The sequence below is a fragment of the Pseudomonas farsensis genome, assembly GCF_014268805.2.
GTDB lineage: Bacteria > Pseudomonadota > Gammaproteobacteria > Pseudomonadales > Pseudomonadaceae > Aquipseudomonas > Aquipseudomonas farsensis.
Genome location: NZ_JABWRF020000005.1, coordinates 54,227 through 168,473, shown reverse-complemented (window position 1 = coordinate 168,473; position 114,247 = coordinate 54,227). Strand labels below are relative to the sequence as shown.

Sequence of the window (114,247 nt, the reverse complement as noted above, 5' to 3'; positions counted from 1 at the left end):
CGGTCGACACTGGCCTGCAGGGTGGGTTCGGCCAGGGCCGCAAGGCTCCACAGCAGGCTGAGCACAAACACGCCGAGGCGAGTCATCGTAAGGTTTCCTGATGCAATTGCTGTTCATACCAGAATTTGCGCCGCAGCAGCTCTGCCGGGTTGTCCGGGATCTCCCGCAGCCATTGCTCCAGCGCCTGGCGCTGTTCAGCGTCGAGGCTGGTGGAGACTGGTCGCTGCGGTGGCTGGGTGACAGTGTCGTCGTCGCCAGCGGGTGTACCCGCTGGCGCCTGGGTGTTGCCTTTGCTGTCGGCTGCGGCTTGCGCCTGGGCCTGTGCCTGCTCGTCATTGCCCGGTGTTCCTTCGGCCTGGCTGCTGGCAGAGCTGCTGTTGCCTTCGGTCTGCTTGCCGGGCGTCGCTTCATCGTCCTGCTTGGCGGGTTGCTCTTCTGCCTTGCCCTGGCGCTGCTGCAACAGTTGCTGCACCAGTGCCTGGTTGTCCAGCGCGGGCTTGAAGTCGGGCTTGCGCTCCAGTGCCTGCTCGTAGGCATCCAGCGCAGCCTCAAGCTCGCCAGCACGGGCCAGGGCATTGCCTCGATTGTAGTGCGCGGTGGCGCTGTTGCTCTGCGCAAAGGCTGCTGCGGCCCCTTCGAAGTCGCCGGCCTGGTACAGCGCCATGCCGCGCCACTGCGGGTCCTCGAAATGGCGCGCGGCGGCTGCCGGTTGCTGACGCTGTAGCAGGCGTTGGCCCTGTTGGTCGGGGCGCAACCACAGGTCGTTGAGTTCGAACGCCTGGCTGGGCTGCGGCAGGGCCAGCAACAGCGGCAGGCAGAACAGCCAGCCGCGCCGCCCGGCACACGCGGCCAGCAACAGCAGGGGCAACAACAGCCAGTAGCCTTGGTCGGCCCAGCTGTCCAACTGCACGGTCTGGCCGTCTTCGCGCAGCAACCGTGGGTTGTCGAACAGCCCCAGGCCGCGCAGGTCGAGGTCGTCGATGCGGGCGTGGCGGTAGCGCCCGCCGGTGCCGCTGATGAAGGCCTTGAGCGAGGCGCTGTCCAGGCGCGGCAAAAGGATGCCGCCCTGATCATCCTTGAGGTATTCGCCAGAGGCTTGGCGCACCGGTGCGCCCTCGGCACTGCCGACGCCCAGCATCAGCAGGCTCGGCCCGTGGCGTCCCAGCGCCCTGACGATGCCTTGGCGTTCGTGTTCGCTCAACGACGAGCCGATCAGCAACAGCCGGCCCTGGCCCAGGCCACTCTGGGCCAGCAGCGCCAGGCCCTTCTGCACGGCAAGGTCCGCGCGCTGGCCAGGTTGCGGCATGATCGAGGGGTCGATGGCTTCGAGCAGGTTGCGCGTGGTGCCCAGGTCATCGGACAGCGGCACCAGGGTGTGCGCGGAGCCTGCGTAGACAATGAGCGCAGTCTGGCTGTCGCTGCGGTGTTCGAGCAGGTCGAGCACCTTGCGCCGGGCTTGTTCCAGGCGGTTCGGCGCGCTGTCCTCGGCAAGCATCTGCGGGGTCAGTTCAAGCAGTATCACCAGCGGGTCAGCCGGGCGCTGGCGGGTTTCTTCCAGGCGCTGCCAGCTTGGCCCGAGCAGCGCCAGTACCACCAGCAGCCAGGCCAGGCCCAGAGCGACCCAGGGCAGTTTACTGGTGCTGCCGCTGCCACCGCCCAACAATGCGGCGTGGAACTGGGGCGGCAAGATCATCTGCCAGCGCCCGGCGCGCTTGCGCCGGTGCCACAGCTTGAACAGCAGCCAGGCGAGCAGCGGCACGCAGAGCAGCCAGAGCGGGCGCAGCCATTGTGGCCAGAGGTCGATCATCGCCGTCTCCTCAGGCGCAGGCGTTTGAGGCGCTGGCGCCATTCTGGGTGCTGCTGGAGAAAGCGCGGTTTGCGCAACAGGCGTTGCAGCAGGTTGTCCGGCCACTGCACATCCACCACCAGCAGTACGCTGAGCAGCAGCGCCAGGGCCAGCGGCCAGGCGTAGAGTTCTTCGGCAGCGCGGGCCTGGGTGGGTTGTTGGGCGACGGGCTCGAGCGTGTCGAGGGCATCGCCGATGGCGTCAAGCTCGGCACCGTCGTGGGCACGGAAGTACGCGCCATGGGTAATGTCGGCAATTTCCTTGAGTGAGGCTTCGTCCAGGTCCAGGCTCGGGTTAAGCCCCAACAGGCCCGGGGTGCCACTGGCCTGCGGGTTAGCGCCGATGCCGATGGTATAGACCCGCACGCCTTCCTGCGCCGCCAGGCGCGCGGCCGTCAGGGGGTGGATCTGCCCGCCATTGTTGGCGCCATCGGTGATCAGGATCAGCACCCGGCTTTGCGCCGGGCGTTGGCGCAGGCGCTTGACGGCAAGGCCGATGGCATCGCCGACTGCGGTGTTTTTGCCGGCGATGCCGATCTGAGCTTCATCCAGGAAGGTGCGCACGGTACGGCGGTCGAAGGTCAGCGGCGCCTGCAGGTAGGCCTGGCTGCCGAACAGGATCAAGCCGACCCGGTCGCCTTCGCGGTCTTGCAGAAAATCGCCCATCAGTGCCTTGACCAGGTCCAGGCGGCTGATTTCATCGTTTTTCCACTGCATGTCGGGGAAGTCCATCGAGCCCGACACATCCACCGCAACCAGCAGATCGCGCCCGCTGGCCGACACCGGCACGGGGGCGCCGAGCCACTGCGGGCGTGCGGCGGCGCACAGCAACAGCAGCCAGATGAGCAGAAACGGGGCCTGTTGCCGCCAGGTCGGCAGGTTCAGCCGCGCGCGGCGCCCTGCCAGGCCTTCTAGCTGATCGAGAAAGCCGACCTTGAGCACCGGCTCGCCGCTGTCGGCGGCAGGCAGCACCAGGCGCGCGAGCCAGGGCAGCGGCAACAGCGCGAAGACCCACGGCCAGGCCAGTTCAAACATGCTTGCGAATCCAGGTTTCGACCGACTGCAAAAGCCCGGCGATGGCTTTGTCGTCGAGTTTGCACTCAGGCTTGTAGGCGCCTTCGACCAGCACCATCCAGCGCGTCAGGCCAGCGGCGGGGCAGCGGTTGTCGAGAAATGCCAGCCACTGGCGGCCGTTGAGGGTATGGCTGTGGGCGCCGGGGTAGTGGCTGCGGCACAGGCGCTTGAGCAGGGCGTTGATCTGCTGCAGCCAGGCCCCGGCCGGGGCGCCGTCATAGGGGCGCGGCAGGCGTGCAAGTTCGGCCAGCGCCTCCAGGCGTACCGGGTCGAGCGGCAGCTCGGCGCGCACCACCTTGCGTTTGCCGGGGCGCCAGCGGCGCAGGCGCCACGCGCCCCAGCCCAGCAGCGGCACCAGCGCCAGCAGCAGCCACCAGCCCGGCGCAGGCGGCCACAGGCCGATGGCCGGCGGGGCGATCAGCGGCTGCAACTGGTCCAGCGGGTTCACTGGCGGCCCCCGGCACGTTGCGCGTTGAGGTACTCGCGCAGTTGTTCGATCATCTCGCTCTGGGTGCTCAGCGGCATCAACACCACCCGCAGTTTTTGCGCAAGCAGCTCCCAGCGCTCCACACGCGCCTCGGCTTGTTGGCGGTAGGCCTGGCGCAAGTTGGCATCAAGGGTGTCGAGTTCAAGCTGTGCACCGCGCTGGGCAAAGCGCAGCAAGCCGGCAGCGGGCAGGGCATGGTCCAGAGGGTCGCTGATCGGTAGCAGCAGCACGTCGCAGTGGCGCGACAGCATGGCCAGGTGCTGCTCGACGCTTTCGCTGAGCGCGCGCTCGTCGCAGATGACAATCGCCAGGCTACCGGGGCGCAGCACCTCGCGGGCACGGCGCAGGGCCAGGCCCAGGCTGTCGGCCTGGGGCAGCGCTTCGGTGTGCAGCGACTGGTTGATCCGTGCCAGCCGGTTGAGCAATTGCAACAGGCTTTGCTTGCTGCGCCGTGGCTTGATTTCGTGGTTTTCGTTATCGCCGAACACCAGCCCGCCGATGCGGTCGTTATGGCCCAGCGCGGCCCAGCCGAACAGCGCCGCCGCCTGGGCCGCCAGCACCGACTTGAACATCAGCCCCGAGCCGAAGAACAGCCGCTGGCTCTGCTCGACCATGATGAAGATCGGCCGTTCGCGCTCTTCGTGGAACAGCTTGGTGTGCGGCTCCTGGGTGCGCGCAGTGACGCGCCAGTCGATATTGCGCACATCGTCGCCCGCCTGGTACACCCGCACCTGGTCGAAGTCCACGCCGCGCCCACGCAGTTTGGAGTGGTGCAGGCCAACCAACGGGCTGCGCTGGCCAGGCCGGGAAAAAAGCTGGATTTCGCGCACGCGGTGACGCATGTCGATCAGTTCGGCCAGGCTGATGCGTATGCCGGGTTCGGCCAGTTGTGCGCTGGGCATGGGCGTCAGGCGGCAGCCACGAAGCCGCGCAGGCTATGCTGCGCGATAGGGGCGTCACGGTGATGCATGGTCGACGGTTCCTGGGTGGTGGCGCAGCCGCCAGAGGCTGGGCTGGGCAGAGCGCCATACTTTAATGCATCAGTGGCACCGCCGACTAACGGGTTTGCTAAAAAACTGGCCGGCCTCAGGCCACGGCCACCACGTCGAGAATGCGCTGCACCACGCGGTCCTGATCCACCCCGGCGGCTTCGGCCTCGAAGGACAGGATCACGCGGTGGCGCAACACATCGAACAGCACCGCCTGAATGTCTTCGGGGCTGACGAAATCGCGCCCGGCGAGCCAGGCGTGGGCCCGTGCGCAGCGGTCCAGCGCAATCGAGCCACGCGGGCTTGCGCCATAGGCGATCCAGTCGGCCAGCTCGGTGTCGAACTTGGCCGGCGTGCGCGTGGCCATCACCAGTTGCACCAGGTACTCCTCAACCGCATCGGCCATGTACAGCCCGAGGATTTCCTTGCGCGCGGCAAAGATCGCCTGCTGGCTGACCCGGCGCTCCGGTTTGACCTCACCCCCTAGCGCCTCGCCGCGCGCCTGGGCAAGGATGCGCCGCTCGACCGCAGCGTCCGGGAAGCCGATTTTCACATGCATCAGGAAGCGGTCGAGCTGGGCTTCGGGCAGCGGATAAGTGCCTTCCTGCTCGATGGGGTTCTGTGTGGCCATCACCAGAAACAGAGGCGACAGTTCATAGGTACTGCGCCCGACGCTGACCTGGCGCTCGGCCATGGCCTCAAGCAAGGCGGACTGCACCTTGGCGGGCGCCCGGTTGATTTCGTCGGCCAGCACCAGGTTGTGGAAGATCGGCCCCTGCTGGAAGACGAAACTGCCGGTTTCCGGGCGGTAGATCTCGGTGCCGGTAATGTCGGCGGGGAGCAGGTCGGGGGTGAACTGAATGCGATGGAACTGCGCCTCGATGCCCTCGGCAAGCTCCTTGATGGCTTTGGTCTTGGCCAGGCCAGGTGCCCCCTCGACGAGCATGTGGCCGTCGGCCAGCAACACGATCAGCAGGCGCTCGACCAGTTTTTCCTGGCCGAGAATCTGGGAGGAGAGAAAGGTGCGCAGCGCGGTCAGCGCCTCACGGTGTTCCATCGTCGAGGGTTCCTGGGGATAGGCCTGGGCGCCGGCAGGCGGCTGCCGGGCAGAGGGCTAGTACTTTAATCCATCCAGGGGGCCGCCGACCAATGGCCGTTGCTAGAAATACGCTAAAGGCCGTTCGCCAGGCCCTGCAGACCGCCACCTCAGAGCTGTGAAACGAAGGTCCCGGTGCCGTCGAGGATATTGCGCAAGGTCAGCGCAACCTCTTCCAGGTCGGTGCCCGGCGAGGTCAGGATGATTTCCAGCTGCTCATCGCCCTTGAGTGCATCGCGGTCGCCGGCGGCCACTTCCAGCACCAGACGTTCAGCGCTGAGGGTCACCTTCAGGCCGTCAAGGGTCGAAGGTTCGTCGTCCAGGGTCAGGTCAACGGTGTCTTCGTCCGGGTAGCGGGTCAGCAGGAACATCTGCCCCTTGTCGCTGTGGCAGCACAGCGTCGCCATGTTGTCTTCCTCGTCGTCGCAGGGGGTGGCGAAGAGCAGGGCGGTTTTCAGTTGCATGGCGTTTGACCAGTGTTCGCGGATTGAGCGCGCATGCTACCGCGCAGCCTGCGCGGCGGCCAGCGCCTGTCAAGTTGGGTGGCGGCAAGCAAGCGGTGGTTTCTGTAATGCGCGTGGGAATATTCGACAAGGCGGCAGTGGATACAAAGGGCGCAAGGGCGACCGTTCCCGTCTTGACCGAATATGTCGCAGCGCTGCAAGCCGAGGTGACCGTTCAGTCGTTAAGCTGCCCTGTCGATGGGTAAAGCAGCACGCCCACGCCTGTTTTTACCGTCCGGCTTGTTTCGGTTTGGCTATGGTTGATCCGTACATGGCGGGCGCACGCGACGCTCCACCTAAAAAAAGCCCAAGCGGAGTACCACAGATGGCGTTTTTCACCGCAGCCAGCAAAGCCGACTTCCAGCACCAACTGCAAGCGGCCCTGGCGCAGCACATCAGCCAACAGTCCCTGCCACAAGTGGCGCTGTTCGCTGAACAGTTCTTCGGCATCATCTCTCTGGACGAACTTACCCAGCGTCGGCTTTCCGATCTCGTCGGCTGCACGCTCTCCGCCTGGCGCATCATCGAGCGCTTCGACCCCGCACACCCTCAGGTGCGTGTATACAACCCCGAATACGAGCGTCACGGCTGGCAATCGACCCACACAGTGGTCGAAGTGCTGCACCATGACCTGCCGTTCCTGGTCGACTCGGTGCGTACCGAACTCAACCGCCGCGGCTTCAGCATTCACACCCTGCAGACCACCGTGCTCAGCACCCGTCGTGGTGCCAAGGGCGAACTCACCGAGCTGCTGCCCAAAGGCACGCAGGGCGAGGGCGTCGGCCACGAATCGCTGATGTATCTGGAAATCGACCGCTGTTCCAACCCGGCTGAACTGACCACCCTGGCCAAGGAGCTCGAGCAGGTGCTGGCCGAGGTGCGCGGCGTGGTCGCCGACTTCGAGCCGATGAAAGCCAAGATTCACCAGTTGCTCGAACTGGTCGAGCAGAACGCCTTCGGCCCTGCACAAAACGACAAGGCCGAGGTACAGAACTTCCTGTCCTGGCTGCTGGATAACCACTTCACTTTCCTCGGCTACGAAGAGTTCACGGTCCAGGCGTCCAGCGAAGGCGGGCATCTGGTCTATGACGAAAGCTCGTTCCTCGGCCTGACCCGCCTGCTGCGCGCAGGGCTGGGCGCCGAAGACCTGCACATCGAGGACTATGCGGTCGCCTACCTGCGTGAGCCGCGCCTGCTGTCGTTCGCCAAGGCCTCGCAACCTAGCCGCGTCCACCGCCCGGCTTACCCGGACTACGTCTCGATCCGCCAGATCGACGCCGATGGCAACGTGGTCAAAGAATGCCGCTTCATGGGCCTGTACACCTCGTCGGTGTATGGCGAGAGCGTGCACACCATCCCGTACATTCGTGGCAAGGTCGCCGAGGTGGAGCGCCGCTCGGGCTTCGACGCCAAGGCTCACCTGGGCAAGGAGCTTGCTCAGGTACTCGAAGTGCTGCCGCGTGACGACCTGTTCCAGACCCCCATCGACGAGCTGTGCACTACAGTCATGTCGATCGTGCAGATCCAGGAACGCAACAAGATTCGCGTGTTCCTGCGCAAAGACCCGTACGGCCGCTTCTGCTACTGCCTGGCCTATGTGCCGCGCGAAATCTACTCCACCGAAGTGCGGCAGAAAATCCAGCAGGTGCTGATGGAGCGCCTGAAGGCCAGCGACTGCGAGTTCTGGACCTTCTTCTCTGAATCGGTGCTGGCGCGCGTGCAGCTGATTCTGCGGGTAGACCCGAAAAACCGCATCGACATCGACCCGCAGCAGTTGGAAAACGAAGTGGTCCAGGCTTGCCGTTCGTGGCAGGACGATTTCTCGGCGCTGGTGGTGGACAACTTTGGCGAGGCCCAGGGCACGACCATCCTCGACGACTTCCCCAAAGGCTTCCCGGCCGGCTACCGCGAGCGCTTCGCCGCCCACTCGGCCGTGGTCGACATGCAGCATGTGCTCAACCTGTCCGAAGCCAAGCCCCTGGCCATGAGCTTCTACCAGCCGTTGACGCAGTTGGGCGAACGTCAGTTGCATTGCAAGCTGTACCACGCCGACACGCCGCTGGCGCTGTCGGATGTGCTGCCGATTCTTGAAAACCTCGGCCTGCGCGTGCTGGGCGAGTTCCCGTACCGACTGCGCCATGCCAGCGGCCGCGAGTTCTGGATTCACGATTTTGCCTTCACCTACAGCGAAGGCCTGAACCTGGACATCCAGCAACTCAACGACACCTTCCAGGATGCCTTCGTCCACATCGTCAAGGGCGATGCCGAAAACGATGCGTTCAACCGCCTGGTGCTCACCGCCGGCCTGCCGTGGCGTGACGTGGCGCTGCTGCGCGCCTATGCCCGCTACCTCAAGCAGATCCGCCTTGGCTTCGACCTGGGCTATATCGCCAGCACCCTGAACAACCACACCGATATCGCCCGCGAGCTGACCCGGCTGTTCAAAACCCGCTTCTACCTGGCGCGCAAGCTCACCCAGGAAGACCTTGACGACAAGCAGCAGCGCCTGGAACAGGCGATCCTCATCGCCCTGGACGACGTCCAGGTGCTCAACGAGGACCGCATCCTGCGCCGCTACCTGGACCTGATCAAGGCCACGTTGCGCACCAACTTCTATCAGCCGGACAGCAAGGGCCAGGACAAGTCGTACTTCAGCTTCAAGTTCAACCCCAAGCTGATCCCCGAGCTGCCAAAGCCGGTGCCGAAGTTCGAAATCTTCGTCTATTCGCCGCGTGTCGAGGGCGTGCACCTGCGCTTTGGCAACGTGGCCCGTGGCGGCCTGCGCTGGTCCGACCGCGAGGAAGACTTCCGTACCGAAGTGCTGGGCCTGGTCAAAGCCCAGCAGGTGAAGAACTCGGTGATCGTGCCGGTTGGCGCCAAGGGTGGCTTCCTGCCGCGTCGTCTGCCACTGGGCGGTGGTCGCGACGAAATTGCTGCCGAGGGCGTGGCCTGCTACCGCATCTTCATCAGCGGCCTGCTCGACATCACCGACAACCTCAAGGACGGTGGCGTCGTGCCGCCTGCCAACGTGGTGCGCCACGATGACGATGACCCGTACCTGGTAGTGGCCGCCGACAAAGGCACCGCGACCTTCTCCGATATCGCCAACGGCATTGCCATCGACTACGGCTTCTGGCTGGGCGATGCCTTCGCTTCCGGCGGCTCGGCTGGCTACGACCACAAGAAAATGGGGATCACCGCCCGTGGCGCCTGGGTGGGTGTGCAACGCCACTTCCGCGAGCGCGGCATCAACGTGCAGCAAGACCCGGTGACCGTGATCGGTATCGGTGACATGGCGGGTGACGTGTTCGGCAACGGCTTGCTGATGTCCGACAAGCTGCAACTGGTCGCGGCATTCAACCACCTGCACATCTTCATCGACCCCAACCCGGACACTGCCAGCAGCTTCGCCGAGCGCCAGCGCCTGTTCGACCTGCCGCGTTCGGCCTGGACCGACTACGACACCAGCATCATGTCCGAAGGCGGCGGGATCTTCCCACGCAGTGCCAAGAGCATCGCCATCAGCCCGCAAATGAAAGAGCGTTTCGCCATCGAGGCGGACCGCCTGACCCCGACCGAGCTGCTTAACGCATTGCTCAAGGCGCCGGTCGACCTGCTGTGGAACGGCGGTATCGGCACCTACGTCAAGGCCAGCAGCGAAAGCCACGCCGATGTGGGCGACAAGGCCAACGATGCGCTGCGCGTCAATGGCAACGAGCTGCGCTGCAAAGTGGTGGGCGAGGGCGGCAACCTGGGCATGACCCAGCTCGGCCGGGTCGAGTTCGGCCTGCATGGCGGTGCTACCAACACCGACTTCATCGACAACGCCGGGGGCGTGGACTGCTCGGACCACGAGGTCAACATCAAGATCCTGCTCAATGAAGTGGTGCAGGCAGGCGACATGACCGAGAAGCAGCGTAACCAGCTGCTGGGCAGCATGACCGATGAAGTTGCAGCCTTGGTGCTGGGCAACAACTACAAGCAGACCCAGGCCTTGTCGCTGGCGGCCCGCCGCGCCCGCGAGCGGATTGCCGAGTACAAGCGCCTGATGGCCGACCTTGAAGGCCGTGGCAAACTGGACCGCGCCATCGAGTTCCTGCCAAGCGAAGAGCAACTGGCCGAACGCCTTGCTGCAGGGCAGGGGCTGACCCGTGCCGAGCTGTCGGTATTGATCTCGTACAGCAAGATCGACCTCAAGGAGCAGTTGCTCAAGTCTCAGGTGCCGGACGACGACTACCTGACCCGCGACATGGAAACCGCGTTCCCGCCGTCACTGGTGAGCAAGTTCGCCGAGTCCATGCGCCGCCATCGTCTGAAGCGCGAGATCGTCAGCACCCAGATCGCCAACGACCTGGTCAACAACATGGGCATCACCTTCGTGCAGCGCCTGAAGGAGTCCACTGGCATGAGCCCGGCCAACGTCGCCGGGGCCTATGTAATCGTGCGCGATATCTTCCACCTGCCGCACTGGTTCCGCCAGATCGAAGCGCTGGACTACCAGGTGCCGGCTGAAATTCAGTTGGCGCTGATGGACGAACTGATGCGCCTGGGCCGCCGCGCCACCCGCTGGTTCCTGCGCAGCCGTCGCAACGAACAGGATGCCGGGCGTGATGCCGCGCACTTCGGGCCGAAGATCGCCCAGCTTGGGCTCAAGCTCGACGAACTGCTCGAAGGCCCGACCCGCGAGCGCTGGATGGTCCGCTACCAGAGTTTCGTCGACGCGGGTGTGCCGGAGTTGCTGGCGCGCATGGTGGCCGGTACCAGCCATTTGTACACCTTGTTGCCGATCATTGAGGCTGCCGATGTTACCGGGCATGACCCAGCGCAGGTTGCCAAGGCGTTCTTCGCTGTTGGCAGTTCGCTGGACCTGACCTGGTACCTGCAAGAGATCAGCAACCTGCCGGTGGAAAACAACTGGCAGGCACTGGCCCGCGAGGCGTTCCGCGACGACATCGACTTGCAGCAGCGTGCGATCACCATCTCTGTGCTGCAAATGGACGATGCCCCGCAGGACATGGACGCCCGCGTGGCGCTGTGGTGCGAGCAGCACCGGGTGATGGTAGAGCGCTGGCGCGCCATGCTGGACGACCTGCGTAACGCTAGCGGTAACGACTATGCGATGTACGCGGTTGCCAACCGCGAGCTGGTTGACTTGGCCATGAGCGGGCAGGCGGCGGTCGTGCCTTCCTGAACCCGCAGCTGAAATGAAAAAGCCCCGGCAGCGATGCCGGGGCTTTTTCATTGGGAAGCCGGGGTGGGGGAGAATCTAGAGTTTTTTCAAACCTGTTCTGGCCTCATCGCAGGCTATCGCCAGCTCCCACAGAGCTCGCCGATCCCCATATCGATGCCGTCTACGCGGTCAGTGTAGGAGCGGCCTTGTGTCGCGAAAGGGCTGCGAAGCAGCCCCAGCGATTGTGGTGGGTGCTCAGATCCTGGGGCTGCTTCGCAGCCCTTTCGCGACACAAGGCCGCTCCTACACAATCAAAAGCGACTTGCCCGAAACCATAGAATATACCCGGACACAGCAAAGGACTTGCTTGAAATGCCAAACCACCCCGGTGCCTGCGTCAGTTGAAAAACGCTGCCAGCCGCGCAGTCCAGACATGTGTCGCCTTGCGGCTCATCGGGAACTTGAGCAGTGGCTGGTTGGGGTCGGCCACGGTCAGCTCGAGGGCGAAATCCTTGAGCCGCACGGTGCGTTCGAAGCTCGGGGCGCTCATGCCGGTGCCATTGACCGGGCGGGTGCCGCCGCCCATTTCCATGCTTTCGGATTCGCGCCAGGTCACCTGCCAACTGATGACCCATGAGTAATCATGAATGCGGTAGCTGTCGTCGATCAGCGAGCACACGGCTACTTTGCGGTTTTGCGGATCGAACACCAGAAAGCCCGGCGACGGGTAACCCAGCAGGTGCCCGGCATCCAGCGCCAACCCTTCACTGGCATTGATGCGGGCGACCAGCGCCTTGCTTTGTACCTGCAGCTTGGCAAGAAACCGGAACGCCACGGTGAAAATGGCCGCCGCGATAATCAGCGCCAGCATGGTGCCGCTGGTCAGCAGTTGCCATACCGAAGCGTAGGGCATTTTCGCCGGGCCCACATCGAACAGCGCCAGCAGCATCGCCAGACCCAGCCCTGCGGTGGCCAGCCCGGACAGCCCGGCTACAGGAATGGCCAAACCGGCAAGAGCGCCCACTGCGGCACCCTTCATCAAACTCGACATGCAACACCTCCTTGTGAATTTCGTGGCGCGCGATTTTATGACGCACCTCAGATATACGCCAGCGCCGGCACTCCGACCGCGCATGGGCGTGGGAGTTGCCTCACAGCAAGGTATTACTTGAAGCGCCGTTCCACGCCTTTCTCGACAAGAATCTTCGCCGAGATTTCTTCAACCGAGAAATGCGTGGAGTTGATATTGGGGATGTTCTCGCGGCGGAACAGGTTCTCCACCTCGCGTACCTCGAACTCGCACTGGGCAAAGCTCGAATAGCGGCTGTTGGGCTTGCGTTCGTGGCGGATGGCGGTGAGCCGGTCGGCGTCGATGGTCAGGCCGAACAGCTTGTGCTGGTACTTTTTCAGTACCGCCGGCAGTTGCAGGCGCTCCATGTCTTCTTCGGTCAGCGGGTAGTTGGCCGCGCGAATGCCGAACTGCATGGCCATGTACAGGCACGTCGGGGTTTTGCCACAACGCGACACGCCTACCAGAATAAGGTCGGCCTTGTCGTAATAATGGGTGCGGGCGCCATCGTCGTTATCCAGGGCGAAGTTGACCGCTTCGATGCGCTCCATATAGTTGGAGTTGCCGCTGATGGAATGCGACTTGCCCACCGAATACGACGAATGGGCGGTCAATTCTTGTTCCAACGGGGATAAAAACGTCGAAAAAATGTCGATCATGAAGCCGTTCGAGGTGGCCATGACCTCACGGATGTCCTGATTGACGATGGTGTCGAAAATGATCGGGCGAACCCCGTCGCGCTCGGCGGCAGCGTTGATTTGCTGGACCATTGCCCGCGCTTTCTCGAGGGTATCGATGTACGGGCGGGTGAATTTGTTGAACGGGATGCTCTCGAATTGCGCGAGCAAGCTTTGCCCCAAGGTCTCTGCAGTGATGCCGGTACCGTCGGAGATGAAGAACGCGGATCGTTTCATTTGCGCCAGGGGCCTTAAGCTGCTGAATATTTCTGGATATGATAGGTTCGGTTTGCCGAACGCGGTTGCTCGGCATTCTCACTTATTTTCCAGGTCCAGGCCACAAGCGTCCGGCCCAGTCTCCTTGCCAGGCAGGCGGGCGCCCTTGAGCTTATCCAACACCGTTAGTGGAGAGATACCTTGGTTGAGTACGTAGTTTCCCTCAATAAGCTCGGCGTCCATGATGTAGAGCATGTGGGGGGCAAGAACGCATCCCTGGGCGAGATGATCAGTAATCTTGCCGGTGCCGGCGTATCGGTACCGGGCGGCTTTGCCACTACGGCTCAGGCGTACCGCGACTTCCTCGAGCAGAGCGGCCTCAACGACAAGATCCACGCCGCGCTCGACGCGCTGGATGTCGATGACGTCAACGCCCTGGCCAAGACCGGCGCACAGATTCGCCAGTGGGTCATGGAAGCCGAATTCCCAGCGCGCCTGGATGCTGAAATCCGCACCGCCTTCGCCGAAATGGCCAACGGCAACGACAATATGGCCGTTGCCGTGCGTTCCTCTGCCACCGCCGAAGACCTGCCAGACGCCTCCTTTGCCGGCCAGCAGGAAACCTTCCTCAACATCCGCGGCGTCGACAACGTCATTCGCGCGGCCAAGGAGGTGTTTGCCTCGCTGTTCAACGACCGCGCCATTTCCTACCGCGTGCACCAGGGCTTCGACCACAAACTGGTCGCCCTGTCGGCAGGCGTGCAGCGCATGGTCCGCTCCGAAACCGGCACCGCCGGCGTCATGTTCACCCTTGACACCGAATCGGGCTTCCGTGACGTGGTGTTCATCACCGGTGCCTACGGCCTGGGTGAAACCGTGGTGCAGGGTGCGGTCAACCCGGACGAATTCTACGTACACAAGCAAACCTTGCAGGCCGGGCGCCCGGCCATCCTGCGCCGTAACCTGGGCAGCAAGGCGATCAAGATGGTCTATGGCGAAGAAGCCAAGGCCGGCCGCTCGGTGAAAACCGTTGAAGTGGACCGCGCCGAGCGCGCGCGCTTCTGCCTGAGCGATGACGAAGTCAACGAACTGGCCAAGCAGGCGATGATCATCGAGCAGCACTACCAGCGCCCGATGGACATCGAGTGGGCCAAGGACGGTGACGATGGCAAGCTCTACATCGTTCAGGCTCGCCCTGAAACGGTCAAAAGCCGCGCCAGCGCCAATGTCATGGAGCGCTACCTGCTCAAGGAAAAGGGCAAGGTACTGGTCGAGGGCCGCGCCATTGGCCAGCGCATCGGTGCCGGCAAGGTCCGCGTGATCAACGACGTATCGGAAATGGACAAGGTCCAGCCCGGCGACGTGCTGGTCTCGGACATGACCGACCCCGACTGGGAACCGGTGATGAAGCGCGCCAGCGCCATTGTCACCAACCGTGGCGGGCGCACTTGCCATGCCGCGATCATCGCCCGTGAGCTGGGTATCCCGGCTGTGGTTGGCTGCGGCAACGCCACGCAAGTCCTCAAGGACGGCCTTGGCGTGACGGTGTCCTGCGCCGAGGGCGATACCGGCTTCATCTTCGAAGGTGAGCTGGGCTTCGATGTGAAGCAGAACTCGGTCGACGCCATGCCGGACCTGCCGTTCAAGATCATGATGAACGTCGGCAACCCCGACCGCGCCTTCGACTTCGCCCAACTGCCCAACGAAGGGGTGGGCCTGGCGCGCCTTGAATTCATCATCAACCGCATGATCGGCGTGCACCCCAAGGCCTTGCTCAACTACGCAGGCCTGCCGCCAGAGCTCAAGGACAGCGTCGACAAGCGCATCGCCGGCTACAACGACCCGGTCGGTTTCTATGTCGAGAAGCTGGTCGAGGGCATCAGCACCCTGGCTGCGGCTTTCTACCCGAAAAAGGTCATCGTGCGCCTGTCGGACTTCAAGTCCAACGAGTACGCCAACCTGATCGGCGGCAAGCTCTACGAGCCAGAAGAAGAAAACCCGATGCTGGGCTTCCGTGGGGCCTCGCGTTACATCAGCGAATCGTTCCGTGACTGCTTCGAGCTTGAGTGCCGTGCGCTCAAGCGTGTGCGCAATGAAATGGGCCTGACCAACGTCGAGATCATGGTGCCGTTCGTGCGCACCCTGGGCGAAGCCAGCCAGGTTATCGACCTGCTCGCCGAAAACGGCCTGGCCCGCGGTGACAACGGCCTGCGCGTGATCATGATGTGTGAACTGCCGTCCAACGCCATTCTGGCTGAAGAATTCCTCGAGTACTTCGACGGCTTCTCCATCGGTTCCAACGACCTGACCCAGCTGACCCTGGGCCTGGACCGCGACTCAGGGATCATCGCCCACCTGTTTGATGAACGTAACCCTGCGGTGAAGAAGCTGCTGGCCAACGCCATCCAGGCCTGCAACAAGGCCGGCAAGTACATCGGTATTTGCGGCCAGGGCCCGTCGGACCACCCGGACCTGGCCAAGTGGCTGATGGAGCAGGGCATTGAAAGCGTGTCGCTGAACCCGGACTCGGTGCTTGAAACCTGGTTCTTCCTGGCCGAGGGTCAGGCTCCAGCCTGATGCCAGTCAGTTAAGCCCATCGGGCCGTTTTGCGGCCCATCGCGGTGGTTCGGCATTCCGAGCCACCGCGATGGGACTAACTGACAGGCATTAGGCTCCCTCGTTCTGTCTCATGCCGTAACTCTTCAATCGTTGTGAATCCATGCAAAGCAGCAGCACCCAATTCCCCGTCGCGTTGCTCAGTGCCGAGCGCCGTGGCGACCTCAGCGAAGATGTCTACCGGATCAAGGCCGCCAACAGTCCTGACGTGAGTGTAGAGCTTGCCGTGACCCGCCTGGGGCTGGCCGATCAGGCCCAGGCCCAAGGCGTGCCGGTGATCCTTCTGCACGGTAGCTTTTCCAACCGGCGTTTCTGGTACTCGCCCAAAGGCATTGGCCTGGGCGCCACGTTGGCCCGCGCAGGCTTCGATGTGTGGATCCCGGAAATGCGCGGCCATGGCCTGTCGCCGCGCAATCGCAACTGGCAGCACAACCGCGTTGCCGACTACGCCCACTACGATCTGCCGGTGATCGGCGCATTCGTGCGCGAACAGGCCGGTCAGGCGCCGCACTGGCTGGGCCACTCGCTGGGCGGTACTACCCTTGCCGCTGCATTGGGGGGTGGTTATCTGGGCGCAGGCCTGGTGGCCAGTGCTGCGCTGTTCGGCGCCCAGGTCAGCCGCGTCTACTGGCCGTTGAAAGTGCCGCCGGTGGCCTGGGGCGCAAAGCTTGTGATCAAGCGCTTTGCGCATATTTCGGGCTCGCGCCTCAAGCGCGGCCCGGAAGACGAACCCATTGGCCTGGCGCTCGAAAGCCTGCGCTGGAACGGCCTGTTCGGCCACTTTGGCGAAAAGGGCAACGACTGGTGGGCGGGCCTGGCCAAGGTGCAGGTGCCGCTGCTGGCGGTGGCCGGTGCCGGCGACTTCCAGGACCCGGTATGGGCCTGCCGCAAGCTGTTCGAGCAGTTCGGCGGCGACAGCAAGCAGTTCCTGCGCCTGGGGCGCGAGGAAGGCTTCGAGGCCTTTGGCCATGTCGACATGCTGGTCAGCAAGGCCGCGCAGGCCCAGGTGTGGCCGCTGGTAAGCGGCTGGTTGAGCAACCCGCAGTTGCCCGTGCACCCCTCGACGGTCGTGGCGCAGCCGCTGGCAACGCCTGATACGGCCAGCATCGTTTGAGCGGGTGACGCTCGCACCTTGCCCGGTGTAGCCTTGCCCCATGTTCGCTTTCGTTGTCACTGCCAGGAGCTTGCCATGCAGCATTATGTAACGCCCGACCTGTGCGATGCCTATCCAGAGCTGGTACAGGCGCTCGAACCCATGTTCAGTAACTTCGGTGGCCGCGACTCGTTCGGTGGCCAGATCGTTACCATCAAGTGCTTCGAAGACAACTCCCGGGTCAAGGAGCAGGTCGAACTCGACGGCAAGGGCAAGGTGCTGGTGGTCGATGGCGGCGGTTCGCTGCGCCGGGCGCTGCTGGGTGACATGCTGGCTGAAAAGGCCGCCAAGAACGGCTGGGAAGGGCTGGTCATCTATGGCTGCGTGCGCGATGTCGATGTGCTTATCCAGACCGACCTGGGCGTGCAGGCGCTGGCCAGTCACCCGATGAAAACCGACCGGCGCGGCGTTGGCGAGCTGGATATCGCCGTGACCTTTGCCGGCGTTACCTTCCGCCCTGGTGAATACATCTATGCCGACAACAACGGCGTGATCGTTTCGCCAACCCCGCTGAAAATGCCGGAGTGACGCGCCGCGCGCGCTGATGGAGCTTTGATGTTCGAGGAAGACAACGCGCAGTGGGGCCTGGTGCATGCCCTGGTGCTCGATGGCAAAGGCGGCGCGCGCTCCATTGCCCGTACCGAGCTTGACGCTTTGCAGCTGCAGGCGCACGAAAGCCTGTGGCTGCACTGGGATCGCAGCCATCCGCAAACCCGTACCTGGTTGTTGCACAGCAGTGGCATCAGCGAGTTCGCCTGCGACCTGTTGCTGGAAGAAAACACCCGTCCGCGCCTGTTGCAGATGGCCGGTGATCAATTGCTGCTGTTTTTACGTGGGGTCAACCTCAACCCTGGCGCCGAACCCGAAGACATGGTGTCGGTGCGCATCTTCGCCGAGGCGCGGCGGGTAATCTCGCTGCGTTTGCGCCCGCTGCGTGCCAGTGACGAAATCCTGCAACTGCTGGACGAGGGCAGGGGGCCGAAATCGGCCTCTGAACTGTTGCTGGTGATGGGCGAATTGCTTACCGAAAAGGTCCAGGCGCTGGTCAGCGATCTGTCCGAAGAGGTGGACATAGAGGAAGAAAAGGTAGAAACCGACGAACGGTATAGCCCGGAGCAAGGTGCCTTGCAGCAGATTCGTCGGCGTGCCGCTGGCCTGCGCCGTTTCCTGGCGCCGCAACGCGACATCTACGCGCAGCTTTCGCGTAACAAGTGCAGTTGGTTCGCCGACCCCGACGCCGACTACTGGAACGAACTGAACAACAGCCTGATTCGCTACCTCGAGGAGCTGGAACTGGCCCGCGAGCGCGCAGCGCTGGTGCTCGAAAGCGAGGACCGGCGGCGCAGCGAGCGCATGAACCGGACCATGTACCGCTTTGGCATCATTACCTGCATCTTCCTGCCCATGAGCTTCGTCACCGGGCTGCTGGGTATCAACGTCGGCGGTATTCCGGGTGCCAACAGCCCTTACGGCTTCCTGTTTGCCAGCCTGATCGTGCTGGGGATGGCGGCCGGGCAGTGGTGGTTGTTCCGCAGGTTGCGCTGGGTATGAGGTGTGCGCTGCGGTGAGCAATGTTGTGACCCATTGCGCGGCGACCTCGTCTTTGACTGACATTGCGTGAGGTGCCCATGCACGATCCGTTTGAAGAATCCCTGCGTGACCTGCTCAAGGCATCGCCGTCCGGCCAAGACCGTGACGACGCCGCGTGCCTTGGGCGGGTCCTGAAAACCGCCAACCGTCAGGTTGGTGCGGGCGATCTGTTCTGTCTGCTGGGCCGTTGGAGCCAGGCACTGATGATCGCTTTGAACAATGGCTCGGCGCACGTTGCGCCGGTGCGTCGTAACGCTACCCGCAAACCTGCCGCTGGCAGCACTGTAGATAAGGCCGATTGAATATGGAACTCGATCTCTGGACGCAGAGCCTGGTCACTGCCATGACTGCCCTTTGGACCAAGGTTGCGAACTTCATCCCCAACCTGTTCGGCGCGCTGGTCGTGGTGCTGCTGGGTTTTGTCGTCGCCAAACTGCTCGACACACTGCTTTCCAAGGTGCTCGCCAAGTTTGGCCTGGACCGTCTGATGAGCGGCACCGGGCTGACCAAGATGCTCGCCCGGGTTGGCATCCAAGTGCCGATCTCTACCTTGATCGGCAAGATCGTCTACTGGTTCGTACTGCTCATCTTCCTCGTCTCGGCGGCCGAATCGCTGGGCCTGGAACGCGTCTCGGCGACCCTGGACATGCTCGCCCTGTACCTGCCGAAGGTCTTCGGTGCCGCCCTGGTGATGCTGGCCGGCGTGCTGCTGGCACAAGTGGCCAACGGGTTGGTCCGCGGCGCTGCCGAAGGCGTTGGTCTGGAGTATTCCGCAGGGCTTGGCCGTATCGTCCAGGGCCTGGTCATCATCATCAGTATTTCGGTGGCAATCAGCCAGTTGGAGGTCAAGACTGACCTGCTCAACCATGTCATTGTCATCGGTTTGATTACCGTTGGTCTGGCCGTTGCGCTGGCGATGGGCCTGGGTAGCCGGGAAATTGCCGGGCAGATTCTGGCCGGCATCTATGTGCGTGAACTGTTCCAGGTAGGCCAGCACGTGCAGATTGGCGAGGTCGAAGGCCACATCGAGGAGATCGGGACGGTCAAGACAACCCTGCTCACCGATGAGGGTGAGCTGGTGTCGCTGTCCAATCGTGTGTTACTCGAGCAGCGTGTGAATAGCCGCTGATAGCCCAAAGCTGTTAATGTATGCCGCCGCAAAATCGGCCCTTGGGGCTGAGCGGCGACATTGACCTGACTGTCGGCCCGATCCGTTTTGAATAAAGTCCATACGCCGCCCATGCGCTATGACCCACGCGAACTCACCGACGAGGAGTTGGTGGCGCGTTCGCATGAGGAGCTTTTTCACGTTACCCGCGCCTATGAAGAACTCATGCGGCGCTACCAGCGCACGCTGTTCAACGTGTGTGCACGTTATTTGGGGAACGACCGGGACGCTGACGATGTCTGTCAGGAGGTGATGCTCAAGGTGCTGTACGGGTTGAAGAACTTCGAGGGTAAATCCAAGTTCAAGACCTGGCTCTACAGCATCACCTACAACGAATGCATTACCCAGTACCGCAAGGAGCGGCGCAAGCGACGGCTGATGGATGCCTTGAGCCTGGACCCCGTTGAAGAGGCGTCCGAGGACAAGGCACCGAAGCCCGAAGAAAAAGGCGGGCTGGATAAATGGCTGGTGCACGTCAACCCGATCGACCGCGAAATCCTGGTGCTGCGTTTTGTCGCAGAGCTGGAATTCCAGGAGATCGCCGACATCATGCACATGGGCCTGAGCGCCACGAAAATGCGTTACAAACGTGCGCTCGACAAGCTACGGGAGAAATTTGCAGGTTTCGCTGAAACTTAGTGGCCCGCAAATTACTCATACGAATCGGCGAGGTCTGCTAGACTTGCCGTCGAGTTGTCCCCCGGATTTTGGTGGGACTGCTTAACTATCACCAGATGGGGATTTAACGGATGAAACTGAAAAACACCTTGGGCTTGGCCATTGGTTCGCTTGTAGCTGCCGCTTCGTTCGGCGCTATGGCACAAGGTCAAGGCGCCGTTGAGGTCGAAGGCTTCTACAAGAAAGAATTCTTCGACAGCCAGCGCGACTTCAAAAACGACGGCAACCTGTTCGGCGGCTCGATCGGTTACTTCCTGACCGACGACGTTGAACTGCGCCTGGGCTACGACGAAGTACACAACGCTCGTGGCGACGACGGCAAAAACATCAAGGGCTCGAACACCGCCCTGGACGCCGTTTACCACTTCAACAACCCGTACGACGCTATCCGTCCGTACGTGTCGGCTGGTTTCTCCCACCAGTCCCTGGGCCAGACTGGCCGTGGTGGTCGTAACCAGTCCACCTTCGCCAACGTTGGCGCTGGCGCCAAGTGGTACATCACTGACATGTTCTACGCCCGTGCCGGCGTTGAAGCTCAGTACAACATCGACCAGGGCGACACCGAGTGGGCTCCAAGCGTTGGTGTTGGTCTGAACTTCGGCGGTAGCCCGAAGAGCTCCGAAGCAGCCGCTCCTGCTCCAGTTGCAGAAGTTTGCTCCGACAGCGACAACGATGGCGTCTGCGACAACGTCGACAAGTGCCCTGACACCCCAGCCAACGTTACCGTTGACGCTGATGGCTGCCCGGCTGTTGCCGAAGTCGTTCGCGTTGAGCTGGACGTCAAGTTCGACTTCGACAAGTCGGTCGTCAAGCCTAACAGCTACGGCGACATCAAGAACCTGGCTGACTTCATGAAGCAGTACCCACAGACCACCACCACCGTGGAAGGTCACACTGACTCCGTGGGTCCAGACGCTTACAACCAGAAGCTGTCCGAGCGTCGTGCCAGCGCTGTCAAGCAAGTCCTGACCCAGCAATACGGTGTTGAATCGAACCGTGTTCAATCGGTTGGCTACGGTGAGACCCGTCCGGTCGCCGACAACGCCACTGAAGCTGGCCGCGCCGTTAACCGTCGCGTAGAAGCTCAGGTTGAAGCCCAAGCCAAGTAATTGGTCTAAAGCTTCATGAAAAACCCGGCCTCGGCCGGGTTTTTCTTTGCCTGGGATTCGAGCCCTGAAAGGTGTTTTCAAGAGCCTGCACTGGCCTCGTCGCAGGCTGTCGCCAGCTCCCACAGAGACCGTGTCAGCTGCGTAGGTGATGTTTGGCTCAATACGGGTGGGAGCTGGCGACAGCCTGCGATGAAGCCGCAACAAGCCTGCGCAGATCTGGGCCCCATCAAGACCCGGGATGGGCGCCGCGGAGAAAGGGCGCACCGCACTTCTACTCAATGCTTGAGCAGCACCAGCAGCAAAATCAGGTTCATCAGCAACGAAACCAACCCCACTGTCTGCCAAACCTTCAACGGCTCTCGCTCAAGCAACGGCCGTGGCCGCTCGGCCATTTCCTGGCGATCACCGCGCTCCAGCAACAGCAGCCACTGCTCAGCCGTTTCAAACCGCTGCGCCGGGTCCGCCGCCACCGCTTGTTGCAGATTGCGCTGCAACCATTCCGGCAAGTCAGGGCGATACCGGGCCGGGTTGACCGGTTGGCCGAACCGCGGCCGCTGGAACGCCTCCACTTCGCCATAGGGGTAATGGCCGGTCAGCAGGTAATACAAGGTCACGCCCACCGCATACAAGTCCTGGCGCGCAGCGGGCGCCGCCCCGTCGAACGCCTCCGGCGCTATGTAGGAAGGGGTGCCCGGCAACGCATTCGGTTGGTCTTCGCTAAGCCCCGGGCAGTAGGCCAGCCCGAAGTCCAGTAAGCGCAACTGGCCATCGCTGCCCAGGTGCAGGTTCTCAGGCTTGATGTCGCGGTGCAGCAGGTTGCGCCGATGCAGCACGCCTACCGCCTGCAACAGCTGGCGGGCGATCTCCAGCCAGCGCGCGAGCGCAAGCGGCGCCTGGCCGGCCATGGTGCTGCCGGGGTATTCGCGCATCAGGTAATACAGGTGCTGGCGCTCGCTGGCAGGGTGAACTTCAGGAAAATGCCGGCCCGCGACCCGGCGCAAAAACCATTCCTCCTGCAGCAACGCCTGGGCTGCGCCTGATTCCTGGTCGCGCGGCTGGGGCAAGGTCTTGAGTAGCCAGTTCTGGCCGTGGGCATCCCGTACCCGGTACAGCAAAGACTGCCTGCTTTGCGCCACGCTGCCTGCCACGGCCCAGCCATCGATCACCTGGCCTTCACGCAGAGGCCCCGGCAGCGGCCAGTGTTGCAACTGCGCCAGGGCATCGCCAAGGTTGCTGGCGCCCAGGCCATCGACGTGTACCAGCAGCGCGCTGGCGTTGTCCTGGCTGCCGTGGTGGTGGGCGGTGGCCACCAGCGTGTCGACGGCATCCTGCAGGTTGGGCTGTTCGCGCAGGATGGACTGGATGCCCAGATCGCCCAGGCTTGCCCACACCCCATCGCTAAGCAGCAGATAACATTCGCCTTGCTGCAGCTCGCCATCCAGGTAGTCGACCAGCAGGTGCTGGTCCAGGCCAAGCGCGCGCTTGAGCACGTGCTGCATGCCGGGCTGGTCCCACACATGGTCTTCGCTCAGGCATTGCAGGCGCCCGGCGTACCAGCGGTACACCCGGCAATCGCCAACGTGGGCCAAGGTGAAGCGTCGGCCACGCAATACCAGGGCGCTGAGTGTGGTCAGCAGTGGCTGGCCGCTGCCTTGGGCGCGCAACCAGCGGTTTTGCGCCAATAGAAGTTTGTCCAAGGCCTGAGCAACGCCCCAGGTCGCCGGGGTGGCGTAGTAGTCCATGGCCAATGCCTGCAAGCTGGCACGTGCGGCCAGGCCGCCGTCGGCACACTGGCTGACGCCGTCAGCCAGGGCAAACAGGTAGCCTTTACTGGCCGCAAGCTCCGGCGCGGGCGTGACCAGCCGCAGGGCGTCCTGGTTTTCATCGCGTGGCCCGGTGGCACTGGCCTGGGCAAAGCTCAGGCGCAGGCTCATACTCGCGCCGCGGTCACCGCCGCCGAGCCCCAGGTGGTGCGCCAGCGTTGTTTGACCCCGTGCAGGCCAAACCAGGCCAGCACGCCGAGGCTTGCGAACAACCACAGCGCCAACTGGTAATCACCGGTGTGTTGCTTGATGGTGCCCAGCCCTGCGGCCAGCACGAAGCCGCCGATGCCGCCGGCCATGCCGATCAACCCGGTCATGACGCCGATCTCCTGGCGAAAGCGCTGTGGCACCAGTTGGAATACCGCGCCGTTGCCGGCACCCAGCCCGAGCATGGCGCTGACGAACAGGGCCAGGGCCGCTGCTGCGCTGGGCAGGTTGAAGCCGACTGCGGCGATGCAGATGGCCGCAACGGTGTACATGGCCAGCAGTGTGCGGATGCCGCCGAAGCGGTCCGCCAGCGCGCCGCCCAGGGGGCGCATCAGGCTGCCGGCGAATACGCAGGCGGCGGTATAGTAGCCGGCGGTTACCGGGCTCAGGGCGTACTGGTCACTGAAGTAGCCGGGCAGGGCGCTGGCCAGGCCAATAAAGCCGCCGAAGGTGACGCTGTAGAAGAACATGAACCACCAGCTGTCGCGGTCGCCGAGGGCCTTCAGGTAGTCGGCCATTGCTTTTGGTTTTGGCCGTTGTGGTGCGTTGCGCGCCAGCAGGGCAAACACCAGCAGGGTCAGCAGCAAAGGCAGCACGGCAAAGCCGAACACGTTGTTCCAGCCGAAGCTTGCCGCCAGAACCGGGGCCAGCAGCGCGGCGAACACCGTGCCTGAGTTGCCGGCACCGGCGATGCCCATGGCCTTGCCTTGGTGCTGCGGCGGGTACCACTGCGATGCCAGGGGCAGCGATACGGCGAACGAGGCGCCGGCGACGCCGAGGAACACCCCCAGCAGCAGGGCCTGTTCGTAGCTGTGCACGCCCAGGTGCCAGGCGCAGGCCAGCGCGATGATGACGATCACTTGGCCAATCAGGCCGGCGGTTTTTGGCGACAGCCGGTCGACCAGCAGGCCCATGACAAAACGCAGGATCGCGCCTGCCAGAATCGGCGTTGCGACCATCAGGCCCCGTTGCTGGGCGGTGAGTTGCAGGTCGGCGGCGATCTGCACCGCCATGGGGCCCAGTAGATACCAGACCATGAAGCTCAGGTCGAAATACAGGAAGGCGGCAAACAGCGTGGGCACATGCCCGGATTTCCAGAAGCTCGTATTCATCGAACACCTCGTTCGGCGTGCTGCACAGGGGCGGAAACGAAAAAGACGCCGCTACCCGGTCCACGGCTGTGGAGGGGGAGCGACGTCTTTGTCGGGAGTGTGTGGCAACCGCCGTTGGCTACCTGGAGTTTAAGTGAGCAAGAGCCGGGCCAGTTCCACAGGCTTGAAGCTGCAACGCAGGGTTGCCCGTGTAGGAGCGGCCTTGTGTCGCGAAAGGGCCGCAGAGCGGCCCCGCCGGTTTCTGTATCAACTCAGAAAACCTAGGGGCGCTTTGCACCCCTTTCGCGACACAAGGCCGCTCCTACAGGCTCCCGTGCCTCAAGGCCCAAGCAGCTCCGACATGGCAATGATCTGCTCGGCCACTTGGATCAGCTTCTGCTGGCGGCTCATGGCCTGGCGGCGCATGAGGGTGTAGGCCTGTTCCTCGTTACAGTCTTTCATTTTCATCAGCATGCCCTTGGCCTGTTCGATGCGTTTGCGCTCGGCCAGTTGCTGGTCGCGGGCAACCAACTGGGCCTTAAGTGCCTGGTCGCTCTCGAAGCGGGCCATGGCCACATCCAGAATTGGCTGCAGGCGGGCTGCATGGATGCCTTCGACTATATAAGCGCTGACCCCTGCCTGGATCGCCTGGCGCATCACCCCCGGATCATGCTCGTCGGTAAACAGCACGATTGGCCGTGGCTGGTCACGGCTGACCATGACCACCTGTTCCATCACATCACGCCCCGGTGACTCGGTATCAATCAGCACCACATCCGGGTGCACCGTTTCGACGCAAGCCGGCAGGTCGATGGTCAGGCCTGGCGCTTCGATGACCTCGAAGCCTGACTCCATCAGCGCAGCCTTGAGGCGGCCGACTTTCTTTTCGGTGTCGTCGATCAGCAAGATACGTAGCATGGCACCCCCTCAGTAGCCGACGCGGGCGCAGGGCGCCGCGTCCAGCGCATGCAAGCTGAAGCTGCGCGCGTAGGCATGGGGGGCGCTGCCGTCCCAGCGGCCGCCGTCGATCAGCAAGCTGCTGCGCATCGCCTGCTGCGGGCAGGCAACGCCAAGCGCCTCGGCGGCCTCGCAGTACAGGCCCAGTTGCTGCACCTGGCTGGCGACCCCCAGGTAGTCCGGGTCGTCGCGCAGAATGCCCCAGCGGCGGAACTGAGTCATGAACCACATGCCGTCGGACAGATAAGGCAGGTTGACCCGGCCATCATCGAACAGGTGCAGCGGGTGCGAGTCCTGCCAATGGTTGCCCAGGCCATCATGGTAGTCGCCCAGCAGGCGCGGTTCGATGTTGCCTGGCGGGGTGTCCAGGTAGGCGCTGGCGCTGAGCAACTGCGCGGTGCTGCGGCGGTTCTCGACGCTGCTCTCGATAAAGCGGCTGGCGGCAAGCACCGCCTTGATCAGCGCCCGTGCGCTGTTGGGGTACTGCTCGACAAAGCCACGGGCGCAGGCCAACACCTTCTCGGGGTGGTCCGGCCACACCGACTGGCTGGTTGCCAGGGTAAAGCCCTGGCCTTGGGCGATGGCCGTTGCCGACCATGGCTCGCCCACGCAAAAGCCGTCGATGCGCCCAGCCTGCATGTGCGCCACCATCTGCGCCGGCGGCACCACCACGCTGTTGATGTCGCGCAGCGGGTGAATGCCTTGGCTGGCCAGCCAGTAGTTGAGCCACATGGCATGGGTGCCGGTGGGGAAGGTCTGGGCGAAGGTCAGCCGTGCGCCACCTTGGTGCACCAATTGTGCCAACGCCTCAGGGCTGGTCACGCCCTTGCGCTGCAGCGCAGGCGACAGATTGATCGCCTGGGCGTTCTGGTTCAGGCCCATGAGCACGGCCATGTCACTGGCCGGCCCGCCGCCCACACCCAGATGCACGGCGTAGACCAGCCCGTACAGGCAATGGGCGCCATCGAGTTCGCCGCTCACCAGCTTGTCGCGCAGGCCCGCCCACGAGGCCTGGCGGCGCAGGTTCAGGGTCAGGCCTTGCTGCTGGGCAAAGCCCTGGGTGGCGGCGACCACAACCGATGCGCAGTCGCTCAAGGCCATGAAACCCAGGTTCAGGCTGGTTTTTTCCGGCGCGTCGCTGCCGTTGACCCAGGCCAGCGGTGATGTCGGGAGGGCAGTATTCACAAGGAACCTCAGGTGTTCGGAAAGGGCAACATAGGCCTTGCGAAGCAACCCATGTGCCATTGCCCTGTCACCGAGGCGATGCGCTGGCTATAATCGCCACCCTCACACACCGCGAGTCCGCCCGCCCATGTATAACCTGGCCCGCCAACTGCTGTTCAAGCTCTCCCCGGAAACCTCCCACGACCTGTCGCTGGACCTGATCGGCGCCGGAGGCCGCATGGGCCTCAATGGCATGCTGTGCAAGCAACCTGCGGCGTTGCCGGTGACGGTGATGGGCTTGAACTTCGCAAACCCAGTGGGCCTGGCCGCAGGCCTGGATAAAAATGGCGCGGCCATCGACGGCTTTGCGCAACTGGGCTTCGGCTTCGTCGAGATCGGCACCATCACCCCGCGCCCGCAGCCGGGCAACCCCAAGCCACGGTTGTTCCGCTTGCCTGAAGCCACGGCGATCATCAACCGCATGGGTTTCAACAACCTGGGTGTCGATCACCTGCTGGCGCGGGTTCGGGCGGCACGCTACACCGGGGTGCTGGGCATCAACATTGGCAAGAACTTCGATACCCCGGTCGAGCGCGCCCAGGACGACTACCTGATCTGCCTGGAGAAGGTCTACAACGACGCAAGCTACATTACCGTCAACGTCAGCTCGCCCAACACCCCTGGCTTGCGCTCGCTGCAATTTGGCGATTCGCTCAAGCAACTGCTCGATGTGTTGGCTGAGCGCCGTGAGCAACTGGCCACCGCCCATGGCAAGCGCGTGCCGCTGGCGATCAAGATCGCGCCAGACATGACCGATGAAGAAACCGCGCTGGTGGCCGCCGCGCTGATGCAGTCGGGCATGGATGCGGTCATTGCCACCAATACCACGCTGAGCCGGGAAGGGGTCGAGGGCTTGCCGTTTGGCGGTGAGGCGGGTGGCCTGTCAGGTGCGCCGGTGCTGCAAAAAAGCACCCACACCGTGAAGGTGCTGGCGGGTGAGCTGGGCGGCAAGTTGCCAATCATCGCCGCAGGCGGCATTACCGAGGGGCGTCATGCGGCTGAGAAAATCGCCGCTGGCGCAAGCCTGGTGCAGATCTACTCGGGCTTCATTTATAAAGGCCCGGCGCTGATCCGTGAGGCGGTGGATGCAATTGCGGCGATGCCGCGCTGAGCTGTCAGAAATCGACAGGCATAAAAAAGGGGCCCCCTTTGGGACCCCTTGGGCCGCAGCCCGCCGCCCGGATGGGGCGTGCATGGTGACTCGAATTCAGTGTCCTCGTTCAGCCAACGGCGTGATTTTCGTTGAGTCTGTGAATACCAGCGGTACCAGTCATGCCGTCCCAGTTATCGCCGCGGCCTTCGCGCCAGCCGTTGATCCAGGCTTGGCGGACAGATGGCAAGGTGAATGGGCAAAGTTCGCGGGATTTGCCGGTGACTCCATACTGGTAGCCACGTGAAAATGCTCTTTCCAACGGATCACGCTTAAGTCTTCTCATAGGGTGTTGCCCTCACTTGTTGACTGTAATGTCCCGTCGGCCTCTACGAGGCCGGGCAGAATCGTTCTGCCGGTTGCGCCCGCTGCCGGCGTGGCGGGCTAAAAGTGCCACCTCGTTGCGAAGCGGCCTGAGACCAGTTCTAACCAATGCGGGTCACAGTGTGAATGATCGTTTTGTCATAAGGACGTAACGTTTCTGAAGGTGAAGGGATAAGTAAATAAATGCGACTCAACCGTAATTGCCTACAAGCCCGCTATGATCAGGGTTTGGTCGGCGTTTGAAATCATTTAGCCAGTGTTGCTGGCTGAAGCCTGTAACATCTGCTAACGCGACGAAGGGTCACATCCAGGCCCTCTGTCGATGAAATTTTCACACTGCCCGACGATCCAAGCCTCTTGCCAACCGGCAGTTGCTACGTCAGTCGGGCGGCCAGGCCCAAGCGAACGTCTTCGCCGGCCACCCGCACGCTTCACAAAAAGCGTGTGGGCAAACAGCGGCAGCCGATGCGTCGGCGTGCCATTTACCTAGCCAAAGGCTCTGGATCAACCATGTCGGACCGTTTCGAACTATATCTCACCTGCCCCAAAGGCCTGGAAGGCCTGCTTGCCGAGGAAGCCCGCAACCTGGGCCTGGACGAGGTGCGTGAACACACCTCGGCCATCCGCGGCGAGGCCGACATGGAAACCGCCTACCGCCTGTGCCTGTGGTCGCGCCTGGCCAACCGCGTATTGCTGGTGCTCAAGCGCTTCTCCATGAAGAACGCTGACGACCTGTACGACGGCGTCAACGCCGTGGACTGGGCCGACCACCTGCTTGCCGACGGCACCCTGGCGGTGGAATTCAGTGGCCATGGCTCGGGTATCGACAACACCCACTTCGGTGCGCTCAAGGTCAAGGACGCCATCGTCGACAAGTTGCGCAACCGCGAAGGCCTGCGCCCCTCGGTGGACAAGCTCGACCCTGACCTGCGCGTGCACCTGCGCCTGGACCGTGGCGAGGCGATCCTGTCCCTCGACTTGTCTGGCCACAGCCTGCACCAGCGCGGCTACCGCCTGCAGCAGGGCGCCGCGCCGCTGAAAGAAAACCTTGCAGCGGCCGTGCTGATCCGTTCCGGCTGGCCGCGCATCGCCGCTGAAGGCGGTGCACTGGCTGACCCGATGTGCGGTGTGGGTACTTTCCTGGTAGAGGCGGCGATGATCGCCGCTGACATTGCACCCAACCTCAAGCGTGAGCGCTGGGGTTTCAGCGCCTGGCTTGGGCATGTGCCGGCGTTGTGGCGCAAGCTGCACGACGAGGCCCTGGCACGCGCCCAGGCCGGCCTGGCCAAGCCCCCGCTGTGGATTCGCGGCTACGAGGCCGACCCGCGGCTGATCCAGCCGGGGCGCAACAACGTCGAGCGTGCAGGCCTGGGCGACTGGGTGAAGATCTACCAAGGCGAGGTCGCAAGCTTCGAGCCACGCCCGGACCAGAACCAGAAAGGCCTGGTCATCAGCAACCCGCCTTACGGCGAGCGCCTGGGTGATGAAGCCAGCCTGCTGTACCTTTACCAGAACCTCGGCGAACGCCTGCGCCAGGCATGCATGGGCTGGGAGGCGGCGGTGTTCACCGGCGCGCCTGAGCTGGGCAAGCGCATGGGCATTCGCAGCCACAAGCAGTACGCGTTCTGGAACGGCGCGCTGCCGTGCAAGCTGCTGCTGTTCAAGGTTCAGCCTGATCAGTTCGTCACTGGCGAGCGGCGCCAGGCTGGCGCCGATAACACCGATGCCGACAGCCACGAGCCGCGCAGCCCGGTGGCTGTAGCCAGCGAATCTGCCCGCCTGTCCGAAGGCGCGCAGATGTTCGCCAACCGCCTGCAGAAAAACTTCAAGCAGTTGGGCAAGTGGGCCCGCCGCGAAAAAGTCGATTGCTATCGCGTCTACGATGCCGATATGCCCGAGTACGCCCTGGCCGTCGACCTTTACCACGACTGGGTGCATGTGCAGGAATACGCAGCGCCACGCTCGATCGACCCGGAAAAAGCCCAGGTGCGCCTGATCGATGCGCTGTCGGCCATCCCCCAAGCGTTGGGCGTTGACCCCAAACGAGTGGTGCTCAAGCGCCGCGAGCGCCAGAGCGGCACCCGCCAGTACGAGCGCCAGGCCACCGAAGGGCGCTTCCAGGAAGTCAACGAAGGCGGCGTCAAGCTGCTGGTCAACCTCACCGACTACCTGGACACCGGCCTGTTCCTTGATCACCGCCCGATGCGTATGCGCATCCAGCGTGAAGCGGCCGGCAAGAACTTCCTCAACCTGTTCTGCTATACCGCAACGGTCAGTGTGCATGCCGCCAAGGGCGGTGCACGCAGCACCACCAGTGTCGACCTGTCGAAGACCTACCTGGACTGGGCGCGGCGCAACCTGTCGCTGAACGGCTTCTCCGAGCGTAACCGCCTGGAGCAGGGTGATGTGATGGACTGGCTGCGTAACGCCCAAGGCACCTACGAGCTGATTTTCATCGACCCGCCGACCTTCTCCAACTCCAAGCGCATGGAAGGGGTGTTCGATGTGCAGCGTGACCATGTCGAACTGCTCGACCTGGCCATGGCGCGACTGGCGCCCGGTGGTGTGCTGTATTTCTCCAACAACTTCCGCAAGTTCCAGCTCGATGAGCACCTGGCCACGCGGTATGCGGTTGAGGAAATCAGCGCGCAAACCCTGGACCCGGATTTTGCCCGCAACAATCGCATCCACCGTGCCTGGCAATTGCGTCTGCGCTGACTGAACTGGGGGCTGGCGTGAATGCTGGCCTTTAGCTATAAAGCATGCAGGCATTGACCATTCGCAGGACGCTGAAGCTGTAGTCGCTGAGAGTCCTCTATGTGGAAAGTACCTGCAAAGCTGTCCGGCCTGTTCGCCGAGGAACTCTCCGCCCTGGGCGTGGCGCTGACTGCCCTGGTTGCCGGTGGCGTGCTCACCGGGGCCCTGGCGCTCGCCACCCAGGCGTTCTACAAGCAGCAACTGCACCAGCGCTTCGAACTGCTGGCCAGCGAGCGTTACAGCCGCATCGCTGAGCGGTTCGAGGAGCAGGAGCAGCGCCTGGACGGGCTGCGGCGCTTCTTCAGCTATTCCTCCGACATCACCCCAGCCGAATTCGACGGTTACGCACGCCCGTTGCTGCGCCGCACGCAGGCGTTTTCGTGGGCGCCACGTGTGGCCGGCGTCGAGCGCGAAGCCTTCGAACGGATGGCCAGCGTTCGCCTGGGGCAGCCTTACCGCATTCTCGATCACGATGCCCAGGCCGGGTGGCACGCCGCGCCTGCGCGCGATGTGTACTACCCGATTCTCTACACCCAGGCGGTCAACCAGCACGGCCAGTTGTTCGGCTTTGACCAGAACGGCCAGCCGCTGCGCGCTGCGGCCCTGGCGCGGGCTGTAAGCCCGGGGAGCATGGCGGTGTCGGCGCCGCTGGACATGATCAGTGTGCAGCCGGACTACAGCCGTGGGCTACTGGTGGTAGCGCCGGTATTTGCCGATGGCGCGGCTGTCCGGGCGCCGCCGCGGGGCTATGTGATGGCTTTGCTCAGCCTGAGCCAGTTGATCGGCGAAAGCCTGCCAGCCGAAGCCGACGACAACCTGGTGGTGCGCATTTACGATTTGTCTGGCGGCAGCACCCAGGAGGTGTTGTTCGACTCTGGCAACGAGCCTGCGCCGATGATGCTGGTCAACAGCCAGTTACTGCGCCTGGCCGACCATCATTTTCAGCTCGATATTCGCCTAAGCCTGGGTTTTCTGGCGGACAACCGGTCCTCGGCGGTGCAGGTGGTCGGTGTGCTGGGCGGCCTGTTGAGCGTGATGCTGGCCGCCTTGCTGTACAGCTTGTTCAGCCAGCGCCAGCGGGCGCTCGCAATGGTGGCCAGGCGTACCGCTGAGCTTCGGGTCAGCGAGCAGTCGCTGCGCGTCACCCACAACCAACTGCGCAATGTGCTCGATGCCGCCACCCAAGTGGCAATCATCGCCACCGACCTCAAGGGCAGCATCACCACGTTCAACGCAGGCGCCGAGCGCATGCTGGGTTATGGTGCGGCCGAAGCGTTGGGCCAGCTCACACTCGAGGACCTGGTGCAGCCCGAAGAGCTGCACCGCCGCGGCCACGCGCTCGGCCTGCGCCATGGCCGCGAAGTCGGCGCTGGCCAGGCCATGTTCGTCGAGACTGCCCAGGAGGCCGGGGCGCAGCCTGCGGACTGGACGCTGGTACGCAAGGATGGCAGCCATTTACTGGCCAATATGCTGGTGACCGCCGTGCTCGATGAACAGGGCCTGTGGGTGGGTTACCTGGCCATCTGCATTGATGTCACCGAGCGACGGCGTATCCATGAGGCGTTGGCTGAGCGCGACCGATTGCTGGAAAAACTCAGTGCCGAGGTGCCAGGCGGCATCTATCAGTACCGTGTGGATAGCGACGGACATTCGTGTTTCCCCTATGCCAGCCAAGGCCTGAACGATATCTACGAGGTGGACCTGGCAGTATTGCGCAAGGATGCCACCCCAGCCTTCGAGCGTATCCACCCGGAGGACCTGGAGCGGGTAAGGGCCTCTGTGCGTTACTCGGCCGAGCACCTGACGTCTTGGCGTGAGGAATTCCGCGTGTGCCTGCCGCGCGCCGGCCTGCGCTGGGTGCGCGGGGAGGCCACGCCGGAGGTCGGCGAGCAGCAGTGCACGCTGTGGCACGGCTACCTCACGGATATTTCCGACCTCAAGCGTGTGGAGGAGGAGTTGCGTGCTTTGTCGGTCACTGATGCGCTGACGGGGATCTACAACCGCCGCTACTTCCAGGATCGGCTTTGGAGCGAACTGGAGCGCGCCCGCCGCGAGGGGCTGCAGTTGGCGGTGATCATGCTGGATATTGACCATTTCAAACGCATAAACGACCAGTTCGGCCATGCGGTAGGCGACCGGGTGCTGCGCAGCTTGTGTGAGCGTATCAGCCACCGTTTGCGGCGCAGCGATGTGTTCTGCCGGCTTGGCGGCGAGGAGTTCATGGTGCTGTGCCCGGGGAGTGATGCCGAACAGGCGCGGATGTTGGCACTGGAGCTGTGGCAGGGCGTGCGTGGCACGCCGGTGGACGGGGTTGGGCAGGTTACCGCCAGTTTTGGTGTGGCCGGATGGCGGGGCGGGGAAGGCGCTGATGCATTGCTGCTGCGCGCCGATGCCGGGGTTTATGCCGCCAAGCAGGCGGGGCGGGACCGTGTCGAGGGTGAGCTGGTTTGAGCTGTGGCTGCACCGGCCTCATCGCGGGGCAAGCCCGCTCCCACAAGAAGAGATGCCCGGGCGAGAAGGTGTGTAGGTACCCCATGCCTGGGTCCTCTTCCACAGAATGTGGCTTGCCACTACATCGACGTTTACGCGGTCAGTGTAGGAGCGGCCTCGTGCCGCGAAAGGGCCGCATCGCGGCCCCATGATCTGCGCCTCATGCAGAATCGCCGGGGCCGCGATGCGGCCCTTTCGCGACACAAGGCCGCTCCTACAAACGACCGCGTTGCTTATGTTTTTGTGGGAAGTGGCAACCGGCTGCTACTAAAACCCGGCTGTTCAGGGCGCAACACCCGCTGTCCCGTTGACCAGCTTCGGCTGGCGATACAGCTCAAGCAGCACCTGATCCAGCACCTGCGAGGCCCCCCACGGTTTCGGGTCGTTGAGAATCGCCGAAACCGCCCAGGTATGCCCGTTGCTGTCGCGGCTGAAGCCGGCAATCGCCCGCACCGTATTCAGCGTGCCGGTCTTGATATGGCCCTCGCCAGTCATGGCGGTACGTTTCAGGCGCTTGCGCATGGTGCCGTCCATGCCAACCAGCGGCATCGAGCTGATGAACTCGGCTGCATACGGGCTCTTCCACGCTGCCTGCAGCAGCGTCGCCATCTCCCGCGTACTGACCCGCTCTGCACGCGACAGCCCCGAGCCGTTTTCCATGACCAGGTGCGGGGCAGTGATGCCTTTCTTGGCCATCCACTGGCGGACTACACGTTGCGCGGCGCGGGCATCGTCGCCGTCGGCGTCGGTACGGAACTGCGCACCGATGCTCAGGAACAGCTGCTGAGCCATGGTGTTGTTGCTGTATTTGTTGATGTCGCGGATCACTTCCACCAAATCAGGGGAGAATGCACGGGCCAGCAGGCGCGCCGACTTGGGCACATCTTCTATGCGGTCGCGGCCTTGGATGCTGCCACCCAGCTCGCTCCAGATGGCACGTACCGCACCTGCGGCGTAGGTCGAGTGGTCCAGCAGCGACAGGTAGGTCTGGGAGTTGCAGCCGTCGGCGAGTTGGCCGCTGACCGTCACGCTGACACCGTCGGCCTGCTGTACCGGGTTGTAACGCACATCGCCGCTGCACTGCTTGCCAGCCACAGCCTTGACCTGGTTGTCGATACGAATGCTGGCAATCGGTGGTTCCACCGACACCATCACCTTGCCACCGTCGTTGCGGGCCACGAAGCGCAGCGCCTTGAGGTTGACCAGCAGTGAGTCGGGCTTTACCAGGAACGGCTTGTTCTCATCGCCGCCGTCATCGTTGAACTGCGGCAGGTTGGGCTGCACGAAATGACTGCGGTCGAGCACCAGGTCGCCAGTGATCGTGCGCACGCCGTTGGCGCGCAGGTCACGCATCAGCAACCAGAGCTTTTCCATGTTCAGCTTGGGGTCGCCGCCGCCCTTGAGGTACAGGTTGCCGTTGAGCACGCCGTTGTTCAGGGTACCGTCGGTGTAGAACTCGGTCTTCCACTGAAACGTCGGGCCTAAAAGCTCAAGCGCTGCATAGGTAGTGATGAGCTTCATGGTCGAGGCCGGGTTCACCGACACATCGGCATTGAACACCGTGGCGGTGCCTGGGCCATCAAGCGGCAGCATCACCAGCGACAGCGCGGAATCCTGCAGTTTGTTGGTCTTGAGGGCCTGCTGCACCTTGGGCGGCAGGCTGGTATTGACCGCTGCGGCTTGGCTGGTGAGCGAGAAGGGCAGGAACAGGCTGGCGAGCAGCAGTGGGCGGAGCGTCTTGATCATGGATATGCATACCCTGCAGGCGAGGGGGAAGACAATGGGGCTGTAAAGGATGGTGGCCCCAAAACGAAATATAGTGCGCATTATGCCCCAAGCGCACTGCGCATGGGCCTGTTCGATAGAAATGCACTTTATGACTGGCGAAAAAAAACCACCTCGAAAGGTGGTTTTTTACAAGCTCGCAGTTAGCCGTTGTGGCTCGGTGCGATTACTTGGCGGTGTTAACCGGCTTTTCTGGGTACCAAGCGTCGAGCAGAGGGCTGACAGTAACCTGAGTCACTTCGCTACGGCCTTTGAGCCACGCTTCTACGGCAGCGCGTTGCTCTTCGGTAACCGAACCACGCTCGGCCTTGCAAACCAGACCGAAGTCGTCGCCGCCGACGTAGTCCAGGCCATTGGCGTCCATGGCTTCGGTCAGGAATGCATCGAGGAATGCATCAACAGCCTCGTCATCCAGGTCTTCCTTGAACTCCAGGTTCAGCTCAAAGCCCAATTCCTGAAACTCATCCACACAAAGCTTTTTGCGCAGACGACGGGAGCGGTTAGTGGCCATCAAAAAATCCTCTAAGTAATTACGGCGCGCAGTCTATCAGCTAACACGCTCGATTGCGTGCCCGTCTGCTCGATAGTCGTGCCTTGTGAGGCTTTGACGGCATGCCGAGGGTGGCCCCATCCTGCCCCTCACTGCTGAAGATGCTGGCGGAATGAAGCCCCGTAGGCACAGTCAGGTAGCCGGCTGGCTCCATCACTCCTGAGCCGAGAGCGGAAAGTGCCTTGTGGTGGCGTGGTTCGATACAGGCCGCGCTTTTGCAGCTCAGGTACAACCAGCTCAACGAAGTCCTCAAGCGTGCCTGGGCTGGTGAGCGGGTTGAGCATGTAGCCACTGGTGCCTGAAACACGAGCGTGCTCTTCGATACGGTCAGCGACCTGCTGGGGTGTGCCCACCAGAATGAGGTCTGTACCCCGAGTGACGTTGGCAAATCGCTGCCTGACATCACCCGCAGTCAGCGGCTTGCCACTGCCATCCGGGCGCATCATGTAGGAGGTCAGGCCTTCGGTATGGTTGGTCAACGCTTCGTTGTCTGAATAGCGGCTCAGATCGATGCCTGTGTCACCGGCATAGCTGACCAGTTGCGCCTCAAGGTGGTAATTGCTCTGCAGCACATCGTACTTGCGCTGAGCCTCGATCTCGGTTTTCGCGGTGACAATTCGCAGCACTGTCAGAGACTTCACGTCATCCCGAGCCCGGCCACGGGCTTGGGCCATGCTCCAGATCTCTTCCAGGCCCTGGCGGATTTCCTGTGGATTGGACTTGGCGATGAAAACAAGCTCGGCATGTTTGGCCGCGAATTCGCGCCCTCGGCCCGACCAGCCTGCCTGGATCAGCACAGGCGTCCTTTGCGCCGAGGGGGCGGCCAGATGCGGCCCCGCCACACGATAGTGCTCGCCGACGTGATTGATGGGCTTCACCCGATCGCCACGGGCATATGCCCGGCCTTGTTTGTCGGCGACGACCGCATCATCAGCCCAGCTTCCTTCCCAGAGCTTGTAAACGACATCCATGAATTCCTCGGCCCGCTCGTACCGGTCGCCATGTTTGAGCATTTCTTCCAGGCCGAAATTGCGTGCCGCACTGGAAAGATAGGAGGTGACGATGTTCCAGCCGATCCTGCCGTTGGTCATGTGATCGAGTGTGCTGAGCCGCCTGGCGTGGGTGAACGGATGCTCGTAGCTGGTGGTGATCGTCGCACCAAATGCCAGGTTTTTTGTGACAGCTGCAAGGCCTGGGATAATCATCAGCGGGTCGTTCGCCGGGGCCTCTACTGCCCATTTCACTGCGGCTTCGACATTGCCACCGTACACGTCGTAGAAGCCAAGCACGTCAGCGAAGAAGAACATGTCGAGGTTGGCCTGATCTGCGATACGGGCCTTGTTGGACCAGAAATCGAAGGTGTTGGCGGCCAGTCGCTCATCCGCCGGATGAGTCCACAGGCTTGGCGCTCCACCGCAGCCAACACTGGCCTGCTCATACAAGGCGAACAAGAGGGGTTTGGGGTCGGACATCGTTATTCCTGTATTCGTGTGGCCTGAAACCGGCACATTGCTGATAGCTCCAGGTACGACCCCAAACTAAGGCAGCGGCGGCTATTTAATTAAGAACTCAGCTTTTAATATTAAATAGCAATAACAAACTGCCTTGTACTTTCTTTATGGAATAAGCTTGTTTCTGCACGGTATAACCGCATTCGGCGAGACCGGGTCCAGCCTCCGCTGCGGGCTTTCCAACAGCCGGGCCAGCGCCTTTTCCACGCGGCGCATCTGCCGCGCCAACACCTGCCTCCCCAGCTTCAGCTCATCAAGGTGCAAACCAGGCTGTTCAAGCGCTTCGCATGCCCTGATCAAAGCCTTGGCCTCGAGCATGCGTGCCGCGCTGAGAATCTTGTGTGCCTGCGTGGCCAGCGCGTCGGGTGCTTGCTGCGGGTCGATAGCCATAAGCGTTGCGAAATCCTCGATCAGGCTCTGGTGCAGGGTGACGACCAGCCGATCACGGTCGCTGATGCTGTCCCCGACGATGGCGCTCAACCCTTCAAGGTCGTAGTGCGGTGCCTGCTGCTCGCAGCAATTGCCTTGCACTCCGGCGGTAAGGCTCGCCAGACGTTGGCCGAGCAACTGCAGGCCGATAGGTTTGAGGAGGCAGTCATCCATGCCGGCATCCAGGCATTTTTGACGGACTTCAGGTTGTGCGTTGGCGGTGTAGCCAAGTATCACGCAGGGCGGCTTGTCGCTGATGCGCTCTTCTTCGCGCACCTTTGTTGCCAGTTGATAGCCGTTGAGCAACGGCATGTTGCAATCGACGATCAATACATCGAAGTTGCCCGTGCGCCATTTGTTCAGGCCTTCCTGGCCATCACGGGCGCTTTCATGACACAGCCCCAGGTAGCTCAACTGGCGGGCCATCAGTTGCAGATTGGCGGGGTGGTCATCGATCACCAGCACATTCAGGCAGCTTTGCGGGCGGTCGATGTGGCAGGCGCTGGGCGCGGGGGTGGTGGGGGCTTCGACGCATTGCAGGGGCATCACCAGGCTGACTCGGGTACCCACCCCCAGCACGCTTTGCAGGGTCATCTTGCCGCCCATCATGGCGCACAGATTGCGACAGATCACCAGCCCCAGGCCACTGCCGGCACGGGCACCGTCGCTGGTCGGGTTGGCTTGCACGAATGGGCTGAACAGCCGCTGCAGATCGTGCTCGTCGATGCCGATACCCGTGTCGCGCACTTCGAGCTCCAGGGTAGGAGAGGGGGACGATGCATTCGAGCCCAGCGTGACCTCGATGCTCACCTGACCCTGGTCGGTGAACTTGATCGCATTGCTGACCAGGTTGGACAGTACCTGTTTGAAGCGCAGAGGGTCGAGCATCGCATGGCAGCGCGCCTGCTCGGCAATGACCACCTGCAGCGCCACGCCTTTATGCCGCGCAAGGCCATCGAACACACGGCCCACCGACTCCACCAGCCTGGCCAGGTCGACAGGCTCGGGCGCCAGCGACAAATGCCCAGACTCGATGCGGACGATGTCGAGAATGTCGCCGATCAACGCAAGCAGGTCTTTTGCCGAATGGTGCGCGACTTCCAGGGCCGGGCGGTCCAGCTTGCCCTGATCGGCACGCCGTAGCGCCAGCTCCAGCATGCCGATCAAGGCGTTCATGGGCGTGCGGATTTCGTGGCTGATGGTGGCCAGGAAGGTGCTTTTCGCGCGGTTGGCGTTATCGGCCTGCTGCTTGGCCGTGCGCAGGTCCTGGACCAGTGCGCGGCGCTCGCTGATGTCGATCCAGCCGCCAATGATGCCCTGCATCACACCTAGCGAGTCGCGGTAGGGGAGGATCCAGTGGTAGATGGTCAGCTCTTTACCAGCCACCCGCAGCGGACGGTCGAGAATCATCGGCTGGCCTTCCTCCATGACCCGGCGGTAATCGTCCTGGATCTGCAGGACGTATTTGCAGGTGCTGAAACGGGTGTCCTGCAGGCGTTTGCCGATGACCTGCTCGCGGGTTGCGGCAACCGCCTCCAGGTAACTGTCGTTACAACTTTTCAGATGGCCTTGGCGATCACGCACGTACATCGGGTGTGGGGTGCCGTTGAGCAGCGCCCCCATGAATTCCAGTTGGTCGTTCAGCGCCCGCTCCGCGCGCCTGCGTTGCTTGATCTGGCGACGCAGATGGGCGTTCCAGGCCAATGCGAGCACCAGCAAAGCGCCGATGATCGCTGCGACCTGCAGGATGCTGCGCCGCGAATTACGCCAGTAGGCGTCATCGTGCACGTCGTGGTCACGCCAGCGGCTGTTGATCACCCCCAGCTCTTCGGGCGAGACGCTAAGCAGCGCCTTGTCGAGAATCGAGGCCAGCTCGCTGTCCTGGGCGCGAGTAGCCATGGAGAACGTTGCCGGTTCTGTACCCACCGTGGTGCGGATGACCAGTTGCTCGTCGCTGGCGAGCATGTGGTTGGCATCGATCAGCGTGGCGACTGCGGCGTCCACCGCGCTGCTGCCCAGCAACGCCATCGAATAGTAGGTGCTTTCGGTTGCCACCTGATGGATATGCGGATGCTGACTGGCGAGTAGTGCCGCCACGCTACTGTCACGGGGGACCGCAACCCGTTTGCCGGCGAGTTCAGCCAAGCTGCCCGGCTGGTCATCGCCGGCGCGGCTGACCAGCACGTAGGCGCTTTCCAGGTAGGGGCGGGTGACCAGCAAGGCGCTGCTGTGCCGAGTGTCGGTGGACAGCGTGGCGATGATGTCGGCACGCCCTGTGGTGAGCTGCTGGATCATGTCGCCTTCGCCGCTTGCGCGGCGGATATCGAAGCGTATACCGGTACGCAGCCGGATCACTTCCAGCAGGTCGGCGACGATACCGCGTAGCCGCCCGTTGCTGTCGAAGAACGTCAGCGGTGCTGCGGTATCGTTGACCACCACGAGCATTCTCGGGTGTTGATGCAGCCAGTTATCCTCGCGCTCGGACAGCTGCAGCTTGCGGTCGGTCAACAGGCTGCCGCTGCTGGCGCTCCAGCGTTTGAAGATATCACTGCGGGTGGCTGCGGACTGGGCATCGAGCGCGCTGTTGATCAGTGACAGGAGCGTCGTGTCCTCTTTGCGCATGGCGAAGCTGAACCCGACCATTTCGTGCTTGCCGAAACTGGCCATGCGTAGCCTGGGCAAGTGGCCCTGGCTGATCAGGTAATGGGTGGAGATGGTGTCGCCGATGAACACATCTGCCTGCTCGAAGGCTACCGCGTTCAAGGCCTGGGTGGAGGACTCGAATGTGAGGAGTTCTGCCCCAGGGTAGGTTGCGTGGATTTCCTCGTGAGGCAGGTAGTGGTAGAGCATGCTCAGGCGCATGCCGCCCAGCCCGGTATTCAATGCCTGGGTTTCGTCCTCGCGGGTGACCAGCACGGGCTGATCGATGGCATAGGGGCGCGACAGGATCAGCCCTGCGCTGTTGGCCTCATAGCCGTTGGCGCTGCCGAGCATGTCGATCTCGCCGTTTTTCAGTGCAGCGACTGCCGCCGGCCGGCTTGGAAAGCGCCTTACCTGCACCTGCAGGCCCAGCGTGTTGCCGATCAGCCCGGCATAGTCCGCCGTCAGCCCTTGGTATTCACTACCGCTCGTGGTGGTATCGAAGGGGGGGTAGTCGGGCGCCGAGGTGCCCAGTACCAAGCGTCGGCGAGCCTGCAGCCAGCTTTGTTGCTCGGGGCTGAACTGTAGATGTACCGTGGTCGGCTGGGAACGGCTGAGCAGGGTGTAGGCCCTGCTATCGTCGTTGGCGTGCGCGCCCTGGGCCATGCCAAGCCATAGGATCAATGCAGCGATGTACCTGCCAATCATGCCGTCATACCAGGGCGTTGCGTTTGGCAACTTCGATCAGATCCACCAGGGTGTTGGCGTGCAACTTGTGCATCAAGCGCTTTTTGTAGGTGCTGACAGTCTTGTTGCTGAGGAACATGCCTTTGGCGATTTCCTTGTTGCTGCGGCCCTGGGCAAACAGTTGCAAAACCATCAGTTCGCGGTCATTGACCTGACGAAACAATTCGAATTCGTCAGTGTGTTTGTGGGGCTGCGGCTTCAGCGCCTGGCTTGGGAAATAGTTGTAACCGGAAAGTACAGCTTTGATAGCGCTGAGCAGTTCGCTGAGGTCTTCCTGCTTGCACACATACCCCGCAGCGCCAGAGTGCATGCAGCGAATGGCGAACAGGGCGGGGGATTGCGCGGTCAGGACCAGCACCTTCAGTGGGGCTGCCATGGCCTGGAAGCGTGAGAGCATTTCCAGGCCGTCCAGCTTGGGCAGGCTGATGTCGAGGATGACCAGATCTGGTTTGAGCTCACGGATCATTTGCATGGCATCTACGCCATTGTCCGATTCTCCCAGGACCTGGTAATGCTCGTTTTCCAGCAGCATCCGGATGGCCAGGCGGATAACGGGATGATCGTCGACGATAAATATTGACTGCATGTTCAACTTCCATTCGGCGTGCGAAAAGCACGAAAAGCAGTTGGCACATTAGCTCAGTTGAATGTGAGTTGGGGAAGAAGGTTAATGTTTGTGTTGCATATAGGAAATGGCTTACAGCGAGTGTGTAAACGTGCTACAGGAATGGCGAATTATTAAAAGATATTTGGAGTTTTGTGCACAGTTTTATGACGTTTTATCGAGCATGTTTACTGTTCAGCAAATAAGTAGGAAGTTTCTTACATTAGGAGCTGGAGACGGCGATCGAGATCGCCGTCTCCATGGCTGTTACACAGGGCTGGAACGCCCGGTCATTTCACAGGCCATCTCGCTGGCGTAGCTGTCGGTCATGCCAGCAATAAAGTCGATCATGCGCAGAAAGGCTGCATGCAGCGACCCTTTCGGGTCTGGTGCGTTGTTGCCGATCAGGTCCAGGACCCGCCGGCTCTTGAACGAAGGTGTGCGGCCGCCGTGCTGCTCGAGTGCGGCACCGCAGAACGTGTTCAGCAGAATTTCCAAGGTGGTGTAGGCGCCGATTTCGTGCAGGGTCTTGCGTTTGTCCTGGAAGATTTTCTTGCGTGCCATGTCCTTGGCCTGCAGCACGCAGCGTTGTGCCGGGCCGTGCATATGCTCGACCAAGTCGCCTGTCAGAGTGCCCGCGAGCAGCGCCGGCTGTTGCTCGACAAACGCTTGGGCGGCGGCGTTGGTCAGATGCTCGATGGCCTTGCCACGCAATATTGCCAGTTTGCGCCGACGCGATTCTCGCGGCCCGAGCTGGCGGTAGGTCTCTGGAAGGTCGTCGCCCACCAGGTCGAGCAGCAACGCCTCGACCTCGGCGTATTGCAGCAGGTCCATCTCCAGGCCGTCCTCAAGGTCGATCAGCGCGTAGCAGATGTCGTCTGCCGCCTCCATGAGGTACACCAGCGGGTGACGCGCCCACCGCTGCGGTTCAAGCAGTGGCAGGCCCAGCTTGCCGGCAATCTGTTCGAGCAGCGGCAGCTCGCTCTGGTAGCAGCCGAACTTGTGCTTCTTGTAGCCAAGCGCATCGGCGTGCCGCGCCGTCCATGGGTATTTAAGGTAGGTACCCAGGGTGGCATAGGTCAGACGGGTGCCACCGTCGAACTGGTGGTATTCCAGTTGCGTCAGCACCCGGAAGCCTTGGGCGTTGCCTTCGAAATTGAGAAAATCGGCGCGCTGGTCGTCGCTCATGTCGTCCAGCCAACCGCGCCCGGCCGCCTGTTGGAACCAGTGGCGGATGGCATCTTCGCCGGAGTGTCCGAATGGCGGGTTGCCGATGTCGTGGGCCAGGCACGCCGACTGCACGATCATCCCAAGGTCGCTGGGTTCGCACCAGTCAGGCAGGTCGTGGCGCAAGGTTTCGCCCACGCGCATGCCCAGTGAGCGGCCGACGCAACTGACTTCGAGCGAGTGGGTAAGACGGGTGTGGATATGATCGTTGCTGGTAACCGGGTGCACCTGGGTCTTGCGCCCCAAGCGGCGGAATGCCCCGGAAAATATGATGCGGTCGTGGTCTTTGTGGAAGGGGCTGCGGCCCAGTTCCTCAGGGCTGTACAGGGCCTTGCCCAGACGTTCGCGGTTCAGCAGGGTTTGCCAGTCCAAGGCGCGGTCTCCGTGTTTGAGTCGGCGTAGCTTCCCCCGTGTGGCGCGCCCTGGCAAGGGCGCGCCGTACCACTCACGGGCGGCGGCCGCTGCCCATGAACTGGCGCATCAGCGGTGCCACGGTGGTGCCCAGGCGCAACAGCCTGAGCAGGTTACCGGTGCGTACACCCTTGCCGGTCAGAAATCCCATGGCCACGATGGCGCCCAGGCCCCATAGCGACCCATGCTTGACCCCCATGCCCTCACCGAACGTGCTGCCCATGCTGCGCAGGCGGTGGATCGGTGCAAGCATCTGGCCAGACTCCAGGCGGATTTCCTGGCGGTGCATTTCCATGCGCAGGCGCAGCAAGGCCTTGCGCAGTTCGCGCGGGTTTCGCGTGTTGGGTAGTTCAGGCAGGCTCATGGCAGCAGACGCTCCCGGTCCTTGGCCAGCTCTTCGAGCGTGGCCGAAAATGGCGAGGATTCATCGAACACTGCGGCTTTCAGGCGCAAGGCGCAGAACACCGCAGCCAGGCTGTAGAACACACACAGGCCGACAATACCGGCCAGGCGATAGCTGTCCCACAACAGCACCAGCACCAGCCCCGACAGCGCGCTCAGCAGCAGCAGGGCAAATACCAGCGCCAGGCCTGCGAACAGCAACAAACGCAGGGTGCGGCCTTTTTGCTCCTGCAATTCGATGCCGAACAGCTCGATGTGGCTGTGCAGCAGCCCGAGTGCGGCTGCGCCCAGACGCCTTCCGGAGGCGCTGGTGCCGATGGCGTCGTTGTCCATGGGTGCTCCTTCAGCGTTTGGCCAGAAGGCCGATCAGCAGGCCAACGCCGGCAGCGATGCCGATGGCTTGCCACGGGTTTTCCTGGACGTATTGCTCGGCTTGGCCCAGCGCAGCCTGGCCGCGCTGGCGGACCGAATCCTGGGTCAGTTGCAGGCTTTCGCGAGCCTGGTTGAGGCGTTCGTGGATCTGTGCACGTACCTCGTCGGCCTGATCACCGGCCAGGTTCGCGGTATCGGCGAGCAGTTGCTCGGTATCGCGGACCAACGCCTGGAAGTCAGCCATCAAAATGTCTTGTGCAGTCTTTGCCGATTTACTGGCCATGGGGCCTCTCCCTGTGGATGTATGTGGCTATTTCGAGTGATTGGGGTCGCCGAAGGTTCAGCGAGATGTACTGGTACAGCGTTTGCTAACCGTTGAGGCGTGTTGGCAGAAGCTGCGCCGAAAACGTGCACGCCTTGCGCAAACACCGTCAAACCTTAACCCAATCCACGACAAACCCAAGAAAAAACCACGCAGGCGCCGCCACCCTCACTGAGAAGGGCTAGGGGCCTGGCACTGATTCGGTGCATGGATGCGGGTACTTGAACTGTCATGGTGCCTTTTTGCAGGTCTGCCTCTACATGGAAAACATGCATAGCGCGATGGACTCGTTGGTCCACGGCTCAAACACCCTGTTCATCCTCATGGGCGCCATTCTGGTGCTGGCGATGCATGCAGGCTTCGCCTTTCTGGAAGTCGGCACCGTACGGCACAAGAACCAGGTCAATGCGCTGTCGAAGATCCTCAGCGATTTTGCCATCTCGGCATTGGTGTACTTTTTCATCGGTTACTGGATCGCCTACGGCGTGAATTTTTTCGCCCCTGCCGCAACCCTGGCCAGCGATCACGGCTATGCGCTGGTCAAATGCTTCTTTTTGCTGACCTTCGCGGCGGCCATCCCGGCAATCATTTCCGGGGGTATTGCCGAGCGTGCCCGCTTTGTCCCGCAGTTGTGCGCCACGGCCTTGATAGTGGCTTTCATCTACCCATTCTTCGAAGGGGTTGTGTGGAACGGCAATTTCGGCCTGCAGGCGTGGTTGCAAGCGCGTTTCGGCGCGCCATTCCATGACTTTGCAGGCTCCGTGGTAGTGCACGCCATGGGCGGCTGGCTGGCGCTGGCAGCAGTGTTGCTGCTGGGCGCGCGGCGCGGGCGCTATCGTGATGGGCGGCTGGTCGCCTTTGCGCCGTCGAGCATTCCGTTCCTGGCCCTGGGGTCGTGGATCCTGATCATTGGCTGGTTCGGCTTCAACGTGATGAGCGCGCAAACCCTGCAGGGGGTCAGTGGCTTGGTGGCCATCAACTCGTTGCTGGCCATGGTCGGTGGCACGCTTTCGGCGCTGCTGGCCGGGCGCAATGACCCAGGCTTCTTGCACAACGGCCCGCTGGCGGGGCTGGTGGCGATCTGCGCCGGCTCCGACGTGATGCACCCGGTTGGCGCTCTGTTCACCGGCTTGGTGGCGGGCGGGTTGTTTGTCTGGTGCTTCACGGCTGCGCAGAACCGCTGGAAAATCGACGACGTGCTAGGTGTGTGGCCCTTGCACGGGCTCTGCGGGGTTTGGGGCGGTATCGCCTGTGGCATTTTTGGCAAGGTGGGGCTGGGCGGCATGGGCGGCGTCAGCCTGGTCAGCCAGTTGCTGGGCAGCCTGGCCGGCGTGCTGGTAGCGCTGTTGGGTGGTTTCATGGTGTACGGCGTGATCAGGGCGGTGCTTGGCCTGCGCCTGAGCCATGAGCAGGAATTCCAGGGGGCGGACCTGTCGCTGCACCGCATTGGCGCTACCAGCCAGGATTGATCCAGCGCAGGTGCACGATGGCGTGTGCAGACCTAGAATAAGCATCCGTTCCTGCGATTATCGGGTTTTGCCATGCTCCCTGAATGCCAGCTGTTCGGCACCCTCGGGTGCCATTTGTGCGAAGTGGCCGAAGCTGTGCTGATGCCGTTCGTCGACCACGGCCTGCTGGTCGAACTGGTGGACATCGCCGAAGACGAACGCTTGTTCGAGCGCTACGGCCTGCAGATTCCCGTGCTGCGCCGCTGCGACAGTGGCGCTGAGCTTTACTGGCCGTTCGACGCCGAGCAGGTGGTGGCTTTTCTGGGCTGACCTTGTGCATTGACGCAGGTGTGGCTCGCTCCGTATGCTGTATATAAATACAGTATCGAGGTGAAGCCATGCTCAATGTCGAGCAACTCAAGTACAGCATCAACCACATGGCCCCGGAGCGTGTGTGCGAGGCCGTGCTGGAACTACGCCTCGACGGCATCGTCACCGATGACCAAACCCCGTTCGGCAAGGTGCACTTCAATACCTGCTTCGCTGAAATCGAGGCGCTGTTCCAGCGCGCCGGTTTCCATCGCCCGCTCGACGTGGTGGGTTACCAAGGGCTTAGCTACGCCCTGTACGACCCCGGCCGCTGGGAGGCGGTGCAGGTGCTGCGTTGGCTCAAGGCGCGTTGCGAACCGGCCTGCGAGGCTGGTTGAGGGGCCCGGGGTAGGGGATAATGCGCGGCCTATCGACCAGCCGAGCGCACTGATGACCACGCCTTTTGACCCTGCCCGCCAGCAAGCCAGCACTGTATGCCTGCCGCCTGGCAACTGGGTGACGGTGCTCGATTGCCTGTGCGATCACTTCAAGGCCATCGGCCGCGAGCAATGGCTCGACCGTTTTGCCCGTGGACGGGTGCTGGACGCTCAAGGCCAGGCTGTTGCCGCAACCCTTGCCTATCGGCCGGGTATGCGGCTGCACTACTTCCGAGAGGTCGCTAACGAGAAGCCTATTCCGGTGCAGGAAACCATCCTGCATGCCGACGAGCATCTGGTAGTCGCTGACAAGCCGCATTTTCTGCCGGTGACGCCAACCGGCGAGTACGTCGAGCAGACCTTGCTGCGCCGCCTGATCCGCCGCCTGGATAACCCGCACCTGGTGCCGTTGCACCGCATAGACCGGCATACCGCAGGGCTGGTACTGTTCTCCGCCAATCCCGAAACCCGGGGTGCGTATCAGCGTTTGTTCCCGGAGCGGCGCATCGACAAGCGCTACCAAGCCATTGCCGCTGCCATGGCGCAGCACGAATTCCCGCTGGTGCACCGCAGCCGCTTGGTGCACGGCGAGCCGTTTTTCCGCATGCACGAGGTGCCGGGCAGCGAGAACAGCGAAACCCATGCCTGCGTGCTGGAAAAAAACGGCGACCTGTGGCGCTACGGCCTATCGCCGGTAACCGGCAAGACCCACCAGTTGCGCGTGCACATGGCGGCGCTGGGTGCCGGCATCTGCAACGACCCGTTCTACCCGCACCTGGTGGATGAGCAAGATGATTACGCCCGGCCACTCAAGCTGCTGGCGCAGAGCTTGCGCTTTACCGACCCACTAAGTGGTGAGGAGCGTTATTTCGAAAGCAGGCTGACCCTGCAGTGGTGAACCGGGCCGCCCCTACCGGCAATGATCTCCTGAAGGGGCGGCCTTGCGCTGCGAACACCGGCGTAGCCGGCGCCAAGTCAATTCAAGCGCAGATTAGCGGTTGAAGCGTTCCACCAACGAATACTGAGTGCCGGCGGTGCTGGTCAGTTCTTCGCTAAGCAGTGCCGAACGCTGCGCCTGGCCTGCGGTTTCGTCTGCCAGATCAGCAATGGTGGCAATGTTGCGGCTGATCTCATCCGCTACCGCAGTCTGCTCCTCGGTGGCGGCAGCAATCTGCGTCGCCATGTCGGTAATGTTGGCGACCGCTTCACTGATGCCCACCAACGCCTGGTCGGCTTCCATGACCCGTTCAACGCCTTCCTGAGCCTGGCGGTGGCCAGTCTGCATGGTTTGTACCGCGTTGTTGGCGGTCTGTTGCAGCTTGGCGATCAAGGTGTGGATCTGCCCGGTGGATTCTGCGGTGCGCTGCGCCAGTTGGCGCACTTCATCGGCCACCACGGCAAAACCACGGCCCATCTCACCCGCACGCGCGGCTTCGATGGCAGCGTTGAGCGCCAGCAGGTTGGTCTGGTCGGCGATGCCTTTGATCACATCGACCACGCCGCCGATCTCGTCGCTGTCCTTGGCCAGCTGCGTCACGGTCAGGCCGGTCTCGCCCACAGCCGCAGACAGCCGCTCGATGGCGTCGCGGGTTTCGCCGGCAATGTTGCGGCCCTGGCTGGTCAGGCGATTGGCTTCTTGGGTAGCGTCGGCAGTGCGCTGCACGTGGTTGGCCACTTCCTGCGTGGTGGCGGCCATCTGGTTGACGGCGGCTGCGACCTGCTCGGTCTCCACTCGCTGACGCTCCAGGCCCGATGAACTCTGGTGGGCGAGGGTGTCGGACTGGCGAGCCTGATCGCTCAGGTGTTCGGCGCTGTCCTGCAGGCGGGTCAGGCAGGTCTTCATGCGAGCGTCCTGGCTGAGCATGGCCATTTCCAGGCGAGCCTGCACCCCACGGCTGTCGGTGTACATCTGTGCGATCAGCGGGTCGGAGGTTGTCTGCTCGGCCAGGCGCAGCAGGCGCTTGAGGCCGCGTTGCTGCCAGCCAAGGCCCAGCAGGCCCAAGGGTACCGACAGGCCGGCAGCCAGGGCGAAGCCCCAGGAGTGGCCGAGCCAGTTGCCGATCAGGAAGCCGATCTGGCTGACCAGAATGAACGGCAGCCAGTCCTGCAGCACCGGCAGCCATTTGTCACGGCGCGGGATGGCCGACTTGCCCTGGTTGATGCGCTGGTACAGCGCTTCAGCACGGCGAATCTGCTCGGCGGTGGGTTTGACCCGCACCGACTCGTAGCCCACCACCTGGTTATTGTCGAAAATCGGGGTGACGTAGGCGTTGACCCAGTAATGGTCGCCTGACTTGCAGCGGTTCTTGACGATACCCATCCATGGCAAACCTTGCTTGAGGGTTTGCCACATATGGGCGAACACGGCAGGCGGCACATCTGGGTGGCGCACAAGATTGTGCGGCGCGCCGGTGAGCTCCTCGCGGGAAAAACCGCTGATCTCGATGAACGCGTCATTGCAATAGGTCACCACGCCTTTGGCGTTGGTGGTGGAGATCAACCGCTGCTGGGCAGGGAAAGTCCGTTCTCTCTGGGTAATCGGCTGGTTGTTACGCATTGGTTTTTCGATCCGCGAGGCTTTGAATTGCTATCGGCAAGCATCAGGTTTTATTGAATGGATATTTGGTGGGCTTTGACCTAGGGCAAAATGGTATGACGGGGTTTAGGTTAAGCGCGGGCAAGGTCAAGACCGGCCTGTGTTACCGATTCATTGAAGATAAATGACGCTTTGCCCAGATCATGACCCATTGTTCAGGTGGGGGCCAGCATGGGGTAGGCGAACGCGACAAAGTGCATCACCTGAACGAATAGATGGCACCAGACCGCCACCAGCAACCCGCCGTAACGGTAGGCAAGGCCGTAGCCCACGCCCTCCGCCGTTGATAGGCAGAACCATTGCCAGCCCGCGCCCAGGTTCGACAGCCCGAACAGCAAAGCCGAGATGCCCAGCGCCAGGCCCTTGTGCTTCAACAGACGTTCAAGGCCGCCTTGAATATAGGCGCGGAACAGTAATTCTGCGGTGAGCACCACCAGCGGCAGCTTGATGAGCAGCCAGAATAGGTTGTGGTCCGGCCAGTTCGGTGCCCAGGCGATCAGCCCCAGCACCCAGGCGCCGCCCAGGCGCCGCCCAGGCAGGCCAGTGCGGTGAGTGGGCGGATGACTGCGAGTGTCATCAGCACGCCTTTGCGACGTAGTACTACTACCCACGAGCAGGCCAGCAGTACCCATAGGCCGAGTAGCGGCTTGTCGAGGCTCATGCGCATGGTCAGGGGTGATGCGCCCTCGCTCTGCACGACATCAGCAATGGCCGTGGCGCTGTTCAAGCCCGGCGCAAAATCCATTAGCAGCGTGATGGCAAGCCCGCAGAACATCACATGGCCCACTGTACGCTGCCAGTACGCTTCGCGGCGCACCAGCACAGCCGCGCATACCAGCCCGCTCAGGGCGGGTAGTACTGCTAAGTCGATGCTGCCGTAGCTGAGGCCCAAGGCTAAGCCGAGGCTGAGGAAGAACAAGGCTATCCAGTAGGGCACGGACATTACGACTCCTAGGATGCAGGGCCTCAGGCGATGTGCTCGACATCGCCCAAGGCATCCGGGACGGCTCGCTGGGGAGCCGAAGGAGTCGTATTAGGCTGCTATCAGTTGGCGCAGTACATAGTGCAGGATTCCCCCCGACTTGAAGTATTCCACTTCGTTAAGGGTGTCGATCCGGCACAGCACCTCGATGCTCTGTTGCTGGCCGTCTTCACGAGTGATGCGCAGCGTCAGGCTGGCACCGGGGCGAATCTGCGTGCCGGAAAGCCCCAGCACATCGATCCGCTCGCGCCCGGTCAAGGCCAGGCGCTTGCGGTCATCACCGGCCTTGAACTGCAGTGGCAGTACGCCCATGCCCACCAGGTTGGAGCGGTGGATGCGCTCAAAACTTTCAGCCAGCACCGCTTTCACCCCAAGCAGGTTGGTACCTTTTGCCGCCCAATCGCGGCTTGAGCCTGTGCCGTACTCCTGCCCCGCGATCACCACCAGCGGCGTGCCTTCCTGCTGATAGCGCATGGCTGCGTCGTAGATCGACAACGTCTCGCCGCTGGGCACATGCACGGTGTTGCCACCTTCTTCGCCACCGAGCATTTCGTTGCGGATACGGATGTTGGCGAAAGTGCCGCGCATCATCACCTCATGGTTGCCGCGCCGCGAGCCATAGGAGTTAAAGTCGCGGGGCTCGACCCCTTTGCTGCGCAGGTAGCGGCCGGCGGGGCTGTCGGCCTTGATATTGCCCGCAGGTGAAATATGGTCGGTGGTCACCGAATCGCCGAGCAGGGCAAGGATGCGCGCACCCTCGATATCGGTGATTGCCTGCGGCGGGCTGGCGATGTCGTCAAAGAACGGCGGGTGCTGGATGTACGTGGAATCGTCCTGCCAGACATAAGTCGCCGCCTGTGGCACCTCAATGGCCTGCCACTGCGCATCACCTTCGAATACTTCTGCGTATTCCTTGTGGAACATGGCGGTATCGACATTCGCCACGGCGTCGGCGATTTCCTGCTGGCTAGGCCAGATGTCCCGCAGGTAGACCGGTTGGCCGTGCTTGTCGGTGCCAAGGGCATCCTGGCTCAGGTCCACGCGCACGCTGCCGGCCAGGGCATAGGCGACCACCAGCGGCGGGGATGCCAGCCAGTTGGTCTTCACCAGCGGGTGCACGCGGCCTTCGAAGTTGCGATTGCCTGACAGCACCGAGGCCACGGTCAGGTCAGCGCTGGCGATCGCGGTCTCGATGGCTTCATCGAGCGGGCCGGAGTTGCCGATACATGTGGTGCAACCATAGCCCACCAGGTCGAAGCCAAGCTGGTCCAGATAAGGTGTCAGCCCGGCAGCCTGGAAGTACTCGGTGACAACCTTCGAGCCTGGCGCCAGTGACGTCTTGACCCAAGGCTTGCGCTGCAGGCCTTTCTCGACGGCCTTTTTTGCCACCAGCCCCGCAGCCATCATCACGCTTGGGTTGGACGTATTGGTGCATGAGGTAATCGCGGCGATGACCACGGCGCCATCGCGCAAAGTGTGGGTGGCGCCTTGGTGGGCATAATCGACCTCGCCTGCAAGGTCCGCGTTGCCGACTGCCACACCGCCGCCGCCTTCGCTTTCCAGCCGGCCGACTTCTTTGGCCAGGGGCTTGGGTTGCAGTTCGATGAACTGGTCGAAAGCCTGGCTGACCTTGCCCAGTGCTACGCGGTCTTGCGGGCGTTTGGGGCCGGCGAGGCTGGCTTCGACTTCGCCCATGTCCAGCGCCAGGCTGTCACTGAACAGCGGCTCCTGGCCAGGCAGGCGCCACAGGCCCTGTTCCTTGCAGTAGGCCTCGACCAGTTGCACGGTCTCGGCGGGGCGCCCGGACAGGCGCAAGTAATCGAGGGTGACCTCATCGACGGGGAAGAACCCGCACGTGGCGCCGTATTCCGGCGCCATGTTGGCCAGCGTGGCGCGGTCGGCCAGTGGCAGCGTGGCCAGGCCATCACCGTAGAACTCGACGAACTTGCCCACCACGCCTTTCTTGCGCAGCATCTGCGTCACTGTCAGCACCAGGTCGGTGGCCGTGATGCCCTCGCGCAGCTTGCCGGTCAGCTTGAAGCCGACCACTTCGGGGATCAGCATCGACACCGGCTGGCCCAGCATGGCGGCCTCTGCCTCGATGCCACCGACGCCCCAGCCGAGTACGCCAAGGCCGTTGATCATGGTGGTGTGCGAGTCGGTGCCGACCAGGGTGTCGGGGAATACATAGGTGTGCCCGTCTTCTTCGCGGCTCCAGACCGTGCGGCCCAGATACTCAAGGTTGACCTGGTGGCAGATGCCGGTGCCCGGCGGCACCACGCGGAAATTATCAAAGGCGCTTTGGCCCCAGCGCAGGAACGCATAGCGCTCGCCGTTGCGCTGCATTTCGATGTCGACGTTTTCGCCGAAGGCGGCGGGGGTGGCATAACGGTCCACCATTACCGAGTGATCGATCACCAAGTCCACCGGCGATAACGGGTTGATCCGCTGCGGGTCGCCGCCCGCCTTTTGCATGGCGGCGCGCATGGCGGCAAGGTCGACCACCGCGGGCCCGCCGGTAAAGTCCTGCATCAGCACTCGTGCCGGGCGGTACTGGATCTCGCGATCGCAGCGTCGCTCGCCCAGCCAGCCGGCCAACGCCTTCAGGTCGTCGGCGCTGACGGTCTTGCCGTCCTCCCAGCGCAGCAGGTTTTCCAGCAGCACTTTCAGCGACATTGGCAGGCGCTGCAGGTCGCCCAACTGCCGGGCGGCTTCGGTCAGGCTGAAGTAATGATAGGTGCGGTCGGCGACCTTCAGCGTCTTCAGGGTATTCAGGCTATCGAGCGAGGGCATGTACAACTCCTTGTGCTCCGGCGGCCCGGCAGGTGCTTGGCGAGACGGCACCACCGCTATGAAAGGCCCGCACGGTACGGGCCTGGCAGAAAGGTCAGGTTAGCCCGGTTTGCCGGCCCCGACTCTTTTCTGGACCAAGGGGGCGTGTGGCAGTTCCGAACTTCCTTTATCATTCGCCGCCCTGGCGCCGTCTGCGTCAGTGATGTGGAGTGAGAAATGAATACCCTGTTCATGCATTGCCGGCCCGGCTTCGAGGGCGAGGTCTGCGCCGAAATCAGCGAACATGCGGCCCTGTTGGGTGTGGCCGGCTATGCCAAGGGCAAGCCGCAGAGTGCCTGCGCCGAATTCGTCTGCACCGAGCCTGGTGGCGCCGAGCGCCTGATGCATGAGCGGCGCTTCGCGCAGCTGATCTTCCCGCGCCAGTGGGCCCGTGGCAGTTATGTCGAACTGCCAGAAACCGACCGTATCAGTGTTTTGCTCGAGCACTTGGCCGAACTGCCGGTGTTTGGCAGCCTGTGGCTGGAAGTGCTCGATACCAACGACGGCAAGGAGCTTTCGACCTTCTGCCGCAAGTTCGAAGTGCCGCTGCGCAAGGCCCTGGAAAAGGCCGGCCGCTTGGTCGACGATGCCAGCCGGCCGCGCCTGCTGCTGACCTTCATCAGTGGCCGGCAGGTGTTTCTCGGCCTTGCCCAGGCGAACAATTCGGCGCTGTGGCCGATGGGCATCCCGCGCCTGAAGTTCCCCCGCGAGGCGCCTAGCCGTTCCACTTTGAAGCTTGAAGAGGCCTGGCACCAGTTCATCCCGCGCGAGCAGTGGGAGCAACGCCTGAATGACGACATGACCGGGGTCGACCTCGGCGCCTCGCCGGGCGGCTGGACCTACCAACTGGTCAAGCGCGGCATGCTGGTCACTGCCATCGACAACGGCCCGATGGCCGAAAGCCTGATGGACACGGGGCTGGTGCAACACCTGATGGCTGACGGGTTCACCTGGAAACCCCGGCAGACCGTGGACTGGATGGTCTGCGACATCGTCGAGAAGCCGGCGCGGTCGGCTGCGCTGATCGAAACCTGGCTGGGCGAGGGCCTGTGCCGCGAGGCAGTGGTCAACCTCAAGCTGCCGATGAAGCAGCGCTATGCCGAGGTGCGCAAGCTGCTCGATCGCATCGAGGAAGGCTTCAAGGCGCGCAAGGTCAAGGTGTCGATCGCCTGCAAACAGCTCTATCACGACCGCGAAGAAGTGACCTGCCACCTGCGCAGGCTGGATCTCAAGCCGCGCTGAAATTGTTTTCAACGCCGCCTGAGCCATTTGTTCATGCCCAAAAACACCGGAACCTGCCATGACCGACTTCACCCCTGATGCCATTCTCGACGCCACCGGCCTGAACTGCCCGGAGCCTGTGATGATGCTGCATCAACACGTGCGCGACCTGGCTGCCGGCGGCCTGCTCAAGGTGATTGCCACCGACCCCTCGACCCGCCGCGACATCCCCAAGTTCTGCAACTTCCTCGGCCACGAACTGGTGGGCCAGCAGGAAGAGGCCGGCACCTACCTGTACTGGATCCGCAAGAAGGCCGACTGAGCCGTCTGCATCGCGCTACACTGCGCTCCCCAGACAGGAGAGCGCCATGCTGATAGTTGCCGACGAAAACATCCCGCTGCTCGATGCCTTCTTTGCACGGTTCGGCGAAATTCGTCGCTACCCAGGCCGAGCCATTGACGCTGCCTGCGTCCGGGATGCTGACGTGCTGCTGGTGCGCTCGGTCACCCGCGTCGACCGGCAACTGCTGCAGGGTAGCCAGGTGCGCTTCGTGGGCACCTGCACCATCGGCACCGACCACCTCGACCTCGACTATTTCAACCAGGCCGGTATCCAGTGGAGCAGTGCCCCGGGCTGCAACGCCCGCGGGGTGGTCGACTATGTACTTGGCAGCCTGCTGACCCTGGCCGAGCTCGACGGCGTGGCGCTGAACCAGCGGGTATATGGCGTAGTGGGCGCAGGTGAGGTGGGCGGGCGCCTGGTGCGTGTGTTGCGCGGCCTGGGCTGGAAGGTACTGGTGTGTGACCCGCTGCGGGCGGCGGGCGAGGGCGGCGACTATGTCAGCCTCGATACAGTGCTTGAGCAAAGCGATGTGGTCAGCCTGCACACGCCGCTGCAGCGCGGTGGCGAGCATCCCACCTGGCACCTGCTCGATGAACAGCGCCTGGCGCGCCTGCGCCCAGGCGCCTGGCTGATCAACGCCAGCCGTGGCCCGGTCGTGGACAACGCGGCCCTGCGCGCGCTGCTGCTCGAACGCGATGATGTACATGCGGTGCTCGATGTGTGGGAGGGCGAGCCGCAGGTTGACCTGCAACTGGCCGACCTGTGCACTTTGGCCACCCCGCATATTGCCGGGTACAGCCTCGATGGCCGCCAGCGCGGTACTGCGCAGATCTACCAGGCGCTGTGCGGCGTGCTCGGTGAAGCAGAGCGGGTGCACTTGGCCGACCTGCTGCCGGCGCAGGCGCTGGCGCAGATCGAACTGCATGCCGACGCCGACCCAGCCTGGGCTTTGGCCACGCTGTGCCGTGCGGTGTACGACCCGCGCCGTGACGACGCAGATTTTCGTCGCAGCCTGAGCAACGACCCTGCACAGCAGCGTGCCGCGTTCGACCAGTTGCGCAAGCACTACCCGGTGCGCCGCGAAATAGAAGGGTTGGCGGTACGCCTTCGCGGTGAGTCGCCGCAGTTGGCGCAACTGCTCAGCGCGTTGGGGGCGGTGCAGGTTTAGCGTTCACTGTGCAAGCCTGTTCTGGCCCCATCGCAGCAAAATAAACAAACGATGCGGTCCCGTGTAGGAGCGGCCTTGTGTCGCGAAAGGGGTGCGAAGCGCCCCCAAGATTTGCACACCCCCTGATATCGCTGGGGCCGCTACGCAGCCCTTTCGCGACACAAGGCCGCTCCTACAACGGCCGCGTAAACGGCATCGATATAGCGGCAACCCAGATCCCTGTGGGAGCTGGCGACAGCCTGCGATGAGGCCGGAGCAAGCCTGTGCAGGGCGCTGCCCGGGACTCAGTGGCCTGTATCCAGCCCCAGCGCCCAATAAAAACCCGGCGCATGCGCCGGGTTGCAATGAATTCAGACTTTCAGCCCTTCTGGACTTTTTTCACCCGGCTCGCTTCGAGCTCTTTGCAGGCTTCCTGGATCATCTGCTCAGTTATGGGCACTTCACGGCCCTGGGCATCGATGATCGCGCCGGTTACCGGCGGTTGTGCGCGTTTTGTGCTGTTGCTGTCTTGGTTGCTGTGTTGCAGGCTCATGTCCTGTCTCCTCATCAGGTTCAAGCTTTGAAGATAACGCCGCGCCGTGACTGGCCTGTGACAGCTGCCGGAGTGCCACGACACCTACAGTCCACCAGAAACCGCGGCAAAGCTCCAGTGGCCAGTTAGAACGAATGGTCATAGGTGCTGATGCCGGCATTTCAGTGCAACTGGCGTAGTGGTCCGACGGCTTTGCCTGCCCATGAGTTCCCGCAGGCGAGACGAGTGGTAGGCTAGGCATTCTTTCCCTGCCGATACCCGTTGCCATGCCCGATCCGGTTTCTTCTCGTCAGCGCCTGGCCTTGCGCCTGGGCTGGCAGTTCATTCGCCCTTATCGGCGCCAGGCCCTGTTGGCCTTGCTGGCGCTGGTGGTCACTGCGGCGATCACGTTGTCCATGGGCCAGGGTATCCGCCTGTTGGTCGACCAAGGCTTCATGACCGGCTCTGCGCACCAGCTCAACCAGACGTTGGGGTTGTTCATGCTACTGGTGCTGGCGCTTGCCGTGGGCACTTTTGCGCGGTTCTACCTGGTGTCGTGGATTGGCGAGCGCTGCGTGGCCGACATTCGCCGCGCCGTGTTCGACCATCTGCTCAGCCTGCACCCCGGGTTTTTCGAGGACAACCGCAGCTCCGAGATCCAGTCGCGGCTGACCGCCGATACCACGCTTTTGCAGTCGGTGATCGGCTCGTCACTGTCGATGTTCCTGCGCAATGCACTGATGGTGGTGGGTGGGGTGATCGTGCTGTTCATCACCAACCCCAAGCTCACCAGCATCGTGGTGCTGGCGCTGCCGTTGGTGCTGGTGCCGATCCTGCTGTTTGGCAGGCGGGTGCGCAGCCTCTCGCGGCAGAGCCAGGACCGGGTGGCCGATGTGGGCAGTTATGTGGCCGAGACCCTCAGCCAGATCAAGACCGTCCAGGCCTATAACCACGAAGCGCGCGACCGGCTGCTGTTTGGCGACACAGTGGAAGCTGCCTTTGCCGTGGCGCGCAAGCGCATTGCCCAGCGCGCCTGGCTGATCACCCTGGTAATTGTGCTGGTGCTTGGCGCGGTGGCGGTGATGCTCTGGGTCGGCGGCATGGATGTGATCGCTGGGCGCTTGTCGGGCGGTGAGCTGGCGGCGTTCGTGTTCTACAGCCTGATCGTCGGTAGCGCATTTGGCACGCTGAGCGAGGTGATCGGCGAGTTGCAACGGGCTGCCGGCGCTGCCGAGCGTATCGCTGAGTTGCTGGCCGCGCGCAGCGCAATCCTTGCGCCGGCCGCGCCGTTGCCGATGGCGCGTGCCAGTGGCGCACTTGAGCTGCGCGAGGTCCGCTTTGCCTACCCATCGCGCCCCGAACGTGCTGCCATCGACGGCCTGAGCCTGCGCGTGGAGCCTGGGCAGACCGTGGCGCTGGTGGGCCCGTCCGGTGCAGGTAAGTCGACCCTGTTCGACCTGCTGCTGCGCTTCTACGACCCGCAGGCCGGCAGCATCCTGCTCGATGGCCAGGCCATCAGCGAGATAACCCCCGCAGCCCTGCGTGCGCAGTTTGCCCTGGTGGCGCAACAACCGGCGTTGTTCCGTGGCACTGTTGAGGCCAACATTCGCTATGGCCGGCCCGATGCGACCCTCGCGCAGGTCGAAGCCGCGGCGCGCAGTGCCCATGCCCACGCGTTCATCGAGCAACTGCCGCAGGGCTACCAGACGCTGTTGGGCGAGGGCGGTATCGGCTTGTCCGGTGGCCAGCGCCAACGCCTGGCGATTGCCCGGGCGCTGCTTGTGGACGCGCCGATCCTTTTGCTGGACGAAGCTACCAGCGCGCTCGATGCGCAGAGCGAATACCTGATTCAGCAGGCGTTGCCACAGTTGATGGCTGGGCGTACCACGTTGGTGATCGCCCACCGCCTGGCCACGGTACAGCACGCCGACCGTATCGCGGTCATCGACCAGGGGCGTTTGGTGGCCTCGGGAACCCATCGCGAACTGATCGACAGCAGCCCGTTGTATGCGCGGTTGGCCGCGTTGCAGTTCAACAGCCATGGCGATTGAAATAAGGCCGGCTGTAGCCGCTTTGTAACATTTCTGTCGCAATTGCCTGAGAGTATCTGCCTCAGCTGTTGCGTGTGTGCTTGACCTGGCTGCCATCGCAAGATGGCAGCTTTTTTTTGCCTGCGAACGAGGACAAGGACGTCTTTGCAGGCGGCGTTGTGCCGCCTTTCCATTTCCTTGTTCCGAGACCTGTCTGATGTTGCGTAAATCCCTGCGCGTGCAAATTCTCACCCTGCTCGGCGGCAGCCTGGCGGCCATGTTGCTGATTGCCCTGGTGTGTTTCCAGTTCCTTACGTCAAGTGTGCGTGGCTACGCTGAACTGGTGGATGGGCCGCTGCGTGCCTCGCAGATGATCGATGAGGCCAACCTGCAGTTCAAGATCCAGGTCCAGGAATGGAAGAACGTGCTGTTGCGCGGCCGCCAGCCGGCCGAGCTGGACAAATATTGGCAGCAGTTCCAGGCCCGCGAACAACAGGTGCAGCAGTTGCTCGGGCAGTTGATCAGCAACAGCGACCCGGCCTTGCAGGCCCCGCTTGCGCAGCTAAAGGACAGCCACCGCCAGCTGGGCGCGGCCTACGCGCGCGGGCGCCAGGCGTTCATCGCCGCAGGCGGTGACCCGGTGGCCGGCGACGCGGCGGTCAAGGGCGTGGACCGGGCCGCCAGCGAGCAGATGAGCGCGCTGGTGGAGCAGTTGCGCGCCGACGCGGGTGCCCGCGCCGGCGCCATCAATGCAAGCGCCGAGCGTACCGTGTGGCTGGGTGTGGTGGTGATGCTGGGGTCTGCGTTGCTGGTTGCGCTGCTGAGCCTGTGGCTGGTCAACCGCAGCCTGATCGAGCCGATCCGCCAGCTGATCGACTATGTGGCGCAGCTTAGCCAGGGCCGCTTTGCCGCCCGTGTCGAGAGCCGCCGCGAAGACGAACTCGGGCGCCTGGCGCGTGCTGCCAACACCCTGCGCGATTTTCTCGCCGACACCGTAGGCCGGCTGAAGGACAATGCCGAGGAACTCGAAAGCGCCAGCGGCCAGCTGCGCACCATTGCAGGTGACATGGCCAGCGGCACCCATGACCAGTTCCAGCGCACCGACCAGGTGGCGACCGCCATGCATGAGATGTCTGCCACCGCCCAGGAAGTCGCTCGCCATGCCGCGCAGGCTGCGCGTGCGGCAGACGATGCTGATCACAGCGCCCAGGCCGGCGAGTTGGTCATGCAGCAGACCATCGACATCATCGCCGTGGTCAACCGCGAAATCGCCGGTACCGCTGCCGTGATCCGCCATCTCGAAAACGACAGCACGCGCATCGGCAAGGTGCTTGAAGTGATCCGCGGCATTGCCGAGCAGACCAACCTGCTGGCGCTCAATGCCGCCATCGAGGCGGCGCGGGCGGGGGAAGCGGGGCGTGGCTTTGCCGTGGTGGCGGATGAGGTGCGTAGCCTTGCCCAGCGCACCGCCGCCTCCATTGCCGAGATCAACCAGATTATCGACGCGGTACAGTCGGGCGCCGTGGATGCGGTCAAGGCCATCGAAAGTGGCCAGCAGCGCAGCGAAGAGGGTGCCCAGCAAGTGCAGCAGGCCGGGCAGATGCTGCAGCGTATCACCACGGCGGTGGAGGCCATCCGCGACATGAACCGGCAGATCGCCACGGCAGCCGAAGAGCAGACCAGCGTGGCCGAGGACATTTCGCGCAACCTGGTCGAAATCACCCGCATTGCCACCGCCAACCAGCAGGCCGTGCAACACACCGAGCAGGCCGGGCAACGGCTGCATGGGCTGTCGGGGCAGTTGGGTGAGGTGACCTCGCGGCTCAGTGCCTGAGGCCTGGGCGCGGGCACAAAAAAGCCCGCACAAAGCGGGCTTCTTCAGCAGATTGGTCGGAGAGACAGGATTCGAACCTGCGGCCTTCTCGTCCCGAACGAGACGCGCTACCTGGCTGCGCTACACTCCGATGGCAGAAATGCTACTGCATGGTTTTTTTCAACGCAACCCCTTGTTGCAAAAAGGAGTTGCGCTAAAAACCAATGCCTGAATTACAGATCTTTGACGGTGCGAATCTGGTCTTTGTTGATGCGGGTACGCTTGCCGTCGAGCTGCTCGAATTCGTAGAAGCCGGAGTCCTCGTCATAGGACGGGGTGTCCACTGCCTGGATTTCGCGGCCGTCGTTCAGGGTAATGACAGAAGGCGATGCGCAGCCGGCGAGGGTGGCAAGGCCGAGGGCAAGCAGGAAGGCGGAAAAGGTCCGTGGGATCATCTTGATTCTCCAATGGGGGTTCGGATGTGATTCAGACGCGGCGCGTCCACGCAAGTTCCTTGCACAGTGCAGCACAGTGGCTGGGCTGCGGCATTGACCCGCAACAACAGCCCGGTTGGCCTGTGATATAACAGCCTACCTATTGTTTCCCTGTGACGGAACTCATGAAAGCCAAGGCAGATACCCCTTTCGTGGCGCTGAACATCGCCGTGCTGACGGTCAGTGACACCCGCACGTTCGAAACCGACACCTCTGGCCAGGTGTTCGTCGACCGCCTCACCGAAGCAGGCCACCGATTGGCGGCGCGCGTGCTGCTCAAGGATGACCTGTACAAGATCCGCGCCCAGGTGGCGACCTGGATTGCCGATGACCAGGTACAGGTAGTGCTGATCACCGGCGGCACGGGTTTTACCGGCCGTGACAGCACCCCTGAGGCGGTTGCCTGCCTGCTCGACAAACAGGTCGAAGGTTTTGGCGAGCTGTTCCGCCACATTTCGGTCGCCGATATCGGCACCTCCACTGTGCAGTCACGCGCCTTGGCGGGCTTGGCCAACGGCACCTTGGTGTGCTGCCTGCCGGGCTCCACCAATGCAGTGCGCACCGGTTGGGATGGCATCCTTGCCGAGCAGCTCGACAACCGCCACCGCCCGTGCAATTTCGTGCCACACCTGAAGCAGGCAGAGGCTTGTGAAAGCCGTGGCTGAGGCCCCGCAAAGCCGCCCGCTGATGCCGGTGGAGGAGGCCCTGGAACGTTTGCTGGCATTGGCTGAGGCCGCGCCCATCCGCGATACCGAGGCCGTTACGCTGGCCGACGCCGAGGGTCGAGTGCTTGCGGCCGAGCTGGTCGCCGGGCTGGATCTGCCGCCTTGGCCGAACAGCGCCATGGACGGCTACGCGTTGCGTCTGGCCGACTGGCAGGGCGAGCCGCTGGCGGTCAGCCAGCGCATTTTTGCAGGCCACGCACCCGCACCGCTTGAGCCCGGTACCTGTGCGCGCATCTTCACCGGCGCCCCTTTGCCTGAAGGTGCCGACTGTGTCGAGATGCAAGAAAACGCCGAAGTGCTGGACGATGGCCGCGTGCGCTTTGTGCAAGCGCTTGTGGCCGGCAGCAACGTGCGCCCCAAAGGCCAGGAAACCCGCGCCGGAGAGTCGGTGATGAGTGCGGGCACGCGCCTTGGCCCGATTGAACTGGGCCTGGCTGCAACCCTTGGTTTTGCAAGCCTCGACGTGGTCCGTCGGCCTCGTGTTGCAGTATTGTCTACCGGTGATGAGCTGGTCGAGCCCGGCTTGCCGTTGGGGCCAGGGCAGATCTACAACAGCAACCGTCGCTTGTTGGTCAGCTGGTTGCAGCGCCTGGGCTGCGAAGTGCTCGATGCGGGCATTCTGGCCGATGACCTGGCGCTCACTCGCCAGTGCCTGGCGGGGCTCGGCGATGTCGACCTGATCCTCTCGACCGGGGGCGTTTCGGTCGGCGAGGCTGACTACCTGGGCCTTGCGCTGCGCGAGGCCGGCGAGCTGGCGTTGTGGAAGCTGGCCATCAAGCCTGGCAAACCACTGACCTTCGGCCATTACCAGGGCGTCCCGGTGATCGGCTTGCCGGGTAACCCGGCCTCGACGCTGGTGACCTTTGGCCTGCTGGCAAGGCCCTACCTGTTGCGGCGCCAAGGCGTGCGCGAGGTTACCCCGCTGCGCTTCAATGTACCGGCGGGCTTTGACTGGCCCAAGGCGGGCAACCGCCGCGAGTACCTGCGTGCGCGTATCGAAGAGGGCAGTGTGCGCATTTACAAGAACCAGAGTTCCGGGGTGCTGCGCAGCGCGGCCTGGGCCGAGGGCGTGGTCGAAGTGCGCGAAGGCAGCACGCCGGCCCAAGGCGATCTGGTGCCGTTCATCCCGTTCAGCGAGCTACTTGGCTAGGGCTACCCGCGCCGGCGCGGTGGCAGGTGCCAGTTGCGCCAGGCGCATATGCACGCTTTCCAGCTGCTGGGCAGCCACGCTCCAGTCGTGGTGCTGACGGGCAAACTGGCGCCCCGCCTCGCCCAGTTGCGCCATGCGCGCAGGCTGGCTGAGCAATTGGGTGATCTGCAGCGCCAATTGCCCGCTGTCGTCACTGCTAAGGTAGTGCTCGCCGCGGTTGGCGGCAAGGCCGGAAACCCCTTTGCTGGTGGTGATCACGGGTATGCCTGCAGCCATGGCTTCGAGGATTTTCACCTTCGAACCACCGGCATAGCGTAGAGGCGCCAGAAACACCGCGCAGCGCTGCTGCAGCTCACGCAGGTCTGGGCGGTAGCCTACCCATTCGATGCGCGGGTCGTTCCAGTGCAGTTTGAAATTGGCCGGCAACGCATGCCCGGCAATCGCCAGGCGCACCGCTGGGTTGCTCATCCACACCTGCGGCAGGATCTCTTCAAGAGCCCACTCGAGCGCCTCGAGGTTGGCGCCGTACTCGAAATTGCCGACAAACAGCAGCCGCTGGCTGTGCAGTGCAGGCTGCACGCATTGGTAATGGGCGCAGTCCACGCCATTGACCACCACGTTGACCTTGCGGCCGCTGATCTGCCCGATCAACGCCGCGTCATGGCCGCTGACCGCCACCAGTTCGCTGGGCTGGCGCAACACGCGCTGTTCCCAGCGCCGGTAGCGCCAGCGGTCGAAGGCGTTGAGCGGGCGCAGCCACAGCGGCAGGCGATCGTTGCAGGCGGCGCCCATCACTGATTCGAGGGTGTGCTCGGTGAGCATGTAGGGCAGGCCGCGGGTTTGCAGGGCTTGTTCGAATGGCTGGAAGCTGTAGCTGTGTTCTATCTGGATTACATCCCACGGCTCGTCGAGCAACTGTTCGAAGCGGTGCCGCAGGCAAGGCGCCAGGCCGTTGATGATGGCGCGCATCGGGTAATCGAGTATCGGTGAAGCCAGCAGGTTCAGCGGGCTGTGCACGGCCCTGCGCGGGATTACGATCAGGCGTTCGAGCATAGGCTCCAGGGCGTCCCGTGCGGCGTCGGACAGCGGCACTTTGGATTGCACCAGCAAGGTGATGCGGTGGCCGCGCTGCGCCTGCGCACGCAGCAGGTGATATTGCCGGGTCTTGCTGCCGCAGGTGGTCGGCCACGGCAGGTAAGGCAGTGTCCAGAGTATGCGCATGGCACCGCTTCCTCGCGTCAAGTTGGATGACCGTCATTAAGTAAAGCCAATAAAATGGCTTTCTGCGCGCAGGTTTTTCCTAAGGGCCAATTATCTGTCGAGCTTGAGGTTGAATGGGGCGGCGGTTGATGCGGAGTTTTATGCTTGAGAGCAGATTTGTTCCTGGCTCGGGAGCAATTGGTCGTCGCCTGTGGTCGAGATAGCGGTAGGGCTTTCCCACGGAGATTGATCATGGCTGAACGCAAGGCACTGCTGATCCTGCATGGCAAACAAGCCACCAACGATGATGTTCGCGCAGCGGTTGGCGAGGTGCGCGAGCGCGGCTGGACGCTTGATGTGCGCCTGACCTGGGAGGCGGGCGACGCGCAGCGCCTGGTCGATGAAGCCCTGGCGGCAGGCTATACCCATGTGGTGGCCGGCGGTGGCGACGGCACCTTGCGCGATGTCGCCGAAGCCATGGGCCGCGCTGGCACCGAGGCCAGCCTGGTGCTGCTGCCGCTGGGCACCGCCAACGATTTCGCCAAGGCCGCTGGGGTACCGTTGGAGCCCGCCGAAGCCTTGGCACTGCTGGAGCAACCGCCAAGGGCTATCGACCTGGGCCGGGTGGGCGACCAACTATTTCTCAACATGGCCACCGGCGGTTTCGGCAGCCAGGTCACCGCCAACACCTCCGAAGACCTGAAAAAGGTGCTGGGCGCTGCGGCTTATCTGTTCACCGGGCTGTCGCGCTTCAGCGAGCTGCAGATCGCTTCGGTGGAGCTGCAGGGGCCGGATTTTCACTGGCAGGGCGACTTGCTGGCATTGGGGATCGGCAATGGTCGCCAGGCCGGCGGCGGGCACGTGCTGTGCCCAGAGGCGGTCGCAGACGATGGCCTGCTGGATATCGGTATTTTGCCTGGGCCGCAGGAAATGGTCGGTGCGCTGCGCGGGCTGTTGGGCGGGGAGGAGCTGTTTGTGCGGGCGCGCCTGCCGTGGGTCGAGATCAAGAGTTCGCAGGGGCTGGATATCAACCTCGATGGTGAGCCATTGCAGGCCGACAGCCTGCGTTTCGAAGCGGTGCCGGGGGCACTGCGTGTGCACCTGCCGGCCGATTCGCCGCTGCTCAGTCGTCCAGGCTGATGATTTTCTCGCGCACGGCAAACAGCACCAGGCCCGCCACATCGTAGATCTGCAGGCGCTTCATGATCTGCGAACGGTGGGTTTCGACCGTCTTGATCGAAAGCCCCAGCCCTCCGGCGATTTCCCGGGTAGATTTGCCGCGCACGATCAGGCGCAGGATCTCCAGCTGGCGGGCGGTGAGGTTGTGCCGTTGATCCCCCGGCGACCGGGCGCTTTGTGCGCGCTGCAATGCCTGGTTGATCACCGTGTGCGCGATGGCCGGGCTGAGGTAGCGCTCGTTGTTGCGCAGGGCGCTGAGGGCCTGCTCAAGTTCGGTGGCCGTGGTGTCTTTGAGCAGGTAGCCGTGGGCGCCGCTTTCGAGGGCGCGCATGATCAGCTCGGGGTCGGTATGCATTGACAGCATCAGCACCTTGCAGGTGCAACCATGGGCGCGCAGTTGGGCAAGGGCATCCAGGCCGCTGCTCGAGCGCATCGAGATATCCAGCAGGACGATATCCGGGTTCAGGCGCCGTACCTGCTCCAGCAGTTGCGAGCCGTCCTCGGCTTCGCCGACCACCGTGTAGTCGGGAATGTCCGCTACCAGTGCCCTGACGCCTGCACGAATCAGGGAATGGTCGTCCACCAGCAGCAATTTACATGTCATGTGAGGCTAGAGTCCTGGCGCGTTCCTGGTTGCGCGGTGGCCATGGGAACAAGGCTTCGATCTGGGTGCCTTGCCCTGGAGTGCTGGTTACAGTCAGCCAGCCTTGCAGCGCCGTAGCACGCTCATGCATGCCGGCCATGCCGCGCTGGCCAGCTGCGGCAGGGTCGTATACTGGCGTAAAGCCGCAGCCATCGTCATGGATGCTCAAGGCAAGGCCTGTGGCGGTGCGTTGCAGGCGCACCAGCAGGTTGCCTGCCTGGGCGTGGCGCAGGGCGTTGGTGACGGCTTCCTGGGTGATGCGAAATGCAGCCATGGCCATTTCTTCACTGATGCCGCCCAGGCGCTGATTGCAGTCCAGGCTCCAGTGGATATCGGTATTGGCCAGGGTGCGCAGCAAGTGTGCGCGCAGGCTGGCTTCCAGCCCAAGGCTCGCCAGTTGCCGCGGGTTGAGCAGTGCCGATACATCGCGCACGTTGCTTAAGGTGTGGCTTAGCGTATTGCTCAAGGTGCTGCAGTGCGCTTGCAGTTCAGCCGGCACGCGGCGCTGCAGCCAGTCGACTTGCAGCTTGGCGGCGGTGAGCAATTGGCCGATATCGTCGTGCAGCTCACGGCTCAGGTGTTGGCGTTCACCTTCCTGCACCTTGAGCATGCGATGGGCAAGCTCGGCCGGGCGCAGGGTGATTGCACCCGCCCAGTGGCGCAGGTGCCAGGCGACGCTTGCCATCGCAGCCAGTTGCAGCAGCAGCAGGCTGGCCGGCAGTGGTTTGGCATGCAGCACGATGAGCAGGTTGGCGAGCAGTGACGCTACACACAAAAGCGTGGTTGCCCAGCGCAGCAGGGCAGCTCTGGAATACCAATGCCGGAGGGCTTTCAAGCGTGCAAGCATAGTTAAAGAAGCCACCGAGTCATTGCTGTTGAAAATATGGCATGTGACTGAGACAGAGCGGGCGCTCACTTTCAATCACCCGTTTAAATAAGGGTGCTTATATTCGAAACGGTGCATGTTAACACTTCGCACGGTTTTGGTCGCGGGGCTATAACTGCTTGAAAGCACAGCGCTTGGGCGGTGGCGGGGCGCTGTACACAACGGCCGATATAGCTAAGTGCCATTACCTAATGTTGCTGGCAGCGATAAACGTGTAACTAAGCGTGCCTTGTTCCTGAACTTGTGAACAAACCGTTACACAACTTAACTGCTTATTGCCAGGGTGTAGTTGAATCTTTAGTCGCAGGTTAGTTGCCGCTATCGGCGCCGTCGCAGTGCTGCGCACACGTTTGCGTCGCAGGTTGCGCAAGTAGCTCGGCCAGTTCGTCAAGCAACAACCGTTGTTCTTCGCAGTCCATGCCCAGGCAGCCGGTGGTTGGGTCGAGCAGTTCCAGCTGCCAGGCAAGCAGGGCAAGGCAGGCGTCCAGTATGGGCAAGGCTGCGCCGCCTAGCAGTTGCTCACCACAGGCAGGTGCGATCAGTTGCTGCAACGCGCGGGTGAACTGCGCCACTTCATCCAGCGCCAGGCTATCGCATCGGTCGGCGAGGGTGGTGAGGGTTTCTTCAAGGCACAGGCAGGCGTCTGGGTCGTTGCCGATCAGTTCCAGGTGCGACAGGCACTCTTGCGCACCGCTGAGGAGCACCTGGGCATCGAGCAGAAATTCCTGCAGCGCCCCTTCGCGCGTGGCTGTACGGTCCATCATTGTCGTACGCAGCCCGAGGCTGGAGCGGGTTGGAGCCATAGCTGGACGTTCACTGACAAAAGCCTGACTCCATTCATGCACTGAGAATGGCGTCACATTAATGGCTAAAGGATATTGCGAACATCAGGTTGCGCCCGATTGCCTCTAGGGGTTTCCCTGAGGGTGTATCGGGGCGGCAGTGCGCGGTGGCCTGCTGGCGGCCTAGGAGGTGGCAGCAGTAAAGCATGATGGTAAAGTGATATCAATTACCGGCGACCGCTTTTTCTACAAGGGGTCAAGCTGTGCCGGTATCCGCCGATACAGGGCCGATGCATTCATTTTTCCGACTCAAAGCCTGGGGGTTTTCCTAATGGCCGGCATTCTCGACACGGTAGATCAACGTACGCAATTGGTGGGTGAGAACCGCCTGGAAATTCTCATGTTCCGCCTCGCTGGCCGGCAACTGTTCGCGATCAACGTGTTCAAGGTCCAGGAAGTGTTGCAGCTACCCAAGCTGACCCTGATGCCACAGCGCCACGCGTTCGTCTGTGGCGTGGTCAACCTGCGCGGGCAGACGCTGCCGGTGATCGACCTGTCCCAGGCCATCGGTATGCGCCCGCTGGAGCCAGGCCCGAACAGCACCATCATCGTCACCGAATACAACCGCTCGGTGCAGGCGTTCCTTGTGGGTGGCGTCGACCGCATCGTCAACATGAACTGGGAATCGATCATGCCGCCGCCCACCAGCGCCGGCCGCCAGCACTACCTGACGGCGATTACCAAGGTTGAAGAGCAGTTGGTGGAAATCATCGACGTCGAGAAAGTGCTCGCCGAAATCGTGCCGTACAACGCCAAGGTTTCCCGCGACAAGCTTGAAGACCCAGTGCTGGCACTTGCGCGTGGGCGCGAGATCCTGTTGGTGGACGACTCCACCGTGGCCTTGGCGCAGCTGCGCGATACGCTTTCGCAGCTGGGCGTGAAGCTGCATGTGGCCAGCGACGGCCTCAAGGCCCTGCGGATGCTCAAAGGCTGGGCCGATGCCGGCGAAGACGTCTGCGAAAAGCTGCTGATGATCTTCACCGACGCCGAAATGCCCGAGATGGACGGCTATCGCCTGACCACCGAAATTCGCAACGACCCGCGCTTGCGTGAGCTCTACGTGGTGCTGCACACCTCGTTGTCGGGCAGTTTCAACGAATCGATGGTGAAGAAGGTCGGTTGCGACAACTTCCTCTCCAAGTTCCAGCCGGATCGCCTGGTTGAAGTGGTGCGCCAACGCCTGAGCATGGTGCACGCCTCTGCCTGATGTCGGGCGGTCGCTGTTCGGTATAAGCTCGGCGTTTTAGCGCAGCGGGGCGGACAGGGATGATTCTGAGTGCGTTGTACCGGTACCCGGTGAAGTCGGCGCAGGCGCAAAGCCTGCCTGCCTCACCCGTGGGGAACCTTGGCTTGGCTGGCGACCGGCGTTGGCTGGTGGTCGAAGCTGAGAATGGCCGTTTTCTGACGCAGCGTGCCTGGCCCAGGCTTGGCCTGGTGCGCGCAAGTTATCTGGCAGACGATTCGTTGCTGCTTGAGGCATTGGGCCTTGCGCCGCTGAACGTGCCTGTACCGGCAGCCGATGATGGCCTTCGCGGCGTGACCATCTGGCGCGATACGCTGCGTGTGCCCGATGCTGGCGACGCGGCCGCGGCCTGGCTCAGTGGGTTGCTGGGCAAGCCTGTGCGCCTGGTCTATTGCCCGGAGTCACGGGCTCGTTACCTACCCAACGGCTATGGCCTGAACAGCGACCGTGCGGCCTTTCCGGACGGTTTTCCGCTGTTGCTGATCGGCCAGGCCTCGCTGGACGAGCTCAGCAGTCGGGTAGGGCGGCCAATGGAAATGCTGCGTTTTCGCCCAAACCTTGTGGTCGAAGGCGCGCCGGCCTTCGCCGAGGACGGCTGGAAGCGTATTCGCATAGGCGCCATGACCTTTCGCGTGCTCAAGCCAAGTGTGCGCTGCATCCTCACCACCCTCGACCCCGCCACGGGCGAGCGCAGCCCTGACCGTGAGCCGCTGACCACGCTGAAGACCTTTCGTGAGAAAGACGGGGATGTGCTGTTTGGGCAGAACCTGGCAGTGGACGGCGAGGGGCAGTTGCAGGTGGGGATGGAGGTACAGGTGTTGCAGTGAGGCCTTTTCGGCGAATATTTGGCGGCCCTGGCCTTAAGGCCGCCAAACGCATTCCCGCTTACATATCGTCGAAATAACGCTCGTGCCAGTCGACCAGCGGCTGCGGCGAATTGAGCTTCTGCCCGTAGATCACCGAATACGACAGCACGTTCTGCACGTACTGGCGCGTCTCATCGAACGGTATCGACTCAACCCACACATCGAAGCTCAAGTGCTTGGCGCCCTTCAGCCACTGCCGCACGCGGCCCGGACCTGCGTTGTAGGCCGCCGAAGCCAGCACCCGGTTGCCATTGAACTGGCTGTGTACCTGGCTCAGGTAGGCCGCGCCCAGCTGGATGTTCTTGTCCGGGTTGAGCACCTGCGCAGGCGATGCCAGCGGAATACTGAACTTGCGTGCGGTTTCCTTGGCCGTTGCCGGCATCAGTTGCATCAGGCCACTGGCGCCTACGCTTGAGCGCGCGTCTTCCATGAAGGCGCTTTCCTGGCGGGTAATGGCAAATACCCAGCTCGAATGCAGGCCGCGGACCTTGGCCTCGCGCACCAGTGTGTCGCGGTGAGCCATCGGGAAGCGGATATCCAGGTCATCCCAGTACTGCGCCTGGCTGATGGTACGAATGGCCGGGAAGTACCAGCGCATGTCATAGGCCAGGCGTGCCTGGGCGACCATTTCATCGCGGCTGAAGTGCCGGCTGACGTGATACCACTCTCGGCGGCCCTCGACGATTTGCCCGCGGGCGTGGAACTCCAGGGCGCGACGTACGCCAGGGGTGTTACGCACCTTGTTGACCAGTTGCGGGCTCAGCACCAGCGGTTTGTTGTTCAACTGATAAGGCGTTTGTACGCGGTCTGCGGCAAGGAAGCCGTAGAAATCGCGCTCACGGGCAACTGCCTTGTACAGCGGGGTGATTTGCGCGTTGTTCGGCTGGGCAAGTTCCAGGCTGCGCGCTTGCCAGTACTTCCAGCGGCTGCTGGCCGCCAGGTCCTGGGGAAGACGCTTGCTCAGCTCATAGGCATCCTGCCAGCGGCCCAGGCGCAGCAGCAGGCGCATGCGCCATTCGCTCACTGTGTTGTCGCGCAGCTCGGGGTCGTAGCGGGTCATCAGGTCAAGTGCGCGTGGGTCGTAGCGACGCGCCAGGGTCAGGCCGATCTCGCGGGCGATGGCGACCTTTTCGTCACGTGAAAAGTGCATGCGCTGGGCGTAATCGTCGAGCAGCGCCATGGCCTGTTCCGGGTTTTGCCTTGCCAGGCGGCGCAGCCCCAGGCTGACCACGTCGGACATGGCCTCGCTGACCGGGGTGAAGCGCGAGGGCTGGTTAAGCAGCTCAGGCTTTTGCGCCACGTCCAGCAGCAGCTTGCCCTGGGGGGCGAGGGTGGTGAGGGTCTTCACCAAATTGCCGGCCAGGCCATAGTTGCGGGCCTGGGCAGCGAGCTTGGCGCGTTCCCAGCGCCTGGCTTCGGTCAACTGCCCCTGAGCGGCCCACTGCGCAAACAGCGGTTCACAGGCCGCAGGTTGCGATTTGCCGACATTCCACAGTTTTTGTGCAGTGGCAAAGCCCTCGGCGCGAAGGCCGTGGGTCAACTGGTACTGGCCGTTCAGGCAGTCCAGCTCGGTGAAGTTGAGCTTGGTGTCGTAATACTTGGTGAAGGTATCCCATTCGCCGCGCTCGGCCAGCCAGCGCAACCAGCGCAGTTTCATCCAGTTGGCCTGGGGCAGGTCGCCGTGGGCTGCAAGGAAACCTTCGATTTCTTCGTTGCTGGCGCTTTTCAGGCGTGCGGTCAGCTCGTCGTAAGTGAGATACGGCGTCAGCGGGTAATCACGCAGCGCCTGGGCATAACGCAGGTACGGGCCTTTGTCGCCTTTGGCCAGGGCGCGCTTGGCTTCATCGTAGTACTGACGTTGCTGGGTGAGGTCGGCGGCCTGTGCAGCACTCGCGGCAGTGGCGGTGAGCAGCAGGCAGGAAGCAAGTTGTAACAGGCGGCTGCGCATGATACGTCCGGGCAGTTGAACCATAGAGAGTGACGGCGAAGCCAGCACTGTTGGGTATTACTGCCTAGCTTAGCTGTTTGCCGGTGGCCGGTGAAAGCGCTGTGCTTGTATCGAGTTGTATGCGGCGCCGGTCGGGTTGTCGGCTGTTGATGCCGTGGGGTGGCAAGTCAGGTAGAATGCGCCCCCGGTTTTTGGAGACGATCATGACCCTGCTCAAATTAAGCGATGTGTCCCTTGCTTTCGGTGCGATGCCGCTGCTGGACAAGGTTTCCTGGCAGATCGCCCGTGGTGAGCGGGTGTGCATCATCGGCCGCAACGGTACTGGCAAGTCGAGCATGCTGCGCCTGGTCAAGGGCGAGCAAAAGGCCGACGACGGCGATATCTGGCGGGCCCCAGGCCTGAAGATTGGCGAATTGCCACAGGAACTGCCAGTTGCCGACGAACGCAGCGTGTTCGACGTGGTGGCTGCGGGCCTTGACGGTGTTGGCGAACTGCTGGCCGAGTTCCACCACCTGAGCCAGAACATCACCAACGATGCCGACCTTGAAAAGCTCATGCATGTGCAGCATGAGCTGGAAGCCCGTGATGGCTGGCGCTTGCAACAAGTCGTGGAAAGCACCCTGAGCCGCCTGCAACTGCCGGCCGAGAAAACCCTCGCCGAGCTGTCCGGTGGCTGGCGCCGTCGTGTGTTGCTGGCCCAGGCCCTGGTGTCCGAGCCCGACCTGCTGCTGCTGGACGAGCCCACCAACCATCTGGATATCGGCGCTATCGCCTGGCTGGAAGAGGCCCTCAAGGGCTTCGGTGGTGCGGTGCTGTTCATCACCCACGACCGTTCCTTCCTGCAAAACCTGGCCACGCGCATCCTAGAACTGGATCGTGGCGGCCTGATCGACTGGAACGGCGATTACGCAAGTTTCCTGGTGCACAAAGAGGCTGAGCTTGCGGCTGAAGCCACTGCCAACGCGCTGTTCGACAAGCGTCTGGCCCAGGAAGAGGTGTGGATTCGCCAAGGCATCAAGGCCCGCCGTACCCGTAACGAAGGCCGCGTGCGTGCGCTCAAAGCGCTCCGTATGGAGCGTGGTGAGCGTCGCGAGCGCCAGGGCAAGGCCAACATTCAGATCGAAGTGGCGGACAAATCCGGCAAGCAGGTCATGGTGCTCGAAGACGTAAGCTTCGCTCACCAGGGCGGCCCCAAGCTGGTCAAGGACTTCTCGATGGTCCTGCAGCGCCAGGACCGTATCGGCCTGCTTGGCGCCAACGGTACCGGCAAGACCACGCTGCTCAAGCTGATGCTGGGGGATCTGGAGCCGACGTCGGGCAAGGTTGACCGTGGCACCAAGCTTGAGGTCGCCTATTTCGACCAGATGCGCCACCAGCTCGATCTGGAAAAAACCGTGATCGACAACCTTGCCGAAGGTCGCGATTTCATCGAGATCGAAGGCCAGAACCGCCATGTGCTCAGCTACCTGGGCGACTTCCTGTTCAGCCCTCAGCGTGCCCGTACGCCGGTCAAGGCGCTGTCCGGTGGTGAGCGTGCGCGCCTGCTGCTGGCCAAGCTGTTCAGCAAGCCGGCCAACCTGCTGGTGCTGGACGAACCGACCAACGACCTCGACGTCGAGACCCTCGAACTGCTCGAAGAAGTGCTATCGAACTACAACGGCACCGTGCTGATGGTCAGCCACGACCGGGCATTCCTCGACAACGTGGTCACCAGTACCCTGGTATTCGAAGGCGATGGCCGGGTGCGTGAGTACGTTGGTGGCTATGAAGACTGGATTCGCCAAGGCGGTTCGCCAAAACTGCTTGGGGTAACCGAGAGCAAAGGCGGCAAGTCGGCGCTCAACAGTGCCGTGGTGCAAGCGCCGGTCGAGGAGGCAGCGCCTGCCGTTGTGGCTGCGCCTGCGGCGGATGCCAACAAGAAAAAACTCAGCTACAAGCTCCAGCGTGAGCTGGAAATGCTGCCAGGGCAGATTGATGCGCTGGAAAAAAGCATGGCCCAGTTGCAGGAAGAGGTAGGTTCCGCCAGCTTCTATCAGCGCCCTATCGAGGAAACCTCGGCAGTGCTGGGCAAGCTTGAAATGCTGCAGGGCGAGCTGGACGTGCTGGTGGAGCGCTGGGCCGAACTGGAAGGCTGAGGCACTCGCAGGGCGAGCCGGCTGCCGTTGCGGTAGCCGGCCAGCCCGGTTGTGCAGGTTAGTCTTTTTTCAGCAGGCGTACCGCCAGCACATCGCAGGGGGCGCCGTGCAGTACATCGTTGGCGGTGGAACCGAGCAATAGCGCCAGGCCGTGGCGGCCATGGCTGCCGACCACGATCAGGTCGCATTTCTGATCCTTGGCCAACTGGTGAATTTCCTGGCGTGGCTGGCCGTACACCAAGTGCGAATCGCCACGGTTGATTTCAGGGTATTTGTTGAACAGGCGGTCCATGCGCTCCTTGGCCTGATCAAATTGCTGCTGCTGCAGTTGCGACAGGTCCATGGGTACGTCACCACCAAAAGCCATGGCCATGGGCTCGACGATGTGCACCAGCGACACCTTGGCGCCTGTGGGCTCTGCGAGTTTCATCGCCCGTTTGATGACCGGGTCGCATTCCTCGGTCAGGTCGACGGCGACCAGAATATGTTCGTAGGACATGTGCAGTACTCCCCAACAATCGCGATAAGTAGAAGTATGGTCGCTTTCGCGCGGTTCATCCGTGAAACCTGACTAACCCGCTCATTTGCAACGCTTTATAAGGTCTACAGATATGACGGTATGGCTGGTCGTGTCAATCCTTGCGCTTGTTCTCAGCCCGCTGGCCTTGCTGCGCCCGTCGCGCAAACAGAGCCAGCAGATGAGCCTGCGCCTGGAAGGGCGGCGCATGGGCCTGATGATGCAAATGTCGCCCCAGCAGTGGCCGCACTGGCTGCAAAGCGAGCCGCCCAGCCCATGCCCGCGGTACCACCGCGCCCGGCGCAGGGGGCGAGCCGACAGCTGGTGCTATTGGCAAACCAGCCCTGGTGTGTGGTGCAACCAGTGGCGTGAAGCCTGTACCGACGCCCGCCTGGCGCAGGTGTTCGCCCGCCTGCCAGCAACCGTGTACAAGGTCGAAGCCGATACTCGCATGATCGCGCTGTGTTGGAGTGAGCGGGGCGAGCCTGCTGTATTGCACGATATTGCCTACGCCTTGGAAGCCCTTGCCTAAAGCCCGTCTGGGCAAACTCTTTCGCCATAACGACATAGCGGCGCGCAGGAGCTTGGAGGCTCCTGCGCGCCGCTATGCGTTCTGCTGCGCAGAAAAGGGCCAGGCAGGCCGGGAAACACGGTGCAATCAGTGCCAGTGTAGTCAGCGCTGGCGATCGCGTTTAAAAAAAGCAGCAGTGCAGGCGGGTGCAGGCCTATCGCTGACACGAATGATCGGTAATCACTGTCATCATGTTTCATCACCTGGGCGTACAAAGTGACTGCAAAGTCGCGTTTTCAGGCAGTCTGCGAGCATTTGACAACGCCGACCTTTTCGGAGAATGTGTGCACACCCAAATCAAACGGGCGTATGAATTGAGCGTTTGTATATCAGACGCCTCTTACAGAATCCCGACTAGCCCGCCGACGGGTGTGCCTGCGGCAAGTGACCGGTAGTCCGGCATTTGCGCCAGCGATCGGCGTGTACAGTTCAGCTTCCATATCGTGGAGATCAGTTGATGATTTACGAAGGTAAAGCCATCACGGTTAAGGCTCTTGAAAGCGGCATCGTCGAACTGAAGTTCGACCTCAAGGGTGAGTCCGTCAACAAGTTCAATCGCCTCACACTGAACGAGCTGCGTGAAGCGGTCGCTGCCATCCAGGGCGACGCTTCGGTCAAGGGCGTGATCGTCAGCAGTGGCAAGGACGTATTCATCGTCGGCGCCGACATCACCGAGTTCGTCGACAACTTCAAGCTGCCCGAGGCCGAGCTGGTTGCCGGCAACCTGGAAGCCAACCGTATTTTCAGCGCCTTCGAAGACCTCGGCGTGCCGACCGTCGCCGCCATCAACGGCATCGCGCTGGGTGGCGGCCTGGAAATGTGCCTGGCGGCTGACTACCGTGTCATGGCCAGCAGCGCCAAGATCGGCCTGCCGGAAGTCAAGCTGGGCATCTACCCAGGTTTTGGCGGCACTGTGCGCCTGCCGCGCCTGATCGGTTCTGACAATGCCATCGAGTGGATCGCCTCGGGCAAGGAAAACCGCGCGGACGACGCGCTGAAAGTCGGCGCCGTCGATGCAGTAGTAGCCCCTGAGCTGCTGCAGGCCGGTGCCCTCGACCTGGTCAAGCGTGCCATCAGTGGTGAGCTGGACTACAAGGCCAAGCGTCAGCCGAAGCTGGAAAAACTCAAGCTCAATGCCATCGAGCAGATGATGGCCTTCGAAACCGCCAAAGGCTTCGTCGCAGGCCAGGCCGGCCCGAACTATCCGGCCCCGGTCGAAGCCATCAAGACCATCCAGAAAGCCGCCAACTTTGGTCGCGACAAGGCGCTGGAAGTTGAAGCCGCAGGCTTTGCGAAGTTGGCCAAGACCTCGGTTGCAGAAAGCCTGATCGGCTTGTTCCTGAACGACCAGGAGCTCAAGCGCAAGGCCAAGGCGCACGACGAGATCGCCCGCGACGTCAAGCAGGCCGCCGTACTGGGCGCCGGCATCATGGGTGGCGGCATCGCCTACCAGTCGGCAGTCAAGGGCACCCCGATCCTGATGAAGGACATCCGCGAGGACGCCATTCAGCTCGGCCTCAACGAAGCGTCCAAACTGTTGGGCAACCGTGTCGAGAAAGGCCGCCTGACCCCGGCCAAAATGGCCGAGGCGCTCAATGCCATCCGCCCGACCCTGTCCTATGGCGATTTCGGCCATGTCGACATCGTCGTCGAAGCCGTGGTCGAAAATCCCAAGGTCAAGCAGGCCGTGCTGGCAGAAGTGGAAGGCCAGGTGAAGGACGATGCGATCCTCGCCTCCAACACCTCGACCATCTCCATCAACCTGCTGGCCAAGGCGCTCAAGCGCCCGGAAAACTTCGTTGGCATGCACTTCTTCAACCCGGTGCACATGATGCCGCTGGTCGAGGTAATTCGCGGCGAGAAGTCCAGTGAAGTGGCGGTCGCCACCACCGTGGCCTACGCCAAGAAAATGGGCAAGAACCCGATCGTGGTCAACGATTGCCCGGGCTTCCTGGTCAACCGTGTGCTGTTCCCGTACTTCGGCGGTTTCGCCAAGCTGGTCAGCGCTGGTGTCGATTTTGTTCGCATCGACAAGGTCATGGAAAAATTCGGCTGGCCCATGGGCCCGGCGTACCTGATGGACGTAGTCGGTATCGACACCGGCCACCACGGCCGTGATGTCATGGCCGAAGGCTTCCCGGACCGCATGAAAGATGATCGACGCTCCGCTATCGACGCCCTGTACGAGGCCAACCGTCTCGGCCAGAAGAACGGCAAGGGCTTCTACGCCTACGAAAACGACAAACGCGGCAAGCCGAAGAAAGTCGCCGATGCCAGCGTGCTCGAAGTGCTCAAGCCAATCGTCTTCGAGCAGCGTGAGCTGAGCGACGAAGACATCATCAACTGGATGATGGTGCCGCTGTGCATGGAGACCGTTCGCTGCCTGGAAGACGGCATCGTCGAAACGGCCGCCGAAGCTGACATGGGCCTGGTCTATGGCATCGGTTTCCCTCCCTTCCGTGGTGGCGCACTGCGCTACATCGATTCGATCGGGGTTGCCGAATTCGTCGCACTGGCCGACCGCTACGCCGACCTGGGGCCGTTGTACCACCCCACTGCCAAGCTGCGCGAAATGGCCAAGACCGGCCAGCGCTTCTTCAACTGAGCGGCCAACGAGCTAGAGCGAGAATATTGATATGAGCCTGAATCCAAGAGACGTGGTGATTGTCGACTTCGGTCGCACGCCGATGGGCCGCTCCAAAGGTGGCATGCACCGCAATACCCGCGCCGAAGACATGTCGGCGCACCTGATCAGCAAGTTGCTCGAACGCAATGGCAAGGTCGACCCCAAGGAAGTCGAAGACGTAATCTGGGGCTGCGTCAACCAGACCCTGGAGCAGGGCTGGAACATCGCCCGCATGGCTTCGTTGATGACTCAAATCCCCCACACCAGCGCTGCGCAAACCGTCAGCCGCCTGTGCGGTTCGTCGATGAGCGCCTTGCACACCGCCGCCCAGGCGATCATGACCGGCAACGGTGATGTATTCGTGGTGGGTGGTGTCGAGCACATGGGCCACGTCAGCATGATGCACGGCGTCGACCCTAACCCGCACCTGTCGCTGCACGCCGCCAAGGCGTCGGGCATGATGGGCCTGACGGCAGAAATGCTCGGCAAGATGCACGGCATCACTCGCGAGCAGCAAGACCTGTTCGCTGTGCGCTCGCACCAGCTCGCCCACAAGGCGACGGTCGAGGGCAAGTTCAAGGATGAGATCATCCCGATGCAGGGCTACGACGAGAACGGTTTCCTCAAGGTCTTCGACTACGACGAAACCATTCGCCCGGAAACCACCCTCGAAGGCCTGGCTGCACTAAAGCCTGCGTTCAACCCCAAAGGTGGTACTGTCACCGCCGGTACTTCGTCGCAGATTACCGACGGCGCTTCGTGCATGATCGTCATGTCCGGGCAGCGAGCCATGGACCTGGGCATCCAGCCGCTGGCGATCATTCGCTCGATGGCCGTGGCCGGTGTAGACCCAGCAATCATGGGCTATGGCCCGGTGCCTTCGACGCAGAAAGCACTCAAGCGTGCAGGCCTGAGCATTGCCGATATCGACTTCTTCGAGCTTAACGAAGCCTTTGCTGCACAGGCCCTGCCAGTGCTGAAAGATCTGAAAGTGCTCGACAAGATGGATGAGAAGGTTAACCTGCACGGCGGCGCCATCGCTTTGGGCCATCCGTTCGGTTGCTCCGGTGCGCGAATTTCCGGCACCCTGCTCAACGTGATGAAGCAAAATGGCGGTACGCTTGGCGTGGCCACCATGTGCGTCGGCCTCGGCCAGGGTATCACCACGGTGTTCGAGCGCGTCTGATCGCGCCGCAAGGCATCAGCCGGGGCCCTGTGCCCCGGTTTTGTTTTTTTACAGGTTTTGTTTCAAGAGGGTGAGCGACATGCAGATACAGCCAGGCATCTACCGGCATTACAAAGGGCCTGAGTACCGTGTCTTCAGTGTTGCGCGGCATTCCGAGGACGAACAGTGGATGGTGTTCTACCAGTGCCTGTATGGTGATTACAGCTTCTGGGTAAGGCCACTTTCCATGTTCCAGGAGTCCGTCGAGGTTGACGGCGAGCAGGTGCCACGCTTTGCTTTGGTCAAGGCCGAAGAGGGCCTGGCTGAGCTGCTAAGCCAGGCACCCGAGTGAACGACCGCGCTTGACCTCACTCTTTTGCCACTATATATAGCGGTGCCGCGTCTCGGCACCTGACGCGTTTTTTATCTTCAGATTCAGGAATACTCCGATCCATGGGCAAATCGCTGGTCATTGTGGAATCCCCGGCCAAGGCCAAGACCATCAACAAGTATCTGGGCAACCAGTACGTGGTGAAGTCGAGTATCGGCCATATCCGCGACCTTCCCACCAGCGGTTCCGCCAGTGCGAGCAAGGAACCGGCGGCCAAGCGTGGCAAGGCCGCAGCCGAAACGCCGGCGCTGACGCCGAAAGAGAAGGCTCGCCGCACGCTGGTGGCGCGTATGGGGGTTGACCCCGAGTCAGGCTGGAAAGCCAAGTACGAGATCCTTCCCGGCAAGGAGAAGGTGATCGACGAGCTGCGCCGCCTGGCCAAGGATGCCGACACCATCTATCTCGCAACCGACTTGGATCGCGAGGGGGAAGCCATTGCCTGGCACCTGCGCGAAGCCATTGGTGGTGACGACAGCCGCTACAAGCGTGTGGTGTTCAACGAAATCACCAAAAAAGCCATCCAGGAGGCGTTCTCGCAGCCGGGTGAGCTGGATATCGACCGGGTCAACGCCCAGCAGGCGCGGCGCTTCCTCGACCGCGTGGTGGGCTACATGGTCTCGCCATTGCTGTGGTCGAAGATCGCCCGTGGCTTGTCTGCCGGCCGCGTGCAGTCGGTAGCGGTCAAGCTGGTGGTGGAGCGCGAGCGCGAAATCCGTGCGTTCAACCCCGAAGAATACTGGGAAATCCACGCCGACCTGGGCACCGCCAGCAATGCCAAGGTGCGTTTCGAAGTGGCGCGCGAGAAGGGCGAGGCGTTCAAGCCGCTCAACGAAGCCCAGGCCATGGCTGCCCTTGAAAAGCTCAAGGCTTCCAGCTACAGCGTCAGCAAGCGCGAAGACCGCCCGACCAGCAGCAAACCGTCGGCACCGTTCATTACCTCCACCCTGCAGCAGGCTGCGAGCAACCGCCTTGGCTTCGGGGTGAAGAAGACCATGATGATGGCGCAGCGCCTGTACGAGGCTGGCTACATTACCTACATGCGTACCGACTCGACCAACCTGTCGACCGATGCCGTGGAAATGGCCCGGAGCTATATCGAGAAAGAGTTCGGCAAGCAGTACCTGCCGGCTGCGCCGATTGTCTACGGCAGCAAGGAAGGGGCACAGGAAGCGCACGAAGCGATCCGCCCATCCGATGTCAACACTCACCCGACCAAGCTCAGCGGCATGGAGCGGGATGCCGAGCGTCTGTACGAGCTGATCTGGCGCCAGTTCCTGGCCTGCCAGATGCCGCCAGCGCAATACCTGTCCACCAGCGTTACCGTAGTGGCTGGCGACTTCGAGCTGCGTGCCAAGGGCCGCATCCTCAAGTTCGATGGCTATACCCGTGTTCTGCCGCAACAGAGCAAGCCGGGCGAGGACGATGTACTGCCAGACATGGGGCAGGGCGAGAAGCTCAAGCTACTGCAGATCGACCCGAGCCAGCACTTCACCAAGCCGCCACCGCGCTTCACCGAAGCCAGCCTGGTCAAGGAAATGGAAAAACGCGGCATTGGCCGCCCGTCGACCTACGCCGCGATCATTTCCACCATTCAGGACCGCGGCTACGTCACGTTGCACAACCGCCGCTTCTACTCCGAGAAGATGGGCGATATCGTTACCGAGCGCCTGTCGGAGAGTTTCTCCAACCTGATGGACTACGGCTTCACCGCCGGCATGGAAGAAAACCTCGACGATGTGGCCCACGGCGAGCGTGACTGGAAGAACGTGCTGGATGAGTTCTACGGCGACTTCAGCAAAAAGCTGCAAACCGCCGAATCTGCCGAAAACGGCATGCGCGCCAACCAGCCGACCCTGACCAATATCCCCTGCAAGGAATGCGGCCGGCCGATGATGATCCGCACGGCCTCCACTGGCGTGTTCCTCGGTTGCTCGGGCTACAGCCTGCCGCCCAAAGAACGTTGCAAGGCGACCGTGAACCTGGTGCCGGGCGACGAGATTGCCGCCGACGACGAGGGTGAGTCCGAGTCGCTGGTGCTGCGCGGCAAGCACCGCTGCCCGATCTGTGCCACCGCCATGGACGCTTACCTGCTGGATGAGAAGCATAAGCTGCACATCTGCGGTAACAACCCGGACTGCGTCGGCTACGAGATCGAGGAAGGCAGCTACCGCATCAAGGGCTACGAAGGCCCAAGCCTTGAGTGCGACAAGTGCGGCAGCGAAATGCAGCTCAAGACTGGCCGTTTCGGCAAGTTTTTCGGCTGCACCAACCCTGCGTGCAAAAACACCCGCAAGCTGCTCAAAAGCGGTGAGGCTGCGCCACCGAAGATGGACAAGGTGGACATGCCTGAGCTCAAGTGCGAGAAGGTCGATGACACCTACGTGCTGCGCGATGGCGCTTCGGGCCTGTTCCTGGCTGCTAGCCAGTTCCCGAAAAACCGTGAAACCCGCGCGCCGCTGGTGATGGAAATCGTGCCGCACAAGCACGAGATCGACCCCAAGTACCACTTCCTCTGCGACGCTCCGCAGAAGGACCCGGACGGCCGTCCTACGGTGATTCGCTACAGCCGCAAGACCAAGGAGCAATACGTGCAGTCCGAAGTCGATGGCAAGCCGACCGGCTGGAAAGCCTTCTTCGACGGTGGTTCGTGGAAGGTTGAAGACAAACGCTGATTTCGGCGTTTGGCATCAGGCCCATCGCGGGGCAAGCCCGCTCCCACAAAAGCAGCTTTCAGCATGCTGTGGGGGCGGGTTTGCCCCGCGGTCGTTTGTGCTTGCGGTGAAGCCGGTTAATCCCCGAAACTGCAGCATCGCCTTGCTGCCCATGGGAAGTCATCGAAAATGGCCCAGGAACTCTACACCCGCACCAACCAGAAACTGTTCTTCGCAGGCCTTGCCCTGGAATCCATGGCCAAGGCTGCGAGCAGTGGTGCAATGAACGCCCAAGGGTTGGTGCAGGCCGAGCGCGAAGCGGCGCTGTTTCACCTGTATGGCGGGCTGTTGGGGCTATGCCACGAGATTGCCGGTTTCTACCGCTTGCCGCAGGCCTCGGCCGCGCGCGCTGAGTTGCTGCTGGGGGATGACATGCTACGAAGCGTGGCAATTCCGGAAATGGCCGAGATGGTCGAACTGGCTCGAAGCCCGCAAACCTGGCTTGCGCAGTTGCTCAAGGCTTATGCCGAATTGTTCCAGCCGCCTGTCGCCAGGAAGGTCGCCAAAACCGATGTAACCCAACCGCTCATTCAAGCGGTGAATCTTGATGAAGTCGAACGGCTAGAGCTGTCCCACGCAGAGCTGCAAGCCTGGCGGGAAAATCTTAAAGGCTTGGTGAGACGCTTTCGCGACGCGCTGAGTGAGTGCTGATAGTAACCATGGCTGGTACACTACTGGCCTTTCGTGAAAAGCAGGCCCCTATATGTCAACGTCCTTTCTAGAAATTGTCGAGTTGCCTGATGGCCGGATCGAGTTGCGCCGTGCCGAGGATGAAGGGTCCCTGGTAACCCTGGATTTCTCCGAGGATGCCAAGGTATTCCTGCAGGGCCAGCACGTTGAAGTAGCCAAGGCCATGCTTAGCGTCGGCGTACAGATGGCTGGGCGTCTGGTAGAAGGTGATTTCGAGCGTGACGAAGGGCCGCGAGTCCTTCACTGAGGGCACAACGCCCGCAAGGCGAACCGCTATTCACAGGCAAAGCCTGAACATCAGCCGAGGCGGATGTTCAGGCTTTGTGCGTTTCCGGCCGCAGCAGCGCGCAACAGTTGTTGGCGCGTGCTCTGGTTGAGGTTGCCCAGCCAGCTGACCACGGTGTGGCTGTGGCCAAGGCGCAGTGCTTCGCAAGCCAGTTGCAGTGGGGTCTGGTTGCTGCCCGGCTGCAGCAGCAGGATGCGCTCACGATTAAGGCCGGCATCACGCAGCCAAGCCTGAGTGAGGCTGCCGGGTGGGGCGATCAGGGCCAGCCAGCGGTTGTCGTCTTCTTCGCTGAGTTCGCGCAGGATCGGCGCCAGAAGGCTGTGGCAGTGCCCTGGGGCGCCGCGCAGTGCCAGTTCGCTGAACAGCTCGGGCTGGTTGCCCTTGAGTGGCGCTTGTTTGGCTTTGAGGCCAGGCAGTACCGGCTGGGCAAGGAACGCCTCGAACAGGGGTAGCTGGACTTGCTGCTGGGGCTGTATGAATGGCTGCATGACGCCTCCTGGATCAGCGGCGCAGAACGCCGACGCTCAAGCCCTCGATCACCAGTTCCTGATCCTTCAGGTCGACTTCGATGGGGGCGAATTCTGGGTTCTCGGCGATCAGCCAGACCTTGTTGCCTTCGCGCTGGAAGCGCTTGACGGTCACTTCATCACCGATGCGGGCGACCACCACCTGACCATTGCGGGCCTCGCGGGTGGTATGGACGGCAAGCAGGTCGCCGTCGAAAATGCCGATGTCCTTCATGCTCATGCCGTGCACGCGCAACAGGTAGTCGGCGCGCGGATGGAAGAACGCCGGGTTGATGTTGCACGACTCTTCGATGTGCTGCTCGGCGAGGATGGGGGCACCGGCGGCAACGCGGCCAATGATGGGCAGGCCGCTTTCTTCGGCCTTGGCGTCGTGGCCAGGGATACGGATGCCCCGCGATGCGCCTGGAGTCATCTCGATGGCGCCCTTGCGAGCCAATGCCTTGAGGTGCTCTTCGGCGGCATTGGGCGACTTGAAGCCCAGCTCCTGGGCGATCTCGGCGCGAGTAGGCGGGAAGCCGTTGTCGTCGAGGCAGCGTTTGATGAAAGCCAAAATCTCGGCTTGGCGTGGCGTCAGTTTCAGCATGGGCTTGGGCTCTGTCTTTTTATACAGTGACTGGGATTATATACAGTGGGCGGCAAGCTGCAAGCCACAACCTGCAAGAAAGCAGCACAGCCCGTAACACAACACCGCATCTTGCCGCTTGCAGCTACACGCTTGGCGCTTTTAAATGTGCGACCGGTCAGTCAGGGGCACCTTGACAGGGGAAGAGCTGAAACGTATGTTTCAAACAACTGTTTGTCAGGCGGAATACTCATGGCCCAATCGGAAACCGTAGAACGCATCCTCGATGCGGCGGAGCAGCTGTTCGCGGAGCGCGGTTTCGCCGAAACCTCGTTGCGGCTCATCACCAGCAAGGCCGGGGTCAACCTGGCGGCGGTGAACTACCATTTCGGTTCCAAGAAAGCCCTGATCCAGGCCGTGTTTTCCCGTTTCCTCGGGCCGTTCTGCGCAAGCCTTGAGCGTGAGCTCGAGCGCCGCCAGGGGCGCCCTGAGCAAAAGGCAACGCTTGAAGAACTGCTGGAAATGCTGGTCGATCAGGCGCTGGCGGTGCAGCCGCGCAGCAATAACGACCTGTCGATCTTCATGCGCCTGCTGGGCTTGGCCTTCAGTCAGAGCCAGGGGCACCTGCGCCGCTACCTCGAAGACATGTACGGCAAGGTGTTCCGCCGTTACATGCTGCTGGTCAATGAGGCCGCGCCGCGCATTCCGCCGCTGGAGCTGTTCTGGCGCGTGCACTTCATGCTCGGCGCTGCGGCGTTCAGCATGTCGGGCATCAAGGCGCTGCGCGCCATCGCTGAAACCGATTTTGGCATCAATACCTCCATCGAGCAGGTAATGCGCCTGATGGTGCCGTTCCTGGCTGCGGGCATGCGCGCCGATACCGGCGTCACCGACCAGGCCATGGCCACGGCGCAGTTGCGCCCACGCAGCAAGGCTGGCGCCCCGGCGAAAGTCTGAGCACTCCGTGCACATTCAATAAAGGATTCTGTATGACCGTCAGCCTGCAAGGCTCCCTGATGGTGGATATCGCCGGCACCTGGCTGACCGCCGAGGACCGCCATCTGCTGCGTCAGCCCGAAGTAGCCGGCCTGATCATCTTTGCCCGCAACATCGACAGCCCGCGCCAGGTGCGCGAGCTGTGCGCATCGATCCGCGCCATCCGCCCCGACCTTATCCTTGCCGTCGACCAGGAAGGCGGCCGCGTGCAGCGGCTGCGTCAGGGGTTTGTGCGTCTGCCGGCCATGCGCGCCCTGGCCGACAACCCGAACGCGGACTACCTGGCCGAGCAATGTGGCTGGGTCATGGCCACCGAAGTGATTGCCGCTGGCCTGGACCTGAGTTTCGCGCCGGTGCTCGACCTTGATCACCAGCGCAGCGCCGTGGTCGGCAGCCGGGCCTTCGAGGGCAACCCCGAGCGCGCCACGCAGCTTGCCGGCGCTTTCATTCGCGGTATGAACGCCGCAGGCATGGCCGCGTGTGGCAAACACTTCCCGGGCCACGGCTGGGCCGAGGCCGACTCGCATGTGGCCATTCCGGTAGATGAGCGAAGCCTGGAGCAGTTGCGGGCTGCGGACCTGGTGCCATTCACCCGGCTCAGCGGGCAGCTGGCGGCGGTCATGCCGGCCCATGTGATCTACCCGCAGGTAGATAACCAGCCGGCTGGCTTCTCGCGCCGTTGGTTGCAGGGCATCCTGCGTGGCGAGTTGGGCTTTGATGGGGTGATTTTCAGCGACGACCTGTCGATGGCCGGTGCCCATGTGGTCGGCGATGCCGCCAACCGCATCGAGGCGGCACTGAGCGCGGGTTGTGACATGGGCCTGGTATGCAATGACCGGGCGGCGGCAGAGCTTGCCTTGAGTGCGGCCCAGCGGATGAACGTCACGCCATCGCCGCGTATCGCGCGCATGCGCGCGCAGGGTTTTGCCTCGACCGACTACCGCCAACAGCCGCGCTGGCTGGAAGCGCTGGGGGCGTTGAAGGACGCGCAGTTGCTGGATTGATCTGTGGCCTCATCGCAGGCTATCGCCAGCTCCCACAGTGACTGTGTCCAGCCTCGATATTGTAGGCTGACCCAGATCCTGTGGGAGCTGGCGCCAGCCTGCGATGAGGCCGGAACAAGCCAACCCCTAAACCGACCGGCTGAAGGTGGCGGCTTCAACGGCCGCGTTTGCCGGGCAGGGGCGCGAACAGTGCCTCGATTTCTTCATCCCCCAGCCGCCATTGCCCGCCCGTGCCGCCATCGAGCAGCCCGGCGGCGAGCGCCGCTTTCTCCTGCTGCAACAGCTGGATCTTCTCCTCCACCGTGCCCCGGGTAATCAGCTTGAAGACGAACACCGGCTTGTCCTGCCCAATACGGTAGGCGCGGTCGGTGGCCTGGTTTTCGCTGGCTGGGTTCCACCACGGGTCATAGTGGATCACGGTGTCGGCGGCGGTCAGGTTCAGGCCGGTGCCGCCCGCCTTGAGGCTGATCAGGAACACTTCGCTGTCGCCATTCTGGAACTGCTGCACCGGCGCCCTGCGGTCGCGCGTGTCGCCGGTCAGCAGGCTGTAGCGCACCCCCCGCTTGACCAGTTCCTGCTCGATCAGCGCCAGCATCGAGGTGAACTGCGAGAACAGCAGCACCCGGCGGCCCTCGCTGAGCAGCTCCTCAAGCATCTCCAGCAGGCTCCCCAGCTTGCCCTTGTCGGCAAAGCTGCCCTTGGCTTCGGTGCCCTTGACCAGGCGCAGGTCACAGCACACCTGGCGCAGCTTGAGCAGCGCATCAAGAATGACGATCTGGCTGCGCGCCGCACCGTTGCGCGCCAGTTCGTCGCGCACTTTCTTGTCCATCGCTACGCGTACTGTTTCGTAGGTGTCGCGCTGCGCGTCGCTGAGCTCGACCCAGTGGATCATCTCGGTCTTGGCCGGCAACTCGGTTGCCACTTGCTCTTTGGTACGGCGCAGCAGGAACGGGCGGATGCGCTTGGCCAGGTGGGCCATGCGTTCGGTGTCGCCGTGGCGTTCGATGGGGTTGCGATAGTCTTGGTTGAAGCGCTTGCTGTCACCCAGCCAGCCGGGCATCAGGAAATGGAACAGCGACCACAGCTCACCCAGGTTGTTTTCCATCGGCGTGCCGGTCAGGCACAGGCGTTGGCTGGCCTGCAGCTCGCGCACCGCCTGGGCAGCCTTGCTGGTGGCGCTTTTGATGTTCTGGGCCTCATCCAGCACCAGCAGGTGCCATGGCTGTGCCTTGAGGTGTTCAAGGTCGCGGGGGGCGAGGGCATAGGTGGTCAATACCAGGTCGTAGTCGGCCAGGTTGGCAAAATGCTTGTTGCGCCCCGGGCCATGTAGCGCCAGTACTCGCAAGCCGGGGGCGAAGCGCTGTGCTTCGTCCAACCAGTTAGGTACAAGGCTGGTGGGCATCACTGCCAAGGCTGGCGTGGTCATGCGCCCGGATTGTTTTTCCAGCAGCAGGTGGGCGAGGGTCTGCAGCGTCTTGCCCAGGCCCATGTCGTCACCCAGGATGCCGCCGGTGCCCATCTCGCGCAGGGCTTGCAGCCAGTTAAGGCCCTGCTGCTGGTAAGGGCGCAGGGTCGCGTTCAGGCCCTGTGGCGGGTCAACCTGCAAGTCGCGGGCATCGCGCAGGCGCCGACCGAGGTCGCGGACCTGGGCGCCGCCCTCCCACAGCAGTGGCAGGTCGGCGATGTCGTTCAGGCGCGCGGCGTCGGCGCGCTCAAGGCGCAGGCTGGGGCCGGCAGCCGCGTCGTTAAGGTACAGCCCGCCGAGGGTGCCCATCACCGCCTTGATGCGCCCGTAGGGCAGGGCAACGCGCAGGGCGGGGCTGTCTAGGCGGGCGCGGTTGAGGTCGATCAGCAGGTGCTCGTCGTCGCTGCGCCGGGCCAGTTCGCTTGGGCGCAGCAGTTCGGGGCTGCTGCGCAGCAATTGCAACACGATGGGCAAGAGGCTGTGGCGCTGGCCATCGACCACGATGCCCAGTTCCAGGTCGAACCACTCATGGCCAGGTGCTTCGTCGATACTGGCGTACCAGTCCTCCACCTCGTGCAGATTGAAGGCAAAGTCGCGGTGCACATCGACTGCCCAACCGGCCTCGCGCAGCTGCGCCAGGCCCTCGCGGGCGAAGCGTAGCCAGGCCTCGTCATCGGCCAGCTGGAACATTTCGCCAGCGCTGTCCGGCAGCGCCTTGCTTTGCCTCGTGGAAAGCTTGAAGCCGAAGCTGCGCAGCACCTTGCGCAATGCCTGCTCGGCTTCGGGCTGGCGGCGGATGCGCTGGCTGGCGTCACCTTTAAGGCGGCTCAGCGGCTTGTCGTTGTTGCCGCTGGCCAGCAGGCCGTCATAGTCGAAGGCGAGGGCAGCGCGGTGCTGCATCTGCCGCTGCATGCGCCCGGTCTTGGGCATGTAGGCACTGAACTCGACGCTGCCCAGGGTCAGCCGGGCGCTGGGCAGAATGTTGTCCAGTTGCTCGCTGCGCACGGTGGTGGGCGTGGGCACCTGGCGGTTCAGGGCGTTGAGGCGGTGGCTCAGCGGAATGACCAGATGCTCGGGCACGGTAGGTGCGCTGGCCAGCTGCCGGGCGATGAACGGGTCGAGGTCGTGCAGCAGCTTGCCGCTCAACCCGGCAGCAGCGTCGACGTAATACAGCGGCTCCAGTGGCAGTGCCTGGCAGTCGTTGCTGTCGCCGTGGTGCCAGGCGCCGCGGTAGCTGCCATTGTCCAGGCGCACCCAGCGAAAATCAGCACTTTGCTCGGGGCCTGCGGTAATTGGCACCTGGTCAGGGCCGTAGAGCAGGCGGTCGGTTGCCAGTGCGTACTCGTAAAGTTCAGCGCCTTGCTTGCCTTCCAGGCGTAACACCGGCACGCCGTAGCTGTCCTGGTGGGAGTCGATCATGCGCAGAATGCGCAGGTCTTCGTCAGTCACGTAACGAGGGCGGTAGTAGATCAGCTCGGCCAAGGCGGTCGGGCGTGCAAATTTCAGCGTGCCATCGGGCTGGCGGGTGCCCTTGAGCGCTTTGAGCGTCCAGCGACCCTGCTCGAGGTCAACCAGGTAGTAAAGCGCTGGCCCTTTACGTTTGCCGGGCTCGGCGCTCGGGGCTTGAGGCTCTCCGAGGGTCTCTACCCAACTGGCAAGCTCTGGCGGCAGTTCTGCACTTGGCGCGCCGGCGGTGACAGTGGCTGGTTCGTCGCCATGAACGCCCTCGGGGCGATCGGGGCCGCGTTCGAGCAGGTAAAACGCGGCCGCGCAGTGTTTGCAGCCATTACCGACCGGGCATGAACAGGAGGCTTCGAAGGTCACGCCATCTTCGGTGGTGTCTAGGATGAGCCGCTGGGTATAGATACGGCCGCCCGAGCCGTGGCATTGCGCGCGGATATCCAGGTCGTCGATCGAGAGGATCTCACTGCGGCCTTCTTCTGCGTAATCCATGCCGCGTTGCAGCGTCCGCCGATCAAAGTCGTACGTCCACTCGCGGTGAATACGGATGAGTTCCTGCGCAAAAGCTGGGATCAACTTATTGCTCCATCATTTCCGGGGCCATCGTTGGCATTTTGCGCATGCCGGCGGGGCTTACCTTGATCAGCAGGGCCAGGTGGCCGCCATCGAGGAAGGTCAGTTGCCCGGCCTTCATGTTGCGGTTGCTCTGTTTGAACTGTTCGCTGCCAAGCACGCTGCCGTTGCTGTCGAGCTGGTTGACCCAGAAGTTGGCGTCGACGGCGATGAAGCGGTTTTCCTTGATGGTCAGGTTGCCTTCAATCGGAAAGTGGCCGAACTGCTCGACGCCGGCACCCAGGGCGATGCTCTCGCCATCCTGCTGCCAGGCCTTGTGCAGCAGCACGGTGTAATCGGCGGTGGCCTGCAGGCGGGTCAGTTCGTCGGTGAGCAGGGTGCGCCGCTCGGCGGCCTTGTCCAGACGTGGCGCGCCGGCGCTCCAGTTTTCCGGGGCGAACGGGCTGGTGATCGCAGGCACGGCGTTCTGCCGCACCAGCATCATTTCTACCTGATACGGGCCTTCGGCGAAGGCCGTCGGGGCTACCAACGCCAGCAGCAGGGTCAGGCAACGGATGGCACGCATGAAGCTTCCTTAGTTTGTCTGTGGGGTGAGGCGCTCGAACAGCGCCTCCAGCGTGTTGAAGCGTTCTTCAGGGCGCTCCATCGGCACCAGGAAGCGGAACTGCGTCGCGCCTTCGAACTTGTAGCGTTTGGGCTGGCCCTGGATCAGCTTGATCAGGGTCAGCGGATCGACCGGAGTCTCGGCCTCGAACTCAAGCTTGCCGCCGTTGGGGCCGGCGTCGACTTTCTTGATGCCGAGCTTTTCGGCCTGCAGCTTGAGCAGGGTCAGGCGCATGAGGTTCTTGGTCGGCTCAGGCAACAGGCCGAAGCGGTCGATCATTTCCACTTGCAGGTCCTTCAGGCCCTCTTCGTCGGCCGCCGAGGCGATGCGTTTGTAGAGGATCAAGCGCGCGTGCACATCAGGCAGGTAATCCTCGGGGATCAAGGCCGGCAGGCGCAGGTTGATCTCCGGGCCGCCCCCCAGGGGTTGCTCCAGGTTGGGCTGGTTGCCCTTGCGAATGGCCTTGACCGCGCGTTCGAGCATTTCCATGTACAGGGTAAAGCCCACGGCCTGGATCTGCCCGCTCTGGCCCTCGCCCAGCAGCTCGCCGGCGCCGCGGATTTCGAGGTCGTTGGTGGCCAGTACGAAGCCTGCCCCCAGGTCCTGGGTATTGGCGATGGCCTCCAGGCGCTTTTCGGCGTCGCCGCTGATCTGCTGGCGTGGCGGCGTGAGCAGGTAGGCGTAAGCCTGGTGGTGGCTGCGCCCGACGCGGCCGCGCAACTGGTGCAACTGGGCCAGGCCGAACTTGTCGGCACGCTCGATGACGATGGTGTTGGCGCTAGGGACGTCGATACCGGTTTCGATGATGGTCGAGGCGATCAGCACGTTGAAGCGCTTGTGATAGAAGTCGCTCATCACCTGTTCGAGTTCGCGCTCGCGCATCTGCCCGTGGCCGATGCCGATACGCGCCTCAGGCACCAGTTCGGCAAGTTCCGCGGCGCATTTTTCGATGGTCTTGACGTCGTTGTGCAGGTAGTACACCTGGCCGCCGCGCAGCAGTTCGCGCAGCAGGGCCTCTTTGATGGTGCTCTTGTTCTGCTCCATGACGAAGGTGCGTACCGACAGGCGCCGGGCCGGCGGGGTGGCGATGATCGACAGGTCACGCATGCCCGCCACCGCCATGTTCAGCGTGCGTGGGATGGGCGTTGCGGTGAGGGTCAGGATGTCGACCTCGCTGCGCAGCGCTTTGAGCTGTTCTTTCTGGCGCACGCCGAAGCGGTGTTCTTCGTCGATGATCGCAAGGCCCAGGTCCTTGAAGCGCACATCGTCCTGCAGCAGTTTGTGGGTGCCGATCAGGATGTCGATCTTGCCTTCGGCAAGCTCGGCTGCGGCGCTGGCGACTTCTTTGGCCGACTTGAAGCGGCTCATCACCTCGACCCGCACCGGCCAGTCGGCGAAACGGTCGCGGAAGCTGTTGTAGTGCTGTTGGGCCAGCAGCGTGGTCGGTACCAGAATGGCCACCTGGCGGCCGCTGTGCACGGCGATGAACGCCGCGCGCATGGCCACTTCGGTCTTGCCGAAGCCAACGTCGCCGCACACCAGGCGGTCCATGGGCTTGGGCGCGAGCATGTCGGCGCGCACGGCCTCGATGGCGGCTTGCTGGTCGGGGGTTTCCTCGAAGGCAAAGCCTGCACTGAAGGTTGCGTAGTCGGCGGACGGGTCGGCGAAGGCGTAGCCCTTGCGCGCAGCGCGGCGGGCATAGATGTCGAGCAGCTCGGCGGCGACATCGCGCACTTGCTCGGCGGCCTTGCGCTTGGCTTTTTGCCAGGCTTCGGAGCCAAGCCGGTGCAACGGTGCCAGGGCATCGTCGCTGCCGGTGTAGCGGGCGATCAGGTGCAGGTTGGCCACGGGTACATACAGCTTGGCGCCCTCGGCGTATTCCAGGGTGAGGAACTCGGCAACCTGGCTGTCGATTTCAAGCGTGGCCAGGCCCAGGTAGCGGCCCACTCCGTGGTCGATGTGCACCACCGGGGCGCCTTCGCGCAGTTCGGTGAGGTTCTTGATGACCGCATCGTTGGCAGCTTCGCCGCGCTTTTCGCGGCGCCGGCGTTGCATCACGCGCTGCCCGAACAGCGGGCTTTCGGCAATCAGCGCCATGGCTGGGTCGTCCAGCAGCAGGCCTTCGTCCAGCGGGACGATGGTGATCGCCAGGCGCTGGTTGCCGGTGATGAAGTCGGCCCAGCCATCGACAGTCTGCGGGCGCAGCTTGAGGCGTTCGAGCAGCTCCAGCAACACTTCGCGCCGGCCTGCCGATTCTGCGGTAAACAGCACGCGGCCGCTGAACTGGTCGAGGAAGCCGGCCAGTGCGGCCAGCGGCTGGTTGGCCTTGGCCTCGATGGCCAGGTCCGGCAGGGCGCGGGCCGGGAAGCGCTCGCGGCCGGTACCGGCGTCGAGTTCGTCACTGCTGACGACCACCCGCGGCCACTGTTTAAGGCGCGCGAAGCAGTCTTCGACCGGCATGAACAGCTCGGCCGGTGGCAGCAGCGGGCGGCTGAGGTCGCCGCGGCGTTCTTCGTAGCGCCCGCGTACGTCGTTCCAGAAGTGCTCTGCGGCCTGTTCGACGCCCGGCAGCGAGAACACCTGGGTGTTGGCTGGCAGATAATCGAACAGGGTGGCGGTTTCTTCGAAGAACAGCGGCAGGTAGTACTCGATGCCGGCGGGGATGATGCCGCTGGCCAGGTCCTGGAAGATCGCGCTGCGGCGGAAGTCGACATCGAAGCGCTCTCGGAAACGCGCCTTGAAGCGCGTGACCTCGTCCTTCTGCATGGGGAATTCGCGCGCCGGCAGCAGGCGTACCGAGTCGACCTTGTCGATAGAGCGCTGGGTCTCGGGGTCGAAGGTGCGCAGGGTTTCGATCTCGTCATCGAACAGGTCGATGCGGTACGGCTGCTTGCTGCCCATCGGGAACAGGTCGATCAGCGCGCCGCGCACGGCGAACTCGCCATGCTCGTAGACGGTGTCTACGCAGCGGTATCCGGTGGCTTCGAGGCGCGTGCGCATCTGTTCGACGTCGATCTTCTGACCGACATCCAGTACCAGGCTGCTGCCCAGCAGAAAACGCGTGGGCGCCAGGCGGTGCAGGGCGGTGGTCACCGGCACTACAAGAATGCCGTGGTCAAGCTCGGGCAGCCGGTACAGGCTGGCGATGCGCTGCGAGATGATGTCCTGGTGCGGCGAGAACAGGTCGTAGGGCAGGGTTTCCCAGTCGGGGAACGGCAGCACTGGAAGCTCGGGCGCGAAGAAGCGCAGCTCTTGTTCCAGACGGTCGGCGGCCTGGCTGTCGGCGGTCAGCAGCAAGGTAAAACGACCGGCGCTGCTGGCGGCCTCGGCGATGGCGAGGCTCAAGGCCGCGCCGGGCAGGTTGCCCCAGGTTTGTTTGCCGGCTGTGGCCGACATTTGCGGTAGGCGCAGAACTGACACGGGAGATTGGACTCCAAGCGTTGCGGCAAAGAGGTCGATTGTACCGGTGACGGCGCGCGCTGTCAGGCTCCAAACGGCCTGATTGCGCGGCTTGCGGCCGGCGACAGGCGCTCATTGCCCGATACGCCGTGGGGCGTCATAATGTAGCCCCTTTTTTGTTCCCCTACATGTGGAAGGTTACCGTGACTCAGAAGCCCGACCAGTGTCTTGGTGAGTGGATCGATCGTGAAGCCCTGGCTGAAGCGATGATCCCGCTTATCGGTCAGCTCTACCGCAACAACAACGTGGTGAGCTCGATCTATGGCCGCAGCCTGATCAACCGTTCGGTTATCTCGATTCTCAAAGCGCACCGCTTTGCCCGTCACCGTCAGGCTGACGAAACCGAACTGTCCGTCCACGAGACATTCCCGCTGCTCAAAGCCATGAGCGAGCTGAAACTGGGCGCGGCTTCCGTCGACCTGGGCAAGCTGGCCAACAAGTTCAAGCTTGAAGGCAAGGGCCGCACTGCCGAGCAGTTCGTGCGTGAAGAACTGGCCGACGTAGTTGGCCAGCAGAACGTTTCGGCGCGCAAGGGCACCGACGTCGTGCTGTACGGCTTTGGCCGCATCGGCCGCCTGCTGGCGCGCATCCTGATCGAAAAAACCGGTGGCGGCGATGGCCTGCGTCTGCGCGCCATCGTTGTGCGCAAGGGTGCTGAAAACGACCTGGTCAAGCGTGCCAGCCTGCTGCGCCGTGACTCGGTACACGGCCCGTTCGATGGCACCATCACCATCGACGAAGCCAACAACACCATCACCGCCAACGGCAACCTGATCCAGGTTATCTACGCCAAGAGCCCGAGCGAAGTCGACTACACCCAGTACGGCATCAACGATGCGCTGATCGTCGACAACACCGGTGTATGGCGTGACGCCGACGGCCTGGGCCAGCACCTGGCCTGCCCGGGCGCTGCCCGCGTGATCCTCACCGCACCTGGCAAGGGCGCGCTGAAGAACATCGTGCACGGCATCAACCACGGTGAAATCAGCGCTGATGACAAAATCATCTCCGCTGCGTCCTGCACCACCAACGCCATCGTGCCGGTGCTCAAGGCTGTCAACGACAAGTACGGCATCATCAATGGCCACGTCGAAACCGTTCACTCGTTCACCAACGACCAGAACCTGATCGACAACTTCCACAAGGGCAGCCGTCGTGGCCGCGCCGCGCCGCTGAACATGGTCATCACCGAAACCGGTGCTGCCACTGCCGCTGCCAAGGCGCTGCCAGTGCTCAAGGGCAAGCTGACCGGTAACGCGATCCGCGTCCCTACGCCGAACGTGTCGATGGCCATCCTGAACCTGAACCTGGAAAACCCGACCAGCCGCGACGAAATCAACGAGTACCTGCGCCAGACCGCCATGCACTCGGAACTGCACAAGCAGATCGACTACGTCAGCTCCCAGGAAGTGGTCTCCACCGACTTCGTAGGCTCGCGCCACGCCGGTGTGGTAGACGCCGAGGCAACCATCGCCAACGACAACCGCGTTGTCCTGTACGTCTGGTACGACAACGAATTCGGCTACAGCTGCCAGGTTGTACGCGTGATGGAAGACATGGCCGGGGTCAACCCGCCAGCATTCCCGCGCTGATCCGCAGGGTAGTGCGTTGAATGAACGGGAACCTCAGGGTTCCCGTTTTTTTTGCGGCGCAGTTTGTTGGCCTGTTTGCACGTACTGCAAAAGTGTCTTTCCTGGCCTTGGGTGACTCAGGTCAATATTTCAAGGACAATGGCCGGCGCGGTTGGCATGGCCTGGCCATGCGTCACACGCCTGCGTTCGAACAGGCGGTGAAAGGCGAGTGAAAGGTAGCCCACGGATGATCGCAGCCAAGGAATCGGCGCAACCGTATGTAGTGCAGGCAACAGTGGCCTACGACGCGACCAAGGGTTAATGTGCGCGCCGTTCACGCTTGATTAGACTGCACCCGAATTTTCTCATGGCGCCGCTGGCGTCATGATCGCGCCCCGCGAGCCGCCGTGACTCGTGGGCCAGTTCTGAAGGAGTACGCATGGCTGTCTACAACTACGACGTAGTAGTGCTGGGTTCCGGCCCGGCCGGGGAAGGCGCGGCAATGAACGCCGCCAAAGCAGGACGCAAGGTTGCCATGGTCGACAGCCGCCGCCAGGTCGGCGGCAACTGCACCCACTTGGGCACCATCCCGTCCAAGGCGCTGCGTCACTCCGTGCGGCAGATCATGCAGTTCAACACCAACCCGATGTTCCGCGCCATCGGCGAGCCGCGCTGGTTCTCCTTCCCGGACGTGCTCAAGAGCGCCGAGAAGGTCATCAGCAAGCAGGTTGCCTCGCGTACCGGTTACTACGCCCGCAACCGCGTCGATGTGTTTGTTGGTACTGGCAGCTTCGCCGACGAGCAGACCATCGAAGTGGTCTGCGCCAACGGTGTGGTTGAAAAGCTCAATGCCAAGCACATCATCATTGCCACAGGCTCGCGCCCGTACCGCCCTGCAGACATCGACTTCAACCACCCGCGGGTCTACGACAGCGACACCATCCTCAGCCTCAGCCACACCCCGCGCAAGCTCATCGTTTATGGCGCTGGCGTGATCGGTTGCGAATACGCGTCCATCTTCAGCGGCCTGGGTGTGCTGGTCGAGCTGGTCGACAACCGTGGCCAACTGCTGAGCTTCCTCGACTCGGAAATTTCGCAGGCGCTGAGCTACCACTTCAGCAACAACAACATCACCGTGCGTCACAACGAAGACTACGAGCGTGTTGAAGGGCTGGATAACGGCGTCATTCTGCACCTGAAATCGGGCAAGAAGATCAAGGCCGACGCCTTGCTGTGGTGCAACGGCCGTACCGGCAACACCGACAAGCTGGGCCTTGAGAACATTGGCATCAAGGTCAACAGCCGTGGCCAGATCGAAGTCGACGAGGCTTACCGCACCACCGTGCCGAACATCTATGGCGCCGGTGACGTGATCGGCTGGCCAAGCCTTGCCAGTGCTGCCCATGACCAAGGCCGTTCGGCTGCCGGCAGCATTGTCGACAACGGCAGCTGGCGCTTCGTCAACGATGTGCCTACCGGCATCTACACCATCCCGGAGATCAGCTCGATCGGCAAGAACGAGCAGGAGCTGACCCAGGCCAAGGTGCCGTACGAAGTGGGCAAGGCGTTCTTCAAGAGCATGGCGCGTGCACAGATTGCCGGTGAGCCACAGGGCATGCTGAAAATCCTGTTCCACCGTGAAACCCTGGAAATCCTGGGCGTGCACTGCTTCGGCTACCAGGCTTCGGAGATTGTCCACATTGGCCAGGCAATCATGGACCAGCCGGGTGAGCGCAATACCCTGAAGTACTTCGTCAACACCACGTTCAACTACCCGACCATGGCCGAAGCCTATCGGGTAGCTGCCTACGACGGCCTGAACCGGCTTTTTTGAGCGGCTCCGGCCGGTGGCCTGAGCCGGTCGGGGAGACCGATTTCAGCCCTACCCGAGGGTGGTCTTGGCCAAACCGGGAAAGTCTGTAATCAGGCTGTCCACGCCAAAGTCAGCGAGCCGGCGCATCAGTGCCGGTTCGTTGACCGTCCACACCGACACGTGCAAACCCTGGCGCTGAGCCTTGACCAGGCGCTCGGGGGTGCACAGCGTCCAGTTCAATGCCAGCATGTCGCAGCCGTAGTTCTGCGCGACCTTCAATGGGTCGAGCCAGGCGTATTCGGCCACCAACCCGCGTTTTACATCCGGTACCAATTCAAGCGCTGCGCCCAGCACTTCACGTGAGCTGGAGGTGATGGTGATCTTGTCCAGCACACCATGCTCGATCGCCAGTTCGCGGATGGCCAGCACGGTGCTGGCGGCGCGGGTGCGCGAGGCGCTTTTCACTTCGAGCTGCCAGTGCTCGAAAGGGCATTTTTCGAACAGCTCTTCAAGGCGCGGAATAGGGCAGGGCTGCACATGCCCAGGGCCACCTTTGCGCGCGTCGTAGGTGGCCAGGTCGGCGGCGTTATGCTCGACCACCTTGCCGCGTCGGCCGGTGGTGCGTTTGAGGGTGGGGTCGTGAATGACCATCAGCTGGTTGTCGGCCGAAAGGTGCAGGTCGAGTTCGCAGCGGGTCACGCCGTGCTCCAGGCACTGGCGGAAACTCTGCAGGGTGTTTTCGGGGGCTTCGCCCTTGGCGCCGCGGTGGCCGTAGATCAGCGTCACGTTCGTTCCTTCAAATCAGATGAATAAGCTCAGGGTGCCGGGTCGTTCTGTTCCAGTGCCTGGCGCCTTTGCTGTTGCTGGCGCTGGAGAATATAGCGCGCCAACAGCTGGCGCTGGGCGTCGGTCATGTCGATGAACTCGGTGCCTACCTCGAAGGTGCCGTCCGGCCGCCGGTCGCAGTGGGTGACGCGGCCGCGCAGCAGCAGGCCGTGGCCACGTGGCATCAGCACCATTTTTACCTTCACGCGGATGCCGGGGGCAATGTGCGCCGCTTGCGCGAACTCGATGCCGCCTTCGGAGATGATGACCGGTATGGGTGTGTCGATCTCGCCGATCAGTGAGTGGGCAACCACTGCGCTGAGCAGGTCGAGGCGTTTGTTCTGGGCGCGCAGAAAGGCGGCGAGGGTGCGGTCTTTTTCGCTCAACTGGCGCAACAGGTGCTGCGATTCGAAATCGCTCAGGTGCAACTCGCTGAGCAAGTTGAACAGCGGCGAATCATCCTGCAACAGTTCTGTCTCAAGGGCTTCGGCCGCGCTGAGTGGGCTGATTTGAAGTGCGATCCGATCTTCGATGCGGTAGTATTCGCGGCGATCTTCTTCGTCTAATGTCGTCATGGCGAACCCAAGGTTACGGCGGTGGTCCGAGTGTAAAGCCGCCGTAGGCGCCTCGCCACAAGGACGTTCCCTTTCATCCGAACAAGCCCCGACATGTTCAGACCTCTTTTCGTATTTATTGGTACGCGCTACACCCGTGCCAAGCGTCGCAACCACTTCGTCTCGTTCATTTCGCTGACCTCGATGATCGGCCTCGCCCTGGGCGTGGTAGTGATGATCGTCGTGCTCTCGGTAATGAACGGCTTCGACCACGAGATGCGTACCCGCGTGCTGGGCATGGTCCCTCATGCCACGCTCGAGTCTGGCCAGCCGATCGACGACTGGCAGGCCCTTGCCTCTGAAGTAAAGCAGAATCCGCAGGTGACGGCGGTAGCGCCGTTCACGCAGATGCAGGGTTTGCTGACCCACGACGGCAAAGTGCAGAAAATGCTGCTCAACGGCATTGACCCGGCGCATGAGCGCGAGGTGTCGATCATCGAGCGCTTCCTCTTGCAGGGGAAGCTCGATCAGCTTGCGCCGGGTGAGTGGGGTATTCTTATTGGTGATCGCGCCGCGCAAAAGCTCGGTGTGGCGGTAGGCGACAAAGTCACCTTCGTCGCCCCCGAAGTCAGCGTCACGCCTGCCGGCATGTTCCCGCGCATGAAGCGCTTCACCGTGGTCGGTACTTTCCACGTGGGCGCCGGCGAGATCGATGGTTTTCTTGGCCTGACCAACATCGCCGACCTGTCGCGCCTGCACCGCTGGCGGGCTGATCAGGTACAGGGCGTGCGGCTGAAGTTCGACGACCTGTTCCAGGCGCCGCGCGTGGCCTGGAGCATTTCGCAGCAGTTGGGCGAGCGTGAGTTCTACCCGCGTGACTGGACCCAGACCCAAGGCAACCTGTACCAAGCCATCCGCATGGAAAAAACCATGATCGGCCTGATCCTGCTGCTGATCATCGCGGTGGCGGCGTTCAACATCATTTCTACCTTGGTGATGGTGGTCAACGACAAGCGCGGTGACATTGCCATTTTGCGCACGCTGGGCGCTACGCCTGGGCAGATCATGGCCATCTTCATGGTGCAGGGCACGGTGATCGGGGTGGTCGGCACGGCTATCGGTGCCGTGCTGGGCATCCTTGGGGCGCTTAACGTCAGTGCGGCGATCTCCGGCATCGAGACACTGATCGGGCACAAGTTCCTCAACGCCGATGTGTACTTCATCGATTACCTGCCATCGCAGATCCAGGCCCCGGACGTGTACATGGTCTGTGGCGCGGCACTGGTCCTGAGTTTCTTCGCAACCCTCTACCCGGCCTGGCGTGCCTCGCGCACCCAGCCTGCAGAGGCGCTACGTTATGAGTGAGTCGCGCATGAGTGATAAAGCCGTGTTGAGCTGCCGCAACCTGGGCAAGAGCTACGACGAGGGCCCGGAATCGGTAAAGGTGCTGTCGGGCCTGAACCTTGAGCTGCACGCCGGGGAGCGGGTGGCCATCGTTGGCAGCTCGGGCTCGGGCAAAAGTACCTTGCTCAACCTGCTCGGCGGCCTCGATACCCCGAGCCAAGGCAGCGTTTGGCTGGCTGGCGAAGAGCTGTCGGCCCTCGGCGAGCGTGCCCGTGGCCTGCTGCGCAACCGCGCCTTGGGCTTCGTCTATCAGTTCCACCACCTGCTGGCCGAGTTCACCGCGCTTGAGAACGCCTGCATGCCGTTGCTGATCGGCCGTACGCCCATCGCTGAGGCCCGCGAGCGTGCATCGGCGCTGCTCAAGCGTGTTGGGCTGGGCCACCGGCTCAACCACAAGCCGGCCGAGCTGTCTGGCGGCGAGCGCCAGCGCGTGGCCATCGCCCGTGCCTTGGTCAACCGTCCGGGCCTGGTGATGCTCGACGAGCCTACCGGCAACCTCGACCACCATACCGCCCAAGGTATCCAGGAATTGATGCAAGAGCTGTCGACCCAGTCGCAGACGGCATTTCTGGTGGTGACCCACGACCTCAATCTGGCGCGCCAGATGGACCGCGTGCTGCGCCTTGAAGACGGGCACCTGGTCGCAATCTGAGCTGCTTGCGCGGGGCGTGCTCGATACGCCCCTGATTCACTATTTCATTGGGTGTTCCCGTACATGTTCAGACCCTTGCCTTTGTTCATCGGCGCCCGCTACACCCGTGCCAAGCGCCGCAACCACTTCATCTCGTTCATCTCGCTGACTTCGATGATTGGCCTGGCGCTGGGCGTGATGGCGATGATCACGGTGCTGTCGGTGATGAACGGCTTCCAGCGTGAGATGAGCTCGCGGGTGCTGGGCCTGGTGCCGCATGCCGCGATCCTTGGCCAACAGCCGCTGGATGACTGGCGGCAGGTTGCCGCGCGCGCCTCAGCTAACCCGGCGGTGCTTGCCGCCGCGCCTATTACCGAGCTTGAAGGCATGTTCTCGTACAAGGGGATGATGCAGCCTATCCAGGTGTCGGGCATCGACCCGGCCGAGGAAGGCAAGGTGTCGATCGTCACCCGGCATATCGTTCAGGGCAGCCTGCAGAATCTGCTGCCGGGTGACTATGGTGTGGTAGTCGGCGAGCTGACCGCCCGGCGTTTTCGCCTTAATACGGGTGACAAGCTGACCTTCATCGTCCCCGAACTCAGCAATGAGCCCGGTGGCATTACCCCGCGCATGCACCGCCTGACGGTGGTCGGTATCTTCAAGGTGGGTGCCGAGCTTGACGGCTCGCAGGCCTACATTCACATCGCCGATGCTGCCGACATGCAGCGCTGGGCGCCGGGCCAGGTGCAAGGCGTGCGTTTGAAACTCCAGGACCTGTACGCCGCGCCGCAGGTGTCCAAGGCTATTGCTGCGGGCTTGGGGGAGGGCTACCGCGCCGATGACTGGTCGCACACCCAAGGCAGCCTGTTCAGTGCCATGAAAATGGAAAAGACCATGATTGGCCTGCTGTTGCTGATGATCATCGCCGTGGCGGCGTTCAACATCATCGCCACACTGGTGATGGTGGTGAACGACAAGGGCACTGACATCGCCATCCTGCGTACCATCGGCGCCACGCCTGCGCAGATTCTCGGCACGTTCATGGTTCAAGGCAGCCTGATCGGCATTGTCGGTACGTTGATTGGCGGCGTATTGGGTGTGGCCCTGGCGTTCAATGTGAGCACGGTGGTCGGCTGGGTGGAGCGGGTTACTGGCCAGCATGTCTTCACCTCCGACCTTTATTTCATCAGCAGCCTGCCGTCGGAGCTGCAATGGAGTGACGTCGGGCTGATCTGCACCGCCGGGCTGGTGATGAGCTTCCTGGCGACCATTTACCCTGCGTACCGTGCTTCGCAGGTGGAACCGGCGATGGCGCTGCGGTACGAGTAAGCTGGCTGGCGGCAGCTTTTACAGAAACAGCGTCGTTTTTGATTGTGTAGGAGCGGCCTTGTGTCGCGAATGGGGCGCGCAGCGGCCCCAGCGATTGTGCGCATAGCCGAGATTTAGGGCCGCTGCGCGCCCCATTCGCGGCACAAGGCCGCTCCTACACAGGCCGCGCCCAGCGGCGGTGGTAGTGTTTTTTAGCCCAGCTCGATTACAAACCGCGTCCAGCCATCTGCATGTTCTGCACGGATTTTGCCGCCGTGTGCCTGCACGATCGAGCGGGTGATCGCAAGGCCCAGCCCGGCATGCTCGCTATTACCTTCCTGGCGCGCCGGGTCTGCTCGATAGAAGCGGTCGAACAGCCGCTCCAGCGCTTGGGGCGCGATGGCCGGGCCGGTGTTGGCTACACAGATGCAGGGCCCGCTCCCCACCGTTACGCGAATTTCGCCGCCGGCCGGGGTGAAGCGCAGGGCGTTGTCCAGCAGGTTGGACAACGCCCTGCGCAGCATGTGCCGGTCGCCCTCGAACTGCGCCGCGCCTTCGCGGCCCAACCGCACCCCGGCGTCTTCGGCCAGTTGTGCGTAGTACTCAAGCAATGCATCGGCCTCTGCGGCCAGGTCCAGGGCCTGGCGGTTGGGCATCATCAGCCCGTGATCTGCCTTGGCCAGGTACAACATGTCGTTGACCAACTGGGCCATCCACTGCAGCTCTTCAAGGTTGCCATGCAGCGCCTCGCGGTAGTCTTCGAGGCTGCGCGGGCGGGTGAGGGTGACCTGGGTGTGGGTGAGCAGATTGGATAACGGCGTGCGCAACTCGTGGGCGATATCGGCGCTGAACGCCGACAAACGCTGGAACGCATCGTCCAGGCGTTGCAGCATGGCATTCACGGTGCTGGCCAGCTCGGCCAGCTCTTCGGGCATTTTAGCTGCCGGTAGCCGGGTGGTCAGTGAACCTGCGTGGACACTCGCGGCAACCTTGCCCATCTGACGCAGCGGTTTCAGCCCGCGCCGCGCCGCCCAGGCGCCCAATAGCGCGGTTGCCAGGGCCGATAGCCCGACAGTGAGCCAGATCAGCCGCTGCATGCCTTGCAGAAAGTGCTGGTGGTGGGTGATGTCCAGAAAAAGCGTCAGCTGGGCCGCGCCGCTGGGGGTGTCAACCAGTGGCGTACTCAGGCTTCGCCAGTTGCTCTGCTGGGCGTGCAGGGTGGCAAGGCCGGGCTGGCGCGGCTCGTCGGGCAGGCCGCTGCGGCTCTCGAACCACACGGCACCATCGCTCCCGCGCACCCGCAGCGCCAGGTCGGACTGATGGCTCAGCTCGCTGCGCATTGCCGGCACGCGAGCCTGCAACTGTTCAAGGTTTGTGACACCGTCCAGCAGGCTGCGCATCAGCGACAGCCGCCCGCCCAGTTGCTGTTGGTCCAGCTCGATGAAATGGCTGGCGCTGGCGTGGCTGAACAGCAGGCCGGCACCCAGCGATACGCTGGCGGTGCAGGCGGCGAACAGCAGCGCCAGGCGCCCGCCCAGGGATAGACGCCGCATCAGTCGTGGCGCTCTTCAAGCACATAACCCATGCCGCGCACGGTGTGGATGAGCTTGAGCGGGTGCGGGTCGTCGATTTTCAGGCGCAGGCGGCGGATCGCCACTTCGATCACGTTGGTGTCGCTGTCGAAATTCATGTCCCACACCTGCGAGGCAATCAGCGATTTTGGCAGCACCTCACCCTGGCGGCGCAGCAGCAGTTCGAGCAAGGCGAACTCCTTGGCGGTGAGGTCGATGCGTGCGCCGGCCCGCTCGGCACGGCGTCGCATCAGGTCCAGGCGCAGGTCGGCCAGCACCAGCAAGGTGTCCTGGGTGCTGCCGATGCCGCGCCGCAACAGGGTGCGTACCCGCGCCAGCAGCTCGGAGAAGGCAAACGGCTTGACCAAGTAGTCGTCGGCGCCCAGCTCCAGGCCGTGCACGCGGTCTTCTACGGCATCGCGGGCGGTCAGAAACAGCACCGGGGTGCCGAGGCCGGCCTGACGCACAGCTTGCAGGATCTGCCAGCCGTTGCGCCCTGGCAGCATGACGTCGAGTATCAACAGGTCGTGGTCGCCGCTGAGCGCCAGGTGCTGGCCGCTGTCGCCATCGTTGGCAAGCTCGGTGGCAAAGCCCGCTTCGCTAAGGCCTTGGGCCAGGTACTGGCCAGTCTTGGCCTGGTCTTCGACGATCAGTAGCTTCATGGGCGATGCGGTTCCTGGTTTTCACGCCGTGGCGGTTACGCAAATTGTACGTGACGGCCCGGCCGCCCGGCCAAGCTGACAAAGTTGTAATCTTCCCGTCAGTCAGTTGCCAGCCGAGGGTGCCGACAATGGCGCCAACCTTGCTGCTTTATACGGAGTGCCCCATGAAACACCTGTTCTTCGCCGCCAGCCTCGCATTGCTGAGCCTGCCGACCCTGGCTGACAGTTTCACCTTCGGTGAACCGGCGCCGGCGGCCAAGGCCACCCGCACCGTCGAGGTGCTGCTCAAGGACATCGCCTTCGAGCCGAAAAGCCTTCAGGTAAAAGCCGGTGAGACCGTGCGCTTTGTGCTGATCAACCAAGGCCAGTTGCCCCACGAGTTCAACCTGGGCGACAAGGAGATGCATGCCGAGCATCAGAAAGAAATGGTGGCCATGCAGGGCAAGCTGTTCACCGGTGCCATGCAGCATGAAGGCATGGACCATAGCCAGATGAACCACGCAGAAGGCCATGGCCATGCGGGTGGCAACACGGTGCTGGTGCAGCCCGGCCAGCGCGCCGAGCTGACCTGGACCTTCAGCAAGTCGGCGCCGATCGAGTTTGCCTGCAACGTGCCAGGCCACTATCAGGCGGGCATGGTCGGGCCGCTGACCATCGAGTGACAGGTGCTCCAAGGCGGCGGGCAAAACCGGTAGACTAGGCGCAATTACGAACTTTCAGGTCAGTTTCCATGCATCCCGCCGCCGAACATTCCCCGCTGGGCAAGTCCAGCGAATACATCGCCACCTACTCCCCAGAGCTGCTGTTCCCCATCCCACGCCTGGCCAAGTGGGCCGAACTGGGTGTGAGCGGTGATGCGCTGCCGTGGCAGGGCGTGGACTTCTGGAACTGCTTCGAGCTGTCCTGGCTGCTGCCTTCGGGTAAGCCGGTGGTGGCCATTGGCGAGTTCGCGATCCCGTGCGATTCGCCCAACATCATCGAGTCGAAGTCGTTCAAGCTGTACCTCAACTCGCTGAACCAGACCGTGTTCGCAGACGTGGCGCAGCTACAGGCGTGCTTGGTTAAAGACTTGTCTGCCGCCGCCGGCAAGCCAGTTGCGGTCAAGGTCAGCACCTTGGCCCAGGTGCAAGCCGAAGGCGTAACAGCATTGCCAGGTGTGTGCATTGACGGCCTGGATGTGAGCATCAGCAACTATGAGCAGCCGCAGCCTGAGTTGCTGCGTTGCGCGGCAGAGGGCGTGGTGCAGGAAACGGTGCACAGCCATTTGCTCAAGTCCAACTGCCCGGTTACCGGGCAGCCCGATTGGGGCAGCGTGGTGGTTGACTACAAAGGCCCGGCGCTGGACCACGCCAGCCTGCTGACCTACCTGATCAGTTTCCGCCAGCATGCCGACTTTCATGAACAGTGCGTCGAGCGTATTTACCTGGACTTGAAAACCTTGCTGCAGCCCGAGCACCTGACCGTGTATGCACGCTATGTGCGCCGTGGTGGCCTGGACATCAACCCTTACCGCAGCACTGCCCCGATCAGCCCGCAGAACCTGCGCCTGGTGCGCCAGTAATACTGCACGGGTAACGCAAGCAGGGCCGCTGTGCGGCCCGTTGCGGCGGTTGGCCTCAGATGCCCATGCTGTGCAGCGCGTTGGCGATGTTGCGCAGGGTTGCGGTCAGGTCTGGGTGTTCGGCTTCAAAGCGCTCGACAGCCAGGTTGACGCCGTCGACCAGGTTGTTGTCGGGCGTTGCTTCCTCGAGCTTCAGCTGCGCCTCGATCTGCCGGGCTTCTTCGTGCAGTTCGGCCACTTCTTGCTCGGAAAGCGGAACGTTGCGGTCGAGTTGAACGCGCAGGTCGTTCAGGCGTTCTTGCAGTTCGCGGGCAGGCATAGTTGTTACTCCATCAATGACTTGGCAAGGCATGGACCTCAGCGAAGCGGCAAAGGTTCTTGTCTGCCTTCAAGCGTAATCCACCTGCCGATGCTTTGCATGACTGGCATCAATGGCTGTGTTTCAGGGTTTCTCGCCTTTTTGCCGGCGCAAGGCAATGTCGGCCAGGCAGCCGTCGAGCGCCTCCAGGTGGCCGATCACCGAATGCACGCCTAGCTCGAACAGCGCCAGTGTGGCCTTGCCACGTGCCAGTTCCTGCTCTTGTGCGCTCAGCGCCTGCCATTGGCTGGCGCCGAGCTGGCAGGACGGGCTGCACGCCGCAAGGCCAACCGTCCATAGCCCGGCATTGCGGCCCGACTGCAACAGTAAAGGTTCGTCACTAACCAGCACGCAGCCTTCGATGCGCTGGGTTTGCAGCGCCATCAGCGCGTGCCAGCAGGCGTCCGGGGCCGGCCATTTGCAACCGTTGATCGGGTGGCCGGGCAGCCAGTCGGGCAGCGCTGCGCTCAGGCGCTTGCCTTGGGCGGCGTTGATGTCGTCGAGCCAGATGCATGGCACCTGCCGTTGCTGCAAGCTGGCAAGGGCATCCAAGGCGCCAGGGGCGGGTAGCGTGGTGTTTGCGCCAGCCTGAAGCAGGCAACCGCGCAAGCCAAACAGCACGGCGGTAACAGCGGGTGCATCGTGCATGGCCATTTCCCTGAAATACAGCGCAGGTTAGCCAGCAATTGTTACCACCCGGTGACTGCAACAGCTGTTCACAAAATGTTGAGTAAACGTGTGGGACGCTATCAAACAGCGAGCAAGCCATTATACTGGCGCCACTACCGCAGCGCCCCTTGGTGCTGCTGACCTGAATAGCGATGGAGAAACATCATATGCGTATGCGTAGGACCGGCGTGATCGAACGAGTCACCCAGGCCTGTGTCTGCGCCAGCCTGTTGCTGGCACCTGTTGCTGCCACCCAGGCGGCTACCGAGGATGACCCGTGGGAGTCGGTCAACCGTCCGATCTTCAGGTTCAACGACATTCTGGACACCTATGCCCTCAAGCCGCTGGCCCAAGGCTACCAGGCGGTGACTCCGCAGTTCGTCGAAGATGGCATTCACAACGTCTTCCGTAACCTGGGCGATGTCACCAACCTGGCCAACGACGTGTTGCAGCTCAAGCCGCGTGCGGCGGGCGTGGACACCGCGCGGCTGATCGTCAACACCACCTTCGGTATCGGCGGGTTGTTCGATGTGGGCACGCGCATGGGCCTGCAGCGCAACGACGAAGACTTCGGCCAGACCCTCGGCTACTGGGGCGTGCCAAGCGGGCCGTACGTGGTCATCCCGCTGCTCGGCCCAAGCTCGGTGCGTGACGGCCTGGCCAAGTACCCAGACAGCTACACCAAGGCTTACCGCTACATCGACCATGTGCCTACGCGCAATTCCATCCTGGCGCTGGACGTCGTCGACACCCGTGCCAGCCTGCTGTCGGCTGAGAAGCTGATGCAGGGTGACAAGTACATCTTCATCCGCAATGCCTACCTGCAGAACCGCGAGTTCAAGGTCAAGGATGGCGAAGTCGAAGACGACTTCTGATCACATGATGCAATTGGGGCCGCAATGCGGCCCCAATTTTTTATATCAACAGGTACTTCACTTCATTTGCAGGATACGCAGGCCGAATTTCTGCGCACCGCCCGGTTGATCGGCAATCCACACCACCTCGGTGGTGGCTTCCAGGCCCGAGAGCGCCGAAAACTCGGAGTCGATTTTAACCTCCAGCTTGTCACCGACCTGGAACCGCTTGGGTGCCTCCACCTGCATGCCGCTGCTGGAGAGGTCGATGCAGGTAGCACTGATCACCTGGCCTGCATGCACCAGGCTCACATCGGTATCGATCCGCATGCGGATGTAATCACGCTTTTCGCTGTAGTCACGTTGAGACATGCCTGAATCCTTTCCTCAGGTTGCGCTGGTCAGCTTTCTTATAACGCTGTGTGATTTGCCCTGTAAAGTGCAGGGAAGTCTACCTTGCCATGCTTGAAACGCCAGGCGGATGGGAGTACCGTCAGCGCCTTACAGGGCACCTCACTATCTGTCGGGCCGGTCTCCTCGTCCAACAGCTCAGATAGCGAGTGGCTAGAGAGCATTCCAGTAGCCGTCTGTCGGTTAACCGCAGCCGCTACGCCAACCAAATCTGGCGCCGTTCGCCCACATGCAGAAAACCAGTGCAACGCTGCTGATTATCGATGACGACGACGTGGTACGTGCCAGCCTCGCCGCCTATCTGGAAGACAGCGGCTTCAGCGTCCTCCAGGCCGGCAACGGCCAGCAGGGGCTCCAGGTCTTCGAAGCGCACCAGCCCGACCTCGTGATCTGCGATCTGCGCATGCCGCAGATGGGTGGTCTCGAGCTCATTCGCCGTGTCAGCGAAGTCGCCCCGCAATTACCGGTGATCGTGGTCTCCGGTGCCGGGGTCATGAGCGATGCGGTCGAGGCCTTGCGCCTGGGTGCTGCCGATTACCTGATCAAGCCGCTGGAAGACCTCGCTGTGCTCGAACACTCGGTGCGCCGCGCGCTTGATCGTTCGCGCCTGGTGCTCGAAAACCAGCGCTACCGCGACAAGCTCGAAGCCGCCAACCGCGAGCTCGAAGCCAGCCTGCACCTGCTTCAGGAAGACCAGAACGCCGGGCGCCAGGTGCAGATGAACATGCTCCCGGAGAGCCCGCGTACGCTGGGCGAGTACGCCTTCGAGCACCAGATCATCCCGTCGCTGTACCTGTCGGGTGACTTTGCCGATTACTTCCGGGTAGACGAACGGCGTATCGCGTTCTACCTGGCGGACGTGTCCGGCCACGGTGCGTCGTCGGCGTTTGTCACCGTGCTGCTGAAGTTCATGACCACCCGGCTGCTGTTCGAATTCAAGCGCAACGGCAAGATGCGCGATTTCAAGCCCTCGGAAGTGCTCAGCCACATCAACCGTGGGCTGATCAACTGCAAGCTGGGCAAGCATGTGACCATGGTCGGCGGTGTCATCGACGAAGACACCGGCCTGCTCACCTATAGCGTGGGCGGCCATCTGCCGCTGCCGGTGCTGTATACCCCAGGCAGTGTGCGCTACCTCGAAGGGCGCGGCCTGCCGGTGGGGCTCTTCGATGAGGCCAGCTACCAGGACCACGTGCTGGAACTGCCCCCGCAGTTCAGCCTGACCCTGATGTCTGATGGCATTTTGGACCTTTTGCCGGGGCCCACACTCAAAGATAAGGAAGCGTCCTTGCCGGAAATCGTCAAGGCCGCGGGGGGTAGCCTGGAGGGGCTGCGCCAACGATTCGGATTAGCTACGCTTGGGGAGATGCCGGATGATATCGCCCTATTGGTGTTGAGCAGGAACCTTGAATGACTACTGGTAGAATCCAGTTCGCCGAACAGAGCGGCACCTTCGTTCTGAAATTTGTCGGTGAAGTGCGCCTGACCCTGTGTTCGGCGTTGGATGCGACGATCGAGAAAATCTTCACTGCGTTGAATTTCTCGGCCATCGTCATCGACCTGACCGAAACCGAGAGCATCGACAGCACCACGCTGGGCCTGCTGGCCAAGCTGTCGATCCTTTCGCGGCAAAAGGTTGGCCTGCTGCCGACCGTGGTCACCACCAACCCGGACATCTCGCGGCTGTTGCAGTCGATGGGTTTTGATCAGGTGTTCAACATCGTCGATCGCCCGATCCCGTGCCCTGAGTGCCTGACCGACCTGCCGTCGCAGGATCAGGATGAAGCGGTGGTGCGTTCCAAGGTGCTTGAAGCGCACAAGATCCTGATGGGCCTGAACGACTCCAACCGTGAAGCCTTTCACGACCTGGTAAACGCGCTCGAAAGAACCTGAGGCCGTTGGAGCTGTGGGAGCGGGCTTGCCCCGCGATGGCGCCAGCAGGCCTGGTTCAGTTGCATGGTCTGACGCCATCGCGGGGCAAGCCCGCTCCCACGTTTCCGGCAGGCCGGCCCACCTCTCAATCCCGAACAAACTCGGTAGCCGGCGCCCCATCGGCATTGAGCTGAAACACCCGCTCCGGCCGCCCCTGCTCATCAAAAAACACCTGCCCCAGCCCCGCGCTGTTCCACAGCCGTTCACCCGCCTTGCGATGGCTGGGCACCCTTGGCACCACCTCCATCTGCCGCCGCTTGGTAAACCAGTTCAACGGCGAACGCGGCGAATACAGCCAGCGGTTCAGGCGGTCGAGCACATCCAGCAGGCGCCGTGGAAACTCGTTCTTGATGCCGCTGCTGGTCACCTGCCACAGGTGCGGGCTTTGCTGGCGGTGGCGAATCAATACCTCGTAGACGAACGAGTAATGCACATCACCCGATAGCACCACGTAATGCCCTGGCGTGCGCGAGTGCCGCAAAATGTTCAGCACCACTTGCGCGGCACCGCGGTGTGCCATCCAGTTTTCCGCATCCACCAGCAGCGGGTAACCCAGCGCACTGAACACCCGCTGCACAGCCTCGATCAGCTTGACCCCAAAGATTGGCGCCGGTGACACGATGACCGCCGACGGATGGTCAAGCAGCGCCTGCTGCAGCTCACACAACGCCTCCCAATCCATCAGTCCCGACGGCTTGCCCAGGCTGCTTTCGCTGCGCCAGCGCCGCGTGCGGGTGTCCAGCACCAGCAACGGTGGGTTGCTCGGCACGGTGTACTGCCAGCCCTGAAAGCGCAGCAGTTCGCCAAGCAGCGCGTCGTGAGCCTGCGCGCCGCGTGCAAACTGCTCCCGATACGCCGCTACCAGCCCGGCGCAGGCATCGGGGTCGTTGCCCCAGCCCTGGCACAGCAGATACCCCAGCAGCGCATTACCGATGATCCGTCGCGAAAACGGATGCCCATAGGCCGTTTGCTCCCACTGCGCCGACAGGTTCCAGTCGTCGGTGACGTCGTGGTCGTCGAAGATCATCAGGCAGGGCAGGTGGGCCATGACCCGCGCGACTTGCCCAAGCCCATCGCGAAAGCCCTCCACCAGCGGCAGCTCCTTGCGGTAGCGCGCCTGATCTTCATCATTGAGCCCGGCAGGCATGTGCATGCCCACCAGCGCCCACGGCAGCGGCGACCACACCAACAGGTACATCGCCATGATTTCGGCGAAGGTCACCAAATGGTTGTCGGCGTTGCTCGACGAAAAGATCGGCTTGCGCTTGCCGCCGAAAAAACGCTCGCGCAGCGTCTCGTTGCCTTCTTGCGCCGGCAACAGGTCGGCCCGGTGGTAATAGCTGGCCGGGTGGCCGTACAGCTCGGCGCCAGTGTTTACCAAGGCGCCGTCCAGCGCCTCGTCAAACAGCCCCAGGCGCTCGATCAGCTCATGGATGGCCCGCAGTGTGGGCCCGGCAACATCATCGGCGTAGACCTGGTCGCCGGTCATCAGCAACACCGCTGGCCGCTCGGCAGGCAACGGGCCCGCCGCTAGCAGGCGGTCGGCACACAGCAGGCCGTCGGCAGCGGCATGGTGCGGCTTGCGGCATGAGCCGTGCAGCAACTGGTCCATACGCGCCCGCAGCACAAAGCTGGGCCTGCTGGCGCCGGGGTAGAGCAGGTGCGGTGCCCAGTCGGCGATACCTTGGCCGTTTTCCAGAAGCAAGTCGTAGCTCAGTTGCACATCGCAGGGCAGTGGCTGGTCGAAGCGGATGTCCAGCAGGTGAATAAACGCATGCTGGCCTACCGCGAGGGTTTCGCAGTGCAGAGTAGGGGTGACGCCTGTGCAATCAAGCATGAATTCAAACGGCAACGCCTGCGAGCCCACTAGCCAGATCGCCAGGCGTTGTGGCTCCAGGCGGCGCAGCACAGGGCCTGCGAGCACGAGGGGGAGTGCAGTGGTGGGGGTCATCAGGGCGGGGCCTTAAGCAGGTGTGGCAGCGGCTAAGCGCGCCAGCAAACGAAAAACGGGCGGAGAATGCTCGGCATTCCCCGCCCGTCGATCAATCGCAATGTGTATCAGGCTTTTGCAGCCATCACCGCTTCGAGTTTTTCCTGGTCGCGGGCGAACTGGCGGATGCCTTCTGCCAGCTTCTCGGTGGCCATGGCATCCTCGTTCATCGCCCAGCGGAACTGAGCTTCGTTCAGTTGCTGCTTGGCCTCGCCGCTATTGCCCGGCGTGAGGATGCGCGGCAGCTCGCCTTGGTCTTCAGACAACTGCTGCAACAGCTCTGGGCTGATGGTCAGGCGGTCGCAACCGGCCAATTGCTCGATTTGGCCAATGTTGCGGAAGCTCGCGCCCATCACCACCGTCTTGTAGCCATTGGTTTTGTAGTAGTCGTAGATGCGCGTAACCGACTGCACGCCCGGGTCATCGGCGCCGACATAATCAGTGCCCGTGCTCTTCTTGTACCAGTCGTAGATACGGCCCACGAACGGCGAGATCAGGAACACGCCTGCATCGGCGCACGCCTGCGCCTGGGCGAAGGAGAACAGCAGCGTGAGGTTGGTCTGGATGCCTTCCTTTTCCAGCTTCTCGGCCGCGCGAATACCTTCCCAGGTTGAAGCCAGCTTGATCAGCACGCGGTCACGGCCAACGCCGGCAGCCTCGTACAGCGCGATCAGTTGGCGGGCTTTGCTCAGCAACGCCGGCTCATCGAACGACAACCGCGCGTCTACCTCGGTGGAGATGCGCCCCGGAATCACCTTCAGAATGCCCGTGCCCACGGCTACCGAAAACTTGTCGCAGGCAAGGTCGACATTACCCTTGGCATCGCTTTTGACCTGCTTGAGCAGGTCGGCGTAACCGGTAATGGCAGCGGCCTTGAGCAGCAGCGACGGGTTAGTGGTAGCGTCCACCGGCTTGAGGCGGGTGATGGCGTCCAGATCGCCGGTATCGGCGACCACGGTGGTGAACTGCTTGAGTTGTTCCAGCTTGGAAGTCATGGCGTGCTCTGTCCTGTGCAATGGCTCGACATTACCCGAGCCCCGGCGGCCACTCAAGGCCTGCACAAAGTGATCGGGCAAGCCCCCGCGGGTGCATTCGCTCGTTTGCGCAAAGCATGAGCAGGCTCGCCCCGCGAAAGGCTGCGTTAAAGGCTAACCCTTCGAGTCAAAACCGCCCCCCAGGTTCCATCAACGCCCTTGCAGCAGCTCAGCCGCCTGGTCCAGCACCGCAAGCGGCGTGTCAGTCTTGTGAATATCCGCCGACAGCAACTGGCGGAACCGTCGCGCGCCCGGAAACCCTTGGCCCAGGCCAAGAATATGCCGAGTGACATGGTGCATGGCGCCGCCGCTTTCGATATGCGCAACGATATAAGGCCGCAGCTTGGCCAACGCCTCGGCCCGGCCGATGACGGGCGCTGTGCTACCGAACAACTGCTGGTCGACCTCGGCCAGCAGGTACGGGTTGTGGTACGCCTCACGCCCCAGCATCACCCCATCGAAGGTCTGCAGGTGGGTGCGGCATTCCTCCAGCGTTTTGATGCCGCCGTTGAGCACCAGCTCAAGGTCGGGGAAATCCGCTTTCAGTTGCGCGGCCACGTCATAGCGCAGCGGCGGAATCTCGCGGTTTTCCTTCGGCGAGAGCCCTTCCAGAATGGCGATGCGCGCATGCACGGTAAAGCTGCGGCAGCCCGCGTCGCGTACTTGGCCGACGAAATCGCACAGCTCGGCGTAGCTGTCGCGGCCATTGATGCCGATGCGGTGCTTGACCGTGACCTCGATGCCCACCGCGTCCTGCATGGCCTTGACGCAATCGGCCACCAGCGCCGGATGCGCCATCAGGCAGGCGCCGATCATGTTGTTCTGCACCCGGTCGCTGGGGCAGCCAACGTTGAGGTTGACCTCGTCATAGCCCGCCTGCTCGGCAAGCTTGGCGCAGGCTGCCAGGTCGGCTGGGACACTGCCGCCTAGTTGCAGGGCTAGCGGGTGCTCGGAGACGTCGTGGCGCAGGAAACGTTGGGCGTCGTTATGCAGCAGGGCGCCTGTGGTGACCATTTCGGTGTAGAGCAGGGCGTTTTTTGATAGTAGGCGCAGGAAGAAGCGGCAGTGGCGGTCGGTCCAGTCCATCATCGGTGCAACGCTGAAGCGGCGGGATGGCGCAGGGCGCGTGGAGCCTGGTATTAAGCTTGGTTTTGCTGTGATTTCGTTCAACGTGTTTCGCACCGATTTTCGGGGGTTTTGGGGCGTTTTTACCAAGCGCTTGGTACAATGTACCAATCGACTAACGACGTGTACCAATTTCCTATGGCAACGATCAGACCGCGCAAGAAAGCCGATGGCACCATCAGCTACACCGCTCAGATTCGCATCAACCGCGACAAGGTCACAGTCTACCAAGAGAGCCAGACGTTCGCCCGTAAACAGGCCGCCGTAGCCTGGGCGAAGCGACGAGAGACTGAGCTGGCAGAACCTGGTGCGATCGAGCGTGCCAGTCGTGTGGGGCACAAGGTCAAGGACATGATCGACCGCTACCTGGTCGAGGCCGAAAAAGCCCGGCCGCTCGGAGAAACCAAGCGACGCACCCTGGAAGCCATCAAGCGAAGCCCGCTTGGTGAACGGGTCGATTCCGATATTTCCCAGCAGGTGCTCGTGGACTATGCGCTTTGGCGTATGAGCCCCGAGGGAGGAGGGATCAAGCCCCAGACGGCTGGCAACGACATGGCGCACCTGGGCTCGGTTCTATCGTTGGCTAGGGCGGCTTGGGGTTATGAGATCAATCCCCAGGCGATGGCTGATGCACGATTGGTCTTGAAGCAGTTTGGGTACAACCTCAAGAGCCGCGAGCGGGATCGGCGCCCGACACTGGATGAGCTCGACCTGGTGCTCGAACACTTCTTCGAGATGCTGCAGCGCAGGCCGACAGTCATCCACATGCCCAAGGTTGTCGCTTTTGCCATCTACTCGACGCGGCGGATGGATGAAATCACCCGCATTCGATGGGAAGACTTGGATGAGCACCGGCAGGCGGTGAAGGTCCGCGACATGAAAAACCCCGGCCAGAAGATCGG

The 114,247-nt window shown here is 62.6% G+C and carries 98 protein-coding genes and 1 tRNA gene (2 of these 99 cut by a window edge); 48 read left to right on the top strand and 51 right to left on the bottom strand.

Features of this window, described 5'->3' with window-relative positions:
• From HU719_RS23010 to HU719_RS22980, 7 genes are all read right to left on the bottom strand, one after another.
• On the bottom strand, window positions 1–86 hold the start of the coding sequence (locus HU719_RS23010) for a BatD family protein (protein ID WP_186537355.1). The gene continues 1,540 nt to the left of window position 1, outside the view; 86 of the gene's 1,626 nt are visible here — the first part of the coding sequence; the start codon lies at window positions 84–86; its stop codon lies off the left edge, out of view.
• Window positions 83–1,807 carry a tetratricopeptide repeat protein gene (locus HU719_RS23005; RefSeq protein ID WP_186537356.1) on the bottom strand — a complete coding sequence of 575 codons (1,725 nt, stop codon included), beginning with the start codon at window positions 1,805–1,807 and terminating at the stop codon, window positions 83–85. Before HU719_RS23005 ends, HU719_RS23010 begins: the two co-directional genes overlap by 4 nt.
• Window positions 1,804–2,880, bottom strand: a complete 1,077-nt coding sequence (locus HU719_RS23000; protein ID WP_186537357.1) for a vWA domain-containing protein — start codon at window positions 2,878–2,880, stop codon at window positions 1,804–1,806. Before HU719_RS23000 ends, HU719_RS23005 begins: the two co-directional genes overlap by 4 nt.
• A complete protein-coding gene (locus tag HU719_RS22995) occupies window positions 2,873–3,367 on the bottom strand; it encodes a DUF4381 family protein (protein ID WP_186523019.1) in 495 nt (164 codons plus the stop codon). Before HU719_RS22995 ends, HU719_RS23000 begins: the two co-directional genes overlap by 8 nt.
• The gene (locus HU719_RS22990) at window positions 3,364–4,308 is read right to left on the bottom strand and encodes a DUF58 domain-containing protein (RefSeq protein WP_186523018.1); all 945 of its coding nucleotides are present in this window, start codon (window positions 4,306–4,308) and stop codon (window positions 3,364–3,366) included. The genes HU719_RS22995 and HU719_RS22990 overlap by 4 nt, the downstream gene beginning before the upstream one ends.
• A 184-nt stretch (window positions 4,309–4,492) precedes the next feature.
• A complete protein-coding gene (locus tag HU719_RS22985; RefSeq protein WP_186523017.1) occupies window positions 4,493–5,452 on the bottom strand; it encodes an AAA family ATPase in 960 nt (319 codons plus the stop codon).
• Between the two features lie 149 nt (window positions 5,453–5,601).
• A complete protein-coding gene (locus HU719_RS22980) occupies window positions 5,602–5,955 on the bottom strand; it encodes a hypothetical protein (RefSeq protein WP_186537358.1) in 354 nt (117 codons plus the stop codon).
• A gap of 364 nt (window positions 5,956–6,319) precedes the next feature.
• Here HU719_RS22980 and HU719_RS22975 point away from each other — a divergent pair, with 364 nt between their 5' ends.
• Entirely contained in the window at window positions 6,320–11,185 is a 4,866-nt protein-coding gene (locus tag HU719_RS22975) for an NAD-glutamate dehydrogenase (RefSeq protein WP_186523013.1), read from the top strand.
• A gap of 376 nt (window positions 11,186–11,561) precedes the next feature.
• Here the strand turns inward: HU719_RS22975 and HU719_RS22970 are convergent, their stop codons facing one another.
• Window positions 11,562–12,215 (bottom strand): hypothetical protein, encoded by a 654-nt coding sequence (locus HU719_RS22970; RefSeq protein WP_186535642.1) that lies wholly within the window; start codon window positions 12,213–12,215, stop codon window positions 11,562–11,564.
• 113 nt (window positions 12,216–12,328) lie between these two features.
• Complete coding sequence (gene ppsR, locus HU719_RS22965; protein WP_186535640.1) at window positions 12,329–13,147, bottom strand: posphoenolpyruvate synthetase regulatory kinase/phosphorylase PpsR; 819 nt, start codon at window positions 13,145–13,147, stop codon at window positions 12,329–12,331.
• A gap of 180 nt (window positions 13,148–13,327) precedes the next feature.
• Between ppsR and ppsA the strand changes: the two genes are divergently transcribed.
• The 8 genes from ppsA (at window position 13,328) to HU719_RS22925 (ending at window position 21,440) form a co-directional block, all read left to right on the top strand.
• Complete coding sequence (ppsA, locus tag HU719_RS22960) at window positions 13,328–15,703, top strand: phosphoenolpyruvate synthase (RefSeq protein ID WP_186535638.1); 2,376 nt, start codon at window positions 13,328–13,330, stop codon at window positions 15,701–15,703.
• Between the two features lie 142 nt (window positions 15,704–15,845).
• On the top strand, window positions 15,846–16,856 hold the full coding sequence (locus HU719_RS22955; RefSeq protein WP_186535636.1) for an alpha/beta fold hydrolase: 1,011 nt from the start codon (window positions 15,846–15,848) through the stop codon (window positions 16,854–16,856).
• 75 nt (window positions 16,857–16,931) lie between these two features.
• Window positions 16,932–17,423: a ribonuclease E activity regulator RraA gene (gene rraA, locus HU719_RS22950; RefSeq protein WP_186523060.1), complete on the top strand. Its 492-nt coding sequence runs from the start codon at window positions 16,932–16,934 to the stop codon at window positions 17,421–17,423.
• 27 nt (window positions 17,424–17,450) lie between these two features.
• Window positions 17,451–18,446 carry a divalent cation transporter CmaX gene (cmaX, locus tag HU719_RS22945; RefSeq protein ID WP_186535634.1) on the top strand — a complete coding sequence of 332 codons (996 nt, stop codon included), beginning with the start codon at window positions 17,451–17,453 and terminating at the stop codon, window positions 18,444–18,446.
• A 77-nt stretch (window positions 18,447–18,523) separates the two neighbouring features.
• A complete protein-coding gene (locus tag HU719_RS22940) occupies window positions 18,524–18,787 on the top strand; it encodes a CrfX protein (RefSeq protein ID WP_186523058.1) in 264 nt (87 codons plus the stop codon).
• A 2-nt stretch (window positions 18,788–18,789) separates the two neighbouring features.
• Window positions 18,790–19,614 (top strand): mechanosensitive ion channel family protein, encoded by an 825-nt coding sequence (locus HU719_RS22935; protein ID WP_186523057.1) that lies wholly within the window; start codon window positions 18,790–18,792, stop codon window positions 19,612–19,614.
• 111 nt (window positions 19,615–19,725) lie between these two features.
• The gene (gene sigX / locus HU719_RS22930) at window positions 19,726–20,292 is read left to right on the top strand and encodes an RNA polymerase sigma factor SigX (RefSeq protein WP_186523073.1); all 567 of its coding nucleotides are present in this window, start codon (window positions 19,726–19,728) and stop codon (window positions 20,290–20,292) included.
• A 110-nt stretch (window positions 20,293–20,402) separates the two neighbouring features.
• Window positions 20,403–21,440: an OmpA family protein gene (locus tag HU719_RS22925; protein ID WP_186535632.1), complete on the top strand. Its 1,038-nt coding sequence runs from the start codon at window positions 20,403–20,405 to the stop codon at window positions 21,438–21,440.
• Window positions 21,441–21,715: 275 nt separating this feature from the next.
• Here HU719_RS22925 and HU719_RS22920 read toward each other — a convergent pair whose 3' ends face one another.
• The 4 genes from HU719_RS22920 to HU719_RS22905 form a co-directional block, all read right to left on the bottom strand.
• On the bottom strand, window positions 21,716–23,374 hold the full coding sequence (locus tag HU719_RS22920) for a bifunctional protein-serine/threonine kinase/phosphatase (RefSeq protein WP_186535630.1): 1,659 nt from the start codon (window positions 23,372–23,374) through the stop codon (window positions 21,716–21,718).
• The gene (locus tag HU719_RS22915) at window positions 23,371–24,582 is read right to left on the bottom strand and encodes a nitrate/nitrite transporter (protein WP_186523131.1); all 1,212 of its coding nucleotides are present in this window, start codon (window positions 24,580–24,582) and stop codon (window positions 23,371–23,373) included. Before HU719_RS22915 ends, HU719_RS22920 begins: the two co-directional genes overlap by 4 nt.
• A gap of 318 nt (window positions 24,583–24,900) precedes the next feature.
• Window positions 24,901–25,479: an ANTAR domain-containing response regulator gene (locus HU719_RS22910; protein ID WP_186535629.1), complete on the bottom strand. Its 579-nt coding sequence runs from the start codon at window positions 25,477–25,479 to the stop codon at window positions 24,901–24,903.
• 9 nt (window positions 25,480–25,488) lie between these two features.
• Entirely contained in the window at window positions 25,489–26,703 is a 1,215-nt protein-coding gene (locus tag HU719_RS22905) for a CmpA/NrtA family ABC transporter substrate-binding protein (RefSeq protein ID WP_367616539.1), read from the bottom strand.
• 127 nt (window positions 26,704–26,830) lie between these two features.
• On the opposite strand from HU719_RS22905, the gene HU719_RS22900 reads away from it, so the two are divergent.
• Window positions 26,831–27,853 (top strand): quinone-dependent dihydroorotate dehydrogenase, encoded by a 1,023-nt coding sequence (locus HU719_RS22900; RefSeq protein WP_186535627.1) that lies wholly within the window; start codon window positions 26,831–26,833, stop codon window positions 27,851–27,853.
• Window positions 27,854–27,962: 109 nt separating this feature from the next.
• Here HU719_RS22900 and rmf read toward each other — a convergent pair whose 3' ends face one another.
• Window positions 27,963–28,178 (bottom strand): ribosome modulation factor, encoded by a 216-nt coding sequence (rmf, locus tag HU719_RS22895; RefSeq protein ID WP_023533691.1) that lies wholly within the window; start codon window positions 28,176–28,178, stop codon window positions 27,963–27,965.
• Window positions 28,179–28,726: 548 nt separating this feature from the next.
• Here rmf and rlmKL point away from each other — a divergent pair.
• Together rlmKL and HU719_RS22885 are read left to right on the top strand one after the other, a co-directional pair.
• A complete protein-coding gene (rlmKL, locus tag HU719_RS22890; RefSeq protein ID WP_186523148.1) occupies window positions 28,727–30,934 on the top strand; it encodes a bifunctional 23S rRNA (guanine(2069)-N(7))-methyltransferase RlmK/23S rRNA (guanine(2445)-N(2))-methyltransferase RlmL in 2,208 nt (735 codons plus the stop codon).
• Window positions 30,935–31,033: 99 nt separating this feature from the next.
• Complete coding sequence (locus HU719_RS22885) at window positions 31,034–33,424, top strand: sensor domain-containing diguanylate cyclase (RefSeq protein WP_186535626.1); 2,391 nt, start codon at window positions 31,034–31,036, stop codon at window positions 33,422–33,424.
• Window positions 33,425–33,745: 321 nt separating this feature from the next.
• Here the strand turns inward: HU719_RS22885 and dacB are convergent, their stop codons facing one another.
• The 9 genes from dacB to HU719_RS22840 form a co-directional block, all read right to left on the bottom strand.
• Window positions 33,746–35,209 (bottom strand): D-alanyl-D-alanine carboxypeptidase/D-alanyl-D-alanine endopeptidase, encoded by a 1,464-nt coding sequence (gene dacB, locus HU719_RS22880; RefSeq protein ID WP_186517304.1) that lies wholly within the window; start codon window positions 35,207–35,209, stop codon window positions 33,746–33,748.
• Between the two features lie 205 nt (window positions 35,210–35,414).
• Window positions 35,415–35,759: a YggL family protein gene (locus HU719_RS22875; protein ID WP_186535625.1), complete on the bottom strand. Its 345-nt coding sequence runs from the start codon at window positions 35,757–35,759 to the stop codon at window positions 35,415–35,417.
• Between the two features lie 128 nt (window positions 35,760–35,887).
• Window positions 35,888–37,270 carry an LLM class flavin-dependent oxidoreductase gene (locus tag HU719_RS22870; protein ID WP_186535624.1) on the bottom strand — a complete coding sequence of 461 codons (1,383 nt, stop codon included), beginning with the start codon at window positions 37,268–37,270 and terminating at the stop codon, window positions 35,888–35,890.
• Window positions 37,271–37,414: 144 nt separating this feature from the next.
• Window positions 37,415–41,086 (bottom strand): transporter substrate-binding domain-containing protein, encoded by a 3,672-nt coding sequence (locus HU719_RS22865; RefSeq protein ID WP_186535623.1) that lies wholly within the window; start codon window positions 41,084–41,086, stop codon window positions 37,415–37,417.
• 4 nt (window positions 41,087–41,090) lie between these two features.
• On the bottom strand, window positions 41,091–41,711 hold the full coding sequence (locus tag HU719_RS22860; RefSeq protein WP_186517295.1) for a response regulator transcription factor: 621 nt from the start codon (window positions 41,709–41,711) through the stop codon (window positions 41,091–41,093).
• Window positions 41,712–41,996: 285 nt separating this feature from the next.
• Window positions 41,997–43,328, bottom strand: coding sequence for a deoxyguanosinetriphosphate triphosphohydrolase (locus tag HU719_RS22855; RefSeq protein ID WP_186517293.1), 1,332 nt, complete (start codon window positions 43,326–43,328; stop codon window positions 41,997–41,999).
• Window positions 43,329–43,401: 73 nt separating this feature from the next.
• On the bottom strand, window positions 43,402–43,731 hold the full coding sequence (locus HU719_RS22850; protein WP_186535622.1) for a hypothetical protein: 330 nt from the start codon (window positions 43,729–43,731) through the stop codon (window positions 43,402–43,404).
• The gene (locus tag HU719_RS22845) at window positions 43,728–44,102 is read right to left on the bottom strand and encodes a phage holin family protein (protein ID WP_186517289.1); all 375 of its coding nucleotides are present in this window, start codon (window positions 44,100–44,102) and stop codon (window positions 43,728–43,730) included. The genes HU719_RS22850 and HU719_RS22845 overlap by 4 nt, the downstream gene beginning before the upstream one ends.
• Before the next feature lie 10 nt (window positions 44,103–44,112).
• A complete protein-coding gene (locus HU719_RS22840) occupies window positions 44,113–44,424 on the bottom strand; it encodes an ElaB/YgaM/YqjD family protein (protein WP_186517287.1) in 312 nt (103 codons plus the stop codon).
• Between the two features lie 299 nt (window positions 44,425–44,723).
• Between HU719_RS22840 and HU719_RS22835 the strand changes: the two genes are divergently transcribed.
• The 4 genes from HU719_RS22835 (at window position 44,724) to HU719_RS22820 (ending at window position 47,555) form a co-directional block, all read left to right on the top strand.
• On the top strand, window positions 44,724–45,932 hold the full coding sequence (locus HU719_RS22835) for an ammonium transporter (protein ID WP_186535620.1): 1,209 nt from the start codon (window positions 44,724–44,726) through the stop codon (window positions 45,930–45,932).
• Window positions 45,933–46,004: 72 nt separating this feature from the next.
• Window positions 46,005–46,241 carry a glutaredoxin family protein gene (locus tag HU719_RS22830; RefSeq protein WP_186517283.1) on the top strand — a complete coding sequence of 79 codons (237 nt, stop codon included), beginning with the start codon at window positions 46,005–46,007 and terminating at the stop codon, window positions 46,239–46,241.
• Between the two features lie 68 nt (window positions 46,242–46,309).
• The gene (locus tag HU719_RS22825; RefSeq protein WP_186517281.1) at window positions 46,310–46,618 is read left to right on the top strand and encodes a transcriptional regulator; all 309 of its coding nucleotides are present in this window, start codon (window positions 46,310–46,312) and stop codon (window positions 46,616–46,618) included.
• Between the two features lie 52 nt (window positions 46,619–46,670).
• A complete protein-coding gene (locus tag HU719_RS22820) occupies window positions 46,671–47,555 on the top strand; it encodes a pseudouridine synthase (RefSeq protein ID WP_186535618.1) in 885 nt (294 codons plus the stop codon).
• 93 nt (window positions 47,556–47,648) lie between these two features.
• Here the strand turns inward: HU719_RS22820 and HU719_RS22815 are convergent, their stop codons facing one another.
• From HU719_RS22815 to acnA, 4 genes are all read right to left on the bottom strand, one after another.
• Window positions 47,649–49,214, bottom strand: a complete 1,566-nt coding sequence (locus HU719_RS22815; RefSeq protein ID WP_186517277.1) for a methyl-accepting chemotaxis protein — start codon at window positions 49,212–49,214, stop codon at window positions 47,649–47,651.
• A 194-nt stretch (window positions 49,215–49,408) separates the two neighbouring features.
• On the bottom strand, window positions 49,409–49,762 hold the full coding sequence (locus HU719_RS23670) for a CPBP family intramembrane glutamic endopeptidase (RefSeq protein ID WP_367616537.1): 354 nt from the start codon (window positions 49,760–49,762) through the stop codon (window positions 49,409–49,411).
• A complete protein-coding gene (locus HU719_RS23665) occupies window positions 49,750–50,196 on the bottom strand; it encodes a hypothetical protein (protein WP_225917404.1) in 447 nt (148 codons plus the stop codon). Before HU719_RS23665 ends, HU719_RS23670 begins: the two co-directional genes overlap by 13 nt.
• 90 nt (window positions 50,197–50,286) lie before the next feature.
• Entirely contained in the window at window positions 50,287–53,028 is a 2,742-nt protein-coding gene (gene acnA / locus HU719_RS22805) for an aconitate hydratase AcnA (RefSeq protein ID WP_186535616.1), read from the bottom strand.
• A 216-nt stretch (window positions 53,029–53,244) separates the two neighbouring features.
• Between acnA and rlmM the strand changes: the two genes are divergently transcribed.
• The 3 genes from rlmM to pdxB are packed head-to-tail and all read left to right on the top strand — an operon-like array spanning window position 53,245 to window position 55,799.
• Window positions 53,245–54,309, top strand: a complete 1,065-nt coding sequence (rlmM, locus tag HU719_RS22800; protein ID WP_186535614.1) for a 23S rRNA (cytidine(2498)-2'-O)-methyltransferase RlmM — start codon at window positions 53,245–53,247, stop codon at window positions 54,307–54,309.
• A gap of 58 nt (window positions 54,310–54,367) precedes the next feature.
• Entirely contained in the window at window positions 54,368–54,610 is a 243-nt protein-coding gene (gene tusA / locus HU719_RS22795) for a sulfurtransferase TusA (RefSeq protein WP_186517269.1), read from the top strand.
• Between the two features lie 46 nt (window positions 54,611–54,656).
• Window positions 54,657–55,799 (top strand): 4-phosphoerythronate dehydrogenase PdxB, encoded by a 1,143-nt coding sequence (gene pdxB, locus HU719_RS22790; protein WP_186535613.1) that lies wholly within the window; start codon window positions 54,657–54,659, stop codon window positions 55,797–55,799.
• Between the two features lie 358 nt (window positions 55,800–56,157).
• Here pdxB and HU719_RS22785 read toward each other — a convergent pair whose 3' ends face one another.
• Window positions 56,158–56,331, bottom strand: a complete 174-nt coding sequence (locus HU719_RS22785; protein ID WP_186517265.1) for a PA1571 family protein — start codon at window positions 56,329–56,331, stop codon at window positions 56,158–56,160.
• Between the two features lie 266 nt (window positions 56,332–56,597).
• Between HU719_RS22785 and HU719_RS22780 the strand changes: the two genes are divergently transcribed.
• Both HU719_RS22780 and HU719_RS22775 read left to right on the top strand, forming a co-directional pair.
• Window positions 56,598–58,361: an ABC transporter transmembrane domain-containing protein gene (locus HU719_RS22780; RefSeq protein ID WP_186535612.1), complete on the top strand. Its 1,764-nt coding sequence runs from the start codon at window positions 56,598–56,600 to the stop codon at window positions 58,359–58,361.
• Window positions 58,362–58,557: 196 nt separating this feature from the next.
• Window positions 58,558–60,174, top strand: coding sequence for a methyl-accepting chemotaxis protein (locus HU719_RS22775; protein ID WP_186535611.1), 1,617 nt, complete (start codon window positions 58,558–58,560; stop codon window positions 60,172–60,174).
• Window positions 60,175–60,227: 53 nt separating this feature from the next.
• On the opposite strand, the gene HU719_RS22770 is transcribed toward HU719_RS22775, so the two are convergent.
• Both HU719_RS22770 and HU719_RS22765 read right to left on the bottom strand, forming a co-directional pair.
• A tRNA-Pro gene (locus HU719_RS22770) sits at window positions 60,228–60,304 on the bottom strand.
• 82 nt (window positions 60,305–60,386) lie between these two features.
• Window positions 60,387–60,608: a YgdI/YgdR family lipoprotein gene (locus HU719_RS22765; RefSeq protein ID WP_186517259.1), complete on the bottom strand. Its 222-nt coding sequence runs from the start codon at window positions 60,606–60,608 to the stop codon at window positions 60,387–60,389.
• A gap of 164 nt (window positions 60,609–60,772) precedes the next feature.
• Here HU719_RS22765 and moaB point away from each other — a divergent pair, with 164 nt between their 5' ends.
• Both moaB and HU719_RS22755 read left to right on the top strand, forming a co-directional pair.
• On the top strand, window positions 60,773–61,312 hold the full coding sequence (gene moaB / locus HU719_RS22760; protein ID WP_186517257.1) for a molybdenum cofactor biosynthesis protein B: 540 nt from the start codon (window positions 60,773–60,775) through the stop codon (window positions 61,310–61,312).
• A 22-nt stretch (window positions 61,313–61,334) separates the two neighbouring features.
• Window positions 61,335–62,522 (top strand): molybdopterin molybdotransferase MoeA, encoded by a 1,188-nt coding sequence (locus HU719_RS22755; protein WP_186535643.1) that lies wholly within the window; start codon window positions 61,335–61,337, stop codon window positions 62,520–62,522.
• On the opposite strand, the gene HU719_RS22750 is transcribed toward HU719_RS22755, so the two are convergent.
• The gene (locus tag HU719_RS22750) at window positions 62,511–63,743 is read right to left on the bottom strand and encodes a glycosyltransferase family 4 protein (protein ID WP_186517255.1); all 1,233 of its coding nucleotides are present in this window, start codon (window positions 63,741–63,743) and stop codon (window positions 62,511–62,513) included. The two genes, HU719_RS22755 and HU719_RS22750, sit on opposite strands and share 12 nt — an antisense overlap.
• A gap of 231 nt (window positions 63,744–63,974) precedes the next feature.
• On the opposite strand from HU719_RS22750, the gene yegS reads away from it, so the two are divergent.
• Window positions 63,975–64,862, top strand: a complete 888-nt coding sequence (gene yegS, locus HU719_RS22745; RefSeq protein ID WP_186535610.1) for a lipid kinase YegS — start codon at window positions 63,975–63,977, stop codon at window positions 64,860–64,862.
• Here yegS and HU719_RS22740 read toward each other — a convergent pair.
• The 3 genes from HU719_RS22740 to HU719_RS22730 form a co-directional block, all read right to left on the bottom strand.
• Window positions 64,846–65,505, bottom strand: a complete 660-nt coding sequence (locus tag HU719_RS22740) for a response regulator (RefSeq protein WP_186517250.1) — start codon at window positions 65,503–65,505, stop codon at window positions 64,846–64,848. The genes yegS and HU719_RS22740 overlap by 17 nt on opposite strands.
• Window positions 65,495–66,391 carry a sensor histidine kinase gene (locus HU719_RS22735; protein WP_186517248.1) on the bottom strand — a complete coding sequence of 299 codons (897 nt, stop codon included), beginning with the start codon at window positions 66,389–66,391 and terminating at the stop codon, window positions 65,495–65,497. Before HU719_RS22735 ends, HU719_RS22740 begins: the two co-directional genes overlap by 11 nt.
• Window positions 66,392–66,738: 347 nt before the next feature.
• Window positions 66,739–67,194, bottom strand: a complete 456-nt coding sequence (locus HU719_RS22730) for a histidine kinase (protein ID WP_225917403.1) — start codon at window positions 67,192–67,194, stop codon at window positions 66,739–66,741.
• Window positions 67,195–67,543: 349 nt separating this feature from the next.
• Here HU719_RS22730 and HU719_RS22725 point away from each other — a divergent pair, with 349 nt between their 5' ends.
• Window positions 67,544–68,479: a chemotaxis protein CheV gene (locus HU719_RS22725; protein ID WP_186517246.1), complete on the top strand. Its 936-nt coding sequence runs from the start codon at window positions 67,544–67,546 to the stop codon at window positions 68,477–68,479.
• Window positions 68,480–68,538: 59 nt separating this feature from the next.
• A complete protein-coding gene (locus HU719_RS22720) occupies window positions 68,539–69,342 on the top strand; it encodes an MOSC domain-containing protein (protein ID WP_186535609.1) in 804 nt (267 codons plus the stop codon).
• 58 nt (window positions 69,343–69,400) lie between these two features.
• Here the strand turns inward: HU719_RS22720 and HU719_RS22715 are convergent, their stop codons facing one another.
• Window positions 69,401–71,329 carry a transglycosylase SLT domain-containing protein gene (locus HU719_RS22715; protein ID WP_186517242.1) on the bottom strand — a complete coding sequence of 643 codons (1,929 nt, stop codon included), beginning with the start codon at window positions 71,327–71,329 and terminating at the stop codon, window positions 69,401–69,403.
• Window positions 71,330–71,532: 203 nt separating this feature from the next.
• Between HU719_RS22715 and HU719_RS22710 the strand changes: the two genes are divergently transcribed.
• Complete coding sequence (locus HU719_RS22710) at window positions 71,533–73,464, top strand: ATP-binding cassette domain-containing protein (RefSeq protein ID WP_186535608.1); 1,932 nt, start codon at window positions 71,533–71,535, stop codon at window positions 73,462–73,464.
• Window positions 73,465–73,522: 58 nt separating this feature from the next.
• On the opposite strand, the gene HU719_RS22705 is transcribed toward HU719_RS22710, so the two are convergent.
• Window positions 73,523–73,963, bottom strand: coding sequence for a universal stress protein (locus HU719_RS22705; RefSeq protein ID WP_186517240.1), 441 nt, complete (start codon window positions 73,961–73,963; stop codon window positions 73,523–73,525).
• Window positions 73,964–74,075: 112 nt separating this feature from the next.
• On the opposite strand from HU719_RS22705, the gene HU719_RS22700 reads away from it, so the two are divergent.
• The 7 genes from HU719_RS22700 (at window position 74,076) to HU719_RS22670 (ending at window position 82,382) form a co-directional block, all read left to right on the top strand.
• The gene (locus HU719_RS22700) at window positions 74,076–74,513 is read left to right on the top strand and encodes a hypothetical protein (RefSeq protein WP_186535607.1); all 438 of its coding nucleotides are present in this window, start codon (window positions 74,076–74,078) and stop codon (window positions 74,511–74,513) included.
• A 496-nt stretch (window positions 74,514–75,009) separates the two neighbouring features.
• Window positions 75,010–77,157, top strand: a complete 2,148-nt coding sequence (fadB, locus tag HU719_RS22695; RefSeq protein ID WP_186517238.1) for a fatty acid oxidation complex subunit alpha FadB — start codon at window positions 75,010–75,012, stop codon at window positions 77,155–77,157.
• Between the two features lie 31 nt (window positions 77,158–77,188).
• Window positions 77,189–78,364 carry an acetyl-CoA C-acyltransferase FadA gene (fadA, locus tag HU719_RS22690; protein ID WP_186535053.1) on the top strand — a complete coding sequence of 392 codons (1,176 nt, stop codon included), beginning with the start codon at window positions 77,189–77,191 and terminating at the stop codon, window positions 78,362–78,364.
• A gap of 79 nt (window positions 78,365–78,443) precedes the next feature.
• Complete coding sequence (locus tag HU719_RS22685) at window positions 78,444–78,695, top strand: DUF1653 domain-containing protein (protein WP_186517236.1); 252 nt, start codon at window positions 78,444–78,446, stop codon at window positions 78,693–78,695.
• 101 nt (window positions 78,696–78,796) lie between these two features.
• Window positions 78,797–81,406, top strand: a complete 2,610-nt coding sequence (gene topA / locus HU719_RS22680; RefSeq protein ID WP_186517234.1) for a type I DNA topoisomerase — start codon at window positions 78,797–78,799, stop codon at window positions 81,404–81,406.
• A gap of 168 nt (window positions 81,407–81,574) precedes the next feature.
• The gene (locus HU719_RS22675; protein WP_186535052.1) at window positions 81,575–82,096 is read left to right on the top strand and encodes a DUF6586 family protein; all 522 of its coding nucleotides are present in this window, start codon (window positions 81,575–81,577) and stop codon (window positions 82,094–82,096) included.
• Window positions 82,097–82,148: 52 nt separating this feature from the next.
• Window positions 82,149–82,382 (top strand): hypothetical protein, encoded by a 234-nt coding sequence (locus HU719_RS22670; protein ID WP_186517230.1) that lies wholly within the window; start codon window positions 82,149–82,151, stop codon window positions 82,380–82,382.
• 50 nt (window positions 82,383–82,432) lie between these two features.
• On the opposite strand, the gene sulA is transcribed toward HU719_RS22670, so the two are convergent.
• A complete protein-coding gene (gene sulA / locus HU719_RS22665) occupies window positions 82,433–82,909 on the bottom strand; it encodes an SOS-induced cell division inhibitor SulA (protein WP_186535051.1) in 477 nt (158 codons plus the stop codon).
• A gap of 13 nt (window positions 82,910–82,922) precedes the next feature.
• A complete protein-coding gene (gene lexA, locus HU719_RS22660) occupies window positions 82,923–83,531 on the bottom strand; it encodes a transcriptional repressor LexA (protein ID WP_186517226.1) in 609 nt (202 codons plus the stop codon).
• A gap of 231 nt (window positions 83,532–83,762) precedes the next feature.
• On the opposite strand from lexA, the gene HU719_RS22655 reads away from it, so the two are divergent.
• Window positions 83,763–84,467, top strand: coding sequence for a TetR/AcrR family transcriptional regulator (locus HU719_RS22655; RefSeq protein WP_186517223.1), 705 nt, complete (start codon window positions 83,763–83,765; stop codon window positions 84,465–84,467).
• A 44-nt stretch (window positions 84,468–84,511) separates the two neighbouring features.
• A complete protein-coding gene (gene nagZ / locus HU719_RS22650; RefSeq protein ID WP_186535059.1) occupies window positions 84,512–85,510 on the top strand; it encodes a beta-N-acetylhexosaminidase in 999 nt (332 codons plus the stop codon).
• A 154-nt stretch (window positions 85,511–85,664) separates the two neighbouring features.
• On the opposite strand, the gene HU719_RS22645 is transcribed toward nagZ, so the two are convergent.
• The 3 genes from HU719_RS22645 to mfd form a co-directional block, all read right to left on the bottom strand.
• Window positions 85,665–88,928: a DEAD/DEAH box helicase gene (locus tag HU719_RS22645; protein ID WP_186535058.1), complete on the bottom strand. Its 3,264-nt coding sequence runs from the start codon at window positions 88,926–88,928 to the stop codon at window positions 85,665–85,667.
• Between the two features lie 85 nt (window positions 88,929–89,013).
• Window positions 89,014–89,574: a CsiV family protein gene (locus tag HU719_RS22640; protein ID WP_186535050.1), complete on the bottom strand. Its 561-nt coding sequence runs from the start codon at window positions 89,572–89,574 to the stop codon at window positions 89,014–89,016.
• 9 nt (window positions 89,575–89,583) lie between these two features.
• Entirely contained in the window at window positions 89,584–93,033 is a 3,450-nt protein-coding gene (mfd, locus tag HU719_RS22635) for a transcription-repair coupling factor (protein ID WP_186535049.1), read from the bottom strand.
• Between the two features lie 167 nt (window positions 93,034–93,200).
• Here mfd and HU719_RS22630 point away from each other — a divergent pair, with 167 nt between their 5' ends.
• The 3 genes from HU719_RS22630 to sthA all read left to right on the top strand — a co-directional run bounded on the left by HU719_RS22630 (window position 93,201) and on the right by sthA (window position 96,477).
• On the top strand, window positions 93,201–94,664 hold the full coding sequence (locus HU719_RS22630; RefSeq protein WP_186517218.1) for a glyceraldehyde-3-phosphate dehydrogenase: 1,464 nt from the start codon (window positions 93,201–93,203) through the stop codon (window positions 94,662–94,664).
• A 20-nt stretch (window positions 94,665–94,684) separates the two neighbouring features.
• The gene (locus HU719_RS22625) at window positions 94,685–94,876 is read left to right on the top strand and encodes a hypothetical protein (RefSeq protein WP_186535048.1); all 192 of its coding nucleotides are present in this window, start codon (window positions 94,685–94,687) and stop codon (window positions 94,874–94,876) included.
• 206 nt (window positions 94,877–95,082) lie between these two features.
• On the top strand, window positions 95,083–96,477 hold the full coding sequence (gene sthA, locus HU719_RS22620; protein WP_186517216.1) for a Si-specific NAD(P)(+) transhydrogenase: 1,395 nt from the start codon (window positions 95,083–95,085) through the stop codon (window positions 96,475–96,477).
• Window positions 96,478–96,525: 48 nt separating this feature from the next.
• Here sthA and HU719_RS22615 read toward each other — a convergent pair whose 3' ends face one another.
• Together HU719_RS22615 and HU719_RS22610 are read right to left on the bottom strand one after the other, a co-directional pair.
• Window positions 96,526–97,242, bottom strand: coding sequence for a glycerophosphodiester phosphodiesterase (locus HU719_RS22615; protein ID WP_186535047.1), 717 nt, complete (start codon window positions 97,240–97,242; stop codon window positions 96,526–96,528).
• 29 nt (window positions 97,243–97,271) lie between these two features.
• On the bottom strand, window positions 97,272–97,856 hold the full coding sequence (locus HU719_RS22610) for a PilZ domain-containing protein (RefSeq protein ID WP_186535046.1): 585 nt from the start codon (window positions 97,854–97,856) through the stop codon (window positions 97,272–97,274).
• Window positions 97,857–97,949: 93 nt separating this feature from the next.
• On the opposite strand from HU719_RS22610, the gene HU719_RS22605 reads away from it, so the two are divergent.
• The 3 genes from HU719_RS22605 to HU719_RS22595 all read left to right on the top strand — a co-directional run bounded on the left by HU719_RS22605 (window position 97,950) and on the right by HU719_RS22595 (window position 101,199).
• Window positions 97,950–99,200, top strand: a complete 1,251-nt coding sequence (locus tag HU719_RS22605; protein ID WP_186535045.1) for a lipoprotein-releasing ABC transporter permease subunit — start codon at window positions 97,950–97,952, stop codon at window positions 99,198–99,200.
• A gap of 7 nt (window positions 99,201–99,207) precedes the next feature.
• Complete coding sequence (gene lolD / locus HU719_RS22600; protein WP_186535044.1) at window positions 99,208–99,891, top strand: lipoprotein-releasing ABC transporter ATP-binding protein LolD; 684 nt, start codon at window positions 99,208–99,210, stop codon at window positions 99,889–99,891.
• Window positions 99,892–99,954: 63 nt separating this feature from the next.
• A complete protein-coding gene (locus HU719_RS22595) occupies window positions 99,955–101,199 on the top strand; it encodes a lipoprotein-releasing ABC transporter permease subunit (protein WP_186535043.1) in 1,245 nt (414 codons plus the stop codon).
• A 191-nt stretch (window positions 101,200–101,390) separates the two neighbouring features.
• Here HU719_RS22595 and HU719_RS22590 read toward each other — a convergent pair whose 3' ends face one another.
• Window positions 101,391–102,731 (bottom strand): heavy metal sensor histidine kinase, encoded by a 1,341-nt coding sequence (locus tag HU719_RS22590; protein WP_186535042.1) that lies wholly within the window; start codon window positions 102,729–102,731, stop codon window positions 101,391–101,393.
• Window positions 102,731–103,411, bottom strand: a complete 681-nt coding sequence (locus tag HU719_RS22585; RefSeq protein WP_186535041.1) for a heavy metal response regulator transcription factor — start codon at window positions 103,409–103,411, stop codon at window positions 102,731–102,733. The genes HU719_RS22590 and HU719_RS22585 overlap by 1 nt, the downstream gene beginning before the upstream one ends.
• Window positions 103,412–103,575: 164 nt before the next feature.
• Between HU719_RS22585 and HU719_RS22580 the strand changes: the two genes are divergently transcribed.
• Together HU719_RS22580 and queF are read left to right on the top strand one after the other, a co-directional pair.
• Complete coding sequence (locus HU719_RS22580; RefSeq protein WP_186535040.1) at window positions 103,576–104,073, top strand: cupredoxin domain-containing protein; 498 nt, start codon at window positions 103,576–103,578, stop codon at window positions 104,071–104,073.
• Window positions 104,074–104,141: 68 nt separating this feature from the next.
• The gene (queF, locus tag HU719_RS22575) at window positions 104,142–104,972 is read left to right on the top strand and encodes an NADPH-dependent 7-cyano-7-deazaguanine reductase QueF (RefSeq protein WP_186535039.1); all 831 of its coding nucleotides are present in this window, start codon (window positions 104,142–104,144) and stop codon (window positions 104,970–104,972) included.
• Window positions 104,973–105,027: 55 nt separating this feature from the next.
• Here queF and HU719_RS22570 read toward each other — a convergent pair whose 3' ends face one another.
• Together HU719_RS22570 and pcrP are read right to left on the bottom strand one after the other, a co-directional pair.
• A complete protein-coding gene (locus tag HU719_RS22570; RefSeq protein ID WP_186517200.1) occupies window positions 105,028–105,291 on the bottom strand; it encodes a DUF4404 family protein in 264 nt (87 codons plus the stop codon).
• A gap of 123 nt (window positions 105,292–105,414) precedes the next feature.
• Window positions 105,415–105,978, bottom strand: a complete 564-nt coding sequence (gene pcrP / locus HU719_RS22565) for an HAD superfamily inactivated hydrolase PcrP (protein ID WP_186517198.1) — start codon at window positions 105,976–105,978, stop codon at window positions 105,415–105,417.
• A gap of 194 nt (window positions 105,979–106,172) precedes the next feature.
• Between pcrP and HU719_RS22560 the strand changes: the two genes are divergently transcribed.
• Entirely contained in the window at window positions 106,173–106,874 is a 702-nt protein-coding gene (locus tag HU719_RS22560) for an MlaA family lipoprotein (RefSeq protein ID WP_186535057.1), read from the top strand.
• 57 nt (window positions 106,875–106,931) lie between these two features.
• On the opposite strand, the gene HU719_RS22555 is transcribed toward HU719_RS22560, so the two are convergent.
• Complete coding sequence (locus HU719_RS22555; protein ID WP_186535038.1) at window positions 106,932–107,225, bottom strand: PilZ domain-containing protein; 294 nt, start codon at window positions 107,223–107,225, stop codon at window positions 106,932–106,934.
• A gap of 268 nt (window positions 107,226–107,493) precedes the next feature.
• Here HU719_RS22555 and rssB point away from each other — a divergent pair, with 268 nt between their 5' ends.
• Window positions 107,494–108,678, top strand: coding sequence for a two-component system response regulator RssB (gene rssB, locus HU719_RS22550; RefSeq protein ID WP_186535037.1), 1,185 nt, complete (start codon window positions 107,494–107,496; stop codon window positions 108,676–108,678).
• Complete coding sequence (gene rssC, locus HU719_RS22545; RefSeq protein ID WP_186517190.1) at window positions 108,675–109,157, top strand: anti-sigma factor antagonist RssC; 483 nt, start codon at window positions 108,675–108,677, stop codon at window positions 109,155–109,157. The genes rssB and rssC overlap by 4 nt, the downstream gene beginning before the upstream one ends.
• A 124-nt stretch (window positions 109,158–109,281) precedes the next feature.
• Here the strand turns inward: rssC and HU719_RS22540 are convergent, their stop codons facing one another.
• The 3 genes from HU719_RS22540 to dusA form a co-directional block, all read right to left on the bottom strand.
• Complete coding sequence (locus HU719_RS22540) at window positions 109,282–111,147, bottom strand: alkaline phosphatase D family protein (RefSeq protein ID WP_186535036.1); 1,866 nt, start codon at window positions 111,145–111,147, stop codon at window positions 109,282–109,284.
• 107 nt (window positions 111,148–111,254) lie between these two features.
• Window positions 111,255–112,181: a transaldolase gene (gene tal / locus HU719_RS22535; protein WP_186535035.1), complete on the bottom strand. Its 927-nt coding sequence runs from the start codon at window positions 112,179–112,181 to the stop codon at window positions 111,255–111,257.
• 189 nt (window positions 112,182–112,370) lie between these two features.
• Window positions 112,371–113,360, bottom strand: coding sequence for a tRNA dihydrouridine(20/20a) synthase DusA (dusA, locus tag HU719_RS22530; protein WP_367616547.1), 990 nt, complete (start codon window positions 113,358–113,360; stop codon window positions 112,371–112,373).
• Between the two features lie 123 nt (window positions 113,361–113,483).
• Between dusA and HU719_RS22525 the strand changes: the two genes are divergently transcribed.
• Window positions 113,484–114,247, top strand: the 5' portion of a protein-coding gene (locus HU719_RS22525; RefSeq protein WP_186535034.1) for a site-specific integrase. Its footprint extends 400 nt past the window's final position; 764 of the gene's 1,164 nt are visible here — the first part of the coding sequence; the start codon lies at window positions 113,484–113,486; the stop codon falls past the right edge of the window.

Excerpts from the sequence above, each read along its gene's own strand:
- HU719_RS22835 (WP_186535620.1), top strand. The coding sequence starts at position 44,724 with ATGGAAAACATGCATAGCGCGATGGACTCGTTGGTCCACGGCTCAAAC.
- HU719_RS22825 (WP_186517281.1), top strand. The coding sequence starts at position 46,310 with ATGCTCAATGTCGAGCAACTCAAGTACAGCATCAACCACATGGCCCCG.
- fadB (WP_186517238.1), top strand. The coding sequence starts at position 75,010 with ATGATTTACGAAGGTAAAGCCATCACGGTTAAGGCTCTTGAAAGCGGC.
- HU719_RS22860 (WP_186517295.1), bottom strand. The coding sequence starts at position 41,711 with ATGCAGTCAATATTTATCGTCGACGATCATCCCGTTATCCGCCTGGCC.
- HU719_RS22720 (WP_186535609.1), top strand. The coding sequence starts at position 68,539 with ATGATTCTGAGTGCGTTGTACCGGTACCCGGTGAAGTCGGCGCAGGCG.
- HU719_RS22940 (WP_186523058.1), top strand. The coding sequence starts at position 18,524 with ATGCACGATCCGTTTGAAGAATCCCTGCGTGACCTGCTCAAGGCATCG.
- HU719_RS22610 (WP_186535046.1), bottom strand. The coding sequence starts at position 97,856 with ATGACGACATTAGACGAAGAAGATCGCCGCGAATACTACCGCATCGAA.
- lolD (WP_186535044.1), top strand. The coding sequence starts at position 99,208 with ATGAGTGATAAAGCCGTGTTGAGCTGCCGCAACCTGGGCAAGAGCTAC.
- HU719_RS22645 (WP_186535058.1), bottom strand. The coding sequence starts at position 88,928 with ATGGATTACGCAGAAGAAGGCCGCAGTGAGATCCTCTCGATCGACGAC.
- sulA (WP_186535051.1), bottom strand. The coding sequence starts at position 82,909 with ATGCAGCCATTCATACAGCCCCAGCAGCAAGTCCAGCTACCCCTGTTC.
- sthA (WP_186517216.1), top strand. The coding sequence starts at position 95,083 with ATGGCTGTCTACAACTACGACGTAGTAGTGCTGGGTTCCGGCCCGGCC.
- HU719_RS22955 (WP_186535636.1), top strand. The coding sequence starts at position 15,846 with ATGCAAAGCAGCAGCACCCAATTCCCCGTCGCGTTGCTCAGTGCCGAG.
- lexA (WP_186517226.1), bottom strand. The coding sequence starts at position 83,531 with ATGCTGAAACTGACGCCACGCCAAGCCGAGATTTTGGCTTTCATCAAA.
- HU719_RS22705 (WP_186517240.1), bottom strand. The coding sequence starts at position 73,963 with ATGTCCTACGAACATATTCTGGTCGCCGTCGACCTGACCGAGGAATGC.
- HU719_RS22785 (WP_186517265.1), bottom strand. The coding sequence starts at position 56,331 with ATGAGCCTGCAACACAGCAACCAAGACAGCAACAGCACAAAACGCGCA.
- HU719_RS22775 (WP_186535611.1), top strand. The coding sequence starts at position 58,558 with ATGTTGCGTAAATCCCTGCGCGTGCAAATTCTCACCCTGCTCGGCGGC.
- HU719_RS22630 (WP_186517218.1), top strand. The coding sequence starts at position 93,201 with ATGTGGAAGGTTACCGTGACTCAGAAGCCCGACCAGTGTCTTGGTGAG.
- HU719_RS22885 (WP_186535626.1), top strand. The coding sequence starts at position 31,034 with ATGTGGAAAGTACCTGCAAAGCTGTCCGGCCTGTTCGCCGAGGAACTC.
- HU719_RS22915 (WP_186523131.1), bottom strand. The coding sequence starts at position 24,582 with ATGAATACGAGCTTCTGGAAATCCGGGCATGTGCCCACGCTGTTTGCC.
- HU719_RS22870 (WP_186535624.1), bottom strand. The coding sequence starts at position 37,270 with ATGTCCGACCCCAAACCCCTCTTGTTCGCCTTGTATGAGCAGGCCAGT.
- HU719_RS22850 (WP_186535622.1), bottom strand. The coding sequence starts at position 43,731 with ATGAGCCTGCCTGAACTACCCAACACGCGAAACCCGCGCGAACTGCGC.
- queF (WP_186535039.1), top strand. The coding sequence starts at position 104,142 with ATGCATCCCGCCGCCGAACATTCCCCGCTGGGCAAGTCCAGCGAATAC.
- HU719_RS22820 (WP_186535618.1), top strand. The coding sequence starts at position 46,671 with ATGACCACGCCTTTTGACCCTGCCCGCCAGCAAGCCAGCACTGTATGC.
- ppsR (WP_186535640.1), bottom strand. The coding sequence starts at position 13,147 with ATGAAACGATCCGCGTTCTTCATCTCCGACGGTACCGGCATCACTGCA.
- HU719_RS22640 (WP_186535050.1), bottom strand. The coding sequence starts at position 89,574 with ATGCGTGCCATCCGTTGCCTGACCCTGCTGCTGGCGTTGGTAGCCCCG.
- pdxB (WP_186535613.1), top strand. The coding sequence starts at position 54,657 with ATGCTGATAGTTGCCGACGAAAACATCCCGCTGCTCGATGCCTTCTTT.
- HU719_RS22555 (WP_186535038.1), bottom strand. The coding sequence starts at position 107,225 with ATGTCTCAACGTGACTACAGCGAAAAGCGTGATTACATCCGCATGCGG.
- fadA (WP_186535053.1), top strand. The coding sequence starts at position 77,189 with ATGAGCCTGAATCCAAGAGACGTGGTGATTGTCGACTTCGGTCGCACG.
- HU719_RS22815 (WP_186517277.1), bottom strand. The coding sequence starts at position 49,214 with ATGCGTAACAACCAGCCGATTACCCAGAGAGAACGGACTTTCCCTGCC.
- HU719_RS22685 (WP_186517236.1), top strand. The coding sequence starts at position 78,444 with ATGCAGATACAGCCAGGCATCTACCGGCATTACAAAGGGCCTGAGTAC.
- HU719_RS22830 (WP_186517283.1), top strand. The coding sequence starts at position 46,005 with ATGCTCCCTGAATGCCAGCTGTTCGGCACCCTCGGGTGCCATTTGTGC.
- acnA (WP_186535616.1), bottom strand. The coding sequence starts at position 53,028 with ATGCCCTCGCTCGATAGCCTGAATACCCTGAAGACGCTGAAGGTCGCC.
- rraA (WP_186523060.1), top strand. The coding sequence starts at position 16,932 with ATGCAGCATTATGTAACGCCCGACCTGTGCGATGCCTATCCAGAGCTG.
- HU719_RS22920 (WP_186535630.1), bottom strand. The coding sequence starts at position 23,374 with ATGAGCCTGCGCCTGAGCTTTGCCCAGGCCAGTGCCACCGGGCCACGC.
- HU719_RS22990 (WP_186523018.1), bottom strand. The coding sequence starts at position 4,308 with ATGCCCAGCGCACAACTGGCCGAACCCGGCATACGCATCAGCCTGGCC.
- HU719_RS22740 (WP_186517250.1), bottom strand. The coding sequence starts at position 65,505 with ATGACATGTAAATTGCTGCTGGTGGACGACCATTCCCTGATTCGTGCA.
- HU719_RS22560 (WP_186535057.1), top strand. The coding sequence starts at position 106,173 with ATGCGTAGGACCGGCGTGATCGAACGAGTCACCCAGGCCTGTGTCTGC.
- pcrP (WP_186517198.1), bottom strand. The coding sequence starts at position 105,978 with ATGCACGATGCACCCGCTGTTACCGCCGTGCTGTTTGGCTTGCGCGGT.
- HU719_RS22595 (WP_186535043.1), top strand. The coding sequence starts at position 99,955 with ATGTTCAGACCCTTGCCTTTGTTCATCGGCGCCCGCTACACCCGTGCC.
- HU719_RS23665 (WP_225917404.1), bottom strand. The coding sequence starts at position 50,196 with ATGTCCGTGCCCTACTGGATAGCCTTGTTCTTCCTCAGCCTCGGCTTA.
- moaB (WP_186517257.1), top strand. The coding sequence starts at position 60,773 with ATGAAAGCCAAGGCAGATACCCCTTTCGTGGCGCTGAACATCGCCGTG.
- rlmM (WP_186535614.1), top strand. The coding sequence starts at position 53,245 with ATGAATACCCTGTTCATGCATTGCCGGCCCGGCTTCGAGGGCGAGGTC.
- HU719_RS22540 (WP_186535036.1), bottom strand. The coding sequence starts at position 111,147 with ATGACCCCCACCACTGCACTCCCCCTCGTGCTCGCAGGCCCTGTGCTG.
- HU719_RS22735 (WP_186517248.1), bottom strand. The coding sequence starts at position 66,391 with ATGCTTGCACGCTTGAAAGCCCTCCGGCATTGGTATTCCAGAGCTGCC.
- HU719_RS23000 (WP_186537357.1), bottom strand. The coding sequence starts at position 2,880 with ATGTTTGAACTGGCCTGGCCGTGGGTCTTCGCGCTGTTGCCGCTGCCC.
- HU719_RS22765 (WP_186517259.1), bottom strand. The coding sequence starts at position 60,608 with ATGATCCCACGGACCTTTTCCGCCTTCCTGCTTGCCCTCGGCCTTGCC.
- tal (WP_186535035.1), bottom strand. The coding sequence starts at position 112,181 with ATGACTTCCAAGCTGGAACAACTCAAGCAGTTCACCACCGTGGTCGCC.
- HU719_RS22865 (WP_186535623.1), bottom strand. The coding sequence starts at position 41,086 with ATGATTGGCAGGTACATCGCTGCATTGATCCTATGGCTTGGCATGGCC.
- HU719_RS22730 (WP_225917403.1), bottom strand. The coding sequence starts at position 67,194 with ATGATGGACCGTACAGCCACGCGCGAAGGGGCGCTGCAGGAATTTCTG.
- HU719_RS22580 (WP_186535040.1), top strand. The coding sequence starts at position 103,576 with ATGAAACACCTGTTCTTCGCCGCCAGCCTCGCATTGCTGAGCCTGCCG.
- HU719_RS22675 (WP_186535052.1), top strand. The coding sequence starts at position 81,575 with ATGGCCCAGGAACTCTACACCCGCACCAACCAGAAACTGTTCTTCGCA.
- HU719_RS22845 (WP_186517289.1), bottom strand. The coding sequence starts at position 44,102 with ATGGACAACGACGCCATCGGCACCAGCGCCTCCGGAAGGCGTCTGGGC.
- HU719_RS22980 (WP_186537358.1), bottom strand. The coding sequence starts at position 5,955 with ATGCAACTGAAAACCGCCCTGCTCTTCGCCACCCCCTGCGACGACGAG.
- rssB (WP_186535037.1), top strand. The coding sequence starts at position 107,494 with ATGCAGAAAACCAGTGCAACGCTGCTGATTATCGATGACGACGACGTG.
- HU719_RS22570 (WP_186517200.1), bottom strand. The coding sequence starts at position 105,291 with ATGCCTGCCCGCGAACTGCAAGAACGCCTGAACGACCTGCGCGTTCAA.
- HU719_RS22670 (WP_186517230.1), top strand. The coding sequence starts at position 82,149 with ATGTCAACGTCCTTTCTAGAAATTGTCGAGTTGCCTGATGGCCGGATC.
- HU719_RS22900 (WP_186535627.1), top strand. The coding sequence starts at position 26,831 with ATGTATAACCTGGCCCGCCAACTGCTGTTCAAGCTCTCCCCGGAAACC.
- rlmKL (WP_186523148.1), top strand. The coding sequence starts at position 28,727 with ATGTCGGACCGTTTCGAACTATATCTCACCTGCCCCAAAGGCCTGGAA.
- tusA (WP_186517269.1), top strand. The coding sequence starts at position 54,368 with ATGACCGACTTCACCCCTGATGCCATTCTCGACGCCACCGGCCTGAAC.
- sigX (WP_186523073.1), top strand. The coding sequence starts at position 19,726 with ATGCGCTATGACCCACGCGAACTCACCGACGAGGAGTTGGTGGCGCGT.
- HU719_RS22625 (WP_186535048.1), top strand. The coding sequence starts at position 94,685 with ATGAACGGGAACCTCAGGGTTCCCGTTTTTTTTGCGGCGCAGTTTGTT.
- HU719_RS22585 (WP_186535041.1), bottom strand. The coding sequence starts at position 103,411 with ATGAAGCTACTGATCGTCGAAGACCAGGCCAAGACTGGCCAGTACCTG.
- HU719_RS22910 (WP_186535629.1), bottom strand. The coding sequence starts at position 25,479 with ATGCTACGTATCTTGCTGATCGACGACACCGAAAAGAAAGTCGGCCGC.
- HU719_RS22725 (WP_186517246.1), top strand. The coding sequence starts at position 67,544 with ATGGCCGGCATTCTCGACACGGTAGATCAACGTACGCAATTGGTGGGT.
- HU719_RS22935 (WP_186523057.1), top strand. The coding sequence starts at position 18,790 with ATGGAACTCGATCTCTGGACGCAGAGCCTGGTCACTGCCATGACTGCC.
- dacB (WP_186517304.1), bottom strand. The coding sequence starts at position 35,209 with ATGATCAAGACGCTCCGCCCACTGCTGCTCGCCAGCCTGTTCCTGCCC.
- cmaX (WP_186535634.1), top strand. The coding sequence starts at position 17,451 with ATGTTCGAGGAAGACAACGCGCAGTGGGGCCTGGTGCATGCCCTGGTG.
- HU719_RS22925 (WP_186535632.1), top strand. The coding sequence starts at position 20,403 with ATGAAACTGAAAAACACCTTGGGCTTGGCCATTGGTTCGCTTGTAGCT.
- HU719_RS22605 (WP_186535045.1), top strand. The coding sequence starts at position 97,950 with ATGTTCAGACCTCTTTTCGTATTTATTGGTACGCGCTACACCCGTGCC.
- topA (WP_186517234.1), top strand. The coding sequence starts at position 78,797 with ATGGGCAAATCGCTGGTCATTGTGGAATCCCCGGCCAAGGCCAAGACC.
- HU719_RS22840 (WP_186517287.1), bottom strand. The coding sequence starts at position 44,424 with ATGGCCAGTAAATCGGCAAAGACTGCACAAGACATTTTGATGGCTGAC.
- yegS (WP_186535610.1), top strand. The coding sequence starts at position 63,975 with ATGGCTGAACGCAAGGCACTGCTGATCCTGCATGGCAAACAAGCCACC.
- HU719_RS22970 (WP_186535642.1), bottom strand. The coding sequence starts at position 12,215 with ATGTCGAGTTTGATGAAGGGTGCCGCAGTGGGCGCTCTTGCCGGTTTG.
- HU719_RS22715 (WP_186517242.1), bottom strand. The coding sequence starts at position 71,329 with ATGCGCAGCCGCCTGTTACAACTTGCTTCCTGCCTGCTGCTCACCGCC.
- HU719_RS22875 (WP_186535625.1), bottom strand. The coding sequence starts at position 35,759 with ATGGCCACTAACCGCTCCCGTCGTCTGCGCAAAAAGCTTTGTGTGGAT.
- HU719_RS22590 (WP_186535042.1), bottom strand. The coding sequence starts at position 102,731 with ATGCGGCGTCTATCCCTGGGCGGGCGCCTGGCGCTGCTGTTCGCCGCC.
- HU719_RS22750 (WP_186517255.1), bottom strand. The coding sequence starts at position 63,743 with ATGCGCATACTCTGGACACTGCCTTACCTGCCGTGGCCGACCACCTGC.
- HU719_RS22655 (WP_186517223.1), top strand. The coding sequence starts at position 83,763 with ATGGCCCAATCGGAAACCGTAGAACGCATCCTCGATGCGGCGGAGCAG.
- rssC (WP_186517190.1), top strand. The coding sequence starts at position 108,675 with ATGACTACTGGTAGAATCCAGTTCGCCGAACAGAGCGGCACCTTCGTT.
- HU719_RS23005 (WP_186537356.1), bottom strand. The coding sequence starts at position 1,807 with ATGATCGACCTCTGGCCACAATGGCTGCGCCCGCTCTGGCTGCTCTGC.
- HU719_RS22700 (WP_186535607.1), top strand. The coding sequence starts at position 74,076 with ATGACGGTATGGCTGGTCGTGTCAATCCTTGCGCTTGTTCTCAGCCCG.
- HU719_RS22975 (WP_186523013.1), top strand. The coding sequence starts at position 6,320 with ATGGCGTTTTTCACCGCAGCCAGCAAAGCCGACTTCCAGCACCAACTG.
- HU719_RS22780 (WP_186535612.1), top strand. The coding sequence starts at position 56,598 with ATGCCCGATCCGGTTTCTTCTCGTCAGCGCCTGGCCTTGCGCCTGGGC.
- HU719_RS22755 (WP_186535643.1), top strand. The coding sequence starts at position 61,335 with ATGCCGGTGGAGGAGGCCCTGGAACGTTTGCTGGCATTGGCTGAGGCC.
- rmf (WP_023533691.1), bottom strand. The coding sequence starts at position 28,178 with ATGAGAAGACTTAAGCGTGATCCGTTGGAAAGAGCATTTTCACGTGGC.
- HU719_RS22985 (WP_186523017.1), bottom strand. The coding sequence starts at position 5,452 with ATGGAACACCGTGAGGCGCTGACCGCGCTGCGCACCTTTCTCTCCTCC.
- HU719_RS22710 (WP_186535608.1), top strand. The coding sequence starts at position 71,533 with ATGACCCTGCTCAAATTAAGCGATGTGTCCCTTGCTTTCGGTGCGATG.